This is a genomic window from Streptomyces inusitatus (assembly GCF_014651115.1).
Taxonomy (GTDB): Bacteria; Actinomycetota; Actinomycetes; order Streptomycetales; family Streptomycetaceae; genus Streptomyces; species Streptomyces amakusaensis.
Window position 1 is genome coordinate 1 of record NZ_BMWG01000024.1, and the last position, 112,801, is coordinate 112,801.

The following is a 112,801-nucleotide window of genomic DNA, read 5'->3' on the forward strand; positions in this document are numbered from 1 at the left end:
TGGTACTGCAGGGGGGACCCTGTGGGAGAGTAGGACGCCGCCGAACAATTTTTAGCCTCAGTCCCCGGACACATTGTGTCCGGGGACTGAGGCATTTTTGCGTTCAAGACCCTTGCGGTAAGGTCTGAGACAGTCATTGGCATATTGCACACAGGAGGCCCCCGGGTGGAGGTCCAGGAGACCCGCGTTCAGACGGACCGGGTACTCACTATCCCCAACATCCTCAGCATGGCGCGCCTCGTCGGCGTACCGCTCTTCCTGTGGTTGATCCTCTGGCCTGTTTTCGGCGGGCCCAACTGTGACGGCTGGGCACTTCTCGTGCTCATGCTCAGCGGCATCAGCGACTATCTCGACGGGAAACTCGCGCGCCGGTGGAACCAGGTCAGCAGCCTCGGCCGGCTCTTGGATCCCGCCGCCGACCGGCTGTACATCCTGTCCACCCTCGTTGGCCTGACCTGGCGGGAAATCCTTCCGCTCTGGCTCACCGCGGCCCTGGTGGCACGGGAGCTGATGCTGCTGGTCATGGTGGGGATCCTCCGCCGGCACGGCTATCCGCCGCCCCAGGTGAACTTCCTCGGCAAGGCCGCCACCTTCAACTTGATGTACGCCTTCCCGCTGCTACTGCTCAGTGACGGATCCGGATGGCTTGCGTCACTCGGTGCCATTTTGGGATGGGCCTTCGCCGGATGGGGTACAACTCTCTATTGGTGGGCAGGGATCCTCTATGTGGTCCAGGTCCGCCGAATCGTCAAGGCGGATGCCGTGGCCGATTGACCTCGTCGATGCCGAGCCGTGCAGTGTCGCACGCCGAGCATGACGCCAGAGGGCCTCTTTGGGCGAGCGCAGTCGGCTAGACCGTCTCTCTCAAGGAGGACGCTTCCGACATGAAAGCCGTCGTGATGGCCGGGGGCGAAGGCACCCGGCTTCGCCCCATGACTTCAAGCATGCCCAAGCCACTGCTTCCGGTTGCCAACAGGCCGATCATGGAGCATGTGCTTCGCCTGCTGAAGCGCCATGGGCTCAATGAGACCGTGGTAACCGTTCAGTTTCTCGCCTCGCTCGTCAAGAACTACTTCGGCGACGGCGAAGAACTCGGGATGGAGCTCACCTATGCCAACGAGGAGAAACCCCTCGGCACCGCCGGCAGTGTGAAGAACGCCGAGGAAGCGCTCAAGGACGATGCCTTCCTCGTGATCTCCGGCGACGCGCTCACCGATTTCGACCTCACCGATCTGATCGCCTTCCACAAGGAGAAGGGCGCCCTCGTCACCGTCTGTCTGACGCGGGTGCCGAACCCCCTGGAATTCGGCATCACCATCGTCGACGAAGAGGGCAAGGTCGAGCGCTTCCTGGAGAAGCCGACCTGGGGCCAGGTGTTCTCAGACACGGTCAACACCGGGATCTACGTCATGGAGCCCGAGGTCTTCGACTATGTCGAGGCCGATGTCCCCGTCGACTGGTCGGGTGATGTCTTCCCGCAGCTGATGAAGGAAGGCAAGCCGATCTTCGGCTATGTCGCCGAGGGCTACTGGGAGGACGTGGGCACCCACGAAAGCTATGTGAAGGCCCAGGCCGATGTCCTGGAAGGCAAAGTCGACGTCGACATCGACGGCTTTGAGATCTCCCCCGGGGTATGGGTCGCCGAAGGCGCCGAGGTGCACCCCGACGCGGTGCTCCGAGGGCCGCTCTACATCGGCGACTACGCGAAGATCGAAGCCGATGCGGAGATCCGTGAGCACACGGTCGTCGGCTCCAATGTCGTGGTCAAGACCGGGGCCTTCCTCCACAAGGCCGTGATCCACGACAACGTGTACATCGGGGAGCAGTGCAATCTCCGAGGCTGTGTGATCGGCAAGAACACCGACATCATGCGGGCCGCCCGCATCGAGGACGGCGCGGTCATCGGTGACGAGTGCCTGGTCGGCGAGGAGTCGATCGTCCAGGGAAACGTCCGGGTCTATCCGTTCAAGACGATCGAGGCCGGCGCGTTCGTCAACACCTCGGTCATCTGGGAGGCGCGTGGACAGGCGCATCTCTTCGGCGCCCGGGGAGTCTCCGGGATCCTCAATGTGGAGATCACTCCCGAGCTGGCCGTACGGCTGGCCGGAGCGTACGCCACCACCCTGAAGAAGGGCGCGACGGTCACCACGGCGCGTGACCACTCCCGTGGCGCGAGAGCGCTCAAGCGGGCGGTGATCTCCGCTCTCCAGGCCAGCGCCATCGATGTGCGGGACCTGGAGAACGTGCCATTGCCCGTCGCGCGGCAGCAGACCGCGCGGGGCAGCGCCGGCGGCATCATGATCCGTACCTCGCCGGGGGTTCCCGACTCCGTCGACATCATGTTCTTCGACGAACGAGGGGCCGACCTCTCCCAGGCCGGGCAGCGGAAGCTGGACCGGGTGTACGCGCGGCAGGAGTACCGGCGCGCCTTCCCGGGGGAGATCGGTGATCTGCACTTCCCGGCCAGCGTCTTCGACTCGTACACCGGCTCACTGCTCCGCAATGTCGACACCACGGGAGTCGCCGAATCGGGTCTGAAGGTCGTCGTGGACGCCTCGAACGGCAGCGCGGGGCTTGTGCTGCCCAGTCTGCTGGGACGGCTCGGGGTGGATGCCCTGACCATTAACCCGGGGCTGGACGAGGCCAGGCCGACCGAGACGGCCGACACCCGCCGGGCCGGTCTGGTGCGGCTCGGTGAGATGGTGGCGTCCGCGCGGGCGGCCTTCGGGGTGCGTTTCGACCCGGTCGGCGAGCGGCTGTCCCTCGTGGACGAGCGAGGCAGGATCATCGAGGACGACCGGGCGCTTCTGGTCCTCCTCGACCTGGTCGCGGCGGAGCGCCGCAGCGGGCGGGTGGCCCTGCCGGTGACCACCACCCGTATCGCCGAGCAGGTGGCGGCGTACCACGGCACACAGGTGGAGTGGACGACGACATCGCCGGACGATCTGACCCGGGTGGGCCGTGAGGAGACCACCATCTTCGGCGGTGACGGGCGCGGCGGATTCATCGTGCCCGAGTTCAGCAGCGTCTTCGACGGTACGGCGGCGCTGGTGCGGCTGGTGGGTCTGGTGGCCCGCACTCAGCTCACCCTGAGCCAGATCGACGCCCGTATTCCGCGCGCGCATGTGCTCAAGCGCGATCTCGCGACCCCCTGGGCGGTCAAGGGCCTGGTCATGCGACGGGTGGTCGAGGAGGCCGATCAGCGGGAGGTCGACACCACCGATGGTGTGCGGGTGGTCGAGACCGACGGACGGTGGGTGATGGTGCTGCCGGATCCGTCCGAGGCCGTCACCCATTTGTGGGCCGAGGGGCCGGACGAGGCATCGGCTCAGGCGCTGCTCGACAGCTGGTCCGCGGTCGTGGACAGCGCAGGTCACTGACGTGTGACCGGTGTGCCGGAAGCTGTTGGGACCATGGCTTCCGGCACACCGGTGGGGCCATTCGGCGGTAGTGGCCGCGGCGTGCGACGATGTGCGGCATGTCCCAGCAGCACCCCGTTCGGAGCACTGGCTCTCCGCCCCCGCGTCCCGACGCGTCCATGTCGCTGCTGACGAATGTGATGGAGCACAGCCTCGACGAGGGCTATGCGGAGGCCACCGCACGCCGGCGGGCCGAGGGGGGCGGGCTGCCCCGCCCGCTGAGGGCCAAACTGGGCCTGGCCGCCGGGCTGGTGCTCGCGGCGCTGGTCGTCACCGTGGGGGCTGCCGAGGCGCGGATATCCGCACCGGTCCTGGCCAAGGAGCGCGAGGAGCTGATCGACCGCGTCGACGCGGAGACCGCGGACGCCGACGCCCTGGAGCGCGATGTCGAGAAGCTCCGTGACGAGGTGGGGGAGCGGCAGCGCAGAGCCCTCAACGCGCCGGGCGGCGACCGGGAACAGCTGGTCTCGCTGCTGGCCGGGGCGACCGAGGTGGTGGGCCCGGGGCTCAGGCTCGTGGTCGACGACGGCAAGGGCACCGAGCAGGCGGATGGCGGCGGGCCGCGCGAGAGCAGCGGCTTCAGCGATACCGGCCGGGTCCGGGACCGCGATATGCAACGGGTCGTCAACGGCCTGTGGGAGTCCGGCGCCGAGGCCGTCGCCATCAACGGGCAGCGGCTGACGGCCCTCTCGGCGATCCGGGCCGCCGGAGACGCCATACTGGTTGACAACAGGCCGCTGGTGCCGCCGTACACGGTGCTGGCGGTGGGGGACGGGAAGAAGCTGGACGCGGCGTTCCGGGACAGTGCCGACGGACGGTATCTCCAGGTGCTGAAGGAGAACTTCGGCATCCGTTTCAGCGTCTCAGCCAAGGAATCGGTGCGTCTGCCGGCTGCCCCCAGCCTGATCGTACGTACAGCAGAGCCGAGGACCGCCTCCGCCGGGAAGGGCGCCGGGCAGGGCACGGCAGATACAGGGAAGGGCACATCGTGATCGCGGTACTGGGCCTCGTCGTGGGAGTCGTGGCCGGGCTTCTGGTCCGGCCCGAAGTTCCGGCGGTGGTGGAGCCCTATCTGCCGATCGCTGTCGTCGCGGCGCTGGACGCCGTTTTCGGCGGGCTGCGGGCCATGCTGGACGGGATCTTCGTCGACAAGGTCTTCGTGGTCTCCTTCCTCTCCAATGTGGTGGTGGCGGCGCTGATCGTCTTCCTGGGTGACAAGCTCGGCGTCGGAGCCCAGCTCTCCACGGGTGTGGTCGTCGTCCTCGGTATCCGGATCTTCTCCAACGCCGCCGCGATCCGCCGGCACGTCTTCCGGGCGTGAGGCCGATGAGCACCGATCCTCAGAACACCGGGCCCCGGAGCGGCGACGACGCGCGGGACGGAGAACCGGAGCGCGCTGCCCCGGCCGCGGGCGAGAGCAGGCCGGAGTCGAACCCGGAGCCGAAGCCGGAGCCGAAGCCGGAAGCGGAGACGCGGCCGATGCCGGGCGGTCCCAGGGCACAGATGACGGGGCGGCAGCGGCTGATCGCGGGTCTGTGGCCGCCCCGGGTGACCCGCGCTCAACTGACTGTCGCGGCACTGCTGTTCGTCCTCGGTCTCGGGCTCGCCATCCAGGTCCGTTCGACCAGCGACAACAGTGCCTTCCGAGGGGCCCGGCAGGAGGACCTCGTCCGGATCCTGGGCGAGCTGGACAGCCGTACCGAGCGCCTGGAGCACGAGAAGCAGCGGCTTGAGGAGCAGCGCACCGAGCTGGAGAACAGCTCGGACCAGGCGGAGGAGGCGCGGCGGCAGACGGAGCAGAAGGAGCAGCAACTGGGCATCCTCGCCGGTTCTGTCGCGGCTCAGGGGCCCGGGATCACCCTCACCATCACCGACGGTTCGGGTGCGGTGGAGGCGGACATGCTGCTCGACGCGATCCAGGAGCTGCGCGCCGCGGGCGCGGAGGCGATCCAGGTCAATGATGTGCGGGTCGTCGCGGATACGTATTTCACCGGGACGGGTGGCGACATCGAGGTGGACGGGAACCGGATCGGCGCACCGTACATCTTCAAGGTCATCGGTAAACCGCAGGATCTGGAGCCGGCGCTGAACATCCCGGGCGGAGTCGTGCAGACACTGGAGAAGGAGCAGGCCACCGCCACGGTGGTTCGCTCGGAGAAGATCGTTGTGGATGCCTTGCGGCCGGTGAAGCGGCCTGGCTACGCTCGGTCGTCGGCTTCGTGAGGCGGCGGTGCGGGGGGTCCCGCGGGCCGGAGCGAGACGTTGCGGGGGGTCGGCACATCGAAGCTGTGCCGCGTGGTGGAAACTGTTTGACGGGTACGGACGTTGTGAGAATGTCCGGGTCGGCAGGTGTGATCATTGAGGGTTCGTCCTGCCCCACGGGCGGGTCTATTTCGGTCAAGGGGAATCGCCCGTGAAGTTGTTTGCGAAGTTGTTCGGCAAGAGCGCACGCGAGGACGGCGGAAACGCCAGGCATCGCGCGCGGCGTCAGGGCCAGGAGGAGGAGCAGGGCGGCGAGCGTCCGCTGTTCCGGGACGAGGTCGCCGGTCCGGGCGCGTCGTCTGTTGACCCTGCGGGTCCCGGCCGCATAGGTTTCGGGGAACCAGCAGCCTCAAGTACGGGTGGAGGGTTTGCCTCCGATCCGTATGCGACCAATCCCCATGGGGGACAGCCGCGGCAGGAGGATCCGTCGATGGCGGCCGTGACGGTGTGTACGAGGTGCGGCAACCGCAATCCGCAGTCCAGCAAGTTCTGCTCCAACTGCGGAGCGCCGCTGCGGGGCGGGGTGCCCGCCGAGCGGGCGTCCGAGACGACCTCCACCATCTCCATCTCGGGTCTGGAGGCGTACGACTCCGAGGTGACGGGGCAGACGCAGCTCCCGTCGCTCTCGCCCGAGGCGCAGGCCGCGGTGGAGGCCCTGCCGCTGGGTTCCGCGCTTCTGGTGGTCCGCCGGGGGCCCAATTCCGGGAGCCGCTTCCTGCTCGACGGAGAGCTGACCACGGCCGGCCGTCATCCGCAGAGCGACATCTTCCTGGACGACGTGACGGTGTCGCGTCGGCATGTGGAGTTCCGCCGGGGCCCTGACGGCAGCTTCAGCGTCGCCGACGTCGGCAGCCTGAACGGCACCTATGTCAATCGTGAGCGGATCGACTCGGTCTATCTGAACAACGGTGACGAGGTTCAGATCGGCAAGTACCGGCTGGTCTTCTACGCGAGCCAGCAGCGGGGCCTGTAACCCCGCGAGGGAAGGCACCATGCGAACACCGACGGGCGGTGCCGGTCACGGCACCGCCACCGCGGCGGAGAGGCTTTCCGCCGGCGAGAGGCTGATGAGCATCGGGACGGTGCTCGGCCAGCTGCGTGACGAGTTTCCCGAAGTCACGATTTCCAAGATTCGTTTCCTGGAGGCCGAGGGGCTGGTCGAGCCGCGGCGCACGCCGTCGGGGTACCGCAAGTTCACTCCCGCCGATGTCGAGCGGCTGGCCCAGGTGCTGCGGATGCAGCGGGACCACTATCTTCCGCTGAAAGTGATCCGTGAGCATCTGGACGCCCTCGCCCGGGGTGAGCAGATCCAGCTGCCCGCGCAGGGCGCCGCGAGGGAGCCTTCGGCCGAGGCGTGGGGCCCTGGGGCCTGGGAGACGCCCGGTGAGCGCCGTACGGCTGCCAGGATGGGCCGGGCGGAGCTGCTGGCCGCCGCCGGGGCGGGTGAGGAGCAGCTGGTCGAGTGGGAGTCGTACGGGCTGATCGGCCAGCATGTCGACGGCGGCTATGACGCCGAGTCCGTGACGGTGGCCAGGCTCGTTCTGGACTTGGGAAGATTTGGTCTTGAGCCGCGCCATCTGCGTCCGATGAAGGCCGCGGCCGAGCGGGACGCCGGGCTGGTCGAACAGGTGGTCGCACCCTTGCGCCGACACCGTAATCCGCAGACCAGGGCACATGCGGAGGCCACCGCGAAGGAGCTGGCGAGCCTCTCCGTGCGGCTTCACGCGGCCCTGGTGCAGACGGCCCTCGGAGTCCGAATCAGTTGATCATCAGTTGATCGACCACGTGCCCGACTACCCAAACGGGCCGGGCACGTCCTAGGGTTGCTGTGTGAACGAGCTCGACGTTGTGGGTGTCCGGGTGGAAATGCCCTCCAACCAACCGATCGTGCTCCTGCGTGAAGTGGGAGGCGATCGGTACCTCCCCATTTGGATCGGTCCCGGGGAGGCCACCGCCATCGCCTTCGCCCAGCAGGGCATGGCACCGGCCAGGCCGCTGACCCATGACCTCTTCAAGGATGTCCTGGAGGCGGTGGGGCAGGAACTCACCGAGGTCCGCATCACCGACCTGCGTGAAGGGGTCTTCTACGCGGAGCTGGTCTTCGCCAGCGGAGTCGAGGTGAGCGCGCGTCCGTCCGACGCCATAGCGCTCGCCCTGCGCACCGGCACGCCGATCTACGGCAGTGACGGGGTGCTCGACGACGCGGGAATCGCGATTCCGGACGAGCAGGAGGACGAGGTGGAGAAGTTCCGCGAGTTCCTCGACCAGATCTCACCGGAGGACTTCGGGACCAACAGTCAGTGACCGCCGCCGCTGTGCAGGTGGCCGCCGGTGGACCGGCGGTCACCGGAGAGGCTTCGGCGGGCCGTTTCGGCGCATTCGAGCACCCTTTCCCCGTTATGGGGCACGGGAAACCACTCTCAGGGTGATTATCACTCGGCGTGCCGAGTGTGGCGATCGTTGACGCGCCCCTGGTGACTGCCTACCGTCGAGTCGGCAGGTCAAGGACGGAGGTCGGCGTGAGAAACAGCGGCGACGGTGCGGTGGGGGGTGCCCTCGGACGAGGTCTGGGGGAGAGCGGGCCGTATCCGCTCCCCGAGAGCGGGGTCGATCAGCCGGCGGACACCGTCGGCTATCGAGGGCCGACCGCGTGCGCGGCGGCGGGGATCACCTACCGGCAGCTCGACTACTGGGCCCGTACCGGCCTGGTCGAGCCCAGCGTCCGGCCGCCTCACGGCGCGGGTGCCCAGCGGCTCTACAGCATGCGCGATGTGGTCGTACTCAAGATCGTCAAGCGTTTCCTGGACACCGGGGTGGCGCTCCAGAACATCCGGGCCGCCGTCCGGCACCTGAGGACCCGGGGTTACGCCGATCTGGAGCGGATGACGCTGATGAGCGACGGGGCCACGGTCTACGAGTGCTCCTCGCCCGACGAGGTGGTGCAGCTGCTCCAGGGCGGTCAGGGTGTCTTCGGGATCGCCGTCGGAGTCGTCTGGCGCGATGTGGAGGCGGCGCTGTCGCTGCTGCACGGTGAACGGGTCGACACCGGGGAGACGCTCCTCGCCCACAACCCCGCCGATGAGCTGGCCAGACGCCGGCAGAACCGGGCTGTCTGACCCGGGGGAGCCGATGGGCGGGCCGGGAGCCGTCCCGCTGGCGTCGGCCGGGGCGGTGCCGGGACGGCTTCCGGCGGCGGGCCGACGGGGACGCCGCCCGCGATGTCGATGTCGGTGGCGATGTCAGTGGCATGGGGCACCATCGGGAATGTGAGATCCGCGCCGACGATTCTGCATCTGGACATGGACGCGTTCTACGCCGCCGCGGAGCAGGCGGCGAAGCCCAGCCTGCGCGGAAAACCCGTGATCGTCGGCGGGCTCGGTCCGCGCGGTGTGGTCGCCACCGCCTCGTACGAGGCGAGACGCTTCGGGGTGCACTCGGCGATGCCCATGGCGCAGGCCAGGAGGCTCGCGCCGAACGCGGCGGCCCTGGTGCCCCGCTTCTCCTTCTACCGAGCGATCAGCGATCAGGTGATGGGTCTGCTGCGCTCGCTCTCGCCGCTGGTGGAGCCGCTGAGCCTGGACGAGGCCTTCGTGGATCTGGAGGCGGGGGGAGTGGCCGACGATCTGCCGTCGGCGCTGGCCGCCGGAGAGCGGCTGAGGGCCGACATACGCGCGGTCACGGGTCTGACCGGCTCGGTGGGGCTCGCCGGGTCCAAGATGCTGGCGAAGATCGCCTCCGAGCGGGCCAAGCCCGACGGACTGGTGGTGATCGAGCCGGGCACGGAGCGCGAGCTGCTGGGGCCGCTGTCGGTGCGGACGCTGCCCGGTGTCGGCCCTGCCACCGGGGAGCATCTGCGGCGGGCGGGCATGACCACCTGCGCCGAAGTCGCCGAGGCGGGCGAGGACGAGCTGGTGCGGCTGCTGGGCAGGGCGCACGGCACGGCGCTCCACCTGATGGCGCTGGGCTACGACGACCGGCCCGTGGTGGCCGAGCGGGACACCAAGTCGGTCTCGGTGGAGGACACCTTCGATGTGGATCTGCACGACCGGGTGCGGATCCGCGGCGAGGTGGAGCGGCTCGCCGGGCGGTGCGTCCGGCGGCTGCGGGAGTCCGGGCACTCGGGCCGGACGATCGTGCTGAAGGTGCGGCGGTACGACTTCTCGACGCTGACCCGCTCCGAGACGCTCCGGGGCCCCACCGACGACCCGGCGGTGGTCCGCGAGGCGGCGGCCAGGCTGCTGGAGTCCGTGGACACCACGGGCGGGGTCCGGCTGCTGGGCGTCGGGGTGTCCGGCCTCGCGGACTACACCCAGGAGGATCTCTTCGCCCAGGCCGCCGTCGGCGTCCAGACGACCGCCCCGCCGCCGGACGGATCCGTTCCGGTGGAGGCGGAGGTGCAGGTGGAGGTGCAGGCGGACGCGGACGTGGAGACTGCGGAGACTCCGGCGGAGACCGCGGGGGCTTCGCGGGCCCCGGCCGGGGGCGGGCCGGAGGAGCCCCCCGTACCCGCCGGGCGGCGCTGGTCCCCCGGGGACGATGTGCGCCACGCCCTGTACGGGCCCGGCTGGGTGCAGGGCAGCGGCGTCGGCCGGGTCACCGTGCGCTTCGAGCGCCCCGACTCGCCCCCCGGCCGGGTGCGCACCTTCCTGATCGACGATCCGGAGCTGACGCCCTCCGAGCCGCTCCCCCTGGTCGAACCGGCCGATCCCGCGCCGGAGCCGGCCGCCGGAGGGCAGCCCTCCGGGGGTCAGTCCTCCTCGCCCGCCACCCGGCCGAAGGAACGGTCCTCCGGGGGCGGCGCGGGGGACTCGGGGGACGCCGAGAGTTCGAGGCCGTAGTGCTGGTAGAGCTGGATCTCCTGCTCGGGGGAGAGATGGCGGCCGACGCCGAAGTCCGGCGCGTCCTTGATCAGGGAGCGCTCGTAGGGGACACGCAGGATGTCGTCGGCGAAGGTGCTCGGCTCCAGCGGGACGAAAGCGTCCCGGCTGAAGAGCCCGGTGCGCACTGCCGCCCATTCGGGTGTACCGGTCGCGTCGTCCAGATACACCTCGTCGATGGTGCCGATCTTGGCCCCGTCGCGGTCGAACGCCTTGCGGCCGATCAGGCTGCGCGGATCGATATCGGTCTGCACGGTCCCTCCATATGGTCGCAACTGGTCTTCAACCCATACGAAAGGGCACATCGAAGCTGTCGGCCACTTGAGCGATTGTTGAAAGGTCACGCTGGTAGGCTGGCAAGCGGCTGCTGACCCCGCGCGGGAGAGTCCACCGGCAGGACGACGGTGGCGCCGAAGGAGCAAATCCTCCCCGGAATCTCTCAGGCACCTGTACCGCGTGGACGAGGTCACTCTGGAAAGCAGAGCGGGCGTCGGACGGCATCCGCTCTCACCGACGGTGAAAGTCGGGGCGTCGCTGTCGGGCGCTCCGGTGAAGCTCTCAGGTTGAGATGACAGAGGGGGAGGCCCGTCCAGGGCACCCCGCGTGCGGTGGTGCCTCTCGCAGGTCGCGTCAGACCAGGAGGCCTCCTACATGACCGCCAACCGCATTCCGCTCACCAGCCTCGAACAGGGCATCCCGTTCGAGCAGCGCCACATCGGGCCCGACGCCGGAGCCCAGGCCAAGATGCTGGCCCAGGTGGGATACGGCTCACTGGACGAGCTGACCGCCGCCGCGGTCCCCGACGTCATCAAGACCGCCGGCGCGCTGGGGCTCCCCGAGGCGCGCACCGAGGCCGAGGTACTGGCCGAGCTGCGCACCCTCGCCGACCGCAACACGGTGCTCGCGCCGATGATCGGCCTCGGCTATCACGGCACCTTCACACCCCCGGTCATCCTGCGCAATGTCATGGAGAACCCGGCCTGGTACACGGCGTACACGCCCTACCAGCCGGAGATCTCCCAGGGCCGTCTGGAAGCCCTGCTGAACTTCCAGACCATGGTCGCCGAGCTGACCGGACTGCCCACCTCCGGCGCCTCCCTCCTCGACGAGGGCACCGCCGCCGCCGAGGCCATGTCGCTCGCCCGCCGCGTCGGCAAGGTCAAGAACGGCGTCTTCCTCGTCGACTCCGACGTACTGCCGCAGACCCTCGCGGTGATCGAGACCCGCGCCGAGCCGACCGGCGTCGAGGTCGTCACCGCCGACCTCTCCCAGGGCGTCCCCGCCGACATCGCCGAGCGCGGCGTCTTCGGCGTGCTGCTCCAGTACCCGGGCGCGTCCGGCGCCGTGCGCGACCTCAAGCCGGTCATCGAGCAGGCCCAGGGCCTCGGCGCCGTCGTCACCGTCGCCGCCGACCTGCTGGCGCTGACCCTGCTCACCTCGCCCGGCGAGCTGGGCGCGGACATCGCCGTGGGCACCACCCAGCGCTTCGGCGTCCCGATGGGCTTCGGCGGCCCGCACGCCGGCTTCATGGCCGTACGCGAGAAGTTCGCCCGCAGCCTCCCCGGCCGCCTCGTCGGAGTCTCCGTCGACGCCGACGGGAACAAGGCGTACCGGCTCGCGCTCCAGACCCGTGAGCAGCACATCCGCCGGGAGAAGGCGACCAGCAACATCTGCACCGCGCAGGTGCTGCTCGCCGTGATGGCGGGGATGTACGCGGTCTACCACGGCCCCGACGGGCTGCGCACCATCGCCCGGCGCACCCACCGCTACGCCACCCTGCTCGCCGCCGGCCTGGAGGCGGGCGGTGTGGAGGTCGTGCACGGCTCGTACTTCGACACCCTGACCGTGCGGGTGCCGGGCCGCGCGGCCGAGGTGGTCGCGGCCGCCCGTGAGGGCGGGGTCAATCTGCGCCTGGTCGACGACTCCCATGTCTCCGTCGCCTGTGACGAGACCACCCTGCGCACTCATCTCGCCGCGGTGTGGAGCGCCTTCGGCGTGAGCGGGGACATCGAGGCGCTGGACGGGACCACCGAGGACACCCTGCCGGCCGCCCTGCTGCGGACCGACGACTACCTCACCCACCCGGTCTTCCACCAGCACCGCTCCGAGACGGCGATGCTGCGCTATCTGCGCCGGCTCTCCGACCGCGACTACGCGCTGGACCGCGGCATGATCCCGCTCGGCTCCTGCACCATGAAGCTGAACGCGACCACCGAGATGGAGCCGGTCACCTGGCCCGAGTTCGGCCAGATCCACCCCTTCGCGCCGGTCGACCAGGCCGCCGGATACCTCACCCTCATCCGTGAGCTGGAGGAGCGCCTCGCCGAGGTCACCGGCTACGACAAGGTCTCCATCCAGCCCAACGCCGGCTCGCAGGGCGAACTCGCCGGACTGCTCGCCGTCCGCGCGTACCACCGCGCCAACGGCGACGAGCAGCGCACGGTCTGCCTGATCCCGTCCTCCGCGCACGGCACCAACGCCGCCAGCGCCGTGATGGCCGGGATGAAGGTGGTGGTCGTCAAGACCGCCGACGACGGCGAGGTGGACATCGCCGATCTGCGCGCCAAGATCGAGCAGCACCGCGCCGAACTCTCGGTGCTGATGATCACCTACCCGTCGACGCACGGCGTCTTCGAGGAGCACGTCGCCGACATCTGTGCCCAGGTCCACGAGGCCGGCGGTCAGGTGTACGTCGACGGGGCCAACCTCAACGCGCTGGTGGGTCTCGCCAAGCCGGGCGAGTTCGGCGGCGATGTCTCGCACCTGAATCTGCACAAGACCTTCTGCATCCCGCACGGCGGCGGCGGCCCCGGCGTCGGGCCGGTGGGCGTGCGCGCGCATCTCGCGCCGTATCTGCCGAACCACCCGCTCCAGCCGACGGCCGGCCCGGAGACGGGAGTGGGACCGATCTCCGCCGCGCCGTGGGGCTCGGCGGGCATTCTGCCGATCTCCTGGGCGTATGTGCGGCTCATGGGCGGCGAGGGACTCAAGCGGGCGACGCAGGTCGCCGTGCTGGCCGCCAACTACATCGCCAAGCGGCTGGAGCCGCACTACCCGGTGCTCTACACCGGACCGGCCGGGCTGGTCGCCCACGAGTGCATCGTGGATCTGCGTCCGCTGTCGAAGGCGACCGGGGTCAGCGTGGATGACATCGCCAAGCGGCTCATCGACTACGGCTTCCACGCTCCGACGATGTCCTTCCCGGTGGCGGGCACGCTGATGATCGAGCCCACCGAGAGCGAGAATCTGAGCGAGATCGACCGTTTCTGCGAGGCGATGATCGCGATTCGTCAGGAGATCGAGAGGGTCGCGTCGGGCGAGTGGCCCATCGAGGACAACCCGCTGGCCAACGCGCCGCACACGGCGGCGGCCCTGGGCGGTGAGTGGGAGCACTCCTACACCCGTGAGGAAGCGGTCTTCCCGGCCGGAGTGAGCCCCGCCGACAAGTACTGGCCGCCGGTCCGCCGTATCGACGGCGCGTTCGGCGACCGGAACCTGGTCTGCTCCTGCCCGCCGCTGGACGAGTACGACGGCTGACGGGCGAGGCGCTGAGGCGTACGGGGGCCGGTGCGGAGAGTGTTCTCCGGGCCGGCCCCCGGTCGTACGGAGGGACTCGGCGGAGACGGTCTAGGCGACCGTCATCGTGAGGCCGACCCGGTGCGGTGCGATGATCTGGCCGTCCGGCAGCAACTCGCCCGTATCCTCGAAGAGCAGCACTCCGTTGCACAGCAGGCTCCAGCCCTGCTCGGGGTGGTGCGCCACCAGGCGCGCCGCGTCCCGGTCGGCGGAGTCGGAGGTCGGGCAGGCTGGCTGGTGCTGGCACATGGGCGGGATCTTTCGCTGTGTCGTGGTGACTGTTCCGCGGCTCGATGAGGTGTTCATGGCCGCCCCCGTATCTGTAGGTCCGGTCCCCAGTGTTGCCCCACGGGCGTCATCCCGCAGGGATTTCGCGACAGCTCGTCTTACTGATGAATGACGTCTCATCCGCGTGGTCGGTTCACTGCGCTCCCCCTGTCCTTTCGGGGGGTTCGAGGGGGCCGGAACGGACTAGTCCAATGGCAGGGAAATGCGCCCCGCGACCGATGGGTCGCGGGGCGTGAACGGTGATTCTCTCTCTGGATCTCCGGGGTGCCGGGTCGGTCCGGCACCGGGTCAGGCGGGGGAGCCGAGAAGCGGCGCCGGGGTGAGCCGGAGGGTCATCACCGGCAGCAGGTCGGCCACCCGGTGCGGCCGGTCGGCCGCGATGCCGGGCGGTGCGGGGGCGAGCGGGATCAGTACGTCGGTGGGGAGCGGCACTCCTGACGCGGCGTCGGCCGTCGTGTCCCCGTGCAGCCACAGGGTCAGCATGTACAGCTCGGGGATGGAGAGCAGCCGCGGCTGGAACGGGGTCGTGAGCGACTCCGCGTGCCGCAGGGCCCGTTCGGTGGAGGCGAGATAGGGGCCTTCGAGGAAATGGGAGAAGGCCCAGCCGTCGGAGGTGAGCACGGTCTCCGCCGCGGCGACATGGCGGTCGCCGTCGCGGAGGAGGAAGCGCCAGCCGGCCAGCCGGGTGCAGGGGCGGGCCGAACTCGGGGCGATCTGGTCGAGGACATGGACGGGAAGCGGTGCTTCGGGGCTCACGGGTCCCTGGACGGACCTGAGGGCCGGGGTGCGTTCCTCGCTCACGACGCCGGGGGAACCGAGCGCGGTGAGCACGCTGCGCAGTGCGGGCACAGGGGCCGGAAGAGCGTGCAGCGGCATGGTGGGTCGCCTCTCACTTGGGAGACACGGTGAGGCAGAGGCAGATGCGGACGGCGCTGTCAGCGTGCCGGGCGAGAAGGGCCGGGAAGGCGACTGGGCGCCAACTCTCTGCCTGCTGGGGAAAGTTTATACGACACGTTTTCTCATGGTGTTTCCGCTAGCGATCGCCAGCATTAACCACAAGGCCGGTTCAGGTCTTTGAAAGGGGTGGGATCTGTCGCATTTCCCGGGGAAATTTCCATCTCGTCCAGGGGATTACCCCCGGAGGTGGTAGGCCGAAACCGGTCGGTGTTTTTCACCATACGACAGGCGATGGTATCTGCGTACTGCACTCTGCTGAGGTCCGATGCCGCGTCGCACCGGCCGAGGCGTCGTGCGCCACTGTCGACACCCTATCGGTCTCCGGCCGTCCCCGCTGCGTTATGGATCAGTCAGGCTGGGCATTATCGTCCGTACGTGAGCGACCGATGTCGCGCGATGCCCAGTCGAGGAGGACGCTTCGATGGGGGAAAAGGTCGTGGCGGGAGGGTTCGCACTCTCCGATCGCCAGCGGTACCGGAGAAAGCTCCAGCAGTGTCTGGCGGGGCTGGCGCGGTTGCTGGCCGAGAGAAGGTTCGACCGGCCCAGGAATCTGATGGGCCTCGAAATCGAACTTAATCTCACAGGTTCGGACGGACTTCCACGCATGATGAATGCTCAAGTTCTGGAGAGAATCGCCAGTCACGATTTCCAGACCGAGCTGGGAATGTTCAACCTGGAAGTGAACATTGTCCCCCACCGGCTCGGCGGACGCGTTCTCGACCAGCTGGCGGAGGAGTTGCGGGCCGGCCTCGGATACGCGGACCGGAAGGCGCGGGAGGTGGGCGCCGGGATCGTGATGATCGGTATTCTTCCGACGCTCGCACAGGAGGATCTGGTCTCCGCGAACCTCTCCGACGTCGACCGCTACACGATGCTCAATGAACAGATCCTGGCCGCCCGCGGCGAGGAGTTCACCCTGGACATCGACGGCGCGGAGCGGCTGACCTGCACTTCCGCCTCGATCGCCCCCGAAGCGGCCTGTACGTCGGTGCAGCTGCATCTCCAGGTGACGCCCGCGCGGTTCGCCGATGTGTGGAACGCCTCGCAGGCGGTCGCGGCGGTCCAGGTCGCCGTCGGGGCCAACTCCCCCTTCCTGTTCGGCAAGGAGCTGTGGCCCGAGTCCCGCCCCCCGCTCTTCCAGCAGGCCACCGACACCAGGCCGCCCGAACTCCAGGCCCAGGGGGTCCGGCCGCGCACCTGGTTCGGCGAGCGCTGGGTGGACTCCGCGTACGACCTCTTCGAGGAGAATCTGCGCTACTTCCCGGCCCTGCTGCCGATCTGCGACGACGCGGAGGACCCCCTCCGGATCCTCGACGGCGGCGGCGTCCCGGCTCTGCGCGAGCTGATCCTGCACAACGGGACGGTCTACCGCTGGAACCGGCCGGTCTACTCGGTCGTGGACGGAGTGCCGCATCTGCGGGTGGAGAACCGGGTGCTGCCGGCCGGTCCCACGGTCACCGACGTGATCGCCAACGCGGCCTTCTTCTACGGGCTGGTGCGCGCGCTCGCCGACGAGTCCCGGCCGGTGTGGACCCGGCTGCCCTTCTCCGCCGCGGCCGAGAACTTCGACACCGCGTGCCGCCACGGCATCGGGGCCCGGCTGCTCTGGCCGCGCCCCGGCCGGGCTGGCGGGGTCGCCCGGGTGCCGGTGGTCGATCTCGTACGTGAGGAGCTGCTGCCGCTGGCCGCCGCCGGGCTCGACGCGTGGAACGTGGAACCCGCCGACCGCGACCGCTACCTCGGAGTGATCGGGGAGCGGTGCGAACGCCGGGCCAACGGGGCCACCTGGCAGTCCGCGACGTACCACCGCGCCCTCGCCGCCGGCCTGGAGCGGGACGCGGCGCTCGCGGCGATGACCAGGCGCTACCGCGAGCTGATGCACCTGGGCGAGCCGGTGCACACCTGGCCGGTGGGTTTCCCGGGGCCGCGGTAGTGAGGCCCGCCGGCGGGCCGCGCCCGCGGCTCCGGTCCCCGCCCCGACCGCACGGCCCCTGACGCGCCGTCGGACCTGCCTCCGCCCGGCCGCCCGGCGTCGGGCAAGCTGTCACCACGCCGTCCTCGCCCTCCCCTTCGTATCCGGCGGGCCGGGCGAGGACGGCGTCCGGCGGGACCGATCGACTGGAGGCATGTGTGCAGACGGCAGCGGGACGAGTGACGGACTCCTTCTCCCCCGAGGAGCTGTCGCCGAAGACTCTGCGGTCCGAGACGCTTCTGGTGCTCGCCCTCTCGCTGGGCGCGAGCGGGGTGTCCGCCCTGATCAGTTTTGTTGGATCGCTGACCAAACCGGGTGGGCTGAAGGAACAGGCGGCGACGCTCAACGGCTCGTACGCGCCCGGCCGTCCCTGGCTCGATCTCTCCTGGCAGCTCTTCGGCATCGCCTCGGCGCTGGTGCCGGTCCTGCTGGTCGCGCATCTGCTGACGCGTGAGGGCGCGGGCGGGCTGCGGGCGATGGGCTTCGACCGCGGCCGGCCGTGGTCCGACCTGGGCCGGGGCACACTGCTCGCGGCGGGCATCGGCAGCGCCGGGCTCGCCTTCTATCTGGCGGCCCGGGCCTCCGGCTTCAATCTCACGGTGGTGCCCGAGTCGCTGCCCGACGTGTGGTGGAAGTTCCCCGTACTGATCCTGTCGGCGATCCAGAACTCCGTGGTGGAGGAGGTGATCGTCGTCGGATATCTGCTGCGCAGGCTGGACCGGCTCGGCTGGACCCCGATGGCGGCGCTGGCCGCGAGTTCGCTGCTGCGCGGCTCGTACCACCTGTACCAGGGCATCGGCGGATTCATCGGCAACATGGTCATGGGCGTGGTCTTCGTGCTGCTCTACCGCCGCTGGGGGCGGATCGGGCCGCTGGTGGTGGCGCACGCGCTGCTCGACATCGTGGCGTTCGTCGGATACGCGCTGCTGGCGGGCAAGGTGGGGTGGCTGCCCACACCGTGACCCGCGCCCGGCGGCCCGCTCAGCTCCGCGAAGGGCGATTCGGCCGGGTCGCTGCCGTCTCCCTCCGCGTCCGGGCCCGGTCGAGCGACCACGCGCCCAGACCCACCAGCAGGGCCGCCCCGGCCCCGTACACCGGCAGCCACAGGGTCGTGGTGGCCGACAGGCAGTCGGCGACGGCCTCCCGGCTGTGGGTCTCGCGCGCCCTGGCCAGGGCGGCACTGTCGCGGCCGGCCAGGTTCGCCAGCGCGGCCTCCGTCCTGATCGCCTCGTACGCGCCCAGCTCGGGACACTCCTGGCGAGTGCCCGGCATCGGGAACAGCCAGGCCCAGCGCTGCATCGCGGGGGCCAGCGCGATCGCCGCGCACAGGCCGACGACCAGCGCGTACGCGACGAGGTTCCGCGCATACGCGGATCCGGTGCCGGTGCCGGTGCCGGTGTCGGGCGTCCGGGTCGGCAGCCGGTAGAAGCAGAGGACCAGGACGAGAAGCGTCCCCCCGATGTAGGTCGAGAACCACTGCCAGGAGCCCTGCGCGAACGCGGCCGCCAGTACGGCGGCGAGCGCGATGCCGATGATCCCCGGCTGGCCGGGCGTCCCACTTCGCGCCCCCCGGGACGCCGGCCGCCCGGCCTCCCGCGCGCCGGTGTCGTCCATGGCCGCTCCTGCGTGGTCGGGACCTACAGCATCCGAACCCGTCGCGCTCCGGCGCGGTGCCATGCCGGGCCGGGGCGAAAACTCCGCCGGTTGGCGGGGGCATCGCGCTTGACCTGTCTCAGTGAAGGTTGCACAGGTCTCAACGAAGGTGCTCGGATCCAACTTCGTCTCAGCGAATGTGCCGTATCGACCGTTCGGCTCAGTGAATCTGCTCTGGCGAGTGGTTCCGGGTGACGCAGTCTCAGGTCCGCATCAGCGCCTTGACCTGCGGATCCTTGTTGGGCTGACGGTGGTGACGCACTTTCCCCCGATCTCTCTGCAGGCTCAGACGGGGCCTGACAGCGAGGTGCGTCGCACCCGCTGTCGATTTGTCATGCCGATTGAGGACCTGGAGGCAGGCGCCAGGGGTGCCGGATCCGATCATTAGGCTCTTGTTCATGACCAGCGCCCCCGGATTCACCTGCTCGTGCTGCGGCCAGTCACACGCAGAACTGCCGATGAACTACTCGGCCACGGCTCCCTACTACTGGGACCCCAGCTTCGCCGACACCGACGACAGCCTGCTCTCCTCCGACCAGTGCGTGATCAAGGCTGAGCACTATTTCGTCAAGGGGCTGGTCGAGATACCAGTCATAGGCAGTGACGACGTGTTCTCATGGGCCGTCTGGGTGTCCCTGAGCAGGGAGAACTTCTCCCGCGCGGCAGACGTGTGGGAGACACCCGGACGCGAGGCCGAGAGTCCGTACTTCGGGTGGTTGTCCACCGAACTCTCGCCGTACTCGCCGAGCACCATCAACCTGAAGACTCACGTCCACATACGTCCTGTCGGTCAGCGCCCCTTCATCGAGCTGGAGCCCACCGACCATCCCTTCGCCGTCGAACAACGCAACGGCATCACCCTGGATCGCGTTCGTGAAATCGCCGAGGCTGTTCTCCACCCCACCAGCGATGACACCTGATCCGAGCCGGTCCGTGCATCGCCTGATGAAACAGCTTCGCTCGGACCAACTACCGTCGGCAGTGGCCCAGTGCCGCCGTCGCGAACTTGCTGATGGTGGCAACTGAGCACTGGGCCTCATCTTCGTCTTCAGGCCCTGGGCAGTCGGCGGGGGCAGCGGTTCAGACGGAGAGACGGCTGGGCACGGCGTCCGCACGCCCGTAGTTGAGCACCTGGGCAAGGACTTCGCGGAACTGGACGACGTCTTCGTCCGGCGCTTCGATGACGGCCTCGATCTCGCTGTCATCCAATCGCAGGTCTTCCAGAGAGCCAGGGTTCAGTGAGACATGGAGGACGTTGCCCGTCAGAACGGCTTCACGCACACAGCCGTATGCGGTCCCCTGACCAGCTGTGACCAGGCAATGCGTGTCCATCCCCAGAGCTATCTCCTGGTCGTCGGGATCGTCCTCTCCCGCCATGAACATCAGGATGAAGCCGCTGCCATCGTCTCGCTCAGCAAGCGCTGCTTCGGTGAAGTAGCCGTCGGGATCAATCTCGGTTCTGGCGGCGCGGGCGGTGAATCGGTACGTCATGACGGCGTTCTATCAGTGGTCCCTCCGAGCTTCCAGACAGGGGCAAGCCTGACCAGGGAATGGGCGGAAAGTGCGTCACCACCGTCACCCCAACAAGGATCCGCAGGTCAAGGAGCTGGCGCGGGCCCGAGACTGCGTCACCCAGGATCGCTCGACAGAGCAGATCCACTGAGACGAATAGCCGGCACGGCGGGCACGGCGTATTCGCTGAGACAGGTCAGCATCGCTGACCTGTGCCAGTAATCGTCGATCGATTGCCACTGAAGGATGATCAATGCTAGTTGGTGCCACCGCAGATTGATCATTCGGCGTACAGGTGGGCGGGGGATGTGGTGGGGGCACCTGTCGGCGTGTTCGAGGAGGCTGCCCTCGCGGCCTTTGACCTGGCCTTTTCCGTCGACGGCACGCTCGTACGTCGATCGCTTGGGTCTAGCTGGGATACGCCGTTCGAAGCTGTGGACCCGGTGCGGGAGTTCAGCTGGCACAAGGGCGGTCAGGGGTTCGCCGGCTGGTACTACGCGGCGACGCTGCGGGATCACGTGGGCTATGAGTCGTGGCTGGAGCGGGACCGGCTGATCTTGCTGGACCGTGATCCGCAGGTGGTCGCGATCGCCTCGCAGCCGTTCTGGCTGCACTGGCACGACGGCACCCGCAAGCGTCGGCACGCACCTGACTACTTCGTCCGGCTGGCCGATGGCCGCGCCCGCGTCGTTGACGTCCGTGCTGCGGACGAGATGGATGAGGCGACGCGGGAGGCATTCGAGGCGACCGAGCATGCCTGCCGGGCCGTGGGCTGGAAGTTCGAGTGGGTTGCGCGACCCGAGCCGGTGTTCATGGCGAACATCCGCTGGCTGTACCGATACCGGCGGGCCCGCTGCGGCCGACCGGTGGCGGTGGCGGATCGGCTCCGGGAGGTCTTTCGCGAACCGATGGGGCTATGGGAGGGCGCCGGGCTGTCGGAGACCGGTTGGAGGTCCTGCACGGGCTCCCACCAGGCGTCGAACCTGGCACGGCACCGCGGCCGGGCTACGGACCGGGCACGTCGGTGACCTCGCGCCAGAAGGTCAAGGCGGCCGAACTCGCCGTCCTCGGCTACGAGACCAAATCCGGAGCGGTCGGCCTGCGGCGACGCCGTTACCAGGAGGAAGGCCTGGTCGGACTGGCTCGGCTGGTCGATCACCGCTCCGTCCGCAAGCGCAAGGAGTTCGGTGACGTGCCCGACGCCGTCGTCGAGGCGATGCGGCAGGCGATCAAGGAGGGCGTCGAGACCTCGACACGCAACGGGGCCTACCTGATCTGGAGGACCGGGGAGATTATCCGGGAGAACGGCGGGAACCTGGCCGAGCTGCCCTCGCGACGGACTCTCTACCGACTGGTGGCGAAGCTGACGGTAGGCACGCACGCGACCGGGTCGGCCGTCACGCGCAGGTCGAAGGCACATGGGGCTACTGCCCCGTTCGGTGAGTTGACGGTGTCAGCTCCGGGCGAGGTCATGCAGATCGACTCTACTCCGCTGGACGTCATGGTCCGCCTCGACGACGGAATGGTCGGCAAGGCCGAATTCACCGGCATGATCGACGTCGCCACCAGGACACTGGCCGCGGCGGTGCTCAGGCCCACGACGAAGTCCGTCGACGCCAGCGTGCTGCTGGCCCGCACGGTCACCCCGGAGCTGATGAGACCGGGCTGGGTCGACGCGCTGAAGATGTCCCGCTCGGTGCTGCCGCATGCCCGGATGCTGACCCTCGACGAGCGTCTGGAGCACGCGGCCGCCAAGCCGGTGATCGTCCCGGAGATGATCGTCTGCGATCACGGCAAGGTGTTCGTCTCGCACAACTTCCGGGCCTCCTGCCGATTCCTGGAGATCGACTTCCAGCCCACGCACAAGGGCTCGCCCTTCGAGAAGGGGCACATTGAGAAGATGCTGGGCTCCGTCGCCTCGATCGGTGAAAAGGAAGCGGAAGGCCGCTTCGGACAGAAAGGACCGCCGCGTCGCGGCCCGGACCAAGGCCACCGCCCCGGCGGCCCCCGCGACACCACTCCCGCAGAAGCCGCAGCACGAACCCTCCCCGGAAGAGCCGGCGGAGGACGAGGAGAAGCTGGCCGAGGTGATCCCACTGGGACTCTTCGACCCGCTTGAGGGCCCCTGGAAGCGCATGTGACCACCACGCTGACCGACGACCCGGACGACGACTTCGGACGGCAGCTGACCACCCTGCCCGGCTGGCGCCAGTTCGTCGCCTCGGCGGTCGCCGAAGCCATGGTCATGCTGACGCAGGACGAGTACGACGCCCTGAATAAGCAGCACAAGTACACCTACGACGATGACCGTCTCGACCACCACGCCCGCCTGCAAGTGGTCGCCACCTCCACGGTCCGGCACACCGTCACTTGCGGCCGCCGCCTGGTCATCCTCAACCGCGGTGCGATCAGCGCCCGCCGCGGGCTGATCATCACCGGGCCGGCCAACACGGGCAAGACGATCGCGCTGACCCAACTCGGCCTCGCCCATGCACTCCAGGACCAGCGGCGGCATCCTGGCCAGGGCGACCGCATACCGGTCATCTACATCACCGTCCCGCCTGCCGCGACACCCCGCATGATCGCCGACGAGTTTGCCCGCTTCCTCGGCCTTCCGGTCCTGCGAAGCTCGAACATCACCGACCTCACCGGGAGGCTGTGGTCGGCGTCTGCACCCAGGCCCGCACCGGACTGGTGCTGGTCGATGAAATTCACAACATCTCACTGCATACCCGCACCGGCGCCGAAGCCTCCGACACACTCAAGTACTTCTCCGAGCGCATCCCGGCGACCTTCGCCTACACGGGCATCGACATCGAGGACAGCAGCCTGCTGACCGGCACCCGCGGCGACCAGATCGCGGCCCGCTTCACGTCGGTCGCCACCCACGCGTCCCCCTGCAACGCGGAGTGGAAAGCCCTGGTTGCCCAGATGGAGGCAAACCTCCTCCTCTACCAGCACAAACCTGGCACTCTCACCCGCTTGGACCGGTTCCTCCACACCCGCACGGGCGGCATGATCGGCACGCTTTCCCACCAGATCCGCGGAGCCGCCATCGATGCGATCCTCACCGGCACCGAGAAGATCACGAAGGCGGGCCTGCTGGCTGTCGACCTGGATATCGCCTCCCGCCGGAAGCGACCCGGCAGCTCTTCGGCACCGCGCGAAGATCAGTGAGCCTCACCTTCCAGGGAGAGACGCCGATCGCCCGACTTCCCTTTCAGGTTCGCCCAAGAGCCGGGGAAGGGGTGCGGTCCCTCGTCAGGCAGTTGGCCCATGCCAACCATCTCCCGCCCGCCTACTTGCGAATTCCTCAGCGAGCCACCACTTCACCGCGGGGCTCCGAGCTTGTCCCGGGTCGCGGCTGTTACGGGCCGTGACCCCAATGAGCTATGGCGCACGCTCGCCACAGTGCTATGCGTGGAGTGTGGCACTCCGTTCCATGTGGATGCGGTTCGAGGTGCCCCACGGCGATTTTGCTCCAAAGCCTGCAAAGCGAGGGCCCGCCGCAGACGCATTCCGCGTCGTCCTCCACCAGAGCCAGTGCCTTGCCGCGTCTGCGGAGGCTGATGGAACTTCGGTTCGGACAACGCCGCACCACCTGCTCGGCAGTCTGCCGACAGACCTCCTTCCGGCTCCGTCAACGCAAGGCGTCTCAGCCTCAATAGATTGCCTCGGGACTGGTGAGCTCACATGTCGAGGTGTCGCGTATTCAAGTCAGTCCCGGCCCGTCGGTCACCCTGAGTGATGGACTCATTTCTGTGGCACAACGCCACTGGACCGATGTTCCCCGAGGCCGGTAGTAGGTCAGCTCCCGTTGGCGGTCGCTCTGGAGTTCGCCGGCGGTGGCGAGGGAGGGCAAGGCCGAGGCCGCAGCCAGCTGAACATAGAGGTTGAGGAAAGAGCGTGCGCTAAGGCCGGATCCCGGCTGGTGGGAGGCTGACGGTCTGTCGGTGCCGACGTGGTGAAGTCGCGGCTTGCCGCCCATGCGCTCTGTCTAATCTGGGAATCTGTCACTAGGTTCACTCCCGGACGATCACAGGGTGCCGCCGCTCAGGCGGCTCGTCGGAGGGAGTTCGAATGCGTCGGGTATTCGGGTCACGGGTCTCGCGTCGTGTGGCTGCGCTGACGGTGGCGGCTGCGTGGCTGGGCGCGGCTCAGACCGTGTCGGCATCAGCAACTGCGGAGGCGTACCAGACCACGATCACGCACAGTCAGTCCGGGAAGTGCCTGGACGGCAGCCTCTCCCAGGGTGTTCGCCTGGTCTCCTGCGATAGTGGGGCCTACCAGCAGTGGATCGTGAGTGTTTCGTCGGCCGCCACGATCAAGCATGTCCAGTCTGGGAAGTGTCTGGATGGAAGTGCCTCCCAGGGCATCCGCCTCATCACCTGTGACGGTGGGACGTACCAGCAGTGGAACACGAACCTCCCCGGGTACGTGGTCAAGCATGTCCAGTCTGGGAAGTGCCTGGATGGAAGCGTCTCCCAGGGCGTCCGCCTCATCACCTGCAGCGGCGCGAACTACCAGGCCTGGTACCTCTAACTCACCGCCGCCCGGCGCCAGCCCTGTTCACCCCTGCGGGGCCCGGCCGGGCCCCGCATCACGTTGCCCAAGCAGAATCACGGCCTCGGGATCATTCGAACCGTGGTTGGCGCTGCGATCGGTCACGTTCGGTGCTCTGGGCCGCTACAGTAACGGGCTCGACGGCAGCGACGTCCTGGGCTCGCGGCCGGCGGGGCCGGGCGAACGGGATTGCGGACCAGCCCTCCTCCAGGACGGCGTTGTGCTCCAGGAACTCGTACTGGGGGAACAGCTGGCGCAGGTCCGCGGCACCGGCGTCGACGGCCGCGCAGAGGAGCTTGGCCAGGCTGGTGCCGGTGATGGTGACCGCCTGCTCCAGTTCGGCGATGGAGGTGACCATCACCGGGATCTTGGTCTTGGGCAGGTCCGTGCGGTGCGCGGGGGTGTTGATCTGGTGGAACGGCTCTGCGGTCACCACCATCCCGATCATCCGGCGGTCGGTCGGGATGTCCGCGAGTTCCGGGTGCTTGTCGGAGCGGAGAAGGTCCACCGACCCGTTGATCTGATCGAACCCCTTCTTGATCGGCGTGCCGCGGAGGAGGGTGGTGAAGTCCTGCCCGCCGAGCCGCAGATGCTCGCCCGGGCGGGTCGACTTCACCTCGACCAGCAGGACCAGGTCGGGGAAGACGACGAAGAAGTCGATCGTCTTCTTCTCCTCCTTCTTGGAAAGCTTGACCAGGATCTCGGGGTGGATTTTGGCGTCGGGCAGCAGGTTGAGCTGGCGGCCGACGTAGCACTCGAAGAGCTTGCCGAAGTCGTTGGTGAACGCCTTGCCCCACTCTGAGTTGTTGTCGCCTCCGGTGTAGTAGAGGCCGAGAGGGGTGGCCTTGCCCAGAACGGCGGCCGGCACCGGGACGAGATAGCCGCCCGGGACACCGCCGACCAGCGGGCGGGACCGAAGCGGGTTGTGGGTGTAGCGGCGCAGGAGCGGGTCGTGGTCGGCGGGGAAGGCTGCGCGGAGCTTGTTCTTGGTGGTGACGAAGTGTTGGTTCAGGACCGTCTTGACCTGGGCAGGGGAGCGGAGGCCATCGAACTGGTCGTAGTCCGTGACGGGGAACCAGTCCAGGGCGAACCTGCCGCGGCGGCGCAGATTTGGCTGGGCGGTAGCGCAGCCCCAGATGAGGTGGACGATGCCGAGGTAGTCAGCCAGGGAGCAGCCGAGTAGGTCGTGGTCCCAACCCAGGAGGATCACCTTCAGCGGGTCTGCATCGTCTGGGTAGGAGGTCGGATCCAGCAGGGCTATGGAGCGGCTCAGCTGTGAGTAGGCGTCCTCCTGCCACGGGCCCTGGTGGTGGGTGGCCCGCTGCAGGTACCCCTCCCAGCGCTTCATCCCTTCCGGTTCCCGGGTGACTGGGTCGTCTAGGGCCAGGAACAGGTCAAGGATCTGACGGAGGTCCGGGCTGGTCGCGCTGGGCCGACCGTCCCGGCCCCGAGCCAGAGACACCCAGGCGGCGTCGAGCAGGGCCCACGGCACGTACAGGCCAAGGCCCTGGGCGGCCAGGTCGCGGCCGGGCGGGAGGCTGGCGCTGGTGGCCGCGATCAACTGCGTCAGCGAGTTCGGGTCGTGACGCAGGACCCGCTCGAAGTACTCGGTCTCCGGAACGGGGTATGGGGAGAGGGTTCGCCGCATACCTGAAGATTCTTCCCCTCTCCCGAGTGGGTGCGCGACGGGTTTTCCAGTACCGGGCGCTCGGGAGCCGACCGTGATCGACCTCAGCGGCAACCGCTGGACCGACGTGCTGAGGCCGGTAGGGCGTCGCAGCGCTGGGCGGTCAACCTTGGCTGGCACAAGAGACTCAGCGGTCGGTCTTCACTGACACATAACGCCGTCCTTCAACCTTCAATGGCAACCGATCAAGGTCTCCTGTCACAGGTCAATCGCGCTGAATCGCCCGGGCATTGTTCTGCGAGCTATTCCGATATATCGTTGAAGTATCGCGACTGATCAACGATGGAAGGAGCGTAACCATGCGTCCTCATGTTTTCGGGCAGGAGCCCGACAGTGGACACCGCGGTCCCGGTCATCCGGGTCGGGGTGGGTTCGACGGGCGGCGGGGGGCCTTCGGGCCGTTTGGTCCGCCCGGGCCGCCGTTCGGGCCGCCGTTCGGGGGTGGGCCCTTCGGTGGGCCGCCGTTCGGCGGTGGGGGTCGTGGGCGGCACGGGGGGCGGGGGAGGGCGCGGCGCGGGGATGTGCGTGCCTCGATCCTGGCGCTGCTCAAGGACCGTCCGATGCACGGGTACCAGATGATCCAGGAGATCGCCGAGCGCAGCGGCGGGGCCTGGAAGCCCAGCCCCGGTTCGGTCTACCCGACCCTTCAGCTGCTGGAGGACGAGGGGCTGATCACCAGTGCGAGCGAGGGCGGCAAGAAGCTGTTCACGCTCACCGAGCAGGGCACGGCCGAGGCGGAGGCCGGGCCGGACGCTCCCTGGGAGGAGGCCGGCCGGGGCGTCGACTGGGAGGCGGTCAATGAGACCCGGCAGGCGGTCTGGGGGCTGATGGAGGCCTTCGGCCAGGTCACGAAGACCGGCACCGCCGAGCAGCGGACCCGGGCCGTGGAGGTCGTCGACGAGGCCCGTAAGAAGCTCTATCTGATTCTCGCCGGCGAGCACTGACCGGCGGGTGCTGAACGGCGAACGGTGACCCGCCGGGGCTCAGCACTGGCGGGTCGTCAGATCGGTGCGCCCGATGGGCGGCCACCAGATCTCTGCCGAGTCGAACGAGTCGGAGGCCCGGGGGTGCGGCCCCTCGTCGTGGCAGTGGAAGGCCGCCCAGAACACGTCCGCGGGCAGCGCGGAGAGCGGTGCGTACACCCGGTAGACGTACTGCCGCCCGTCGGCTGCGAGCAGAGCGACCATCCAGAACATGACGGAAGGGACGCACTGGGGGAAGTCCCGGTTGCCGTCGGCACTCACGTACGGGAGTGAAGGGCAAGGCGGCGCGCGCCCCTGAGGACGAAGTGCCCCGATCTCATCCGCGAGGAGGAGGGACCGGTCGGTCGTGCCCACCTTCCGTGGGATGGGCAAATAGGACTCTACGGGGATGTATGGAGCGGCTTTCCCTGATGGAGTGGGAGATGTGCAGATCCACACCCGGCGACTGCCCGGGCAGCCCGCCGTCCCCGGGGCCGCAGACGACGCCGGACCCTGGGCCGAGCTGGCCCCGGTGATCGACGGGGCTCGCCGGAGGGCGGCGCGGGACGGCGACCGTCAGCCGGACACCGCCCATCTGCTGCATTCGCTGGTCGAGGCGGACCCCGGGGTCCGGGCCGCGCTCGGATCCCGGGTCGTGCGGGTGCTCGGCTATCTCGTGCAGCGCAGCATCGGCTACGGGCTGCGCTGGCGGGGCTCCGTCGAGGAGTCCGGCGCGCCGTCCGGCGTACGGGAGCGGGGGAAGGGCGCCGAGGCGTCCCGGTGGTCGCCCTCGGCGCTCGCCGCGCTCGACGCGGCGGTGGGGCGGGCCCGCTCGCGCGGGGACGCGCGGGTCGCGGGGGCCGATCTGCTCGCCGCCCTCGCCGCGGACTCCGGCTGCCGGGCGGTGGAGGTGCTGCGCCGGGCCGGGGTGGACGCCGAACAGCTCGGCGCGCGGATCGGGGCCGTCTGACCGGCGCACGCCCCCGAGCGCGCCCCTGACCGGTCTCGACACTGTCTCGACATGTGCAACAGCCTCGACGGTGCTGACGATCCCCTGCCATCATGTCCCGATGCACGTGTCTGGAAGCAGGAGTACGAGCCTGGGCATCGCCCTGGTCTCGGCGTTGGCGTTCGGTGGATCCGGCGTCGCGGCCAAGCCGCTGATCGAGGCGGGGCTCGACCCGCTGCACGTGGTGTGGCTGAGGGTGGCGGGCGCCGCGCTGGTGCTGCTCCCGCTGGCCTGGCTCCACCGTGATCTGCCCCGGCGCCAACCCCTGCTGCTGCTCGGCTTCGGGCTGTTCGCGGTCGCGGGCGTCCAGGCCTTCTACTTCGCCTCCATCTCCCGGATACCCGTGGGGGTCGCCCTGCTGGTGGAGTACCTCGGCCCGGCCCTGGTGCTCGGCTGGATACGGTTCGTCCAGCGCCGGCCCGTCACCCCGGCGGCGGCGGTGGGCGTGGTCCTCGCGGTCACCGGGCTCGCGTGCGTGGTCGAGGTGTGGGCGGGGCTGAGCTTCGACGCCCTGGGGCTGCTGCTCGCGCTGGGCGCGGCCTGCTGCCAGGCCTGCTACTTCGTCCTCTCCGACCACGGCAGCGACGGCGCGGAACCGGCGAATCCGCTGGGAGTGATCGCGTACGGACTGATCGTCGGAGCCCTGGTGCTGACGGTGATCGCCCGGCCGTGGGGGATGGACTTCTCGCTGCTCGCCGGGAACGCCGATCTCGGCGGCACCGAGGTGGCGGCCTGGGCGCTGCTCTGCTGGGTGGTGCTGATCTCCACCGTGTTCGCCTATGTCACCGGCGTTCTGTCGGTGCGGCTGCTGTCCCCGCAGGTGGCCGGGGTGGTGGCCTGTCTTGAGGCGGTCGTCGCGACCGTGCTGGCGTGGGTGCTGCTCCGGGAGCATCTGTCGCTGCCGCAGATCCTGGGCGGCTCGCTGGTGCTGGTGGGCGCGTTCATCGCCCAGTCGCGCGCGCCGAAGGCCCCTTCACCGCCGCCCCCGGCGCGCGCTCCCGCTCACAGCGCCGCGAGATAGTCCGGCAGGGCCACCGAGGGCGCGAGACCGGGGGCCGGTATCGGCGTTCCGTACCCGCTCACCAGCGGTACGACCCCGGTCCAGTACGGCAGCTCCGCGTCCTGCGGATCGTCGTTCGGCGGGCCGTTGCGGATCTTGGCCGAGACTTCGGCCAGATCCAGCCGCAGCACCCCCGTGGCCGCCAGCTCACGGTCGTTGGCCGGGCGGGAGTCCCGGGCGCGGCCCGGGACCACGGCGTCGACCAGGGCGTCGAAGGACAGCCGCTTCTCCGCCGGGTCCGTCACCCGGCGGGCCGTGCCGTGGATCATCACCGAGCGGTAGTTGAGCGAGTGGTGGAACGCCGAGCGGGCCAGCACCAGCCCGTCGACATGGGTCACCGTCAGGCAGACCTTCAGGCCCGGGTCGTCCCCCTCGCCCCCGCCTTCGCCCGCCGTACGCAGCGGGCGCGAGCCCGTCGAGCCGTGGACGTAGACGCGGCTGCCCACCCGGGCGTAGAGCGTCGGCAGCACCACCGGCGCGCCGTCCCGGAGGAAACCGAGATGGCAGACGTACGCCTCGTCGAGAATGGCGTGGACCTGTGCGTGGTCGTACACGGCGCGCTCGCGGGAGCGGGTGGGGACGGTGCGTTCGGTCGGCTCGTAGGCATCCGGCTCCGGCATTTGCGCCCTCCATTGCACTAGTGCATAATATAGTTTGTGCTAGGAGAATATCGGATCGCAGGGCGTCGCGCATCGGAGATCGCGGCCAGCATCGAGCAGGGCGTGGGCGCGGGGGAGCTGGAGCCCGGCGCGCTGCTGCCGCCGATGCGGGAGCTGGCGACCTCGCTCGGGGTCAACCCGAACACGGTGGCCGCCGCCTATCGCACCCTGCGCGAGCGCGGAGTCATCGAGACCGCGGGCCGCCGGGGCAGCCGGGTGCGCTCCCGGCCCACCCGCACCGCGCGCGGCTCCCTCCGGGTCGACGCCCCGCCCGGTGTCCGCGATGTGGGCGAGGGCAACCCCGACCCCGCGCTGCTGCCCCCGCTCCGTGACGCGCTGGCCGCCGCCGCGCTGGGCGACGAGCGACGGCCGGGGCTCTACGGACAGGCCCCCGTCGACGAGGAGTTCGCCCGGCTCGCCCGCGCCGCGCTGGACGAGGACGGTGTGCCCGACGGCCCGGTCGCGGTCACCTCCGGCTCGCTCGACGCCATCGAGCGGGTGCTCGCCGCGCATCTGCGGCCCGGCGACGCGGTCGCCGTCGAGGATCCGGGCTGGGGGAGCCTGCTCGACCTCGTGCCGTCCCTCGGGCTCCGGCCCGTCCCCGTCGGCGTCGACGACGACGGCCCCCTCCCCGCCGATGTGAAGCGGGCGCTCGCCGCCGGGGCCCGCGCGCTGATCGTCACCGACCGGGCCCAGAACCCCACCGGGGCCGTGATCGGCGAGCACCGCGCACAGCAGCTCCGCGCGGTCCTCACCCGCTTTCCCGACACCCTCCTGATCGAGGACGACCACGGGCACGCCATCGTCGACCAGCCGCTCCACCCCCTCGCCGGAACCACCCGGAGCTGGGCCTTCGTACGCTCCACCGCCAAGGCGTACGGGCCCGACCTCCGCGTCGCGCTGCTGACCGGCGACCCGGTCACCGTCGACCGGGTGACCGGCCGGCAGCAGCTGGGCCCCGGCTGGGTGAGCCGACTCCTCCAGCGGGCCGTAGTCCAGCTCTGGACCTCGGGCGCGGTCGATCCGCTCGCCGTGGCCCGCTCGTACGGGGAGCGGCGCGACGCGCTCGTGCGCGCCCTGGCCGAGCGGGGCGTCGAGGCGCACGGCCGCAGCGGGATGAATGTCTGGGTGCCGGTGCTCGACGAGACCGGCGCGGTGACCCGGCTGCTGCGCTCCGGCTGGGCGGTCGCCCCCGGCGCGCGGTACCGGCTCGACTCGCCGCCCGCCGTCCGGGTCACCGTCTCGCAGCTCTCGGCGGCGGACATCGTGCCGATCGCCGACGCCCTGGCCGACGCCGCGGGTCCCGCCCCCGCGCGCAGCTACGGCTGAGGGGCCGGGGCCGGGGCCGGGGCTGTGGCTGTGGCCCCGGCCTGCGCGACCGGCTCGGCGGCGCGGGGCGGCCTACGGCGGGGGCGGCTCTGTGTCAGCGCCGCCCCCGCCAGGACGATCAGCGCGCCCACCGGGGTGTTCCAGCCCAGCTCCTCGCCGAGCAGGGTGACGCCCGCCGCCGTGGCGATGACCGGGATGAAGTACGTGACCATCTGCGCGGTGGTCGGACCGATCTCCTCCACCAGCCCGTACTGGAGCAGCAGCGCCAGCCCGGTGCCCAGCGCGCCGAGCGCCACCACCGCCAGCAGCGGCACCACCGCGAACGACTCGGGTACGGAGGTGAACAGCGGGGTGACGACGGCCAGCTGGACCGTGGCCAGCCCCAGCTGGGTCCCGGTGAGGGAGAGGTGCGAGTGGCCGGAGTCCGCCAGCGTGCGGCGGACGTAGATCCAGCCGATCGCGTAGAACAGCGAGGCGAGCAGCGCCATCGCGGTGCCCCGGACGTCGAGCCCGGAGAACCCCTGCCAGGCCCCCAGCACGGTGAGCACCCCCAGGAAGCCGAGGCCGAGACCGGCGACCCGCCGCCGGGTGGGCCGGTCCTCCGAGAGCGCGACCAGGGAGAGCAGCATGCCCCACAGCGGTGAGGTGGCGTTGCAGATGCCCGCCAGCGTCGAGGGGATCGTGAGTTCCGCGTACGAGAACAGCGAGAACGGTATGGCGTTGAGCAGCAGCGCGGCCACGGTCAGATGACCCCAGGTGCGGGCCCCGCGCGGCAGCCGCTCCCGGCGCACGGCCATCGCCGCGGCCAGTACCGCCGTACCGAAGAACAGCCGGCCGAAGGTGACCTGGAACGGCGCGAACCCTTCGGTGCCGACCTTGATGAGAAGGAAGCTGAACCCCCAGATGAGGGAGACGACCGCGAAGCGGATCCGCCAGTCCAGCCGGCGGCGGGCGGAGCCCGGCGGCTCGGTGGGGACAGGGGGAGGAGTCGCGTGGACGCGGACGGCGGAGGTCATGGCTCTCACTCTCACCCGTTCAACCTCGTAGAACAAGCGAGAATTTGTTCAGTAGTTCGATTAGCATTGCTTACATGTTGAATCTGGAGCGCCTGCGGACCCTGGACGCGCTCGCCCGCCACGGCTCGGTCAGCGGCGCGGCCGACGGGCTGCATGTGACCACATCGGCCGTCTCCCAGCAGCTGGCCAAGCTGGAGCGCGAGGTCGGCCAGCAGCTGCTCGCCAAGAACGGGCGCGGCGTCCGGCTCACCGACGCCGGACGGCTGCTCGCGGACCACGCGGCACGGATCATCTCCCAGGTGGAGCTGGCCCAGTCCGACATCGAGGCCCAGCGCGGCCAGGTCGTCGGCGAGGCCAGGATCGGGGCGTTCCCCACCGCCGCCCGGGGGCTCTTCCCCGCAGCGCTCGCCGCGCTCCGCGCCGACCACCCCGAGCTGCGCGTCCGCTCCCGGGAGCTGGAGCCGGAGCAGGGGCTGAGAGCCGTCGTCCGGGGCGATCTCGATCTCGCCGTCGTGCTCGACTGGAGCAATAAACGACTGCCCGTCCCCGGCGGGCTCGCCCAGGCCCATCTGCTCGACGACATGCCCGACATCGCCATGCCCGCGGGCCACCGGCTCGCCGGCCGCTCCGAGGCGGACCTGGAGGAGTTCGCCGACGACGACTGGGTCTCCTGGCCGGAGGGCGAGTTCTGCCACGACTGGCTGATGTTCACCCTGCGCTCCCGGGGCATCGAGCCCCGCATCCCCCATCTCGCGGGCGAGCATCACACCCAGCTCGCGCTGATCGCGGCCGGCCTCGGCGTCTGCATCACCCCCAGGCTCGGCCGGGGCCCGGTCCCCGAGGGCGTGGCGCTCGTGCCCGTACGGCAGCGCGTGGTGCGCCATGTGTACGCGGTGTGGCGCACCGACGCGGACCGGCGGCCGTCGATCAGGGCCGCCGTCGGCGCGCTGCGTGCGGCGGCGGGTCCGGGGCCCGGGTCGGGTCCCGGACCGGGCTCAGCGCTCTGACAGCTTGCCGAAGTCCCAGGACGCGATCGCGTCCGGGGTCAGCCGCAGCCAGGCGTGCCCGCCGTCGTGCGGCATCCGGTCGAGGCCGAAGTACTTCCGGGCGAACAGCCGCTCCGGGGTCTCCAGCTCCGGACAGGGCTCCCCGGTGCGCGGAGCCTCGCCGACCCGGACCGCCGAGCCCGACAGCTCGACCCCGCGCAGCTCCCCGTACGCCTCGCCGGAGTCCATCACCGCCGACAGCCGGGGATCGCGGAGCAGCTGGGCCCAGCGGCGGCTGCGGGTCAGCGAGTACAGCCACAGGGAGGCGCCGTCCCAGACGAACCAGAGCGGGCTGACGTGCGGACGGCCGTCCGGGCCCGTGGTGGCCACCCGGCAGGTGCGCCGCGCGGAGAGGAAGGCGTCCCGCTCGGCGGGCGTCATCATGATCCGGCGGCCCCGGCGCTGCACGGCTGCCACGGCGACCCCTCACCCCGTATCTGACTATGTGTCAGAAAGCATGGGCGTCCCGCTCGCCGAGCGCAAGGGGGGCGGCCTCGTCGGCCCGCCTCATCGGCCCGTCTCATCGGCCCAGGGACTCCTTGAGGAAAGCCGTCTCCAGCCGCAGAAGGCTGCTCGCCTGGTCCCGAGCGGTGACCCGGTGCCCGGCCCCCGACAGCGGCAGCACCCGGTGCGGGCGGCCCGCCGCGAGCAGCGCGGCGGACAGCCGCAGGGTGTGCGCGAAGACCACATTGTCGTCCGCCACCCCGTGCACCAGCAGCAGCGGGCGGCTGAGCAGATGCGCGTACGGCACCAGCGAGCTGCGCCGGTACGCCTCCGGGAACACCTCGGGGTGTCCCAGGAAGCGCTCCTCCCAGTGGGTGTCGTAGAGCCGGCGGTCGGTCGGGGCCGCGCCCGCCACGGCGGCGTGGAAGATCTCCGGGTGGTGCAGCACCGCGCCCGCCGCCAGATAGCCGCCGAAGGACCAGCCGCGGATCGCCACCGCCCCGAGGTCGAGGTCCGGATACCGCTCCGCCGCGTCGTGCAGGGCGTCGATCTGGTCCTGGAGCACCGGGCCCAGCCGGTCGCCGTGGACGGCCTGCTCCCACTCCCGGCCCCGCCCCGGGGTCCCCCGGCCGTCCGTCACCAGCACCGCGAACCCCTGCTCCGCGAACCACTGCGAGAGACAGGACCACCACAGCCGGGCCCGCACCACCAACTGCATCTGAGCCCCCGCATAGGGGTTGAGCAGCACCGGAAGGGGACCCGAGCCCGGCTTGTGCCAGGAGGGCAGATAGAGCTGGGCGCGCAGTTCGCGCTCGCCCAGCGAGAGCGGCAGCGGCTTCGGCACGACCACCGGCTCCTCCGCGAGCACCGCGATCCGCCCGGCCGGCTCGCCGCCCCTGAGCACGGTCACCGTACGCCCCGACTCGGTCAGGCTGTCCAGGACGACGGTGCCGCCCCCGGCCCTGGCACAGTGGACGCCGGGCCCCTCGCTGAGCCGGACGAAACCGTCGGCGGGGTCGTGGAACCACACATGTATCTCGGTCGGTTCCTCGTTCGCGAGGAAGAAGACCCGCTCGCCGACCGTCCCGAGCACCTCCCGGACATTCACCCCGCCCGGCGACCGCACTCCGCCGATCCGCAGCCCCCGCAGTCCGTCGCCCGCCGTGAAGGCCGTGATCGCCGTGCCGGAAGCAGTCCTTCCGGGAAGGCCGGGCACCAGCTCCACCCAGACCGGATCGCGCTCCGTGTGCAGCGTCTCGGTCGTTCCGCTGTACGGGTCGACCGCCAGCAGTACGGCGGTGCGCTGGTCACGGGTCTGCACCCGCACCAGCGGGCCGTGCGCGTCCCACCCCGCCGAGACCACGTACTCGAAGGCCCGGTCGGTCCAGCCCCGGGAGCGGAGAGGCTCCTCGGCGTCGGCGGCGGCCGGCAGCTCCACCGGGGTCCACCCGCCGCTCAGCCGCAGGATGTGCAGCGACACCTCTGCGTTCGCCGTCCCCGCCACCGGGTAGCGGACCGCCCTCGGCGGCCGTGCCGGATCGGCCGGATCGGCCAGGTACCAGCGCTGTACGGGGGAGTCGTCCACCCGCGCCACCAGCAGGGCGTCCCCCGAGGGCGACCACCAGTAGCCCCGCGACCGCCCCATCGACTCGGCCGCCGTGTGCTCGGCCAGACCGTAGCTCACCTCGGGTTTCTCGGGTACGGCGAGCGGACGGCCGCCGGTCCCGTCCGCGCGTACGACATGGAGCGCGCCGCCGCTGACATAGGCGATCGAGGCGCCGTCGGGGGAGGGACGGGGATCGACCACCGGACCCGCCGCCGGAATCCGCCGGGGCGCGTCGCCGTCGGTGGTGACGGTCCACAGCTCCCCGCCCAGCGCGAAGGCGACGAGCCGGGCCTCGGCGTCGGTCGCGTACGACACCACCCCCGCGGCGAACTCCCGGGCGCGTTCCCGGCGTACCCGCTCCGCCTCGGGAACGCTTCCCGGCTCCTCGCCCAGCAGCAGGGGGTCGGCGAGGAGCCGCTCCCGCCCGGACTCGTACAGCCAGAGCCCGCTCATCGGGTCGTCGCCCGCCATGCTTCGGACGAACAGCACACGCAGCCCGTCCGGCGAGACGGTGAAGTGGTGGGGGACGCCGAGGGCGAATCGGGCGGTACGGGCGAACTGCTCGGTGAATTCGGGGACGGCGACGCCGGCGTCCCCGCGGTCTGTGCTGTTCTCGTTCATCAGGGATCATTCGCACCCCGGCCCCCGCGCGCGCAACCGGATTTCCTTCTATCCGTCCAGGCGCGTGGACGCTTCGACGAGAGCGACCTCGGGTTTCCGCTGGTCGCCGACCCGCCGGCCGGTGACCTGGCTGGACAGCAGCCGCAGCGCGTCGCCCGAGGCGCTGTCATTGGGCGTGTAGACCTCAAGCCGGTGATCGGGACTGTCGGGCTGGAGCCACACCTGATAGTCGACACTGACCCCTCCGACGGTCGGGTGCCGCAGGCGCATGGTGCCCACGGTGCAGTCCGCGACGTCTCCGGTGGCCCACAGCGTGGCGAAGTCGCTGCTGCGCATGGCCAGCTCGCCGACCAGCTCGGCCAGTCGCGCGTCGGTGGGATACCGGCCCGCGGTGAGCCGCAGATAGGCGACATGGATCTTGGCCAGTTCATCCCAGTTCTGATGGAGATCACGGCTGAAGGAGTCCAGGAAGAACATCCGGGGGAGGGACGGCCGCCGCGCCAGATCGTCGGGAGCGTCGAAGTCGAGGTGCTCCGCGACGAGGGCGTGCCCGGTGCGGTTCCAGGCCAGCACATCACCGCGGCGGCCCAGCAGCACGGCCGGGGCGCTCTCCCCCAGGGACGACAGAAGCGCGAGCACCCGGGAGTGCGGACGCTCCGTCAGAGGGCGCACCAGCCGCGGAGTGACGGGCTGACGGGCGAGATTGTGCAGATGGGCCGTCTCGGTCCGGTCGAGCTGGAGCACCCGGGCGAGCGCGTCGAGCACCTGTTGGGAGGCGGTGCCTGCCTGTCCCTGCTCCAGCCGGGTGTAGTAGCCGACGCTCACGCCGGCCAGCTGGGCGAGTTCCTCACGGCGCAGGCCCGGTACACGACGGGCGGTGCCGTAGGCGCGCAGTCCGACGTCGGTGGGCGTGACCCGGTCGCGGCGGGTTTTGAGATACACACCGAGGCTCTCCAGTTCCATGGCCCCGAGAGTAGGGGAGGACCGTCCGGGTCTGGGTATCCCTGCGGGGTGTACCCATGGCGTGGGGCTGGTTGGCGAGCGCCCGAAGTCGCACCGTCGGGGACATGAATGAACAGCGTGTCTCTCAACCGCCCGGGCCGCGGGCGTGGCTCGGTCTGCTGGTCACCCTCGGACCCGTACTGCTCGTGGCGATGGACGGGTCGGTCCTCTTCCTGGCGATGCCCAAGGTGACCGAGGCCTTGTCGCCCACCGCCGACCAGGCCCTGTGGACTCTGGACATCTACGGATTCGCGGTCGGGTCGCTGCTTGTCGCCTTCGGCAACATCGGCGACCGGTACGGCCGGCTGAAGCTGCTGATGATCGGTGTGGCGGCGTTCGGCATCGCCTCGGCCGGGGCGGCGTTCGCGCCCACCCCGGAACTGCTGATCGCCTTCCGGGCGCTGATGGGCATCGCCGGGGCCACACTGCTCCCGTCGGCCCTCGCGGTGCTCAGCGAGCTGTTCACCGACCCCCGCCGACGGGCGAGGGCGATCGGAATCTTCGCGGCCACCTTCGCCGCCGGGTTCGCCATCGGCCCGCTCGTCGGCGGACAGCTGCTCAGCAGGTTCTGGTGGGGGTCGGTCTTCCTGATCAACCTCCCTGTCATCCTGCTGTTCCTGATCCTGGCGCCGATCCTGCTCCGTGAGGTGCGCGCCACCCGGCCCGGCCGTGTCGACCCCCTGAGCGTCTTCCTCTCCGCCGCCGGACTGCTGCCGGTCATCTACGCGATCAAGCACGCCGCCACGGAGGGGCTGACGGTCGGCACCGTGATCGCCGGAGTCGTCGGCCTCGCGGGCCTGGTGTGGTTCGCCCGCCGACAGAGGAGCCTTGAGCACCCGCTGATCGATTTCAGCCTCTTCCGCGACCGGGTTTTCACGATCGCGATCATCACCGGGCTGCTGCCGCTGGCCGCGTGGTCGGCCACCGCCTACCTCGCCGGCGTCTACCTCCAGTCCGTGCACGGACTGAAGGTCCTGGACGCGGCCCTCCTCACGATCCCCGGCGCCCTGGTGCTCACCGTCACCTGCATCGTCACGCCGTCGCTGGTCGGGCGCATCGGCAAGCGAGCGGCGCTCATCACCTGCCACTTCTGCGTCGCCGCGGGTCTGCTCCTGCTTCTGCTGCTGCCCGCCGACGGCTCCGGCGGGACCGGCTGGTACCTCGCGTCCACCATCGTCGCGGGCCTCGGCTACGGCATCTCCTTCAGCGTCGTCGCCGACACCGCCGTCGCCGCGGTCCCCCCGGAGCGCGCCGGGTCCGCCGCCGCGCTCGCCGAGACCAGCAACGAGATCGGCAACGCCCTCGGCATCGCGCTTCTGGGCTCGCTCGCCACCCTGTTCTTCCGGCTCCAGGGCCCGGACCTCGCGGGCACCCTCAACGAGACGCTCCAGATTCCCGATCTCGTCCCCGCGGTGATCAGCGACGCGAAGTCCGCCTTCGTGACCGGCCTCCACGTCGTCGCCGTCACCGCCGGTGTTCTGCACGCCGCGCTCGGCGTCCTCGCCCTGCGCTGGCTGCCGAAGTCCCTCTCCGACGCGGACGACGCCGGTGACGCCGGTGGCGCCGGTGACGCGGGCGCGGAGTCCCCGGCCCGGATCGCCGACGGGGAGACCAGCGGCGTCCGCTGACTCCGGCGGAGGCCACGGCAATGATCCATTTCGTCGATTGCCAGGGAGCCGAGCCGTATAGCCTGGGGAAATGCTGACAGAAGTCACAGCTACCCGTTACGTCACGCCCTTGCGTGAAGGCGGCTCGCTCCCGGGCATCGTCGAGGCCGACGATCTCGGTACGTATGTCATGAAGTTCACCGGAGCCGGACAGGGCCGTAAGACCCTGGTCGCCGAGGTCGTCTGCGGACAGCTGGGCCGCCGGCTCGGGCTGCGCGTCCCGGAGCTGACCGGTATTCAGCTGGATCCGGTGATCGGGCTCGGCGAGCCGGACCAGGAGGTGCAGGAGCTGCTGAAGGCCAGCGGCGGTCTCAACCTCGGCATGGACTATCTGCCGGGCTCGATCGGCTTCGACCCGCTGGCGTACGAGGTGGACCCGGCCGAGGCGGGCCGGATCGTCTGGTTCGACGCGCTGATCAACAACGTCGACCGCTCCTGGCGCAACCCCAATATGCTGGTGTGGCACGGCGATGTGTGGCTCATTGACCACGGCGCCACCATGATCTGGCATCACAACTGGCCGGGTGCGGCGGCCTCCGCCGCCAAGCCCTACGACGCCTCCGACCATGTGCTGGCCCGCTTCCGGCCGGACATCCCGGCGGCCGCCGCCGAGCTGGCCCCGCTCGTCACCGAGGAACTGCTGACCGAGGTCGCCGCCGACGTCCCCGACGAGTGGCTGGTCGACGAGCCGGGCTTCGCCACCACCGACGCACTGCGCCGGGCCTATGTGGAAGCCCTGCTTCCGCGTGCCGCGTCGATCCATGCGAGGATCACGCTCGGCGAGCCCACCGCTCCGCGCCCTTCGCGCGCGCCGGGCTGGCTGACGGGCCGGCCGGACGCGGACGAGAAGGAGGCGGGGGCATGACGGGACGCGAGGTCTTCGAGTACGCGCTGCTGCGCGTGGTGCCCCGCATCGAGCGGGGGGAGTGCTTCAACGCGGGGGTGCTGGTCTACTCCCGCGCCCGCTCCTTCGTCGCCGCGCGCACCCATTTGGACGAGGCGAAGCTGAGGGCCCTGGATCCCGGGGCCGATGTGGCCGGAGTGCGCGCCGCGCTCCACGCCGTGGAATCCGTGTGCTGCGGCGGCGCGGTCGCCGGGCAGGCGGCCGGGGACGATGCCGGGCGGCGTTTCCGCTGGCTGATCGCCCCCCGTTCCACCGTCGTCCAGCCCGGACCGGTGCACACGGGGCTGACCGCCGACCCCGAGGCCGAGGTCGACCGGCTGCTCGGCCTGCTGGTGCGCTGACCGCTCTCCGCCACCGCTCCCCGCCCCCCTGCCCGGTGTCCGTCGCCGGGTGATTCCGCGCGGGCCGCCCGGCGCACCCGGTGGGCCGTTGACACCGGGTGCGCCGGGCTTCTAGCGTCTCGTCTGCCGAAGGTACTAAGCGGTCGCTCATCCCTGGGCGTGCGGGCTGCCGGACGAGCCGCTCCCCGGGTGCGCGCCGCGCTCAAGGGCGAGGAGAGCCACGTATGTCCACCACCGAGCAGCGCACCGCCGTCGTCACCGGGGCGGCCCGGGGCATCGGCGCGGCGACCGCCGTACGACTGGCGGCCGAGGGCCGCGCGGTCGCCGTGCTCGATCTCGACGAGCAGAGCTGCGAAGAGACGGTCGGCAGGATCGCGGAGACGGGTGGCAGGGCCCTCGCGGTCGGCTGTGACGTGTCCGACAGCGCCCAGGTGGAGGCTGCGGTGGCGAAGGTCGCCGCCGAGCTGGGACCGCCGGTGATCCTCGTCAACAACGCCGGTGTGCTCCGGGACAACCTGCTGTTCAAGATGAGCGAGTCCGACTGGGACACCGTGATGAACGTGCATCTCAAGGGCGCGTTCCTGATGGCAAAGGCTTGTCAGGGGCACATGGTCGACGCCGGCTTCGGCCGGATCGTCTCGCTCTCCTCGTCCTCCGCGCTCGGAAACCGGGGCCAGGCCAACTACGCGGCGGTCAAGGCCGGGCTCCAGGGGTTCACCAAGACGCTCGCCAAGGAGCTCGGCAAGTTCGGGGTCACCGCGAACGCCGTCGCCCCCGGGTTCGTCGTCACGGAGATGACCGCCCGGACCGCCGCCCGCGTCGGGATGGACTTCGAGGAGTTCCAGACCGCCGCCGCCGCGCAGATCCCCGTCCAGCGGGTGGGGCGGCCCGAGGACATCGCCAACGCCATCGCCTTCTTCGCGGGCGACGACGCGGGCTTTGTCTCCGGGCAGGTGCTGTACGTGGCCGGCGGACCGCTCAACTGAGGGCGGGGCGGCGCGAGATGACGGAGCGTGTGCCGGAGAGCGGCAGGGTCGCGCTGATCACCGGCGGCAGCCGGGGCATCGGCTACGCGGTCGCCGAGGCGCTGGTCGCGCGCGGCGACAGGGTGTGCCTCACCGGCCGGGGCGAGGAGGCGCTGAGGGAGGCGGTCGAGCGGCTCGGGGCCGACCGGGCCATCGCCGTACCGGGAAAGGCGCAGGACGAGACCCACCGGGCGGCGGCGGTGGAGCGCGTCATGGAGACCTTCGGGCGGGTCGATTTCCTGGTGAACAACGCGGGGACCAACCCGGTGATCGGGCCCATGGCGGAGCTGGATCCGAATGTCGTGCGCAAGGTGTTCGAGACCAATGTGATCTCGGCGCTCGGTTTCGCTCAGCAGACCTACCGAGCCTGGCAGCGGGAGAACGGCGGTGCGATCGTGAACATCGCGTCCGTCGCCGGACTCGCCCCCTCGCCCTTCATCGGGGCCTATGGAATGAGCAAGGCGGCCATGGTGAATCTGACTCTCCAGCTCGCCCATGAATTCGCCCCCCGGGTGAGGGTCAACGCGATCGCACCGGCAGTGGTCAAGACCAAATTCGCGCGGGCGCTCTACGAGGGCAGGGAGGCCGAGGCGGCCGCGGCCTACCCGCTGGGCCGGCTCGGAATGCCGGAGGACGTCGGCGGCGCGGCGGCGTTCCTCACTTCGGACCAGTCCGACTGGATCACCGGCCAGACTCTGGTGGTCGACGGCGGGGTGTTCCTCAAGGCAGGGCTGTGAGCGGCCCCCGCCGGGCCGCAGGTTGACCCGGCGGGAGGCTGCGGTATGGTCGGCCAACTCACGGCTGAACGAGGAGCGTGCACGTGTTCTATCGGACCTGCCTGCGGGCCGGCGCAGCCCTGGCGTCCATATCCCTGTTGGCGGGTTGCGGCCTGTTCTCAGATACGGAAGCGGGCGGCCAGAAGAAGATTTCCGTCGGGACCACCAGTGAGCCCACGACACTTGATCCGGCTGCCGCCTGGGACAGTTCCTGGGAGCTGTACCGGAATGTGTTTCAGACGTTGTTGAGTTTCCCGACCGGGAGTACGGCTCCGCAGCCCGACGCGGCCCAGAGCTGCGAGTTCGCGGATGCCGCGAGCAAGACCTATGTCTGTGTACTGAAGCCGGGTCTGGTCTTCTCCAATGGTGAGAAACTCGATGCCGCGGCCGTCAAGCACTCCATCGACCGCATCCGGCTGATCGACGTGCCGAACGGGCCCAGCGGTCTGCTCAACTCGCTCGGCAGCGTCGAGCTGGTGGGCGATCGCACGGTGAAGTTCCATCTGAAGGTCGCGGACGCCACCTTCCCCTTCATCCTCGCCACTCCGGCCGCCTCGCTGGTGCCGCCCGGGGAGTACCCCCGCAACTCCCTCCGCGACGACGGCCGGGTGGTCGGCTCGGGCCCCTATGTGCTGCGTTCGTACTCCAAGGGCAAGAAGGCCGAGCTGGCCGGCAACGAGACCTACGACGGCTACGCGAAGCGTCAGAACGACTCCCTGACCATCCGCTACTTCACCGACTCCGCCGCCATGGTGAGCGCGCTGCGGGAGAAGGAGATCCAGGCCACCTACCGGGGCCTGGACGCCAACGAGGTCGTGGAGCTCCAGCGGAAGAAGCCGGAGAACGAGGATCTGCGGCTGATCGAGACGGTCGGCACGGACATCCGCTACCTGGTCTTCAACGCCAGGGACACGAACGCGGGCAAGCTCCCCGTGCGCCAGGCGGTCGCCCAGCTGGTCGACCGGGGCGAACTGGTCTCCAAGGTCTACCAGGGCACGGCCGAGCCGCTGTACTCCATGGTCCCCAAGGGCATCGTGGGGCACACCACGGAGTTCTTCGACCACTACGGCGACCCCAACGTCGCCAAGGCGCGGAAGATCCTCGCGGACGGGGGCGTCGAGACGCCCGTGCGGCTGGACCTCTGGTACACCGACCGGTACGGCTCCACGACCGCGCTGGAGTTCAAGGAGCTGAAGCGCCAGCTCGAAGCCTCGGGACTGTTCAAGGTCAAGGTGACGGGCAAGCCGGAGGCCGAGTTCCTGAAGGGGTACAAGAGCGGGTCCTACCCGGTCTTCGGCCGCGGCTGGATCCCCGACTTCCCGGACCCGGACAACTATGTGGCCCCCTTCGTCGGTGAGAACAACGTGCTCGCCACCCCGTATGTGAACGACGAGATCACCAAGGAGCTGCTGCCCGCGTCCCGGCGCGAGAGCGACCGCGGCGCGGTGGCCAAGGACTTCCAGCGGGTGCAGGAGATCGTCGCCGAGGAGGTGCGGCTGCTGCCGCTGTGGCAGGGCAAGCTGTACATCGCCGTCAGCGAGGAGATGGGCGGCGGCGAGCGCGCCTTCGACCCGCAGTCGATCATGCAGATGTGGGAGCTGTACCGGAAGGCCAGCTGGTAGCGGGCCGACGGGCCGCTCGAAGCGGCCGTTGTCAGTGCCTCCGGGTAGGTTCTGTGTTCGGTAACAGATCGCTTTCCGGAGGTTCTTGACGTGACCGACACCGACAAGCTGCCCGAGTCCTGGCGCGGCGTCCTCGGCGAAGAGCTGGCGCAGCCCTACTTCAAGGAGCTGACCGAGTTCGTCGAGGAGGAGCGGGCCAAGGGGCCGGTGTATCCGCCGCGCGAGGAGGTCTTCGCCGCTCTCGACGCCACGCCGTACGACAAGGTCAAGGTCCTCATCCTCGGCCAGGACCCGTACCACGGCGAGGGGCAGGGGCACGGGCTGTGCTTCTCGGTGCGGCCGGGCGTCAGGACCCCGCCCTCGCTGCGGAACATCTACAAGGAGATGCACACCGAGCTGGGGCTGCCCGTCCCGGACAACGGCTATCTGATGCCCTGGGCCGAGCAGGGCGTCCTCCTGCTCAACGCGGTGCTCACCGTGCGGGCGGGCGAGGCCAACTCCCACAAGGGCAAGGGGTGGGAGAAGGTCACCGACGCGGTGATCAGGGCCGTCGCCTCCCGTCCCGACCCGGCCGTATTCGTCCTCTGGGGGAATTACGCCCAGAAGAAGCTGCCCCTGATCGACGAGAGCCGGCACGTGGTGGTGAAGGGGGCGCATCCCTCGCCGCTGTCGGCGAAGAAGTTCTTCGGCTCCCGGCCCTTCACCCAGATCAACGAGGCGGTGGCGGCCCAGGGCCATGAGCCCATCGACTGGCGCATCCCCGACCTGGGCTGAGCTCGCCGCCGGGACACGGGCCGGGGTCCGGGGTCCGAGCCTGTGCCGGTTTGTCCGTTGTGGGCTAGGGTCAGACAGACCCTAGCCGCGTGAGGTGTGGATCGTCGCCGCCGCTCGCCGCATGGACGTGGGAGGCCGCAGTGATGGAGCAGCAGAAGGCGTCGGAGGACGCCCTCATGACGCGGATCGGGCAGGCGGTCATGCTGCTGCACGGCGGCGACCGGGAAGAGGCGCGGAATCGGTTCGGCGCCATCTGGTCGGAGATCGGCGAGCGGGGCGACGCCCTGCACCGCTGCACCCTCGCGCACTACATGGCGGACACCCAGGACGACCCGGGGGACGAGCTGGCCTGGGATCTGCGGGCCCTGGCCGCGGCCGAGAGCCTGCGCGCCGAGGGGGAGCCCGCTCCCTCGGTGCGGGCCTTCTACCCGTCCCTCCATGTCAGCCTCGCCGCCGACTACCTCAAACTCCGCAGGCCCGGCGCCGCCCGGATCCATCTCGACCGGGCGCGCGGGGTGCTGGACACCCTGGGGGACGACGGATACGGCCGGGGTGTGCGCAGCGCCTTCCAGCGGCTGGAAAGGGCGCTGGGGCCGGAGTGAGCCACGGCCGTGCCCACGGCCGTACCCACGGCCGTGCCCACGGCCGGGCCGGGCCCGGAAGTCAGCGGCCCCGACGACCCGCGCCGCCCGCCGATCTCCCGTACGCCTCCCGGCACATCCGCGACTCCGCGCCGCCCGGCCGCCAGCCGCCGTACGCCTCGGTCAGCGCGCACACATCCGGCCGCGCGACACTCCTGGTCGACGGCGCGGGGCGCGGAGTGCGCCGGACGGGTACGGGGGCGGGGGCGGACGCGGCCGGAGGAGCGGCCCGCTGCCGGGCCCGGGGCTCGGCGGCGGGAGGCGCGACGGCCCGGGGCTCGGACACGGGCGGCACGGCGGGCCGCACGGGCAGGGCCTCGGCCCGGTCCGGGGCGGGCCGCGCGGCCGGCTTCCCCGGCGGGGCGTGCAGCATCTCGCGGGCCGGGCCCTGCCGGGCGATCTGCGGCCGGGCGACCGGCGGCGGACCGTCGGCCGCGGCCGACGGCCGGGGCCGCGCCTCCACGGTCACACACCCGGAGAGGGCGGGCCAGGACACGGCCCAGACCGTCATGAGCAGCAGGACCTTCACCGGGACTCTCGGAGGGATCTTCACAGGGCGCACGGGCGTCACTCTGACGTGTCCCGGGCCCGCCGAAGGTCATATGGACGCCAGTTGGCCCGCACGGGTGACCCCGGTCCCGTCTGTCGGCCCAGCGCGGCCCAGCGCGGCCCGGTGAACTCGCCCGCCGCCGGCCGCCGGGGCACCCGTATGCTGACCGGGCCCGGCAGGGGCACGCCGCACAACTCTGGAGGCAATTCGTGAAGGTCGGCTGCATCGGTCTCGGCGACATCGCGCAGAAGGCCTATCTCCCCGTGCTCGGCTCACTGCCGGACGTCGAGCTGCACCTCCAGACCCGTACCCCCGAGACCCTGGACCGGGTCGGCGAGACCCATCACGTTCCGGCGGAGCGCCGCCACACCGACCTGGAGTCCCTGATCGGCCAGGGGCTCGACGCGGCCTTCGTCCACGCGCCGACCGCCGCCCACGCGGGCATCGCCACGGCGCTCGTCGAGGCGGGAGTGCCGACCTATGTCGACAAGCCGCTCGCCTACGAACTGGCCGACTCCCGGGCGCTCGTGGAGCTGGCCGAAGCCCGCGGCACCAGCCTCACCGTCGGCTTCAACCGCCGGCTGGCACCCGGCTACGCCCAGTGTCTGGACCACCCGCGCGAACTGATCCTGATGCAGAAGAACCGCGTCGGGCTCCCCGAGGACCCGCGCACCTTCGTCCTCGACGACTTCATCCATGTCGTCGACACCCTGCGCTTCCTCGTCCCCGGGCCCGTCGAGCACACCGATGTGCGCGCCCGGACCGTCGACGGACTGCTCCAGCACGTCGTGCTCCAGCTCTCCGGCGACGGCTTCACCGCCATCGGCTCGATGAACCACCGCAGCGGCTCCACCGAGGAGATCCTCGAAGTCTCGGGCCAGGACACCAAGCGCGAGGTGCGCAACCTCGCCGAGATCGTGGACCACAAGGGACAGCCGAGCGTCCGCAGGCGCGGCGACTGGGTGCCGGTCGCCCGCCAGCGCGGCATCGAGCAGGCCGTCCTGGGCTTCCTCGACGCCGTACGCGCCGGGAAACTCCTCAGCGCCCAGGACGCCCTGAAGACCCATGAGCTGTGCGAGCTGGTCGTTCTCCGCGCCCTGGAGCAGGCCTCCTCCTGAGCGGGGCGGAGCACCGTACCGCCGCCAGTGCCACCAGCACGGCGAGCGCGCCGCGCACCGGCCAGTCGCCGAACCGGACATAACCGGTGCTCCCGTGCGCCAGCGGTACGCCGTACACGGCGGCCGTGCTGCTCGCCGTGGGCAGCGGGCGGCCGATCCGGCTCCCGTCGGGGCCGTGGACCACGCTCACCCCGGTGAGCGTGGCGTGCACCGCCGTGCGGCCGGACTCGGCGGCGCGCAGCGCGGCGAGTGAGGCGTGCTGTTCGGGGGCCCAGCTGTCCTGGAAGGACGAGGTCGCCGACTGGGCCACCAGCAACTGCGCCCCGTCCCGGACCAGGCGCCTGCTCATGTCGGGGAACGCGGACTCGAAGCAGACCAGCGGCCCGACGCGCGGCCCGCCGTCCGGCAGCCGCATCACCACCGGACGCTCCCCGCGCAGCCGGTCCTCGCCCGCCGCCCTGCCCACCGAGGTCGCCCAGCCGAGCAGCTTCCGGGCCGGGACGTACTCCCCGAAGGGGACCAGGCGCATCTTGTCGTAGCGGTCGCCCGTCGGCCCCTCGGGGCCCACCAGCACCGAACTCTTGAATATCCCGCCCCGGCCGGACGCGTCGGTGCGCCGCGCGTCCACATTCACCAGCAGCGGCGCGCCCGTCGCCCGGGAGAGGGCGGCGAGCCGGGCCGCCAGATCGGGCCGCTCCCGCAGATCCGCGCCCACACTGCTCTCGCCCCAGACCACCAGGTCGAGATCGCGGCCCACGAGCCCCAGCGTCAGCTCCTCACCCCTGGCGAAGCGCCGTTCCACGCTCCCCGCGCCCTCGAACACCCCGGGCTGGACGATCGCGACCCTGGCCGTACCCGACTCCACGGGCCTCGGAGCGAAGGACCAGAGCGCCGCTGCCGCCAGCGCGCCCAGGGCCGTACCGCAGGCCACGGCGGCACGGGCCCGTGGCACCGCGATCAGCAGGACGATCGCCGTGTTCACCGCCACCACCAGCAGACTCACCAGCCACACCCCGCCGGCGGACGCCAGCCTCAGCGCGGGGGAGACCTGCCACTGGCTGGCCCCCAGCAGACCCCAGGGGCCGCCCAGCCCCTCCCAGGAGCGGAGCAGCTCGATCATCAGCCAGCCCGAGGGGAGGACGGCGAGCGCCGCGAGGGCGCGGGCCTGGGAGGGGACGCCGCCCGTCATCGAGCGGACCAGCCATCCCCAGGGGGCCCACGCCGCCGCCAGCAGCGCCGCCACCACCACGAGGAAGACATGGAGGCTCGGCGTCAGCCAGTGATGGACGGCGATCATGAAGCCCATGCCGCCGAGCCAGCCCTCGAAGGCGGCCCGTCGGCCCGTCGGCGCGGTGCGTATCAGCAGCATCCACGGGACGAGGGCGGCGTACGCGAGCCACCACAGCGAGGGCTCGGGGAAGGCGAGCGCCGGGAGCGCGCCCGAGAGCAGGGCGGCGACGGCGCGCAGCGGGGGCCGCCAGGAGGCCCGGCCCGCCCGCGCGGAGCCGCCGCCCGGAGCCGTGTCCGTACCCGTACCCGTGCTCGGTTCTGTACCCGTGCCTGGTTCCGTACCCGATTCAGGGCCGGTTCCCGGGCCGGTTTCCCGCCGTCGGGGCCGGTCGGCCGGTGTCCGCATCCCGTGCCTCCTCGTCCTGCCTCGAAGGGACGGCGAGCAGTGCCTCTCCAGTGTGGGGCGGCCCCCCGCCGGGGTCTACCCGACGCCTTCGCCGCCGCCGTCGCGCCGCCACTTCTCCCGAGTGCTCACCCCGGTCAGCCGCCAGCCGTCGTCCGTCCGCAGCAGCGCGAAGGCGCAGCGCCCGCCCAGGACGCGCTCGCCGCCGGAGTCCGCGCGCAGCGTGGTGAGGTAGTCGGCCCGCACCTCCGCGCCGTCGCCCGGGTATCCACCCAGGTCCTGGAGGCGCAGCAGCCGGTTGAGGATCAGATGCTGCTGCACGGGGAAGGCCCGCGCCGTCTGTGCCAGCCGGTCGGCTGCCTCGGCCGCCGGGCCCTCGACCCCGCCGGAGCCGCGATGGTCCACCCGGCCCTGTGGGGTGAAGAGCGCCAGATAGCCGTCCCGGTCGGCGTCGTCCACGGCCACCGCGTAGCGGGTCACCAGTTCATCGATGGCCAGCCGGTCCATCACCGTTGCGAGATCCACGCGCTGAGTCATCGGCTCAGTTTCCGGCAGCGGGGGCCCCAGGCCAAGAGCTGTGCACGCCCGGCGCGCACGGGTGTCGGGCAAACGGTCGATCTTCGCCCGTTCCCCATCCGATCATCGGACGGGGAACGGGCGAAGGGCGTGCCGGATCTACGGAGGCCGAGCTACCGCTTGACCGCCCTCAGGACGACGAACTTCGGGTCGCTCGCCATGACCTGGCAGCCGCCGAAGATCCGGCGCAGCCGCTGGTGGTACCCGAGGTGACGGTTGCCGACCACCCACAGCTCGCCGCCGGGGCGCAGCGCCCGGCGGGCTCCGGTGAACATCCGGAGGGCGGTGGTGTCGGTCGTCGCCCGGTGGGAGTGGAACGGCGGGTTGTTGAGGACGAGGTCGACGGAGCCGTCGGGGATCTCGGAGAGCCCGTCGCCCACCAGGAACTCGGCCTCCCGGCCGGTGGGGACGTTCTCCCGGTAGGTCGCCTCGGCGGAGGCGACGGCGGAGAACGACTCGTCGACGAAGGTCACCGACGCCCTCGGATTGGCGAGCGCGGCGGCCGTGCCGACCACGCCGTTGCCGCAGCCCAGGTCCACGACCTTCTGGGGGCCGACCCGCTCGGGCAGGCTGCCCAGGAAGAGCCGGGTGCCGATGTCGAGCCGGTCGGCGCAGAAGATGCCCGCGTGGTTGGTGACGGTCCGGCCCGAGGCGACGCCCACATCGGCGGGGAGCGCGTACCGCAGCGGCCAGGGGCTGGGGGCGGGGGCGAGCGCCGGATCGGGGGTGCAGAAGATCAGCCGGGCCTTGCGCACCGCGAGCGACGTCCTGGTCGGGCCGATGATCCGTTCGAACAGCCGCAGCGTCGAGGTGTGGATCTCGCTGACCATGCCGGCGCCGATGATCACGGTCTCCGGGTGGATGCCGGGCGCGAGCCGGTGCAGCTGGTCCTCCAGCAGCGCCAGGCTCTTGGGCACCCGTACGAGCAGCACGTCGATCCGCGCGGGCGGGGTGTCGCGGGCGGAGAGCATCCGTACCGCGCCGGGGTCGGCACCGCTGCGGGCCAGATTCGCCAGGGTCGCCCGCTGGGCGAGGAAGGAGTCGGTGATCTGCACCGGGCGGTGCGCGGCCAGCGAGGTGGCCAGCGCGCCCCAGCGGTCGCCGAGGACGACCAGCGTCCCGGAGAGGTCCGGGGCGCTCTCGTCGAGCCGGCGGAGGAGGTATTCGTCGGCGGCGTCCCAGGCGCGGAGGGCGTCGCGGGGATCCTCGGGGAAGCGGGCGAGCGTGTAGTCGCCCCAAGACGTGCTCAAACGGTTCATCGTGGAGTCAGGCTAGCCGAGTGACGCGCCCGAGCCGTGCTCCCGGCGGGTCCTCAGGCGGCGCGCTCGACGCTCGTGGCGTCCCCGCCGCGCTCCAGCGCGGCCGCCGCCCACTTCAGTACGAGCGCCTCGTACTCCCCTCGCCGCTCCTCGGGCAGCCGTCCGTCGGCCCACAGCTCGCGGATGCGGGCGTTGAGCTCGGCTGCGGACAAGGAGGACAAAGCAGTCTCTGACTCGCGTGGAAGGGGGGACATGCGAACAGATTACGGCCTGGCGGTGGAGCCGTCTCCCCTGCGACGGCGGCCGGTCCCGGCCCGTTCCGTCCGCGCCGTGAGCCGCTCCGACCGCTCCCACCAGGGTGAACAGGGGGATTCCCGGCGGTGGGCGGCCGATCGCCGAGGGCGCGGGGCTTTCGGTGGTGATGTAACTCATGGGCCGCTTGCTGTGGCTTCGCTCACTGTGTCCTCGGCCCGGGATTCCCGTTCCCCCGTGCGGAGAAGCGGACATGACGTGGCGTCATGGGGAGGCCGGTGAACCCGACTCGCCCGCATGGGGGCTCAGCACATCCGTTCCGACCAGGATGAACAGCGCGATCCCCAGCAGCACCCGGTAGATCACGAAGGGCATGAAGCTCTTGGTGGTGATGTACCTCATAAACCATGCGATTACCGCGTATCCCACGAAAAAAGCGACAATGGTCGCGAAGATCGTGGGCCCCCAGGACACATGCCCCTCGCCCGCGTCCTTCAGCTCGTACGCGCCGGAGGCGAGCACCGCCGGGATGGCCAGCAGGAACGAGTAGCGGGCGGCGGCCTCACGGGTGTAGCCCATCAGCAGTCCGCCGCTGATGGTCGCGCCGGAGCGGGAGACCCCGGGGATGAGGGCCAGGGCCTGGCAGAAGCCGTAGATCAGACCGTCCCTGACGCTCAGCTCCCGGAGCGTCTTGCGGGGTCTGGCCGCCCGGTGCCGCCCGCCCGACTCGTCGCGGGCGGCGAGCCGGTCGGCGACGCCGAGGACGACGCCCATGACGATCAGCGTGGTGGCGATCAGCCGCAGATCGCGGAACGGCCCCTCGATCTGGTCCTTGAGCGTGACGCCCAGCACCCCGATCGGAATCGATCCGATGATCACCAGCCAGCCCATCCGGGCATCGTGGTCGCTCCGCATGCTCTTGTCGGTGAGCGAGCGGAACCAGGCGGACAGAATTCTGCCGATGTCCTCGCGGAAATAGATCAGTACGGCGGTCTCGGTGCCGATCTGAGTGATCGCGGTGAATGCCGCACCCGGATCGTGCCATCCGGCGAACGCGGCGGTGAGCCGCAGATGAGCGCTGGAGGAAATCGGCAGGAATTCGGTCAGCCCCTGGACGAGCCCAAGGATCAGTGCTTCGAACCACGACATGGAAAACTACGCCACCCAAGAAAAAGTTCATGTCTGACGGCGCGTAGTGATTCCCGTTCATGCGCCAGTGTGTCAGGCAGCGTAGCGTTCCCAGGTGAACACGGAGTGCCGTGTTGCCTACGGGAAGAGTGCGGTCGTCTGTACGGGGCGCAGCCGGACCGGGTGACGGAGCGACCCTCCGTCAGCTCCGGGTCAGCGCCCGGCGCTTGCGCCAGGCGAGCACAGCCGCCGCCATTCCGGTGATCACGATGAAACCCATGGAGATCAGAAAGGCGGGAGAGGTCGGGGACCCCGCTCTGGCCCCCGCCACCACGTAAGCCGCCGTATTGGGAATGGACCCCAGAGCCGTGGCCAGCAGAAAAGGCGTATAACCCATACGGGAGACGGCGGCGCAGTAGTTGGCCGCCGCGAACGGGATGCCGGGGAAGAGCCGTATCGCCAGCATCGAACGGAAACCGTGCCTGCTCAACTGTCCGTCGGCGGCCGTCAGCACCTTTCCCCGCAGCAGCGGACGCAGCGCGTCCTGGCCGAGCAGCCGGCCCAGGGTGAAGGCGATCCCCGCGCCCAGCACCGTCCCCGCGAGCGCCGAGACCAGCCCGGCCTGCGAACCGAAGAGCGCGCCCGCCGCCAGATTCAGCAGCGGCCTCGGAACGAACGCCGCCGTGCACGCCCCGTACGCCACGGCGTACAGCACCACCGCCGCCGCGCCGCTCAGCCGGGCCACGGGCCAGCCGTCCGAGAGCAGCCGCTGTGGCTCGTACAGCAGCACCATCGCCCCGGCCGACGCCAGCATGAGCATGAGCAGGGAGAACCGCGACCAGGGTGAGAGCAGCACCCGGGAGCAGCGGACGGCGAGACCGGAGGACGGCCTGGGGACGGGCTCGAACATCCGGGGAGACTAACCGAAGGCGGATGTGATCGCCGTAATGTGAGCCGCGCTCCCCCTCCTCCCCCTCCTCCCCCTCCTCCCCGTCGGCCGCGCCGGCTCCGGCCGGGCGGCCCCTCCCGGGAAAACGGCTCGACGTCCGACGCCGGGTCCGAGATCATCGTGAGCATGACCCGGCATGCCTTCCTCGCAGCGCGATCCGCCGTCGCGGACGCGCCGAAGGCCGCCGTCTTCCTCGCCGCCAGTGCGGCGCTCGCCGCCGCACTCGCCCAGGCGCTGCCCCGCACCGTCCGAGGCTGACCCTTTCCGGATCGTCCGGCGGGACCCCACAGGGGGAGGGTCGGCAAGGCCTCGGGGTCCTCAGCACGCTTCGCACGACGCATCCGAGGAAGAGCCATGTCCCGTACCAAGCCCCACCTGAACATCGGCACCATCGGCCACACCGGCCACGGCAAGACCACACTCACCGCCGCCCTCGCCGAAACCCTCGGCGGCCGGGGAGCCGGAAGGGCCCTTGAGGAGGCCCGGCGCGGCGGCACCACCGACATCGCCCGTGCCGAGTACGAGACCGACACCCGCCACTACGCCCACATCGACCTCCCGGGCCGCGCCGACCTCATCGAGAACATGGCCGCCGGGGCCGCCCGGCTCGACGGGGCGATCCTCGTGGTCTCCGCGCCCGACGGCGTCATGCCGCAGACCGCCGAACACGTCCTGCTCGCCCGCCAAGCCGGCGTCGACCATGTGGTCGTCGCGCTCAACAAGGCCGAAGCGGCCGACGACGAACCGGCCGACCTGGTCGAACGGGAGGTCCGCGAGCTGCTCACCGCCCACGGGTACGGCGGCGGCACCACCCCGGTGGTCCGCGTCTCCGCGCTCCGGGCGCTGGAGGGCGACCCCCGCTGGACCGCCTCCGTCGAGGCGCTCCTCGACGCCGTCGACACCTATGTGCCGATCCCGGTGCGCTCCACCGGCGCGCCCTTCCTCCTTCCGGTGGAGGGCGTGCTCACCGTCGCCGGACGCGGCACCGCCGTCACCGGAGCCGTCGAACGCGGCACCGTGCGCGTCGGTGACCGCGTCGAGCTGCTGGGCCCCGGGCTGGAGACGGTCGTCACCGCTCTGGAGACCTTCGGCACACCCCTGGAGTCCGCCGAGGCCGGCGACGACGTCGCCCTGTTCCTGCCCGGCCTGCCCGTGGGCGTCCTCCATCGGGGACACACGGTCGCCGCCCCCGGCAGCGTCACCCCCGGCAGGCGCTTCACCGCGCGGGTGCAGCTCCTCCCCGCCCACGAGGGCGGCCGTACGGCCCCGATCGCCACCGGCCGCCGACCGAGGTTCCTCCTCCGTACCGCGGGGGTCACCGGCGGCGTCGACCTCGGCGGGAACGCCGGGAACGCCGGGAACGGCACCGCCCGGCCCGGCGAAACGGTCTCCATGACCGTGGAGCTGGACCGCGCCCTCCCCCTGGAGCCCGGACTCGGCTTCGCCGTCCGCGAGGACGGCCGAACCGTCGGCGCGGGCACCGTCACCGCGCTCCTGTAGGGGAGGGGCCCGCCGCGCGCTCCGCCTCCCGCGCACCCCGGGGGAGGCGGAGCCGCCCGGCGTACGACAATGGGGCCGTGGACGAGCCCGTACCCGTGACCCGGCCGGTGGATCACGGCACCGCCAAACTGATGCCCGACGTCGACCGGGCACGCGCCTGGCTGCTGACCGTGGACGGCGCGCCCCAGTCGTACGTCGACCTGGACGACCCCACCGACCTGGAGTTCGAGTACACCCGGCGGCTCGCCCATGTCATCGACTGCCACGCCCCCGCCGGGGAGCCGCTCGACGTGCTCCACCTCGGCGGCGGCGCGCTGACCCTGCCGCGCTATGTCGCCGCCACCCGGCCCGGCTCCCGCCAGCAGGTCGTGGAGGCGGACCGAGGACTCCTCGCGCTGGTGACGGAGGTGCTGCCGCTGCCCGAGGGCTCCGCGACCGAGCTGCACACCGCCGACGCCCGGGAGTGGATCGAGCGGGCCCCCGCCGACTGTGCCGACATCGTCGTCGCCGATGTCTTCAGCGGCTCACGGATCCCCGCGCAGCTCACCTCGGTCGAGTACGCGCGCGCCGCCGACCGGGTGCTCCGCCCCGGCGGCGTCCACGCGGCCAATCTCGCCGACGGCGCGCCCTTCGGCTTCCTCCGGTCCCAGCTCGCGACCTTCGGGGCGGTCTTCCCGCAGCTCGCGCTGATCGCGGAGCCCGCCGTACTGCGCGGCCGTCGCTTCGGCAATGTCGTGCTGCTCGCCTCGCACACCCCCGTCGACCTCGCGGCGCTGTCCCGCCTCGCCGCGGCCGACCCCTTCCCGGCGCGGGTCGAGGACGGCCCCGCGATCGCCCGGCTGGCGGGCGGCGCGTCCCCCGTGGTGGACCTGGACGCGCGGGCGTCCCCGGAGCCGCCCGCCGGCTCCTTCGGCATCGGCTGACCGGGACAGGGACGGCGACCGTCAGTTCGTCGCCTTCCCCGCCGTCCGGAGCGTGCTCAGGATCCGCAGGATCGTCGCGTCCGGAATCTCGTCCGGGACGCCCTTGGCGGCGTAGAGCACCCAGGTCCGGAACTCGCCCGTGGCGTCCTTGAAGGTGAAGGCGACCGACTTGCCGTCGGTGGCGCACTTCGAGGTCTTCCGCACCCCGGTCGCCGTCGCCGTGGAGATGCTCCCCTTCAGCCCGGACGCGGTGGTGTGGGGCTTGGCCGGGGTGATCTCGACGGTGCCCTTGGGCTCCTTCTGCGCGTACGCGCCCCACACCCAGATGCCCGCCTCGTTGTAGGCGGCGGTCTGGGTGTCCTTGGCCCCCTTGCCGCCCTTGGTGCCGGCCGAGGCCAGCCCCGAGGTCTCCGGGACCCCGTCCTTGTTCGCGTCGGCGGTGCACCAGGAGGGGGCGAGATGGGCCGGGGCCGACATGGTGACCAGCGGAACACCGCCGCCCTTCTTCTGGTCCTCCAGGAAGGTGCTCATCCCCGATGAGGGGACCTCCCACTCCGCCGGGACGTCGAACCGGGTGCCGTGCTTGGGATTGGTGACGACCTTCCAGCCCTTGACCGTCGGTACGGCGTCCGCGTCCGTCGCGCTGCGCGGATTCTCCTCCGTGGCGGTGGCGGTGGCCGTGACGGCAGGGTCGTCGCCCGGCTCGGACGGCGCCGGGTCCGAGGCGGCGGCGACGCCGCCCTTGCCGGACGAGGGCTCCCCGTCCGGCGCTCCGCCGTCCTTGAGCACGACCGCCCAGGTGACGGCCGCCGCGGCGACCACGGCCGTGGCGGCGACGGCCGCGATCAGCGCGGTCCGCCTCCGCCCCTCACGCGGCGGCCGGGGGCCGCCCACCGGGGGCCCGGCGGCGTACGACGCGACGGTCGGCGCCGTATAGGGGTTGGGCTGCTGATATCCCGGCTGGAGGTAGGGATTCGCGGGCTGTCCCGGCTGCTGGTACGGGTTGGGCTGCTGCGGGTTCTGGCCCCCGGGCGGCTGCTGTTCTGGCCACATGGCCAGTAACCATAGTTCGTGCCGCCGAAGTTCCGGACGTTCGCCGTGTGCCGACCGCTTCCCGGGGCGCGGGAGGGGATGGCCAAGTCGGCTACCCGTCGGTAACATCTGCCGCCATGAGCGCTGATCAGATGTCCGTCGGCGAGATGCTCGCCGCGACCGTCCCCATGGCCAAAACCCTCAATCTGGAGTTCCTGGAGACCACGGCCGAGCGCGCGGTGCTGAGACTGCCGGACCAGAAGGACTTCCACAACCACGTCGGCGGGCCCCACGCCGGCGCGATGTTCACCCTCGCCGAGTCCGCGAGCGGCGCGATCGTCCTCGCCGCCTTCGGGAAGCTGCTGGACCGGGCCGTGCCGCTCGCCGTCAAGGCCGAGATCGGCTACAAGAAGCTCGCGATGGGCGAGGTGACGGCGACCGCGACCCTCGGCAGGCCGATCGCCGACATCGTCGCCGAACTGGACGCCGGCGGCCGCCCGGAGTTCCCCGTCGACATCGCCATCCGGCGCGCGGACGGCGCGGTCACCGGCGAGATGTCCATTCTCTGGACCCTGCGTCCGCACTCCTGATCATCCGCTGGGTAGGCTGCCCGGCGTGCGCCGGAGGGGCGCGCGCCGGGAGGGGAGCTGACCATGGCGGCCGGGGCGTGGATCGCGGGAGTGGGCGGGCTGGAGCCGGAGATCGCGGCGGAGGCGTTCACCGCTCATGGCTCGGTCGTCGTCGGTGAGGTCTCGCTGGCCCCGGGGGCGAGCGTCTGGTACCACGCGGTGCTCCGGGCCGACTGCGGCCCGATCGTCATCGGGGCCGACTCCAACATCCAGGACAACTGCACGGTCCATGTCGACCCCGGCTTTCCGGTGACCGTGGGCGAGCGGGTCTCCGTGGGCCACAACGCGGTCCTGCACGGCTGTGAGATCGAGGACGACGTACTGATCGGCATGGGCGCGACCGTGCTCAACGGCGCGCACATCGGGGCCGGTTCGCTCGTCGCCGCCCAGGCGCTGGTGCCGCAGGGCATGCGGGTCCCGCCGGGCTCCCTGGTCGCGGGCGTGCCCGCGAAGGTCAGACGGGAGCTGACCGAGGAGGAGCGGGCCGGGATCACCCGTAACGCCGCCCTGTACCGGGAGCTGGCCGCCGCGCACCGCGAAGCCGCCCCGGAACGATAGAAAGCAATCAGATTCGGCCAAGACCCCTCTATACGTGGCCGATGAATGATCATTAACGTGGTGTGCGTACTCCGTTACCGCCGAGGGAGCGTTCATGGTCACCGCACAGCAGATTCCCGACATTCTGTCGCCCGAGTTCGCCGAGGACCCCTACCCGGTGTACCGCGCGATGCGCGAGAGCGCCCCCCTCCTGTGGCACGAGCCCACCCAGAGCTATCTCCTCTCCCGCTACGCGGACATCGAGCGCGCCTTCAAGGACAAGGAGTCGCTCTACACCACCGACAACTACGACTGGCAGATCGAACCCGTCCATGGCAAAACGATTCTCCAGCTCAGCGGGCGTGAGCACTCGGTACGCCGGGCCCTGGTCGCCCCCGCCTTCCGGGGCGCGGATCTGCGGGAGAAGTTCCTCCCCGTCATCGAGCGCAACGCCGACGAACTGATCGACGCCTTCCGCGACAGCGGCGAGACCGACCTCGTACGGTCCTTCGCCACCCGCTTCCCCGTCAATGTCATCGCCGACATGCTCGGCCTCGACAAGGCCGACCACGAGCGGTTCCACGGCTGGTACACCGCCGTCATCGCCTTCCTCGGCAACCTCGCCGGAGACCCGGAGGTCGCGGCGGCGGGCGAGCGCACCCGCCTCGAATTCGCCGAGTACATGTTCCCGGTCATCCGCGAGCGCCGCGAGAACCTCGGCGACGATCTGCTCTCCACCCTCTGCGCCGCCGAGATCGACGGGGTGCGGATGAACGACGAGGACATCAAGGCCTTCTGCAGCCTGCTGCTCGCGGCCGGCGGCGACACCACCGACAAGGCGATCGCCGGAATCTTCGCCAATCTGCTCGCCCATCCCGAGCAGCTCGCCGCCGTGCGCGAGGACCGGAGCCTGATCGACCGGGCCTTCGCCGAGACGCTGCGGTACACCCCGCCGGTCCATATGATCATGCGCCAGACGGCGGCCGAGGTGACCGTCAGCGGTGGCGTCATCCCCGCCGGATCCACCGTGACCTGTCTGATCGGATCCGCCAACCGGGACGGCGAGCGCTACCGCGACCCGGACTCCTTCGACATCTTCCGCGACGACCTCAACGCGTCCACGGCCTTCTCCGCCGCCGCCGACCATCTGGCCTTCGCGCTCGGCCGCCACTTCTGCGTCGGGGCGCTGCTCGCCAAGGCCGAGGTGGAGATCGGCGTCGGACGCCTTCTCGACGCCATGCCCGATCTGCGGCTCGCCGACGGCTTCGAACCCGCGGAGCAGGGCGTCTTCACCCGGGGCCCGGTCTCGCTGCCGGTGCGGTTCACCCCCGTACGGGACTGAGCCGGCCGCTCCCCGTGAGCCTCACCGCACCACCGGGGTGAAGCTCACGGGGAGCGCGGTCAGCCCCCGCATCCAGATCGACGGACGCCAGGTCAGCTCCTCCGGCTCCACCGCCAGCACCACGTCGGGCAGCCGCTCCAGCAGCGTCTCGACCGCCGTACGGGCGATGACGTCGGCGAGCAGCGGCGCGGGATAGGGGCAGCGGTGCTCGCCGTTGCTGAAGGAGAGATGGGCGGAGTTCTCCGCGCCGATATGGCCCTCGGGCCAGATCTGCGGATCGGTGTTGGCCGCCGCGAGCCCCAGCACCAGACAGTCCCCGGCCCGGATCTGACGGCCGCCGAGCTGGGTGTCGCGCACCGCCCACCGGCCGATGAAGTTCTGGGTGGGGGTGTCCAGCCAGAGCACCTCGTTCAGCGCCTGGCCGACGCTGAGCCGGCCGCCGGAGACATTGAGCGCGAAGCGGTCGTCGGTCAGCAGCAGTCGCAGCGAGTTGCAGATCCAGTTGGCGGTCGGCTGCTGGGCCGCCGCGATGATCGAGATCAGATCCTGGACGATCTCCTCGTCCGTCAGCCCGGCCGGATGGGTCAGCATCCGCGAGGTGACGTCCGGCCCGGGCGCGGCCCGCTTCTCCTTGACCAGCCGCTGGATCCGCTCGGCGACCCTGCCGTACGCGGCCACCGGGTCGTCGCCCTCCCGGGCGTCCAGGGAGATCCGCAGATCGGTCACCAGATGCTCGGTGTCCTCGCCGCCGGCCGGCATTCCGCACATCTGGACGGCCGCCCGCATCGGCAGGGCATGGGCGTACGAGGCCATCAGCTCGGCCCGCCCGCTGCCCGCGAAGGAGTCGATCAGCTGATGCGCGATCGACCGGCACCACTGGGCCAGCTCGAACTGGTCGACGCCCTCCTCCAGCGCCTGGGTGATCACACCCGCCCGGCGCTGGTGCTCGGCCCCCTCGGTGAACAGCACCGACGGCTGATGGCCGACGTACGGCATCAGCGGCCAGTCGGGCGGGATGACCGGCCACTGGTTCCAGCGCCGGGAGTCACGGGCGAACAGCTCGTCGTGGGCGGTGACATAGGTGACCTCGGCATAGCCGAGCACCAGCCACGCCGGAACATTGCCGTCCAGCACGATCGGCGCGACCGCGCCGTGCTCCCGGCGCATCGTCCGGTACAGCTCCGACGGCGACTGCTGGTACTCAAGACCGCTGAGGGGGACCGCGCCCTGATGGGCCGGGCAGCCCGGGGGCGGTGTGCCCCCGGACGGACGGGGATCGGATCCGGTGAGTTCGGTCATGGTGTCATCTCCCTGGCCCTGGCCAGTTCGCGAAGGTGGTCGACAAGGCTGATCAGAACCTGCTTGCCGGACGAGCGGACCCGTGCGTCGCACTCGATCAGCGGCACATGGTCGGGCAGGGCCAGCGCCTGGCGGATCTCCTCCAGCGAGAAGGAGGCGTGATCGCCGTCGAAGCGGTTGACCGCCACCACGAACGGGGTCCGATGGTGCTCCAGCCGGTCGACGGCGTACCAGGAGTCGCTCATCCGCCGGGTGTCGACCAGCACGACGGCCCCGAGCGTCCCGGAGAACAGCCCGTCCCACAGAAACCAGAATCTCTCCTGGCCCGGTGCGCCGAACAAGTACAGGACCATCCGGTCGTTGAGGGAGATACGGCCGAAGTCGAACGCCACCGTGGTCGTGGTCTTGGTGAGACCGGCCGGTTCGTCGACCCCGATGCCCGCCTGTGTCATCACCTCCTCGGTGTTCAGCGGACGGATCTCGCTGACCGACTTCACCAGCGTGGTCTTACCCACCCCGAAGCCGCCCACGATGACGATCTTCAGTCCGGTGTCGGCGGATGCGGCCAGCGGGGTACGGCTGGGCAGTTCAGAGATTGCGGAGTCCAAGGAGCACCTCCTCCAAGAGGGATGAATCGGGCAGATCAACGAGTGAGCGCCCGGCTCTGGGGTGTCGGGCGGTGATACGCCCCGTCGACAGCAGATCGCCCAGCAGGATCCGTACCACCGTCACCGGCAGCCTCAGCTCCGCCGAGATCTCCACGACGGCGATCGGCCGCTCGCACAGCTCCAGGATGCGGACGTGCTCCGACTGCATCCCGGGCGACGGCCGGCACTCGCTGACGACCAGGGTCACCAGGTCAAACTTCTCGTCGTCGGCTCGGCTGCGGCCACCGGTGACGGTGTAGAGCCGGTCGGGGTCACCCAGATCGACGGGGCGGCGTGTCATGACAGCCGGGTCTCCGACGGGGTGCGCGGTTCCGCCCGCAGATGCTCGCCGATCTGCTCGACCAGCTCGGTCATCTGGTGCCCCACCGCGCCGGGGTCGGCCCCGTCGTCGGCGACGACCGCCAGATGCGCGCCCGCCCCCGCCTCCACGATGAAGAGCAGCCCGCCGTGGAACTCGGTCATCGAGTGCCGCACACCGCCGCTGCCGTTGCCGAACTCGACGGAGGCGCCCTGGGCCAGGGCCTGGATGCCCGAGCAGATCGCGGCGAGCTGATCCGCCTGGTCGAGCGTCAGATGCGGGGTCCAGCAGAGTTTGAGCCCGTCACGGGAGAGCACCAGCGCGTGCCGGGTGCCCGGAGTCCGTTCGAGCAGGCTTTCCAGTAGCCAGGTCAGGCTGTTGTCGGTGGTCTGCATGGTCTGCGTGGGCCCGGTGTCGCCGGACGGTCCGGTCACCGGCCCCTGCCTCCTGTCTGGCGTTGAGTACATGCGTGTGTATGGCACGGCTGTGGTGCGGGAGCGGCCCCGGGGCCGCTACTGCCCGGTGTCGTACCGGTCTCTGTCGTCCCGGGCCTTGCGGGCGCGGTGGAAGGCCCCGAACTGGGCGCCCGCGTCCCGGGCCGGCGGGGCCGGACGGTCGGCGGGGACCTCCTCGGGCCCCGAACGGCCCCGGTCGGCTGCGGCCATGGTGCGCCCGGGGGGCCGCACGGGCAGCCCGCCGGGGGTCGCCACCCTGGGGCCGCCCGGCCGCTCGCTCCGCTGCGCACCGTGCGCACCGGGCCGGGTGTCCCGCCGGACGTCCTGCTGGGGGAGCGGGCGTACGGGGGGCCGGGGCGCGGGCTCGGCCTCCCGGTGGGCCGGCTGCTCCGGCGCGAGCGTCCGCGACTGGTGCAGGAGCTGCGGCGGGAAGAGCACCACGACCCCCGTGCCGCCGCGCGAGGACGGCCGGAAGCTGACGCTCATGTTGTACTTGGCGGCCAGCAGGCCCACCACGACGAGCCCGAGCCGGGTGCTCTGGAGATGGGCGAGGTCGTGGAAGCGGCCGGCGACGGCCTCCTCGGCGCGCCGCAGGGCGGCGTCGGCCATCTTCAGTCCGCTGTCCTCGATGGTGACGACCAGTCCGGCGGTGCGCTCCTCCACATAGACATGGACCTCGTCGATCGGCGGCGAGAAGTTCGCCGCGTTGTCCATCAGTTCGGCCAGCAGATGCATCACGCCCTCGGCGGCGTATCCGGCGACCGAGGCGGTGCTGGAGGAGTGCAGCCTGACCCGCTGGTAGGCGGCGATCCGGCCGACCGCGCCGCGCAGGATGGACTCCATCACGATCGGCTTGTTCCACGCCCGGCTCGCCCGGCCGCCCATCAGCAGCGCCAGCCGGTCGGTCAGCAGACCGAGCTGCGAGGTGTTGTGATCGAGGGTCAGCAGATCCCCGAACACGTCTTCGCCGTGACGATCCTGCATCTCCCTCAGCTCGGCGAGCATGCTGACGGCCTTCGCCTGGACCCGGCTCAGCACCTTGGCGCTCGCGCCCTGGGCGGCCGCCGCGCGGCGCTCGCTGAAGGCGAACTCCCGCACGATCGACTCCAGGGCGGCTCGCAGCCGGGGGTCGGCGGGCTGTTCCAGCTCGGCCAGCGCGGTCCCGGCGGAGGCTCCGCCGCGCAGCCGCTCGATCGCGGCGGGCAGGACGACGCCCGTCAGCCGGTCCAGCTCCTCGGCCGACCGGGCCAGCCGCTGGGCGACATTGGCGGCGGCGGCCTCGGCCGCCGCCGTCCCCCCCCCGGCCCCCCCCACATCGGCGGTGGCGGGCTGGGCGGCCCCGCGGGGGTGGGGGTCGGGGGGGGCGGGGGGCGCGCTGGGGGCGGACTCGGCGCTCTCCCCGTCGCGCACCCGCTTGAGGACGGTGGGGAGGGTGACGTTCACCAGGTGCGCGGAGCCGGCGGCGGTCTGGGCGGTGTGCGTCTGGAGGGAGCGCAGCTCACCGCCGGTGGCGGTGACGGCCTTGTGCAGCCGTCGCGAATTGAGCGCGGTGGCGGCCACGGTGACGGCCAGCCAGACCCAGCCGACCAGGACGGTGGCCGCGATCCAGCCCCGGGCCGGGGCCGGGGCCGCCGCTATCGCCGCGCCGCCGGCCGCGCCCGCCGCCGCGACCGAGACCAGCGGGACGGCCGCGGGAAGCGGCCGGGGTGTTCGTATCCTGCGCGGTTTGGGGGCGACTGGCACTGACATGCGGTCCCTCGCTGGAGTCCGGGAAGTACTGAAAGGCCGATTGACGCACACCGACCGAACGCGAGCACGGTCACCAAAAGTTGACGGTGATCTTCCGCGCCCATGTGGCGCTCATGCTAGTCAAGTGCCATGGCCACGGAGTCCGGACGGGCCCCGGAGCCCGCAGAACGGGGTACTTAGTCCCGAAGTCACCGCCTTGGAGCCGCCATCGTGATAAGCGGTGAGTTCCGCAGGAATCCTTCAGGACTCCGGCGGAATTACCCCAGGGCCGCTGTCGGGCCGGTCCTTCGGTCGCGAGAAGGTGTGGCGACAATCCATGGTGAAGGTGAGGAAGCGGGTGTATCGCAACGCGGTGCGGCGCGCTGATGCATCTGATTTCAGCCATCCGGCGCTGATCCGCCGCCGGGAGCGCCCGGACGGGAGCTCGCCGGTCATGGGTGAGTCGTGAAGAGCCGTGAGGAGTCGTGGGGAGTCGTGAGGAGTCAGGGGGTGGGTCAGGGGCGGGCCGTGGCGTGGGCCGTGGGGTGGGCCGTGGGGTGAACATCACAGCCCGTGGCTCTGAGCGGCCCGGCCCCCGCCGACTACCGTGATCGAGTGCCCAGAAACAGAAACACGTTCTCATTGCCTGCCCTCTGGTGCCGGAGAGCGCTCACCCGCGCCGTGCACCGCGGCTGGCGCTGGGCGCAGCGGGCGGGCTCGGTCACCGCGGAGCACCCCGGGCGGCTCCGCTTCCGCCGGCTGGGCCATGGCACCCGGCTGGCCTTCCCGCAGGGCACCGTGTTCGGCGAGCCGTGGATCGAGGTGGGCGACCACTGCATCATCGGGGAGCGGGTCACCCTCACCGCGGGCATGATGCCCGGCCTGGACCTCGGCGCGGAGCCGATACTGACCCTCGGCGACGGAGTGGTGCTCGGTCGGGGCAGCCATGTCATCGCCGACACCCGGGTCTCCATCGGCTCGGACACCTACTGCGGCCCGTACGTCTACATCACCTCCACCAACCACAGCTACGACGATCCGCGGCAGCCGGTCGGCAAGCAGTGGCCGCGCACCGAGCCGGTGGAGATCGGACCCGGCTGCTGGCTGGGCACCGGGGCCGTGGTGCTGCCCGGCGCGCGGCTGGGCCGCAATGTCGTGGTGGCGGCGGGGGCCGTCGTACGGGGAGAGGTGCCCGACCACTGTGTGGTGGCGGGCGCCCCGGCCCGGGTCGTACGGAGCTGGGACCCGGTCGACGGCTGGCGGCCCCCGCTGCGCACACCGGCGCCCGTGCCGCTCCCGGACGGGATCACCCCGGAACAGCTGCTCGCCCTCGCCGAGCTGGAGAAGTCACAGGAGTCGGACGGGCCGGAGGCGCCGGGGAGCGGCGGCTGAACCGGAGGCGGCTGAACCGGCGGTGGCGTCGCCACCCGCGCCCGATGGTGCAATATGTTTGACTCTGTCATTCAATTCAGTGGATGGAATGTGTCGGACTTCGACCAGCTCACCCAGGCGCTCGCCCGCAACCTCAAGCGGTGGCGGGGCGAGCGCGGATTCACGCTCGACGCCCTCGCCGCCCGCGCCGGGGTCAGCCGGGGCATGATCATCCAGATCGAGCAGGCGCGCACCAATCCGAGCGTCGGCACCACGGTGAAGCTCGCCGACGCCCTCGGCGTCTCCATCACCACCCTGCTCGACCACGAGCGGGGCGCACGGGTCCAGGTGGTGCCGCCGGAGCGGGCGGTGCGGATGTGGTCCACCTCCACCGGCAGCTTCACCAGACTGCTGGTCGGGGCCGAGGGGCGCGGTCCGGTGGAGCTGTGGTCCTGGCGGCTGATGCCCGGGGACCGCAGCGAGTCCGACGCGCACCCCGAGGGCACGGTCGAGCTGATCCATGTCACCGAGGGGGAACTCACCCTCGTCGTGGACGGCGAGCCCTTCCCGGTGCCGGCCGGGAACTCGGCCTCCTTCGAGGCGAACGCCCCCCACGCGTACCGCAACGACGGCACGGCGGAGGTGGCGATGACCATGGTGGTCGCGGTCCCTCCGGTCGGCTGAGCGCCGCCGGTTACAGAGAGCCGATCTCGATCGCCGGGCAGCGGTCCATCACCATGTCCAGACCGGCCGCGCGGGTCCGCTCGTACGCCTCGTCGTCGACCACCCCGAGCTGGAACCAGACCGCCTTCGCGCCGATCGCCACCGCCTCGTCCGCGACCCGCCCCGCCAGCGCGGAATTGACGAAGACATCGACCACATCGACGTCGAAGGGGATGTCGGCGAGACTCGCGTAGCCCTGCTCGCCGTGGACCGGCTCCGCCCTGGGATGCACCGGGACCACGCGCTTCCCGAACCGCTGGAGGACACGGGCCACCCCGTACGCCGCCCGCGACTCGTTGTCCGACAGCCCCACCACCGCCCAGGTGTCGCCGGTGGAGGTCAGAATCCTCTTGATCGTCTCCGCGTCCGTGCCCGCGTCCGTGCCCGCGCCAGTACCCGCGTCCGTACCCGTGTCAGAGTCCATGCAGACGACAACGGGAGACCCGCGCGGAGCATTCCCGTCCGCGCGCCGCATAGGGTGGTCCGATGCAGGAGCAGTACCGGACGGTCGCCCGCGAGGGCGTGCACGAGACAGAGATCGGCAGATCGCGCTTCATCTGCGCGCTCGCACCCGCCGCGACCGAGGAGGAGGCCCAGGCCTTCGTCGCCCGGGTCCGCAAGGAGCACCCGACCGCCACCCACAACTGCTACGCGTACGTCATCGGGGCCGACGCCTCCGTGCAGAAGGCCAGCGACGACGGCGAGCCGGGCGGCACGGCCGGAGTGCCCATGCTCCAGATGCTCACCCGGCGCGAGATCCGCTACGCGGTGGCCGTCGTCACCCGCTACTACGGCGGGGTGAAGCTCGGCGCGGGCGGACTGATCAGGGCGTACGGCGGGGTCGTCGGCGAAGCCCTCGACGCGCTCGGCACCCTCACCCGCCGGCGCTTCCGGCTCGCCACCCTCACCGTGGACCACCAGCGGGCGGGCAGACTGGAGAACGAGCTGCGGGCGACCGGCCGCGCGGTGCGCGAGGTGCGGTACGCGGAGAGCGTCACCATCGAGATCGGACTCCCTGAGGCCGAGATCGAGGCGTTCCGGGCCTGGCTGGCGGACGCCACGGCCGGCACGGCCGGATTCGAGCTGGGCGGGGAGGCGTACGGCGACGCCTGACCCGCCGGGGCCCCGCGCGGGCCCGGGCGGATGTACGCAAACCCGGGGGCGGGAAAGGAAAACATGCGGTTCGGAGCTGGCTCTTGAGGATTCTGCACACATCTGACTGGCATCTGGGGCGATCCCTGCACCGGGTGAGCATGCTGGAGGCCCAGGCCGCGTTCCTCGATCATCTGGTCTCCGTCGTGCGGGCGCACGAGGTGGACGCCGTGCTGGTGGCGGGCGACGTCTACGACCGGGCCGTGCCGCCGCTGGCGGCGGTGGAACTCTTCGACCGCGCGCTCCACCGGCTCGCCGCCGAGTCCGTGCCGACCGTGATGATCTCCGGGAACCACGACTCGGCCCGCCGCCTCGGCGTCGGGGCCGGGCTGATCGACCGCGCCGGAATCCATCTGCGGACCGACCCGGCGGGCTGCGGCACCCCCGTGATCCTCACCGACGAGCACGGCGAGGTCGCGTGCTACGGGCTGCCCTATCTGGAACCCGCCCTGGTGAAGGACGAATTCCGCACCGACCGGGCGAACCACGAGGCCGTGATCGGCGCGGCGATGGACCGCGTACGGGAGGATCTCGCCGCCCGGGGGCCCGCCACCCGCTCCCTGGTCCTCGCCCACGCCTTCGTCGCGGGCGGCGAGCCCAGCGAGAGCGAGCGCGACATCACCGTCGGCGGCGTCAGCGCCGTGCCCGCGGGCGTCTTCCACGGCGTCGACTACGTCGCGCTCGGCCATCTGCACGGCAGCCAGACCATCACCGAACGGGTCCGCTACTCCGGCTCCCCCCTCGCGTACTCCTTCTCCGAGGCCGCCCACCGCAAGACCATGTGGCTCGTCGATCTCGGCCCCCGGGGCGAGATCGACGCCGAGCGGATCGACTGCCCCGTGCCCAGACCGCTCGCCCGGCTGCACGGCACCCTCGACGAGCTGCTCGCCGACCCCTCCCACGAACGGCACCGGGAGTCCTTCGTCGAGGCCACCCTCACCGACCCGGTCCGCCCGGCCGACCCGATGGCCCGCCTCGCCGAACGCTTCCCGCACACCCTGAGCCTGGTCTTCGCGCCCGAGCGCGAGGACCGGGACGACTCGCTCTCGTACGCCCGGCGGCTCAAGGGCCGCGACGACCAGCAGATCGCGGAGGACTTCCTCGCCCATGTGCGCGGAGCGGGCCCCGATCCGCGCGAGCGCACCGCGCTGCGCGAAGCCTTCGACGGCGTACGGGTGGACGAGGCGCTGCACGAGGGGACGAGCCGCCGTGGCTGACCTCACCTCCCGTACCGCTCGTGCTCCTCGTACCGCTCGTACCGCTCGTACCGCTCGTACCGCTCGTACCGCTCATGACGACGGGGCCGCCCGATGAGACTGCACCGGCTGACCATCACCGCCTTCGGGCCCTTCGGAGCCGTCCAGGAGATCGACTTCGACGCCCTGTCCACCGGCGGGATCTTCCTGCTCCACGGGCCGACCGGCGCGGGCAAGACCTCGGTGCTCGACGCCGTCTGCTTCGCCCTGTACGGATCCGTCCCCGGCGCCCGGCAGAGCCCGGGGACCTCCCTGCGCAGCGATCACGCGGCCCCCGGCCTCCTGACCGAGGTCGCCCTGGAGCTGACCGTCGGCGGCCGGCGGCTGAGGGTGGGCCGCGGTCCCGCACAGCAGCGCCCCAAGAAGAACGGCAGGGGCTTCACACCGGAGCGGGCCTGGAGCGAGCTGAGCGAGTACGACGCCGAGACCGGGACCTGGAAGGGGCTGAGCCGGTCCCACCAGGAGATCGGAGAGGAGATCGGACAGCTCGTCGGCATGAGCCGCGACCAGTTCTGCCAGGTGGTGCTGTTGCCGCAGGGCGACTTCGCCCGGCTGCTGCGCGCGGACGCGGAGGCCCGGGGCAGACTGCTGGGCCGCCTCTTCGACACCCGCCGCTTCGCCGCCGTCGAGGACCGCCTTGCCGAGCGGCGGCGGGCCGCCGAGGCCCGGGTGCGGACCGCGGACGAGGGGCTCCTCGCCCACGCGCACCGGATGGAGCAGGCGGCCGGCCCGGCGGCGGGCGACTGGCCGCCGCCCCGGCAGCAGCCCGGCGACCCCGGTCTCGCCGCCGCCGTGCTGGAGTGGGCGGCCGTCGCCCGCGCGGGCGCGCTGGAAGCACTGGACATCGCCGAGAGCGCGGTCGGCGCGGCGGAGGACCGGCAGCGGGCCGCCCGGCTCGCGCTCGACGCCGAGCGCGAACTCGACCGGCTCCAGCGGCGGTACGAACAGGCCCTGGACCGGCGGCGGACCCTGGACGCCCGGCGGCCCGAGCACGAGAGCCTCCGGGCCCGGCTGGAGGAGGCCCGCAGGGCCGACCGGGTCGCCCCCGCGCTGCGGCTGCGCGAGGACGCCGAGCGCGAACACCGCACCGCGACCGCCCGGCACCACGGGCTCCGCGACCGGCTGCCGGCCGGTCTCGCCGACGCGGGCGCGGAACGGCTGGCGGAGCTGGAACGTGGGCTCCGCCAGGATCTCGGCGGCCTCGAAGCCGCCCGGAGCCTGGAGCGGCGCGGCGAGGAGATCGCCCGCGAGCGCGCCGAACTGGACCGCCAGGCCCGCGCCGACGAGGACGTCCTCCATGACGCGGAAGGCTGGCTGGCGGGCTGGGAGACCCTGCGCCGGGGCCACCGCGAGCGCCTCGCCGCCGCCCAGGAGGCGGCCACCCGCGCCGAGTACCTCGCGGGACGGCTCGAACCGGCCGGGGCGCGGCTGGCCGCGGCCCGGGAGCGCGACCGCCTCGCCCGCACGGCCGCCGAGACCCGGGAGCTGCTGGGCGCGGCCCGGGAGAGCGCGAACGCGGCCCACGAGCGCTGGCTCGACCTCAAGGAACGGCGGCTGCACGGGATGGCGGCCGAGCTGGCCGCCGCCCTCGCCCCCGGCGACCCCTGCGCCGTCTGCGGATCCCCCGAACACCCCGCCCCCGCCCCGGCATCCGACGCCCGCGTCGACCCGGCCCAGGAGGAGGCGGCGTACCACGCCCACACCCGTGCCGACGGCGTCCGCTCGGACATCGAGCGGCGGCTCGCCGTCGTCGCCGGGGCGCTGGCCGCGGCCGGTGAACGCGCCAGGGCCTCAGGCGCCGGGGCCCCGGACGGCGGGCCCCACGACCCGACCGCCGCCGAGCTGGCGGACGCCGTCGGGGAGCTGGAGCGGGCGCACCGTGAGGCGAAGGCCCTGGCCTCCGGGATCCACGCCGCCCGGGAGGCCCTCGACCGGGGCGAGCGCGAGCACGAGGAGCGCCTCGCGGCCCGGCAGTCGGCCGAGCGGCGCGTGGTCGCCAGGACCACCCGCCGGGAGGCGCTCGACCAGGAGCGGGCCGGGCTCGCGAGGGAGCTGGCCAAGGTCCACGACGGCGAGGGCAGCGTCGCCGAGCACGCGGCCCGGCTGGAGCGGCGGGTGCGGCTGCTCGCCGAGGCGGCCGAGGCCGCCCGGACCGCCGACACCTCGGCCCGGCGGCTGAAGGACGCCGACGGCGAACTCTCCGGCGCCGCGTTCCGGGCCGGTTTCGACACCCCGGCCGCCGCCGTCGGCGCGGCCCTCCCCGCCCCCGGGCCGCGCGGGCTCCAGCCCCCGGCCGACGCCTGGGCGACCGAGGCCGCCGCCGTCGCCGACCGGCTCGCCGAGCCGGACGCCCGCGCCGCCGCCGGACGCCCGCCCGCCGCTCCCGGGGCCGCGCTCGCCGCCCACGACGCGGCCGAGCGCGCGCTGCGCGAGGCCGGATCCGCGCGGGACGCCGCGCGCGGGCGCCGGGCCGAACTGGTCCGGCTCTCCCGGGCCGCCGCCGCCGAGGCCGCCGGGCTCGGCCCGCTGCGCCGGGAGTACGACATGGTCGCCCGGCTCGCCGGTCTCACCGCGGGCACCTCCGCCGACAACGAGCGCCGGATGCGCCTGGAGTCGTACGTCCTCGCGGCCCGGCTCGAACAGGTCGCCGCCGCGGCCACCGTACGGCTGCGGCGGATGTCCGCCGGGCGCTACACCCTGGTCCACTCCGACGCCCGCTCCGGCGGGAAGCGGTCGGGGCTCGGCCTCCATGTGGTCGACGCCTGGACCGGAACCGAGCGCGACACCTCGACGCTCTCCGGCGGCGAGACCTTCTTCGCCTCCCTTGCCCTGGCGCTGGGTCTGGCCGATGTGGTCACCGAGGAGGCCGGGGGCGTACGGCTCGACACGCTCTTCATCGACGAGGGCTTCGGCAGCCTGGACGAGCAGACCCTCGACGAGGTCATCGACGTCCTCGACTCGCTGCGCGAACAGGACCGCAGCGTCGGCATCGTCAGTCATGTGGCCGATCTGCGGCGGCGCGTCCCCACCCAGCTGGAAGTGGTCAAGGAGCGCCGGGGCTCCGTCGTCCGGCTCCGGACGGCTCCCCTCGGCGGCTGAGGCCGCCCGCCGCCCCGCCCTGCCGCCGCCCCTGCTTGCCGCGCAGGTCAGCCGCCGACCGACCTGCGCGGCAGCGGCGAGGAGTAGACGACGCTGGTGGTCACCGATCCGAGCGCCCCGATCCGGCCGGTGACCTCTTCCAGATGGCGCATCGACCGTACGGCGACCTTCATGACAAAGCAGTCGTCACCGGTCACATGGTGCGCCTCCAGAATCTCCGGAGTCGTCTCCAGCAGATCGTGAAATGGCTTGTAATTGCCGTTCGGATAGCGTAGCCGTACAAACGCGAGCACCGGCAGCCCCACTCGCTCGGGGGCCACCACCGCCGTGTATCCCGCGATCACGCCCGCCTCCTCCAGCCGCCGCACCCGCTCCGTCACGGCGCTCGCCGACATGGAGACGGCCCGTGCCAGTTGGGCGAAACCGGCCCGGCCGTCGCTCTGCAGGGCGCGCAGGATGCGCCAGTCCGTGGCGTCCGGTGAATATCCCGTCATGACTGACAGACAACAGGGGAATCCCTGGTTGATCAAGAGGATTCCCGTGGAATCCCTCTTCAGAGGAGTGGATCACCGCCATAGATTTTTGGTCATGAACACAGCCTCTGTCATGAACACGGCCTCAGCCCCGAACCCCGTCCTCCGTGTGCCGCCCGCCGCGCCCGAGGTCGCCGCCGCCCACTTCGCCGCGAGCCTCGCCCTCCACACCGATGTCTCCGACGTCGCCGCCGCCCTCGCGGCGGGCGCGGGCGGCGACCCGGGCTTCACCCTGGTCGACTGCCGCTCGGCCGACGCCTGGGACCAGGGGCACATCCCCGGCGCGGTCCATCTGCCGACCGCGCTCATCGCCGAGCGGGCCGGGCGGCTGCTCGACCCGGCCCGGCCGGTGGTCGTCCACTGCTGGGGCCCGGGCTGCGACGGAGCCGCCCGCGCGGCCCTCGCCCTGGCCCTGCTCGGTTACCGGGTGAAGGAGATGCTCGGCGGATTCGAGTACTGGGTACGGGAGGGCTTCGGCCACCAGACCCCGACGGGGCACACGCGGCGCGACCCGGACCCGCTGACCGCGCCCGTCGACGCCGCCGACTGCGGCTGCTGACCGGGCCGGGGCGGGCGGCCGGGGTGCGGACGGTGCGGACCGGCGGCTCCACCGGGCTCCACCGGGCTCCATCCGGCTCCGTCGAGCCCGGTGGAGCCCGATGCTCGCACCCCGCGGCCGTCACAGCCTGGACAACTCGTCCACCAGGTCGTCCAGCCCCAGCGAGCCCTGGGACAGGGCCGCCATGTGCCAGGCCTTCGCGTCGAACGCGTCGCCGTGCGCCTTGCGCGCGTTCTCCCTGCCCAGCAGCCAGGCCCGCTCGCCGAGCTTGTAGCCGATCGCCTGGGCGGGCATCGACAGATAGCGCGTCAGCTCGCTCTCCACATAGTCCGCGGGCCGCCCGCTGTGGTCGTTGAAGAACTCCTCGGCCAGCTCCGGGGTCCAGGTCTCGCCCGGACGGAACGGCGAATCCTCCGGAATCTCCAGCTCCAGATGCATTCCGATATCCACGATCACCCGGCACGCGCGCATCATCTGCGCGTCCAGATAACCGAGTCTGCGCTCCGGGTCGGGCAGGAAGCCCAGCTCGTCCATGAGCCGCTCGGCGTAGAGCGCCCAGCCCTCCAGATTCGCGCTGACCCCGCCGACCGTGGCCTGGTAGCGGGAGAGCCGGTCGGCCACGTGCACCCACTGCGCCAGCTGGAGATGGTGGCCGGGCACGCCCTCGTGGTACCAGGTGGAGACCAGGTCGTACACCGGGAAGCGGGTCGCGCCCATGGTCGGCAGCCAGGTCCGGCCCGGGCGGGAGAAGTCCTCCGAGGGGCTGGTGTAGTACGGCGCGGCGGCGCTGCCCGCAGGGGCGATGCGGGACTCCACCTTCCGTACCCGCTCGGCGAGTTCGAAGTGGGTGCCGTCCAGTGCCTGGATCGCCTCGTCCATCAGCTCCTGGAGCCAGATCCGCACCTCCTCGACGCCCTCGACATGGCGGCCGTGCACATCGAGGTGGGCGAGCGTCTCCCAGGGGCCCGCGCCCGGCAGGATCTTCCCGGCCTCGGTCTTCATCTCGGCGAGCAGCCGGTGGTACTCCGACCAGCCGTACGCGTACGCCTCGTCCAGATCGAGATCGGTGCCGTTGAAATAGCGCGACCAGCGGGCGTACCGCTCGCGGCCCACGGTGTCGGGCGCGTCCGCGACGGCGGGGGCGTAGACATCGCGCATCCAGTCGCGCAGCGCGGCCAGCGCCTCGGTGGCGGTACGGGCGGCGGCGTCGAGTTCGGCGCGGAGCGAGGCGGGGCCCTCGGCCGCGAAGTCCTCGAACCAGCTGCTGCCGGAGCCGAGCCACTCCGTCATCTGGGCGACACTGGTACGGGTGGCCCTCGGGCCGCCGAAGAGCTTCCGCTCAAGACCCAGCTCCAGGGACTCGCGGTAGCCGCGCAACGCCGTCGGCACGGCGCGCAGCCGCTGGGCCACGGCCGCCCAGTCCTCCTCGGTCCGTGTCGGCGTCACGGTGAACACCTCGCGCACCGAGTGGACCGGGGAGCGCAGATTGCTCACGGTGCGCAGGCCCTCCTCGGCCTCGTGCACGGCGAGTTCGGCCGTCAGGCGTTCGCGCAGCAGCCGGCCGCAGCGCCGCTCGATGTCACTGTCGGCCCCTGGCAGCTTCTCGGCCTCGTCGAGCCTGGTGAGGGTCTCCCTGGCGAGTTCGGCGCGCTCTTCCTGACCTGTGGGGGAGAAGTCGGGGAGGAGCCCGGAACTCTCCCTGACTCCCAGGTAGGTGCCGATGGTCGGATCGAGTTCGATGAGTGCGTCGACATAGGCGTCGGCGACCTGGCGGGGCAGCGGGCTGCTGGCGGTGACTGACATGCACACATCCTCATACGTGTGGGGGCTTCGCGTCACCATCGTCTGATCGCCGGCGGACCGTCGGCCAGGTCACACCCCCTTCACTGGCCGAATCCGGGCCTGTTCCCGGGGTCCCGCGCTGACCGCCCGGTCAGCGGCCCGCGCGGTCGGCCGGAGGAGTGACGACGGCTTCCCGGGGCGCCGGCCGGGCGGTGACGACGAGGGTGCCCTCCTCCAGCTGGTAGTCGAGGGGCAGCCCCAGACCGCGCATCGCGGCCACCATCGCGGTGTTGGAGGGCTGTGTCACCGCGTACACCTGGCCGCCGCCGTCCTCCTGGGCGAGCGCGACGAGCCGGCCGAGCAGCTCGGAGCCGATTCCCCGGCGCTGCCAGGCGTCCTCCACGATGAGCGCGACTTCGGTCTCGTCGCCGTCCCAGAGCAGATGGCCGAGGGCGATCATCCGTCCGGAGGCCGTCCGCACGGCGAGGGCCCGGCCGAACCGGGGGCTGAGCAGATGGTCGAGGTAGCGCCGGACGTCGTCGACCGGGCCGTGGTAGCGCTGTCGCAGGGTCCGCTCCGAGCAGCGGCCGTGCAGGGCGGTCGCCGCTTCCAGGTCGCTCTGGTCGGCCCGGCCGACGGTGAACTCCCCGCCCTCGGCCAGGGTGAGGGCGTCCCGGCCGGCCGGTACCCGGGGGCCGAGCCGGTCGTCCAGCTCCAGCAGCGCCCTGACCCGGGCGAACTCGGTCGGGGTGAAGGGGAGATGGGGCCGCTCCACGGTGATGGAGCCGCCGCGCGGGTCGCGCAGGCGCATCACGGTCTCCTCCAGCACCCCTTCGGCGGGCGGGAGGTCCGCGGCGGAGCGGCCGGTGGGGGAGACGGCGGGCCAGGAGTGGATGGTGCAGCGGCCGAGCAGTTGGCGCAGGGCCAGCGGCAGCTCGGCCGCGTCCAGCGCGGTGCGGGCGGCGAGACCGAGCACCCGGGTGGGGACGTCGACCAGGTCATGGGCGTCGGCCCGCTCGATCCAGGTGCCGCTGCCGCCGGCCGCCGTCACCCCGTCGGTCAGCCGCCGGGGAGGCAGGTCGGCGGGCGCGCGCAGCAGGAACTCGTCCACGGTGCCTGTCGTCAGAGGGTGTGTCTGAAGGGTCAGGATGTCCACGTCGAGCCCGGCGAGCGCGGTGCAGAGCGCGGCGAGGCTGCCGGGTGTGTCCCGCACGGTGGTCCGCATCCGCCAGAGAGAGGTCTCGTGGGGCTCCTTCCGTACGGGGGCGTCGGTATCGGTGTCGGCCGGGGTGCTGCGGGCTTGGGCCGGTGGGGAGTGGCGGTGCCGTCCCGCCCACCAGAGGTGGAAGGCGGCCGTGGCGATCAGCGCCACGGCGGAGACGACGAGCAGGGACGGCCCGCCGGGTCCGTGTCCGACCAGATTGGCGACGATGTCGGCGACCGCCACCGCGGTGAAGACGGCGGCCAGCTCGACGAGGTCCCGCCGCCAGAGGTGGGGGCGGCGGGTGTTCTTCGCATGGGTCACATCGGTCATGGCCTCACTCTGGCCGAGCCGTGTTGCGTGATCGCGAACGCTTTGTGACTGATGGGTTAAGCAGGTTTATGTTCTGTTATTGACTCATTTTGACCGATCCTTTGTGGGGGTTCCAGCTCCGTGCTCCAGCACCTTGAGCAGCCGTGCGGCCTGGGCCGCCGACTGCGAGGAACCGCCCCGCCCGGCCAGTTCGGCGAGCCCGGGCAGCGGACCGCCGTCCGGCGCACACCGCTCCGCGCACTCCGAGGCCACCGCCAGGATCTCGCCCAGCGCCCGGGGGAGCGGCTCCACCCGGAGCAGCGGGGGCAGCGCCCCGGCGAGCACCGCCCAGACCGTCCCGTACGCCCCGGTCGCCGCGGCCGTCCCGAGGGCGTCGGCGAGCCGGTTGGGCTTCAGCGAGCCGTGCCGCACCGCGTGCGCCAGTTCGCGGCCGAGCTCCGCGTGATCCAGCTGTCCCCGGGCGGCGAGCGTCAGCATCGCGTCGACCGCGGCCAGCCGGTCGCTCGCCCGTTTGGCTCCCGTCCCGGCCGCCAGCGCCCGGTGCAGCTCTGGGCCGGCCGGGCCTTCGGGGGCCTCCGACTCGGCCAGCGCCGTCAGACACCCGGCTGTGCCGCGCGTCCAGTCGCCGGATGTCCGCAGGCTGTGCGTCATCCACAGGGCGAGCCCCTCCCGGTCGTGCGGAAGCACCGTCGCCCAGTGGGACTCCCACATCCCGCAGGACCAGCGGTCGCACTTCTGGTCCTCAAGGGGTCTGCCCAGCCAGCGGAACGCCGGGGGGAACTGGGTGAGGGGCGCCAGCCGTTCGCGCATGCCGTGCGCCATGCGGCGGGCGATCGTCAGCGGGTTCTCCGACAGCCAGGCAGCTTGCCTCTGCTCCGGCGCGCCCCCGACGGCCGCCTCCGCACCGCCATTACCGCCATCGGTGCCGGTGCCGGTGCCGGTGCCGGTGCCGGTGCTGGTGCGGGACCCGGACCCGGACTCGGAGCCGGACCCGGCCTCGGACCCGGGCTTCGGCGACAGCGCGGTGAGCGCCGGAGCGCCGCCGGAGAGCCAGGCCGCGAGCCGGTCGCCCTCCGGTGTGCCCAGGGCGGCGGCCCGGGCCGCGGTCCCGTCCCCGCTCCCCGCCGGTCCGCGAGCCACCCGCAGCAGCGCCTGGGCGAAGTCCACCGGGGCGGGCTCGACCTCCAGCCGCCGGTACTTCCGCAACCGCTCGACCAGGGTTTCCGCGTCCAGCGCCCCTGTGCTCCAGGTGGGTGTGGCGAGCAGGAACGGCACCGGCCGGCCGCGGATCAGCCGGGCGGCCTCCCAGGTCCGGGCAGTGGTGATCTCCCTCAGCCCGTCGTGCGGGCAGTCGACGGCCGAGCCCATCCGCTTCAGCACGGTCCGGAGGGCATGGTCGGAGACCTGCCCCAACAGGGTGGCGACCACGACCTCCACGGTGATCTGGTGGGAGGAGAGATGGACATGGCGGAAGTTCTCGAACCGGTGCTCGTACCACTCCTGATGGGGGATCGCCTCCTTCAGCGCGGCCTCCAGCGGCTCGCGTTCCCGGTGGGCCAGCCGGACCAGGCCGTCCAGGACCCATTCGTACGCCCCGGCCTCCTCGGGGGAGCCCATCAGCACCAGCACCTCTTCGACCAGCTCCGCCACCGAGGCGGGCGGCGCGGGGAGCCGCTCGCGCACGGGGGGCGGCGGGAGGATCTCCTCATGGGCCGCCGTCTCCTCCTCGGGCAGCAGCGCCCCGAAGACCGCGACGGCGGCGGACCGGTGCGCCGGGCTCAGCAGGGCGGCGGAGGCGGCGAGATCCTCGCGCAGCTCCTCCCCGGCGGCCGGCAGATGCCGGGCGACGAGCTTCAGCGCCCGCTCCTGCACCCCGGTGTCCGGATGGCCGAACGCCTCGGCGACGGACGGCAGCAGCCCGGCCACCGTCTCGCCGTCGCCCGCCCGCTCGCGCAACACCTTGGCCAGCAGCGTGAGCTGGGTCCGCACCAGCTTCTTCTCAGTGCGGAAGAGCACCGCGCCCGTCACCTCGGCCAGGGCCCGCACCGGCAGCAGACCGCTCTCGGCGAGCCGCCCCAGCGCGCTCTGGGCGTGCGCCGCCACCTGCGGCCCCCCGTCGGCGGCCATACCGGCCCAGTCGGGAATCCGCGCCCGCTCCTCCTCGGGAGTCGGCGCGAGACGCCGCAGCACATTCAGGAAGAACCCCGTCTCGGACGGGCGTCCGCCGCGCAGCAGCCGCGAGACGCAGCCGTCCACCAGCGTCGAACGCTCCACCACCCCGGCCTCCGCCAGACCGGCGAGCACGGAGGGCCAGTGCCCCGGGGTCTTCTCGTCCGGGAACCAGCCGAAGGTATTGGGGAGGACCGCGAGGTCGAAGGCGAGGGGCAGCAGGGCGGGCGTGTGCGGATCCTCGCGCAGCAGCCTCGCCCCGCCGCTCCTCGGGGAGCGCGCGTCCAGCCAGCCGCTGACATAGCCCTCGGTGGCGGGAGCCGGGCAGCCGGCCCGCCGGACCAGCTCCTCGATCAGCGGGAAGTCGTCCTCGGCGGAGGCCCGGGCGGCGAGCCGGTGCGCGACATCGCCGAGCCAGCCGGGGTCCTTGCCGTCGAGCACCTCCAGGAGCGGGCGCAGCACCGCGGGGGAGCCGGGGGGCCGGGAGATCCGCAGATCGCGCGAGCCGATCCAGGCGGCGGCCGCCGCCGCCCCGGTGTGGCACCCCGCGCCGGCCACCAGCACCCCGGTCGCCGCCAGGCCCCGCTGCCGCCAGTGCCCCCAAGGGCCTTCCTCGCGGCGCAGTTCGGCGCGGAGCGCCCGCAACTCCACCAGCAGCTCCTTGCGCTCGGCCGGGGTCAGCGGCCCGAGCAGCGCGGGCACCTTGTCCGCGCGCCCCTCGCGCACGGCTTCGAGAAGCTCCTTCACCGGTTCTCCCCTCCGGCAGCGGCCGAGGTCTCGGCGGCCGTGCCCCGGCGGGCCATACGGACCGCCAGCGCGTGCTTGCAGGGGCCTCGCCGCCCCTGGTGGTCCGCCCACCAGGTGCAGGTGCAGCGCAGCTGTCCGCCCACCTCCCGGACCCGGTAGACCCGGGGGCCCGAGGCGACCGAGGCCGACTCCCCGTCGAGGGTCACCGCCCCCGCCGCCAGCAGTCCCCGGGCGTCGACCAGCCGGGGGTTGTGCCGCTCCGTCCGGTCCGCGTCATAGGGCAGCTCGCGGTGGAAGTACGCCGCGTCCGCCACGTCGTACCCCACCCGCCCGGCGGTGCCCAGCCGGACCAGGGCGGCCCGCACCCGGGCCACCGTCAGCCCGGACCGCTCCGCCAGCTCGGCCGGGTCTATCCTCGGCTCCCAGGCGAGGAGCACCGAGACCAGCTCGGCGTCCTGTGCGGCCTCGTCGGTCGACAGCGCCTCCAGGACGCCTCCCTCGCCGGAGAAGCCGCGGGTCGTGCCGGGGGAGAGGGTCAGGGTGAGCCGCATCCCCGGCAGCACCACCTCCCAGGCGGCCGAGGACGCCACCCCGTCGGTGGCGACAGGCCCGTACACCCGCAGCGCGATCGCCTGGCGCAGCACCCGCTGGAGCGCGGCCAGCCGCTCGGGGCCCGGCAGACAGATCGCCCCCGGCGCCGGCCGGGTGGTGGGACGCAGCGTCCGGCCGGACGCGACGACCCAGCCCACCGCCCGCGAGGCCCGCCCGGCCGAGGGGCGCGGCAGCGAGCGCAGAAAGCGCACCGCCTCCGCCGCCGGCAGCTCGGCCCGCAGATCGAATCCGGCGGTGGCCACCTGCGCCTCGGCGAAGCCGCGCAGCCAGCGCTGCGGCAGCGGCACCTTCTTCTCCACCACCGAGCCGTCCAGGGTGGTGACCGCCAGCTCCCCCGGGCCCACCCGCAGATGGAGCGGGCTGTCGCCGGTCATCCGGGAGAGCGCCTCCCGCAGCGGGTTGTTGACGTCGACATTGGTCGTGCCGTGCCCGGTCTCCGCGCCGTCCAGACCCTCGCGCAGCACATCGAGCCTCGCGTACACCCCGCAGCAGCCGGAGAACGACTCGAACCGCAGCCGGTCGCCGTTGCCCGTCACCACCGGGTCGAGGAGCGGGCGCGGGGTCGGGTCGTGGTAGCGGGCGGCCGCCACGTCCGCGACCGCCAGCAGCCCGCGGGCCGCCGTCTGGGGCGAGGAGAGAAAGCCGGAGAAGAACGTCGGGTGGGGCTGCGCGCCGGCCGGGGTGAGACCGCCGGACGTCTCCAGGCCGAGAAGCCGGCCGGCCGCCCCCGACTCCAGGGCGGACGGACGGGCGTAGGCGAGCGCCTGCGTTGATCGGGTCATGTGAAAGACGGTAGGACCCACCACTGACAATCGACCGCGAGCCAGTCCGCGGGCCGGTCCGAAACCCCACCCCACCTGCGGATTCAACGCAGTTGACGGTCTCGGCCCGCCGGGGACGGCGGCCGGGCGCGGCCTACTGCCCCACCAGGCCCGGCTGGAGCACCTTGGTGAACAGAATCGTTCCGCCCTCGGCCCTCAGCCGTACCGTCAGCTCACCGCTGTCCCCGTCCACGGAGACCTCGCCGAAGTACTGCGGGGACTCCATCGGCGACACGTTCCCCCGCTTCGGCGCGCGGACGAAGACCCGCCTCGGGCCGAAGGTCGCATCCAGCGCGGAGGCCGGGAATCCGCCCGCCGCCAGCGGCCCCGAGACGAACTCCCAGAACGGGGCGAAGTCCTTGAACGCGGCCCGCTCCGGCGCGTAGTGCTGCGCGGAGGTGTGGTGGACGTCCGCCGTGAGCCAGAGGGTGCCGGTGATCCGCCGCCGTTTCACGAACCGCAGCAGCCGGGCGATCTGGAGCTCCCGACCCAGCGGCGCGCCCGCGTCCCCCTGGGCGATCGCGTCGAAGTCGGTCCGCCCGTCCGGCACCGTCAGTCCGATCGGCATGTCCGCCGCGATCACCTTCCACACCGCGTTCGACCGGAGCAGCCCCCGCTGGAGCCAGGCGAGCTGCTCCGGGCCGAGGATGCCCCGCCGGTCGCGGGCCTGCCGGCCGGGGGAGTTGGCGCCGCGGTACGAGCGCATGTCCAGGACGAAGACGTCGAGCAGCGGACCGTACCGCTCCACCCGGTACATCCGCCCCCCGGGCGCGGCGGGCGGCTCGGCGAGGGGGAAGTACTCGCCGAAGGCGCGCAGCGAGCGCGCGGCCAGCACGTCCGTGTTCTTCTCGGTGTAGCGGGGATCGTCCAGAAGCTGCCCCGGATACCAGTTGTTGCGCACCTCGTGGTCGTCCCACTGCACCACCGAAGGCACCTGGGCGTTGAAGCGGCGGGTGTGCTCGTCGAGCAGGTTGTAGCGGAAGTTGCCCCGGAAGTCCCTGAGTGTCTGGGCGACCCGGGACTTCTCCTCGGTGGTGACATTGCGCCAGATCCGGCCGTCCGGCAGGGTCACCCGGGGCTCGATCACCCCGTCCGCGTAGATCGAGTCCCCGCTGCACAGGAAGAAGTCGGGATCGAGCCGCCGCATCTCCTCGTGGACACGGTAGCCGCCGATGTCCGGATTGATGCCCCAGCCCTGTCCCGCGACATCCCCCGACCAGAGGAAGCGCACGCCCCGGCAGCGCCCGGCGGGCGCGGTCCGGAACGTCCCGGACACCGGCTCGCCGGTACGGCGGGGATCGTCCGGATCGGCGAGCGTCACCCGGTAGTGGATCTGCTCCCCGGGCGGCAGCCCGGCCAGCGCCGTGGTGCCGGTGAAGTCCGTGCCGGGCCCCAGCAGCGGCCCCTGGTGGAGCTCCGTCCGCTCGAAGGACTCCGTGGCCGAGGTCTCCACGAGCATCCGCGCGGGCCGGTCCGAACGCACCCACACCAGCCCGGACGACGAGGTCACCGCGCCGCTGCGCACCCCCCACGCCGCGCTCGGACGCCCGCCCAGGGCCTGCGAGGGCGCGGAGCCGAAGGCGGGCAGGGCCAGAACCGCCGACGCGGCGGCCGCGCCGCGCAGCAGCGAGCGGCGGCCGGGGGCCGCCGGCCCGCGGGGGGTTGCTGTCATCGGCGGGCCTCCAGGGGCATTCCGTGTGCCGGGCGCGGTGGGTGACGGTCGGCGTGGTGGACCGCCGGGGTCGATCCTCGCATCCCGCGGTGGCGCGCGGCCGACGCCTCAGTGAACGTCAGTCCCCGCCCCGCCGCGCCGTCTCCCGGGCCAGCAGCCCGATTCCCCGCACGATGTCGGACGGGGAGAGATGCGCGTACCCCAGCACCAGCCGTACACCCGTGTCCCGCACGGGCGTCAGGGCGTGCGCCGACAGCGGCCGTACCGCGATCCCCGCCCGCTCCGCGCGGCGCAGAAAGCCCTCCTCGGGACCGTACCGGCCGGGCAGCCGGGCGATGAGGTGCAGCCCCGCCGCGATCCCGCTGACCGAGGACCCCGGGAAGTGCTCGCCGAGGGCGCGGACGAGCGCGTCGCGCCGCTCCCGGTAGGCGCGCTGACAGCGGCGCAGCTGACGGTCGTAGCCGCCGCCGCCGACGAAGTCCGCGAGCAGCGCCTGGTCCAGGGCGGGATTGCCCAGGTCCATGGTGCGTTTGCGCTCGATCACCTCGTCCACCAGCCGCTCCGGCACCAGCATCCAGCCGAGCCGCAGCCCCGGCGCGAGCGATTTGCTCACCGAGCCGGTGTAGGCGACCCGCTCCGGATCGAGCCCCTGGAGCGCGCCGACCGAGGCCCGGTCGTAGCGGAAGTCGCCGTCGTAGTCGTCCTCCACGATCAGACCGTCCACCGACCGCGCCCAGTCGAGCAGTTCGGCGCGGCGCCGCGCGGAGTAGGCGATTCCGGTGGGGAACTGATGGGCCGGTGTGGTCGCCACCGCCGCCACGCCCGAGCGCCGCAGCGGCTCCATCGCCAGCCCCTCGCCGTCCAGCGGCAGCGCGGCGGCGCTCAGCCCGGCGGCGCCGAACAGCGGCCCGTGCTCGGGGCTGCCCGGGTCCTCCACACCGATGGACCGCGCGCCCCGGCCCCGCAGCACCGAGCCGAGCACCGTCATCGCCTGCGCCACCCCCGAACACACCACCAGGCACTCCGGATCGGCCACCGCGCCCCGCCGCCGGGTCAGCAGCGCCGCCAGCGAGGTCCGCAGCTCGGGCAGGCCGCGCGGATCGGGATAGCCGAGCGCCCGGTGCGGCAGCCGCGCCAGGGCGGACCGGTGGGCCGCCGCCCACGCCGCCCGGGGGAAGAGCGAGAGATCGGGCGTCCCGGGGCGGAAGTCCACCACCGGACCGGGGGACGGGCGCGGCGCGAGATCCCGCGCCCCCCGGGAGGGCGGGCGCGCCGCCGCGCCGACCCAGGTGCCCGAGCCCCGTTCGCTGCGGAGGTACCCCTCGGCCGTCAGCTGCTCGTACGCCTCGGTCACCAGCCCCCGCGAGACGCCCAGATCGGCCGCCAGCTCCCGGCTCGCCGGCAGCCGGGTGCCCGCCGCCAGCCGCCCCGAGCGCACCGCGTCCCGCAGCGCCGAGCGGAGCGCCCGCCCCCGCTGCCGCGCGGGAGCCCCGGCGGCCGGGGTCAGCAGCTCCCACGCCGGACCGGACGGCTCCAGTCCGGACGGCTCCAGTCCGGACGGCTCCGGACCGGACGGCCCCGAAGTGGTCCCCGAAGACATCATGGAAGTGGACCTTAAAGGGGACCGCCGCGCTCCCTAGCGTCACCCCCATGAACCGCCCGAACCACCCGACCCGCCCGAACCCCCTGACCGGGGTCCTCCTCGTCTCCTTCGCCTACTGCCTGGTCGGCGCCTCCTTCACCGCCAACAGCGTGCTCGGCGACTACCCGTACGCGGGTGGCCAGGCCATCCGCTACGCACTCGCCCTCCTCCTGCTGCTCCCCCTGCTCGGCGGTACGTCGGCGCTCACCCGGGTCCGCGCGCTGACCGTCCGCCAGTGGGGCCGGATCGCCCTGCTCGCCGCCGTCGGCATGGTCGGCTTCAACCTGGCGATCCTGGCCGCCGAACGCACCTCGGAACCCGCCGTGCCCGGCGTCTTCGTCGGCTGCGCGCCCGTCATCGTCGCCGTCCTCGTACCGCTCGCCGACGGCCGCCGGCCCACCCCGCCGGTGCTGTACGGGGCACTCCTCGTCGCCGCCGGAGCCTTCGCCGTCCAGGGCTGGGGCCGCGCCGACGCGACGGGCGTCCTCTGGTCGGTGGCCGCGCTCCTCGGCGAGGTCGGCTTCGCCGTGCTGGCCGCGCCGGTGTTGCGCCCCCTCGGGCCGAGGCTGCTCACCGCCTGCGTCTGCGGGGTCGCGGCGGTGGAGGCGGCCCTCGTCGGGCTGGTCGTCGACGGTCCGCGCTTCGTCCGGACGCCGGACCAGGGGGAGGCGTGGGCGCTGCTGTGGCAGGCCGCCGTGGTCACCGTCATAGGCTTCGTCGCCTGGTACATGGGCATCCAGCGGATCGGCACGGAGCGCGCCACCCTCTTCACCGGGCTGATCCCCGTCGCGGCGGCCCTCACCGCGCCGCTGGTGGGCGTGGGGAGCTTCGGCGTGGCCCAGGCGGCCGGGGGAGCGCTGGTGGGAGCGGGCGCGGCGCTCGGCTCGGGCTTCTTCGGCGGCCGGCCGCCGTCAGCGGCCGGAGCTGTCGGAGCGGCCGGAGCTGCCGTCGAGCAGCACCCGGGCGACGAGCGCGGGGTCGTCGTTCATGGGGACGTGTCCGCAGCCGGGCAGCCGGACGAGCCGCGCCCCGGGGATGGCCCGCTTGGCCCGGACTCCCTGACGGCGCAGCAGCACCCGGTCCCGGGTGCCCCAGGCGATGGTGACCGGCACATCGGGCACGTCGTCGCGGAAGAGGACGGAGCGTCCGGCGGCGAGCGTCTGGTGGAAACCGGAGGCCCCGCGCATCGCGAGGGTCTCGGCGACGACCGACTCCGATGAGCGGAGGCCGGGCCTGGCGTATATCGTCCCGGTGAGCGCCGCCCGCCCGGCCGCCGAGCGGGACAGCCCTTCTATCACCGGCAGCGGTATCGAGCGGGCCCCGGCCCGCAGCGCCTTGAGCGTGCCGTAGGCGTAGACCCGCTCCCGCCCGTTCCAGAAGCCGGCGGGCGACAGCGCGGTGACGGACCGCGCGAGTCCGGCCCGGCCCAGCTCCAGGGCGAGGAGCCCGCCGAGCGAGTTGCCCGCGACATGCGGGCGCTCCAGGCCCAGGGCCGCGCAGAGCGAGCCCAGTACCGAACCGACGGTGGAAAGGTCGTACCGCACTCCTTCGGGCAGCGGCGAGGACACACCGAAACCGGGCAGATCCACGGCTATGACATCGCGTTCGGCCGCCAGTACGCAGATCACGGGTTCCCATGCCTGCCAGTGGTGCCCTATGCCGTGGAGCAGCAGCAATGGCTCTCCCACGCCATCTCTCGCATAGCTGACGGACAGCTTCCGATTCCCTTCCGGGGATTCGACGGAGAACGAAATGTCCGCGACCATGACTGTTGCTCCCTCGTGTCGCCCCTGCTCGGAGCTGGTAGACGGCCTGTCAGTAACAATTACCGCCAGGTAGTTTCAAGTTCAAGGGCCGGAATGCGCCTTACCGGCCCCGACCCGTCGTTTCCGGCCGGGAGACATATGACGCACCGCGTTCGCCTGGACACGGAGACGTGTGTCGGCTGGGATGGAGGGGTGGCGACCGACACCCTGACCGACGTCTTCGAAGAGCACCGGCCCGTACTGGCCGCTGTGGCCTACCGCATGCTCGGCCGCGCGGCCGACACGGAGGACGTCGTCCAGGACGCCTGGCTGCGCTGGTCCGCCCAGGACCGGGCGGACGTCAGGGAGCCCCGGGGCTATCTCGTACGGGTCACCGCCCGTCTCGCCATCGACCGGCTGCGACAGATCCGCGCCCGGAACGAGTCGTACACCGGCCCCTGGCTGCCCGAGCCCATCATCACGGACATCGGGCATACCACCCCCGACGTGACCGAACGGGCAGTTCTCGCCGAATCCGTCTCCTTCGCCGTCCTCGTCGTCCTGGAATCGCTCTCCCCGCTGGAGCGGGCCGTGTTCGTCCTGAGGGAGGCCTTCGGATTCCCCTACGGGGAGATCGCGGTCACCCTGGAGCGCTCCGAGACGGCCGTGCGCCAACTCGGCGCACGGGCCCGCCGGCATGTGGAGGAACGCAAACCCCGTTACGACGTCGACCCGACCGAATGCCGTGAACTGACCGAACGCTTCCTGGCCGCCGCGGCCAGTGGCGATCTCCAGGGCCTGCTGGCCCTGCTCGCGCCCGACGCGCGTCTGATCGGCGACAGCGGCGGCAAGTCCAAGGCGCCGCTGCGGGTCCTCTTCGGCGCCGACAAGATCGGACGTTTCCTCGTCGCGGTCGCGAACGGCGGGCCGCCGGACGAGGATCGCCGGTTCGTGGAGATCAACGGCGCTCCGGCGCTGCTGCTGCTCTCCGGCGGGAAGCCGGACACCGTTCTTCAGCTGGAGATCGCGGACGGACGCGTCAGCCGCGTCTACGTCATGCGCAATCCAGACAAACTCTCCGGGGTGACTTTCATGTGACCCCACGTACACCCCTTCCGTGCACGTCAGAGCCCTTGTCCGAAAATCCACGGACGGTCGGCCGCGCGCGTTTAGCTGGGGTGCAAACAGTGCTAACAGCCCGTGAACGCTTGTCCAATCCCGTCGACTTCACAGAGCGACAAACGCAGGATTGGTCTTGACCAAGGTGCCGCGCCGTCCTATGGTCGGCTGAGATAGTGCAGGAACCTTTAATAAACAAGGGCGCGGAAAAGCCGCCGCTGACACGGCGAATGCGGAGGATCAGGGTGGGGACCACGCAGCTGGAATCTGTGCCGGAACCGAAATACTGGCACCTCAAGACGGTGATTGGAGAAGCGCTCGACTCTGACTTCGCGGTGGGGGAGATCCTGCCGAACGAGCGGGACCTCGCCGCCAGGTTCGGAGTCGCCCGAGCGACCCTGCGCCAGGCACTGGAACAACTCGAACTCGAAGGACGGCTGCAACGCCGGCGCGGCGTCGGCACGACCGTCGCCCCGCCGCGCATGGGAGTGGACGTGTCCACCACCCAGCACGCGTGGCCCGGCTCCGCGCAGGACGCCTGGCAGTCCTTCGACTGCTCCAGGGCCGTACCGCCTCCCGCGGTGGCCCGACTGCTGGGAACCGCCGCCGAAGAGGAGACGTACACCCTGCGCAGACTGCGCGTCACCCATGGGCAGCCGGTCGCGGCCGAACAGCTCTACGTCCCGGCCTCCTCGGTGCCCGAGCTGTCGGCCATAGACGCGCCCCCGGGGCCCGCCAGGGCCCGCGCCGTCCTGCGCGAACTCCAGCGGCTCGAACTGGACGGCCAGGACCGCGCGGTGGAGCTGGGCTCCGCCCGCGCCGACGACGCCAGGGAACTGGACCGGCTGCCCGGCGCGCCCGTACTGATCGTCACCACCCGCTACTTCTCCCGGGGCAGGACCGCCGCCGTCATCATGGCGACCTACCGGGCCGACACCTGCCGGCTGACCTTCGGGGACTCCGGCGATGTGCAGATAAGCCACCACGGCGAGGAGCGTCGCGCCTCCTGACGAACCCCGCCCGCGGTCCCCTGAGCACCCCGCGCCACCGCACGCGTCACGGCATCCGCCCGCACGGCCCTCACCGGCCGCGCCCCCGGACAGGGAGCGGACCCGCCCGCGCACGGCCCGTCGCACCGAGCTGACGCTCTCAGCGGCGGGCCGTCACCGTACCCTCCACCGCGAACAGCTCCTCCTCTACATGATCGAGCGCCAGCCGCAGCGCGCCCGTCGAGACGGCCGCCTCACGCAGCAGCGAGAGCGTCACCCTCGGCGGCCGCAGACAGTACCGGGACAGCTCCTCCCGTACGGGATCGAGCACCCCGTCCAGCCCGGCCGCCCAGCCGCCGATCACCACCAGCTCCGGATCGAGCGCCAGCACCAGCGCCGCCACATCGTGGACCAGCCGCTGAATGAACCGCTCCACCGCCGCCTGGGCCCGGACGTCGCCCTGCTTCGCCAGCGCGAAGACATTGGCCACCGCCTGCTCGTCCAGCGGATGCAGCGGCTCGTCCGTCGTCGACAGCAGCTTCTCCGGGGACACCTCACGCCCCAGCAGATGCAGTGCCCCGATCTCCCCGGCCGCACCGCCGAAGCCCCGGTGCAGCCGGCCGCCTATCAGCGAACCCGCTCCCGGACTCAGCCCCGCCAGCACGAAGACGACATCGTCGGACCCCTTCGCCGAACCCTTCCAGTGCTCGGCGACCGCCGCCGCGTTGGCGTCGTTCTCCACCAGCACCGGACAGCGGAACGAACGCTGCAACCGCTGCCCCAGCGACAGCCCGGTCCAGCCCGGCAGCGCCGTCCCCAGCCGTACGGTCCCGTCCGCCTCCACTATCCCCGGAGTGCCGACCCCGACCGCCCGCAGATTGGTCCGCGAGACCCCGGTCCGCCGCAGCACATCCGCGATCACCAGCCGCACCCGCTCCAGCCGGTCGTCCGCCGACGCCGTCTCCGACACCTCCCGGGAGCCCGCGCCGATGATGCGCCCGTCCAGACCGGACACCAGGGCCGCCACCCGGTGCGGACCTATCTCCACGCCCAGCAGATGGCCTGCCTCCACCCGGAACCGGAAGCGCCGGGCCGGACGTCCCTGACGGCGAGCCTCACCCTCCTCGGGGACCGACTCACTGACCAGACCGGCCTCGACGAGCCCCTCGATGACGCCCTCGACCGTCGGCCGGGACAGTCCCGTCAGCCGGGTCAGATCCGTGAGCGTCGGAGAGCCCGCGCCCCGCAGCGAATGGAGTACCACCGCGGAGTTGATCCGCCGCAGCAGCGACGGATCCCCGCCGGTCAGCCGCCCCACCATGTGTCCTTCCAGCCCTTTGCTCGTGCAGCTCGGGCGTGTGTGTCTGCCGGATCGTACTCGCTGGCCCTGCCACGTGCACGATCGGAGCGGGGCATGCGCCGCCGAGGCCCCCGGCGGAGCGCCGCGGCCCTACCGGGACCCTTCCCGACATCTTCCGAAACCGGCCCCGGCGCTCCCGCCGCCCCCCGCCGCCCGCTCAAGCGGACGCGGCCGCCCGCAGCCGGGCGAACTCCTCGGCCATCGACTCGGCCGTCCAGCGCGCGTTCAGCCCACTCGGATTCGGCAGCGCCCAGATCCGGGTCGCGCCCACCGTCGTCTCCTGCGGACCGATCCGCGCCCCGCGCTCGCCGAACGCCGTGCGGTACGCGGTCACCCCGACCACCGCCAGCCACCGCGGCTCCAGCGCGGCCACCTTCTCCCGCAGCAGCCGGCCGCCCTCGCGCAACTCCTCCGCGTCCAGCTCGTCGGCGCGCGCCGTCGCCCTGGCCACCACATTGGTGATGCCCAGCCCGTACGACGGCAGCTCCCCCTGCTCCGAAGGCTTCAGCAGCCGCGGCGTGAAGCCCGAGAGGTGCAGAACCGGCCAGAATCGATTCCCCGGCCTCGCGAAGTGAAAACCGGTCGCCGCCGACAGCAGCCCCGGATTGATGCCGCAGAAAAGCACCTGAAGACCGCCCGCCACCACATCCTCCACGACGCGGTCACGGGCGGCTTCCAATTCCCCGGGGGTCAGAGGATCGACCCCGGGGTGTAGCCCGCCGCCGCCGGGTTCCGCTTGACGATCTCCTCGATACGGGAGACCACCGACGCGACCTGGCCCGCCGCCGCCCCGGTGAACGACAGCTTGTCCGCCATCAGGGCGTCCAGCTGCTCCCGGTCCAGCGGAATGCGCTCGTCCGAGGCGAGCTTCGGCAGCAGCTCATTGCGCTCCGCGCCCTGCTCGCGCATGGCCAGCGCGGCGGCCACCGCGTTCTCCTTGATGGCCTCGTGCGCCTCCTCGCGGCCCACCCCGGCCCGTACCGCGGCCATCAGCACCTTGGTGGTGGCGAGGAACGGCAGATACCGGTCGAGTTCCCGGGCGACCACGGCGGGGAAGGCGCCGAACTCGTCCAGTACCGTCAGGAAGGTCTCCAGCAGCCCGTCCAAAGCGAAGAACGCGTCCGGCAGCGCCACCCGGCGTACCACCGAGCAGGAGACATCGCCCTCGTTCCACTGGTCGCCCGCCAGCTCGCCCGTCATCGAGGCGTAGCCGCGCAGAATGACCATGAGGCCGTTCACCCGCTCGCAGGAGCGCGTGTTCATCTTGTGCGGCATGGCCGAGGAACCGACCTGCCCCGGCTTGAAGCCCTCGGTGACCAGCTCGTGCCCGGCCATCAGCCGGATCGTCTTGGCGATCGAGGAGGGGGCCGCCGCGAGCTGCACCAGCGCGGTGACCACGTCGTAGTCGAGCGAGCGCGGATAGACCTGCCCGACCGAGGTGAACGCCTCGGCGAAGCCCAGATGGGCGGCGATGCGCCCCTCCAGCTCGGCCAGGGCCGCGTCGTCGCCGCCCAGCAGATCCAGCATGTCCTGCGCCGTGCCCACCGGGCCCTTGATGCCGCGCAGCGGATAGCGGCCCAGCAGGTCCTCCAGCCGCCCATGGGCGACCAGCAGCTCGTCGGCGGCGGTCGCGAAGCGCTTCCCGAGCGTCGTGGCCTGCGCGGCCACATTGTGCGAGCGCCCGGCCATCACCAGCTCGGCGTACTCGGCGGACAGCTTCCCGAGCCGGGCCAGCACCGCGACCGTGCGGTCGCGCACCAGCTCCAGAGAGAGCCGGATCTGGAGCTGCTCCACATTCTCGGTCAGATCGCGGGAGGTCATCCCCTTGTGGATCTGCTCATGACCGGCGAGGGCGTTGAACTCCTCGATCCGGGCCTTCACATCGTGCCGGGTGATCTTCTCGCGCTCGGCGATCGAGGCCAGATCGACCTGGTCGAGCACGCGTTCGTAGTCGTCGATGGCCGCTTCGGGGACCTCGATACCGAGATCCTTCTGCGCGCGCAGAACCGCGAGCCAGAGCCGGCGCTCCAGTCTCACCTTCTGCTCGGGAGACCAGAGAGCGGCCAGCTCCACCGAGGCATAGCGGCCGGCCAGGACATTGGGGATGCGAGGCTTCGCAGACACAGCAGTCACACGGCCAGATTCTACTGGCGCTTCCCGCAGGTCAGCGCCCCGGTCACAGTTGTATGTTGCTACGAGGGCCGCTCCGCGCGATCCGGCCCCGGCGGCGGCTCGTACGGCAGCAGCTCCGGCCGCTTCGCCGGGAGCCCGTCCCCCGAGGAGCGGCCGGTCAGCCGCCGCCCCACCCAGGGCCCCAGATGGCGGCGGGCGAACCGCAGATCATCGGCCCGCCGGGCCGCCCACCCCACCGGGGCGGCCGGCGGCAGCGGCGTCCGCCAGTCGTCCCCGGCCGTCAGCCCCAGCGCCTGCCAGACGGCCTCGGCGACCCGGCGATGCCCCTCCGCCGTCAGATGCAGCCGGTCCGCGTCCCACAGCCGGGGATCGCCCAGCGCCCCCGAGCCGTACAGATCCACCACCAGCGCGCCGTGCCGGGCCGCGACCGCGTCCACCACGGCGAACAGCTCCTCCATCCGGGGCCGGAAGCGGTCCATCACCGGCCCCGAGCGCCCCGGGCTGCGCATCAGCACCAGCCGTCGGCAGGAGGGCGCGAGCGCCGCCGCGGCCTCCTCCAGCCGCGCCCGCACCCCGCCCATGTCGCACGAGGGGCGCAGCGCGTCATTGAGGCCGCCCACCAGCGTCACCAGATCGGCCCGCATCGCGGCGGCGGGGGCGACCTGCTCGTCCACGATCTGGCCGATGAGCTTCCCGCGCACCGCGAGATTGGCGTACCGGAAACCCGGCGAACGGGCGGCGAGCCGGGCCGCGAGAAGATCCGCCCAGCCCCGGTAGGAACCGTCGGGCAGCAGATCGGACATTCCCTCGGTGAAGGAATCACCCACCGCGACAAAACTTGTGTAGTTGGCACTCGTCTCCATGGCGCTGACGATCCTACCGCCGGGTACACACCGTGCGCCGGGCGGAGACGGCCGTGGCCCGGGCCCCCTCGAAGGGGACCCGGGCCACGGCCCGCGGAAGATCAGTCGCGCCTGCCGACCAGCTCCCGCAGCACGTCCTCCATGGTGACCAGACCTTCCGGAGCGCCGTCGTCGTCCAGCACCGCCGCCAGATGGGTACGGCTGCGGCGCATCGCGGTCAGCACGTCGTCCAGCGGGGTCACCCCGCGCACCCGGGCGATCGGCCGCATGGCCGCCACCGGGAACGGCTCGTCGCGCGGGGCCGCGTCCAGCGCGTCCTTCACATGGAGATAGCCGAGAATGCCCCGGCCCGCGTCGGCCACGGGGAACCGCGAGAACCCGGACTCCGCCGACAGCAGCTCCAGCTGCTCCGGGGTCGTCCCGACCCGTGCGTACACCACCTGCTCGACCGGCATGATCACATCGCGCACCGGACGGCGGCCCAGCTCCAGGGCGTCGCGCAGCCGCTCGGCCGAACGGTCGTCCAGCAGACCGGCGTCACCCGCGTCCGCCACCATCCGGGCCAGCTCGTCGTCCGAGTACGTGGCCGAGACCTCGTCCTTGGCGTCCACCTTCAGCAGCCGCAGCAGCGTGTTGGCGAAGGCGTTGATCGTGAAGATCACCGGGCGCAGCCCGCGCGCCACCGCCACCAGCGGCGGGCCGAGCAGCAGCGCGGTGCGCGTCGGCTCGGCGAGCGCGATGTTCTTCGGCACCATCTCGCCGAGGAGCATGTGCAGATACGTCGCCAGCGACAGGGCGATGACGAACGAGATCGGATGGATCGCGCCGTCGGGCACCCCGAGCGAGTGGAACACCGGCTCCAGCAGATGCGCGATCGCCGGCTCGGCGACGATGCCGAGGATCAGGGTGCACAGGGTGATGCCCAGCTGAGCCGCCGCCAGCAGCGCCGACACATGCTCCAGCCCCCACAGCACACTGCGGGCACGCCGGTCGCCGGCCTCCGCGGCCGGCTCGATCTGACTGCGGCGCACGGAGATCAGGGCGAACTCCGCGCCCACGAAGAAGGCGTTGACCACCAGGGTCAGCAGACCGATGAGAAGCTGAATCGCGATCATCGTCCGGCCTCCTTGGAACCCGAACCGGCGGACACGTCGGACGGACCCGACGGCGCGTGCATCAGCACCCGCGCGGCCCGCCGCCCGGAGGCGTCGACGACATCGAGCCGCCACCCCTCCAGATCGATGCGGTCACCCTCGGCCGGGATCCTCCCCAGCTCGGTGGCGACGAGACCGGCGAGGGTCTCGTACGGACCCTCCGGCACCTTCAGCCCGACCTGCTCCAGCTGGTCGGTGCGGGCCGCGCCGTCGGCCGACCACAGCGGGCGGCCGTCGGCGTCCTCACCGGCCGGGGCCAGATCGGGGGTCTCGTGCGGATCGTGCTCGTCGCGCACCTCGCCGACGACCTCCTCGACGATGTCCTCCATCGTCACCACTCCGGCCGTGCCGCCGTACTCGTCGATGACCACGGCCATCGTCGATTTGCCGCCGAGGCGGTCCAGCAACCGGTCCACGGTCAGTGTCTCCGGCACCAGCAAAGGCTCCCGCAGCACGTCGGAGACGCTCCGGCGCGGCCGAAGCTCCGCCGGGATCGCCAGCACGTCCTTGATGTGCGCGATGCCGACGACCGTGTCGAGACTGCCCCGGTACACCGGGAAGCGCGACAGACCGGTCGCCCGGGTGGCGTTGGCCACGTCCTCGGCCGTCGCCTGCACCTCCAGCGCCGTCACCTGGACCCGCGGGGTCATGACATTCTCCGCGGTCAGCTCGGACAGGCTCAGCGTGCGGACGAACAGCTCGGCCGTGTCCGCCTCCAGCGAGCCCTCCTTCGCCGAGTGACGGGCGAGCGCCACCAGCTCCTGCGGGCTGCGCGCGGAGGCCAGCTCCTCGGTCGGCTCCATACCGAGCCGGCGCAGGATGTGGTTGGCGGTGTTGTTGAGATGGCTGATGAGCGGTTTGAACGCGGCGGTGAAGAGCCGCTGCGCCGGGGCCACGACCTTCGCGACGGCCAGCGGGGAGGAGATCGCCCAGTTCTTGGGGACCAGCTCGCCGACGACCATCAGCACGACCGTGGAGAAGGCGGTGCCGAGCACCAGGGCGACCGACGAGGTCACCGAGGAGGAGAGCCCGAGGCCCTCCAGCGGACCGCGGATGAGCTTGGAGATCGAGGGCTCGGAGAGCATGCCGACGACCAGATTGGTCACGGTGATGCCCAGCTGCGCGCCGGAGAGCTGGAAGGTCAGCCCCCGCACGGCCTTGAGGGCGCTCGCCGCACCGCGCTCGCCGCGCGCGACGGCGCTTTCGAGGTCGGAGCGCTCGACGGTGGTGAGGGAGAACTCCGCCGCCACGAAGACGCCACAGGCGAGCGAGAGGAGCAGTGCCACGATCAGAAGGAGCACTTCGGTCATCGGGCCACCTCCGTCCCACGGCCGGACGGATACGGGAGGGGCGCTCGATGTCTGCTACTGGGAGGCTCGTCCATGGACGGACGCTCACACCTTTCGTATGGAGAGTAGTGATCCACCCCATCGTAAAGGACCGGCAAAGTCGGTGACGGGACGGGCTGTCTCCAGATTATCCGGAAGGCGGCCCGGACAAGCCACGCCAGGGGACCGCACACCCGTCGGACCGGACGCGCGGTCCCCCGGGAAAGGCCTCCGGCGGTCTCCTCCGCTCAGCGGGCGGCGGCGGGCCCGGCGTACGGCTTCACCCAGCGCCGCCAGTGATCCTCACGCCGGTACCCGGCGGCGGCCCAGGCCCGCCGCGCCCGCTCGTTGGCCTCCAGCACCATCGCGTCCCCGCGCCGCCCGCCCACCGCGGCGAACCGCGCCTCGGCCGCTTTCAGCAGCGCCGTGCCGATGCCCCGGCGGCGGAAGGCGGGAAGAACGGCGAGCCGGTACAGCGAGCAGCGCCAGCCGTCCCAGCCCGCGATCACCGAACCCACCAGCCTCCCCCCGGACTCGGCGAGGATCAGCGCCTCGGGGTCGCGGGCGATCAGCCGGCCGACGCCTTCCACGTCGTCGGTGATGCTCGTGCCCTCGGCGGCCTCGGCCCAGAAGGCCAGCACGGTCTCGGCCTCATCGGCCCTCGCGGTGCGTATACGCAGGTCGGTCATGGCCCCAGAGCCAAGCACGAGGGCCCCGGGCCGGGCCACCGCTTTCCGCCGGTGGCTCCCGCTCGCTACCCGGCCGGGTCGGTCGGCGACTCGACGAAGCAGAACTCATTGCCCTCCGGGTCCTGAAGCACCTGGAACCTGCCCTGGGGATCGGCGACCACCGGACCGACCGGCCTCGCGCCGAGCCCGACCGCCGTCTCGGCCGCCCGCTCCACATCCCCCGCCTCCGCGTCCAGGTCCAGATGGACCCGGTTCTTCACGGCCTTGCCCTCCGGCACCCGCTGGAACGCCAGGCGCGGACCCTCGGGCGGGTCGACGAAGGACCAGTCGGGCCCCCGGTCGACCGGCGCCCCGCCCAGCAGAGCGGCCCAGAACCGCACCAGACGGGCGGGCTCCCCGCAGTCGAAGACGATCTCGCTGATCCTTGTCGCCATCCCGCTCACCCCATCGCGGCGGCCGGCACGCCGCCGTTCATCGAGGCCGTGAACGCGTCCGCGTCCCACCGGCCGCCCAGAATCGGAGCGAGCCAGTCGGCGGCCCGCTCCCGGAACACCGTAGGGGCCAGCCGGCCGGCCCCCGCCGGCACCGCCCCCAGCAGCGGCGCGCCGGCCGCCTCCGGAAGATCGAACAGATTGCACCGCGCGGCGAGATCGGGCTCGGCCGGCCAGCTCCCGACCACCACACCGAGCTGGTCGATGCCCCGGGCGCGCAGCGCCTCGCCGGTGAGCGCCACCGAGTTGAGCGTGCCAAGACCCGCCGGGGCGACCACCAGCACCGGCGCGCCGAGCAGCTGCGCGGCGTCGGCGAGGGTGTCGCCGTCGGCGTCGAACCGTACGAGCAGCCCGCCCGCGCCCTCGACCACCACCAGGTCGTACTCACGGGCCAGCCGGCCGACGCACTCGGCGACCGCCTGGGCCCGCACCCCGGGCAGCTCGGCCCGCCGGGCGGCGGCGGCGGGCGCGAGCGGCTCCCGGAAGCGGGCCAGCTCCACGCCGTACACCTGCCCGCCGAGCCTGCGCACCTCGTCCAGATCGCCCGGCTCCCCGGGCTCGACACCGGTCTGGGCGGGCTTGGCCACGGCGACCCGGCGGCCCTTCGCGAGGGCCACGACCGCGGCGGTGACCACGGTCTTCCCGATCTCCGTGCCGGTGCCGGAGACGACGATGACGGACATGCGGTTGCTCTGCCTTTCCTGGCCGTTCTGTTCTGTCCTCCCCTCCGGGGCCGGGACCGGTCCCGGAGGGGCCTCGTACGCTCAGCCCGCCGCCGCCGCCGCGCACACCCCCGCGCACAGCCGCGCCAGATCCTCGTCGTCCGTCACATACGGCGGCATCACATAGACCAGGTCCCGGAACGGCCGCAGCCACACCCCGGCCCGCACCGCGGCCCCGGTCGCCGCCGCCATGTCCACCTGATGGTCGAGCTGGACCACGCCGATGCCGCCCAGGACCCGCACCTCGGCGACCCCGGGCAGCTCCCCGGCCGCCGCCAGCCCCTCCCACAGCCCCGACTCCAGGCGCTTGACGTCCCGCTCCCACTCCCCGGCCAGCAGCAGATCGACGGAGGCCAGCGCCACCGAGGCGGCCAGCGGATTGGCCATGAAGGTCGGCCCGTGCGCCAGCACGGGGACCTCGCCCCGGGATATGCCCTCCGCGACCCCGCTGGTGCACAAGGTCGCCGCCATCGAGAGATAACCGCCGGTCAGCGCCTTGCCCAGACACATCACATCGGGTGAGACCCCGGCCGCCCCGGCGGCGAACAGAGTGCCGGACCGCCCGAATCCCGTCGCGATCTCGTCGAAGACCAGCAGCACCCCGTGCGCGTCGCACGCCTCCCGGAGCACCCGCAGATACGCGGGGGAGTGGAACCGCATCCCGCCCGCGCCCTGCACCACCGGCTCCACGATCACCGCGGCGAGTTCATCGGCGTGCCGGGCGACCAGCTCGCGCAGCTGCTCCGCGTACGACTCCTCGTACTCCGCGGGAGGCGCGTCCGCGAAGATCTGGCGGGGCAGCGCCCCCGACCAGAGCCGGTGCATCCCGCCGTCGGGGTCGCAGACCGCCATCGGCTGCCAGGTGTCCCCGTGGTAGCCGCCGCGCCAGGTCAGCAGCCGCCGCTTGGCCGGGCGGCCCAGCGAGCGCCAGTACTGGAGACACATCTTGACCGCGACTTCGACCGAGACCGAGCCCGAGTCGGAGAGGAACACATGGCGCAGCGGCTCGGGAGTGATCTCCACCAGCCTGGCCGCCAGCCGGACGGCGGGCTCGTGCGTGAGCCCGCCGAACATCACATGGCTCATCCGCTCCAGCTGGCCGCGCGCCGCCTCGTTGAGCACGGGGTGGTTGTAGCCGTGGATCGCCGACCACCACGAGGACATCCCGTCGATCAGCTCCCGCCGCCCGTGCACCGGTTCGGCCAGCCTCAGCCGTACCCCCGATGCCGACTCCACCACCAGCGGATCGGCGCGGCCCGGCATGGGGCCGTAGGGGTGCCAGACATGGGCCCGGTCCAGGGCCAGCAGCTCGGGTACGGAGAGCGGCTCAGGCATTGGGCGCGAGATCCGTTCCCGCGCCGCGCCGGCGCACGGCCACCAGATCCGTACGGGCCCCGGGGACCGAAGCCGTCCCGCCGGGGGCCTCGGCGACGGCCCCGGCCTCGGTACCGGTCTTCGCCGGGGCGTCGCTCGCGCACACCGAACCACAGCCGCCCGGGGCCGCCCGGTGCTCGGGAAGGGTCGTCGTCCCCGCGCCCTCCACCTCGAAGCCGGCGTCCGCGATCATGTCGAGGTCGGCCTTGCCGGCCTGCCCCTCGCTGGTCAGATAGTCCCCGAGGAAGATGGAGTTCACCAGGTGCAGCGCGAGCGGCTGCATCGACCGCAAATGCACCTCGCGCCCGCCCGCGAGCCGGACCTCCGCGTCCGGGCAGACGAACCGCGTCATCGCCAGAATCCGCAGGCACCGCTGCGGAGTGAGGTTCCACTCCTTGGCCAGCGGAGTCCCCTCGAAGGGGATCAGGAAGTTCACCGGGACCGAGTCCGGGTCCAGTTCGCGCAGCGAGAAGACCACGTCGACCAGGTCCTCGTCGCTCTCGCCCATGCCCGCGATCAGCCCGGAACAGGCCGAAAGACCGGCAGCCTGCGCCTGCCGCACGGTGTCCACCCGGTCCGCGTAGGTGTGGGTGGTGGTGATCTGACCGTAGGTGCCCTCGGAGGTGTTGAGATTGTGGTTGTACGCGTCGGCCCCGGCGTCCCGCAGCCGCTCGGCCTGCCCGGCGGAGAGCAGCCCGAGACAGGCGCAGACCTCCACGTCCTCGTTCTGCTCCTTGATCGCCTCGATGGTCTTCGAGACCCGGTCCACGTCCCGGTCGGTCGGACCGCGTCCGCTGGCGACCAGACAGACGCGCTTCGCGCCGCCCGCGACCCCGGCCGCCGCCGCCTCGGACGCCTCGTCCGGCTTGAGCCAGGTGTACTTGAGGATCCCGGCCTTCGACCCGAGGCGCTGGGAGCAGTAGGAGCAGTCCTCCGGGCACAGCCCCGACTTGAGGTTGACCAGATAGTTCAGCTTCACCCGCCGTCCGAACCACTGACGGCGCACCTTCCCCGCCGCGGCCACCACGTCCAGCAACTCGTCGTCCGAGGTCGCCAGTACGGCGAGTGCCTCTTCACGGCTCGGCGGCTCGCGCCGCAGGCCCTTCTCCACCAGCGTGTTCAGCAGGTCCATGACGCCGATCCTGGCGTACGGCACCTGCCCGGGGAAAGGCGGAACTCCACAACAGACCTTGTTCGAGGTGTGTGCATGACCACATCCGCTCCCGGATCCACCCCGGTTAGGGTCTGTGCGGTGCCTACAAAACCCCCTGTCGGCCCGGCCCGTACGCCCCCCGGCGCGGGGTCCCCGCGTCAGAGCACCGGAAGAGGACCCGACGACCATGGCCCAGGCCCCTCAGGACCCTTTCGAGTGGATCGAGGACGAGGCGCTCCGCCGTGAGCGGACGGGACTGGTGCGCGGGCTCCGGCCGCGCCCCGCCGACTCCCCGGTGCTCGACCTCGCAGGGAACGACTATCTCGGCCTCACCCGCCACCCCGAGATCACCGGGGCCGCCGGGGAGGCCGCCCACCGCTGGGGCGCGGGCGCGACCGGCTCACGGCTGGTCACCGGAAGCACCGAACTCCACGCCGAACTGGAGCGGGAACTCGCCGAGTTCTGCGGATTCGAGGCGGCGCTGGTGTTCTCCTCCGGCTACGCCGCCAATCTCGCCGCCGTCACCGCGCTCGGCGGACCGGGCTCGCTCATCGTCTCCGACGCCGGAAATCACGCGTCGATCGTCGACGGCTGCCGGCTCGCGCGCGCCGAGACGGCGATCACCGCGCACGCGGACCCGGAGGCGGTGCGCAAGACCCTCGGCGCCCACCCCGGGCGGCGCGCACTCGTGGTCACCGACTCGGTCTTCTCGGTCGACGGCGACGCGGCCCCGCTGGCGGCGCTCGCCGAAATCTGCCGGGCCCACGGCGCTGCGCTGCTGGTGGACGACGCGCACGGCCTCGGGGTCCTCGGCGACGGCGGCCGGGGCGCACCGCACACGGCGGGCATCGCGGGCGACGGCGGCGTGGTCGCCACGCTGACGCTCTCCAAGTCGCTGGGCGCACAGGGCGGCGCGGTACTCGGCCCCGCCCGGGTGATCGGCCAACTGATCAACACCGCCCGCACCTTCATCTTCGACACCGGCCTCGCCCCGGCCGCCGCCGGGGCCGCCCTCGCCGCGCTGCGGCTGCTGCGCCGCGAGCCCGGGCGGGCGGCCAGGGTCCGTACGGTGGCCGGGGCCCTGTACGGCGGACTGACGGCGCGGGGGCTGACGGCCGTACGCCCCGAAGCCGCCGTGGTCTCCGTGCGCGCGCCCTCGCCGTCGGCGGCGGTGGAGTGGGCCGGGGCCTGCCGCTCGGCCGGGCTGGCCGTCGGCTGCTTCCGTCCCCCGTCGGTGCCGGACGGCGTCTCACGGCTGCGGCTGACGGCCCGTGCCGATCTGACCGATCAGCAGATCGCCTGGGCGGTCTCGACGGTCGCCCGGACCGCGCCGGCGCCCGGCTGAGGTCTCCCGCGTTTTTCCGCCCCGAGGGCGAAGTGCGGGGAACATCCCCTGTCGGGGGCGGATGAGTGGCACTCTGGCCACCAGCGCAATCCGTGGCCGTCCGCGCGATCCCGCTTCGCGTTCGGATCCGGCCCCGGTGGAACAAGGGACGGTGTCGCCGTGGCAGACCTGAAGAAAGCTTCCCTCACTCTGCCGACCGATCCCGTCTCGGTCTCCGCGGCCCGGAGGTTCGCCCTGGACGTCCTCGGTGAGTGGGGTCTGCCGTCCGGCTGCGAGACCGCCGACATCGTCCGGCTGGTCGTCTCGGAGCTGGCGACCAATGCCGTGCAGCACACCTTCGGCCAGTCGCCCACCTTCATGGTGGAGCTGGAACTGGAGTGCGACGAGCTGCTCCGGGTCGGGGTGAGCGACAGTCACCCGCGATGGCCCCAGCGGCTGCCCGCGGCGGTGCGGCAGGACAACGGCCGGGGGATGGTGATCGTCCGCAGTCTCATGGCTGCGAACGGCGGGAAGCTGACGGTCACCCCGACCGAGGAGGGCGGCAAGACGGTCCGGGTCGCCCTTCCGTGGCCGGGCGGCTTCCCCGGCTGAGCGGACGGCCCCGGCGGGCGGCCTCGTCGGGCGGCTCCGGCGGGCGGCCCCGCGGACGGCCACGGTCCGGCCGCCGGATGTTCTCCGGCGGCCGGACCGGGCCTGAGGCCGGGCCCGGTGGCGTGCTGTCAGCGCACCCGGCCGTACTTCACGCTCTTGCTCCAGATCTTGTCCAGCTTCACCCAGGACCCCCTCTTGGGCGAGTGCCAGATCTTTCCCTTCCCGGCGTAGATGCCGACGTGGTACACGTAGCCGCCGGAGTGGAAGAACACCAGGTCTCCGGCCTTGCGTGCCTTGGGGGACACGCGCTTTGTCTTGTTGTACTGCTGATGTGCGGTACGGGGGAGCTTCTTGCCGGCCTTCTTGTACGAGTAGACCGTCAGCCCGGAGCAGTCGAAGCGCGAGGGACCCGTGGCGCCGTATCCGTAGGGCGAGCCCTTCTTGGACTCCGCCACCTTCAGCGCCTTGCTCGCGTGCGACGTCGCGGCGTGCGCCTCGGACGTGCCGCCCGGCGCGATCAGCGATCCACCGACGGCGGCGAGGGTGAGAGCCGTCACGGCCCCCGCCCGGCTCATCAGAAACGGGACGTTTGTGTGCGCGGTCATGCGCGACCCTTCGTCAGCCGCCTGTGAAGGATGACCTGTCGGGTTCGGGCGGACGAAGGTGCCCGGCCGCATGACGCGGCTTCACCCCGAGGGACTTCCGGATCTCCCGGACGCCCCGTACTGCTTGGGTCCTCCACTCCTGCCGAAGCACTTCTGTCGACCAGTCATCCGAAGCGGCGGCAGGACTCGGCGTCCGCTCGGACTGCCCCGCCGAGGTGACGGGGGCTTGTCGTCCCAGGGATCTTGACCCATGACATGTCAAATTTCCGAGCGGAAACGGCGATATGTGAGTTTTAACACCCTTGGTCCGTTCAGGTGGACAGACCCTCCGGGCGGTTCGGCCCTCGACACCTGAGCATGCCCGCACCAGCACCGGAATACATCATTCCGTGATTTTGTCCTCGTGTCGCGCAAGTTGGCCGTAGTTGCCAGTGGGACGGCATATACATCAAACGGAGTACCTCCCCCGGCACTCGAACGGCGGTTGCCCGCGTGGCCGACGGCGCGTCAGAAGGGCCGGGAGGGTGGCCCGGAGGCTCCGCGATTGCGGACAACATGGTCGATAAGGCCGTATTCCCTTGCGGCCGGAGCGGTGAGAAAGGTGTCCCGCTCCAGATCGGCCGCGACCCGCCCGGCACTCCGCCCCGAGTGCCGGGCCAGCAGCCCGGTCAGCTGGGCGCGCAGCCGCAGCAGTTCCGCCGCCCGGATCTCCAGATCGGACGGCGTGCCGCGCACCGGCTCGGCCTCGGCCGGCTGGCGAAGGACGATCCGTGCGCCGGGCAGCGCCAGCCGTTTCCCGGGGGTTCCCGCCGCGAGTAGCAGCGCGGCGCTCGACACCGCCTGGCCGAGGCAGATCGTCTCCACTTCGCAAGTGATCATTTGCAGTGTGTCGTAGATCGCGGACATCGCGTCGAGCGAGCCGCCGGGGGAGTTGATGTAGAGCGAGACGTCCCGGTCGGGAGCCGCGTATTCCAGATGCAGCAGCTGGGCGATGACGTCGGTGGCCGCGGTGTCGTCCACGGGGGTGCCGAGGAAGACGATCCGCTCGGCCAGCAGCTTGGCGTACGGATCGTGGGTGCGGACCCCGTTCGGCGTGCGCTCGGTGAACTCCGGCAGGACATAACGGTTCTGAGGGGAGGGGTGGTTCATGGCGTGCCTCCTCGTGCGTGACATCGGCGGAGAGTGCCGTCTGTAAAAAATGTACAGGACGTACAGAGCGTTATGATGGTGCCATGGCGTATGAGATTCCGGTGACGCAGGCCCGCGCGGAGCTTGCCGATCTGATCAACCGAGTGGTCTACGGCGGCGAGCGCGTAGTGGTGACCCGGCACGGGAAACCGCTCGTGGCGCTGGTGTCCGCCGAGGACTTGGAGCGCCTGGAGGCGGGCCGGGAGCCCGTGAGCGAGCCGGTGGTCAGCTCGGTCTCCTCGCTGGAGTCCACGACCGCCGCCCCGGACGAGCGGGGCCGCTTCGGGCTCACGGCGGAGCACCACCGCCGCCCCGGCCACCGGGGCTGACCTCTTCCGTACAGCCGTACAGCCGTACAGCCGTACAGCCGTACAGCCGTACAGCCGTACAGCCGCATGGCCGCATGACCCGGGCGACCGGGCGACCGGACGCCCGTCGGCCCATGGCCGAATTCACGCGGCGGCGGCTTTTCGCGCGCCCCGCCCCGGGCGGCTGAATCACGCCCCATCGGGAGTGGCGCGCATCACCGCCCGGACGGGCCATCTCCGTACAGAACAGATCAGTTCACACCCTGTCGCGGATGCACCGCTCACCGGGACACGGCTCACCGGTTATTGGTTAGGTAAAGAAACAGCCGTACGGCCTGTCGCCGGACGCCCTTCACGCGCGAGGATCCCCCGAAGGACTCGACGGAGAAGGGAAGTTCCTGGTGAGACGCACAGCGATGTTCGGCGCTACCGGCACTCTGATAGCGGGCACGCTCATGGCGGGCGCGATCGCGGCCCCGGTCGCGCAGGCCGAATCCCGCCACCAAAGCTGGTACGAGGCGCGCGGGGTGGAGACGGCCGCCGAACGCGCCGCGCAGAAGGGCATCGACTGGGCGGACTGTCCCGCCGACTGGAATCTCCCCAAGCCCATCCAGTGCGGCACGGTCACCGTGCCGCTCGACTACGCCAAGCCGAACGGCCGGCAGATCACCCTCGCCGTCGACCGGATCGGCAACACCGGCACCAAGGAGGAGCGCCAGGGCGCGCTCCTCTACAACCCCGGCGGCCCCGGCGGCTCCGGAATGCGCTTCCCCACCCGGGTCACCAACAAGAGCCCGCTCTGGGCGAAGACCGCCAAGGCCTACGACTTCGTCGGCTTCGACCCCCGGGGCGTGGGCCGCTCCACCCCGATCTCCTGCGTCGACCCGCAGGAGTTCGTCAAGGCCCCCAAGGCCGACCCGGTCCCCGACAGCGAGGCCGACAAGCGCGCCCAGCGCAGGCTCGCCGCCGAGTACGCGGACGGCTGCGCCGAGCGCAGCGGCTGGATGCTGCCGCACATGACCACCCCGAACACCGCCCGCGACCTCGATGTCATCCGGGCCGCCCTCGGCGAGGAGAAGCTCAACTTCCTCGGCGTCTCCTACGGCACCTACCTGGGCGCGGTCTACGCGACGCTCTTCCCGGGCCATGTCCGCCGGATGGTCGTGGACAGCGTGGTCAACCCCTCGCGCCAGAAGATCTGGTACCAGGCCAACCTGGACCAGGACGTCGCCTTCGAGATGCGCTGGAACGACTGGAAGCAGTGGGTCGCCGACAACGACGCGACCTACAAGCTCGGCGACACCCCGGCGAAGGTCGAGGCGCAGTGGCAGAAGCTGCGCGCCGCGGCCAAGGCGGCCCCCCTCGGCGGGGTCGTCGGCCCGGCCGAGCTGACCGGCTTCTTCCAGGGCGCGCCGTACTACGACTCCTCCTGGGCGCCGGTCGCCCGGATCTTCAGCAAGTACGTCGCCGGTGACCCGCAGCCGCTGATCGACGCGGCCGGCCCGGACCTCTCCGACACCGCAGGAAACGCCCGCTCGGAGAACAGCAACGCCGTCTACACGGCCGTCGAGTGCGCCGACGCCAAGTGGCCCACCAAGTGGAAGACGTGGGACCGGGACAACACCAGGCTCCACCAGGACTACCCCTTCCTGACCTGGTCCAACGCCTGGATGAACCTCCCCTGCTCGACCTGGTCCACCAAGCAGCACACCGCGGTCAACGTGAAGTCGTCCAAGGGTCTGCCGGGCGTGCTCATCGTGCAGGCCGAGCGCGACGCCGCCACCCCCGTCGAGGGCGCGTACGAGCTGCACAAGCGGCTCAAGGGCTCGCGTCTGATCGTCGAGAAGAACGCCGGTTCGCACGGCGTCACCGGCATCACCAACGCCTGTGTCAACCAGCGGGTCGACGCCTACCTGCTCAACGGCACCCTGGACGCGGCCAATGTGACGTGCGACCCGCACGCCGCCCCCAAGCCGTGACCGTCCGAGGCTGAACAGAGGGAGGGGCGGCCGGTCATCCGGCCGCCCCTCCCTTCTTGTCGCGCGACTTCCGCGCCTCCTCCAGCTCCGCCTTGACCTCGGCCGCGTACCGGTCCACATACTCCTGACCGGAGAGCGAGAGGATCGCGTACATGATCTCGTCGGTGACCGCCCGGATCGCGGCCTTCTCGTTCTCCAGCCCCGCGTAGCGGGAGAAGTCCAGCGGCTCCCCGAACCGCACCGTGACCCGTTTGATCTTCGGCAGCGCCTGCCCGGGCGGCTGGATCTCGAAGGTGCCCACCATGGCGCAGGGAATCACCGGCACACCGGCCCGGACCGCCATCACCGCCACCCCGACCTTCCCCTTGTAGAGCCGGCCGTCGTGCGAGCGGGTCCCCTCCGGGTAGATGCCGAGCAGCTCGCCCCGGCCGAGCACCCCGAGCCCCTCGCGGATGGCCGCCTGCCCGGCGTCCTTGCCGGATCTGTCCACCGGGATCTGCCCCGCGCTGCGGAAGAACGCGGCGGTCAGCCGGCCCCTGAGGCCGGGGCCGGTGAAATACTCCGCCTTCGCGAGGAAGGTGATGCGCCGCTTGATGATCGCGGGCATCAGGAAGTGGTCCGAGAACGAGAGATGGTTGCCGGCGACGATGGCCGCGCCCTCCTCGGGGATGTGTTCCAGCCCCTCGATCCGGGGGCGGAACAGCAGACGCAGCAGCGGGCCCAGCAGGACATGTTTGAGCAGGTGGTAGAACACCGGGCACTCCCTACTCCGGCGGTCCGGGCCAGAGCTGCGGTCCATCGGAGGAAGGACTCGAAGAGGCAAGTGTAGGCACGGCCGCCCCCGCGCCGGGGGCGCGTCGCGATCCCGTCCGCCGGGCACACCCTTGTGAGTGAAGCGCACCGGTACACGGCCGCTCCCGGTCCGCGCGAGGCCCCGCCCCCGCCGCCCGCCCGGGTCAGGTGCCGCGCGAGGCGACCACCCCGAGCGTCACCAGGCCGAGCACCACCCAGCCGAACCAGAGCCAGCCGTTGCTGCCGAGTGCCACCGTGTACGCGGTCACGACCACCAGGGTCGCGACCGTGAGCACTCCCATCGCCTTCGTGGATCCGGACATGCGCGCCCTCCTTGGACGACCCGGCCGCCGAAGGTCATCGTCACCCGGGCACCCGGGTTCGCGCTACCGCCCGGCCGGGTGGACCCGGTCCGGTCCGGTCCGGACCGATCGGGCGGGCTATCGCGCGCCCGGGCTCCCGTCGCGCGCGTGGAGCGAGGCGAGATAGGCGTTGTACGCCTCAAGGTCCTTGTCGCCGTCCCGGTCGGCGGCCCGGTCGGTCCGCCGGGCCGACCGCTCCTCGGAGCGGTTCCACTGGTAGACCAGCGCGATCAGCACCAGCACCGAGGGAATCTCGCTGAACGCCCAGGCGATCCCGCCCGCCGCGTTCTGGTCGGACATCACATCGATGCCCAGCGAGGCCGGGGGCGAGGCGTACGCGCCGACCAGCGGCTCGCTGCCCATCATCAGCGCGATGCCGAAGAAGGCGTGGAAGGGCATGCCCGCGAACAGCTCCAGCATCCGCATCACATAGCCGGGCCGGTGCGGCCCCGGGTCCACCCCCATGATCGGCCAGAAGAAGACCAGGCCGGTGATGAGGAAGTGCACCATCATCGCGAGGTGGCCGAGCGTCGACTCCATCAGGAAGTCGAAGAGCGGGGTGAAGTAGAGCCCGTACAGACTCGCGATGAAGAGCGGAATGGTGAACGCGGGGTGCGTCACGATCCGGATGTAGCGGCTCTGGAGCAGATTGAGCAGCAGCTCGCGCGGTCCTGTGCGGCCCCGGCCGGCGACCGGCAGGGAGCGCAGCGTCAGGGTCACCGGCGCGCCCAGCAGCAGCAGGATCGGCGAGACCATGCTGATGATCATGTGCTGCACCATGTGCACGCTAAACATGACCATGCCGTAGTCGTTGAGCCCGGTGCACGTCGCCAGCATGATCGTCAGCACGCCGGTGGCGAAGAAGACCGTACGGCTCGTCTGCCAGGCGTCACCGCGCCGGCGCAGCCGCACCACACCCCAGCCGTACAGCGCCAGCGCCAGCAGACAGCCGGTCAGGAAGAAGGGGTCCGGTGAGAACTCCAGCCCCCGCCCCAGCGTGAACGGCGGCAGATCCATCGACATGCCGTGCCCGCTGTGATCCATCCGCCGGCTCCTGATTCGTCCTGGTTGCGCATTTGCCGGAACCAGACTAGAACCGCCCCCGATCGCGATCGCGACCGGGGGCGGTTCTCAGGGAGTCTCTTCGGAGCGGGGAGCGTCCTCGGGGGTCCGGCTCACAGCACGCACTGGGCCTCGGCGTACCGCTCGGCCGGGACGGTCTTCAGGGTCCGCACGGCGTCCGCCAGCGGAACCATCGTGATCTCGGTGCCGCGCAGCGCGGTGAGCATGCCGAACTGGCCCCGGTGCGCCGCCTCCACCGCGTGCCAGCCGAAGCGGGTGGCGAGCACCCTGTCGTACGCGGTGGGGGTGCCGCCGCGCTGGACATGGCCGAGGATCACCGGGCGGGCCTCCTTGCCGAGGCGCTGCTCCAGCTCGATGGAGAGCTGGCGGGCGACCCCGGCGAAGCGCTCATGGCCGTAGACGTCCTTGCCGCCCTCGTCCCAGCGCATCGAGCCCTCGCGCGGCTTGGCGCCCTCGGCGACCACGACGATGGCGAACCGCTTGCCCGCCTCGAAGCGCTCGCCGACCCGCTTGGACAGCTCCTCGATGTCGAAGGGCCGCTCGGGCACGACGATGGCGTGCGCGCCGGCCGCCATCCCGGAGTGCAGGGCGATCCACCCGGTGTGCCGGCCCATGACCTCCACGATCAGCACGCGCTGATGCGACTCGGCGGTGGTCTTCAGCCGGTCCAGCGCCTCGGTCGCCACACCGACGGCGGTGTCGAAGCCGAAGGTGACATCGGTCGAGGCGATGTCGTTGTCGATGGTCTTGGGGACGCCGACGATCGGCAGACCGCCCTCGGAGAGCAGATGGGCCGCCTTGAGCGTGCCCTCGCCGCCGATCGGGATGATCGCGTCGAGGCCCAGCTCCTCGACGTACCCCTTGGCGCGTTCCACACCGTCGCGCAAATCCTCGGGACGGACCCGGGAAGAGCCGAGAATGGTGCCGCCGCGGGCCAGAATGCCACCGACCGCGTCCAGGTCGAGCTTGCGGTAGTCGCACTCCAGAAGACCGCGCCAGCCGTCGTGGAAGCCGATGACCTCGTCGCCGTGGTCGACGACCGCGCGATGCACGACGGAGCGGATGACGGCGTTCAGACCGGGGCAGTCGCCGCCGGAGGTGAGCACACCAATGCGCATTGCCCGAATTACCTTTGCAACGTGGGCCGACTCCCGGACCACGTCGTCCGGCTGGATCTCTGTCACCCTACCGGCGCGGGGTGGCGGTGACCGAATGGGGCGTCCCATCAGCTGGGACGCCCCATGAAACGGACGACTGGCGTCCGGTGCTCTCCGCCGGGTCAGGCGGGCTGGCTCGCGGAGGCGATGCGCTCATTGCGCAGCGCCTCGTACCAGCGGTCGTCGGTCGGCGGCAGGGCGTTCACATCGAGGGCCAGCTTCAGCAGCAGATCGGCGATCTGCGGATTGCGGGCCATCACCGGGCCGTGCATGTAGGTGCCGAAGACGGTGTCGTTGTACGCGCCCTCGGTGCCGTCGCCGGTGCCGTTGCCCCGGCCGATGACGGTGCGGGCGAAGGGGCGGGCGGTCGGTCCCAGATGGGTGACGCCCTGGTGGTTCTCGAAGCCGGTCAGCTGCGGCAGTCCGAACCGGGGGTCGATGTCTGCCAGTACGTCGCCGACGCACCGCTCGCCCTCGCCCCGGGTGGAGACCACGTCGATCAGGCCGAGGCCCGGCTGGCGCTCGCCCAGGTCGTTGATGAACTCGTGACCGAGGATCTGGTAGCCGGCGCAGACCGAGAAGATGATCGCGCCGTTGGACGAGGCCCGGGAGAGCCCGCCGTCGCGGAGCAGCCGCTCGGACGCCAGCCGCTGCGGCCGGTCCTCACCGCCGCCGATCAGATAGATGTCGCCGGAGGTGGGGATCGGCTGGTCGCTGCGGACGTCGACCCGCTGCACATCGAGACCGCGCTGCCGGGCCCGGCGCTCCACGACCAGGGCGTTTCCCTGGTCGCCGTAGGTGCTGAGCAGGTCCGGGTAGACCCAGACCAGACGCAGGCTGCTGTCGCTCATGTCTGCTATGTCCTTAACGTCTCTTCGGGCTCGCGGATCAGTTGCCGACGCGGCGGCGCACGTCCTGGAAGGCGGTGTAGTTGCCGATCAGCTCGATCCGCCCCGGCGGGGCCATGCCCACCGCCTCGTCGACCGTGTCGCAGACCCGGAAGTCCAGCCCCGCGACCTCCAGCCGGACGGCCAGGTCCAGCCGCCGGTCGCCGATCACGATGATCGGGTGCCCGGCGAGCCGGGTGTAGTCCACGTCCCAGAGCCAGGAGGTGTCGGTGCCGTCCGCGCCCCGGGCGTTGACCGCGAGGATCACCGGGGTCGGCGGCGGGTCGATCAGCGAGAAGGTCTCCAGCCAGCCCGCCGGGTTCTTGGCGAGCAGCAGCCGCAGATCCCGGTCCATGAAGCTGACCACGTCGTACCGGCCGGCCACGGCCTGTACGGAGTACATCCGCTCCAGCGCGACCTGCGGCGGCACGCCGAAGCAGGCGGCCACGGCGGCCGAGGTGGCGGCGTTGGCCTTGTTGGCGCGGCCGGGCAGCTGGAGCCGGATCGGCCAGGCCGAGCCGTGCGGGTCCAGCACATAGTCGCCGTTCAGCACCCAGCTGGGGGTGGGGCGGCGGAAGCCGCACTCACCGCAGTACCAGTCGTCGCCCGGGCGCTGCATCACACCGCCGCAGGCCGGGCACGACCAGGCGTCGTCCTTCCACTCCTGGCCGGCCGCCACCCACACCACATTGGGCGAGGAGGAGGCGGACCAGACGATCAGCGGGTCGTCGGCGTTGGCGATGACGACCGCCTTGGAGCCGGCGAGCCCCTCCCGCCACTTCTCGGCGAGCATCCGGGTCTCGGCCGCGCGGTCCAGCTGGTCGCGGGAGAGGTTGAGCAGCGCGATCGCCTTGGGCGTGACATCGCGTGCCACTCCGGCGAGGTACTTCTCATCGACCTCGATCACGCCGAACTTGGCGTCCGAGCCGCCCGCCAGGGCGGAGGTGATGCCCGCGGGCATGTTCGCGCCGAGGGCGTTGGAGACGACCGGGCCCGCGGCGCGCAGGGCCTCGGCGATCAGCCGGGTCGTGGTGGTCTTGCCGTTGGTGGCCGACACGAGGACGACGTCCAGGTGTTGCGCGAGCCGCCCCAGCAGATCGGGGTCGAGCTTGAGCGCGACCCGGCCGCCGATCACCGAACCGCTGCCGCGTCCGGCCGCGCGAGAGACCGCGGCTGCGGCTCTGCCCGCCGTCACGGCGAGCTTGGCGCGCGGCGTCAGTGGCTCCGAGTTGCCTGACATCGTCCTTGATCCTCCTTGCATCGGTCGGCCCAAGCCTATCCACGTCCGGACACCGGCCCGTACCTCGGCACCGCCGGAGCGGACCCGCTCCCGGCGGAACGTACGCTTACGGCATGCGAAACCGGCTGATCCCCGGCACTTTTGGACTCGTACGGCCCATGAGCCTGCTCGGGGACGCCGTGCTGCACGCCCCCTGTGAGAGTGTGACCGACTTCGGCCCGCCGCTGGAACGGCTCGTCGAGGACATGTACGCGACGATGTACGCGGCGCAGGGCGTCGGCCTGGCGGCGAACCAGGTGGGCGTCGGGCTGAAGGTGCTGGTCTACGACTGTCCCGACGACGAGGACGTCCGCCATCTCGGACACATCGTCAATCCGCGTCTGGTGGAGGCCGACGGACTCGTCATGCGGGGGCCGGAGGGATGTCTGTCGCTGCCGGGTCTGGAGGCCGGGACCGAGCGGTTCGACCGGGCGGTGGTGGAGGGCGTGCGGCTGGACGGCTCGCCGGTGCGCGTCGAGGGCACGGGCTTCTTCGCCCGCTGCCTTCAGCACGAGTGCGACCATCTGGAGGGCACGGTCTACCCGGACCGCCTCACCGGCCGGCGCCGGGCCAGGCTGCTGCGCGCGGCCCGCCGCGCGCCCTGGGCGGCGGCGCGGACGCAGGACCCGCCCGGCTGACGGCCGTGCGCGGACCTCTCTCCGGAAAGCGGGTCCCTTCAGAAGCCCGGACCGCCCGCCCGGTCGGGGGCCGTCGCCAGCCGGCCCCAGAGCATGTCCGCGAGGCTGTGCACCAACTCGGCCCGTGAGCAGGGCCGCTCGGCGAGCCACCAGTCGCCCGCCGCGTGCATCATCCCGACGATTCCGTGCCCCCACACCCGGGCCAGCCGCTCGCCCCCGGGGACCGGCTCCACCCGGTCGTGGATCACCTTCGCCAGCTCCTCGCCGAGCCGCCGCAGCAGCGGCGCGGAGTGCCGGCCCACATCGAATCCCGCCTCCGCCGAACCCTGCTGCGGGGAGTCCTCCGCCGGGTGCATCAGAAAGCGGTAGACCTGCGGCCGGGCCTCGATCGCGGCGAGATAGGCGTCCAGCGTCGCCTCCACCCGCCGCCGCCGGTCCGCCGGGGCGTCCAGGGCCTCGCGCAGCGAGTCGAGCAGCGCGTCGGTGTGGCGCTCGGCCAGCGCCCGGTACAGCCCGCCCTTGTCGCCGAAGTGCCGGTAGAGGATCGGCTTGGTGATGCCCGCCTCCGCCGCGATCGCGTTCATGGACGCGTGCGGGCCGTCCCGGAGCACCACCCGGTCCGCCGCTTCGAGCAGCTCCCGGCGGCGCTGGTCGGCCGGCCGGCCGATGGACTGCTGTGTGGTCGCCATAGGTGTGCTTCTCCCCGCCCGAGCGATTGCGTGACGCCTGCGAAAACTAACACTCCGAGCGCCCGCCGGGGGTAGCGGTTTTCCGTGGGCCGACATGATCCGCGGATCGGCGACGGGCCGCTGCCACCACAGCAGTTACCGCGAGTAAGGAGAGTGGGGCGGCAGTCGGCGCGTCACCGCCCGGACCGGATCAGAGCAGCGCCTCGATCGCCGCGATCACCTCGGGCGACTCCGGGTCGGTGCCCGGCCGGATCCGGGCCGCGACCGTGCCGTCCTCGGAGACCAGGAACTTCTCGAAGTTCCACTGGACGTCCCCGGCCGCGCCCTCCGCGTCCGCCGAGCGCGTCAGCTCCGCGTAGAGCGGATGCCGGCCCTCCCCGTTCACCTCGACCTTCTCCAGCAGGGGGAAGGTCACCCCGTACGTCGCCGAGCAGAACGTCCCGATCTCCTCCGCGCTCCCGGGCTCCTGGCCCGCGAACTGGTTGCAGGGCACGCCCACGACCGTGAGGCCCCGGGCGCCGTACCGCTGCTGAAGCCGCTCAAGACCGGCGTACTGAGGGGTCAGACCGCACTGCGAGGCCACATTCACCACCAGGACGGCCTTGCCCCGGTAGGAGGCGAGAGTGGTCGGCTCATCGGCGAGGGTGCGCAGCGGAATGTCGTACAAAGTCGTCATCCGGGAACTCTTCCATAGGCGATACGGCGATAAACAGGGAAAGCGGAGGATCTCGTGGGAGTCAGCCGGACAATGGCCGGAACAGGCCCTCCTGCACCACCGACACCAGCAGCTCTCCCGCACGGTTGTAGATCCGGCCCCGGGCCAGCCCCCGGCCGCCCGTGGAGATCGGGGACTCCTGGTCGTACAGGAACCACTCGTCCGCCCGGAAGGGACGGTGGAACCACATCGCGTGGTCCAGCGAGGCCATGTCGTAGCCGCGCCGCCCCCACAGCGGCTCCACCGGGATCCGCACCGCGTCCAGCAGCGTCATGTCGCTCGCGTACGTCAGCGCGCAGGTGTGCACCAGCGGATCGTCGCCCAGCGGTCCCGCCGCGCGCATCCACACCGCGCTGCGCGGGTCCGACTCCTTCTCCTGGACCTCCTGGGGCGTCCAGCGCAGCCGCTCGGTGTAGCGGATGTCGAAGGGCAGCCGGCGGGCCATCCGCTCCAGGGTCTCCGGCAGCGCCCCCAGATGCCCGCGGATCTCGTCGGCGACCGTGGGCAGCGTCTCGGGGTCGGGGAAGGCCAGCCGGGGCGGTAGCTGGTGCTCGATGCCGCCCTTCTCCGGCCGGTGGAAGGAGGCCGTCAGATTGAAGATCGTCCGGCCCTCCTGGACGGCGGTGACCCGGCGGGTGGTGAAGGAGCGGCCGTCCCGCACCCGCTCCACCTGGTAGACGATCGGCACCCCGGGCCGCCCCGGCCGCAGGAAGTACGCGTGCAGGGAGTGCACCGGACGGTCCCCGTCGGTGGTGCGGCCCGCCGCGACCAGCGCCTGGCCCGCGACCTGCCCGCCGAAGACCCGCTGAAGGGACTCGTTCGGGCTCGCGCCGCGGAAGATGTTCACCTCGATCCGCTCCAGATCGAGCAGATCCACCAGCCGCTCCGCCGGATTCACCATGCCAGCTCCTCCTCAGTGCCCCGGCATCAGAGCCGGCCGACGGAGGTGACCCGGACGACCGCCCGGCCCTCGTCGTCGGAGGCCGCCAGATCGACCTCCGCGCTGATGCCCCAGTCATGATCGTCGCTCGGGTCCGCGAAGATCTGCCGCACGCGCCAGAGACCGTGCGGTTCGTCCTCCTCGATCAGCAGCAGCCGGGGCCCGCGGGCGTCGGGGCCGGTGCCCAGCTCCTCGTGCTCGTCCCAGTACGCGTCCATCGCGCCGCCCCACGCGTCCGCGTCCCAGCCGGACTCCGCGTCCAGCTCGCCCAGCTCGCCGACCTTGTCGAGCGCGGCCAGCTCCAC

General features: G+C 71.6%; 107 protein-coding genes, 2 pseudogenes and 2 riboswitches (1 of these 111 cut by a window edge). Of the genes and pseudogenes, 52 read left to right on the forward strand and 57 right to left on the reverse strand.

What is annotated here, in order from left to right; all coding sequences use genetic code 11:
- Window positions 1-165: 165 nt before the first annotated feature.
- The 10 genes from clsA to IE247_RS27855 all read left to right on the forward strand — a co-directional run bounded on the left by clsA (window position 166) and on the right by IE247_RS27855 (window position 10,519).
- Window positions 166-774, forward strand: a complete 609-nt coding sequence (gene clsA, locus IE247_RS27810) for a cardiolipin synthase ClsA (RefSeq protein ID WP_190126069.1) — start codon at window positions 166-168, stop codon at window positions 772-774.
- 110 nt (window positions 775-884) lie between these two features.
- Complete coding sequence (locus IE247_RS27815) at window positions 885-3,380, forward strand: mannose-1-phosphate guanyltransferase (RefSeq protein ID WP_190126070.1); 2,496 nt, start codon at window positions 885-887, stop codon at window positions 3,378-3,380.
- 98 nt (window positions 3,381-3,478) lie between these two features.
- On the forward strand, window positions 3,479-4,411 hold the full coding sequence (locus tag IE247_RS27820) for a DUF881 domain-containing protein (protein WP_190126071.1): 933 nt from the start codon (window positions 3,479-3,481) through the stop codon (window positions 4,409-4,411).
- The gene (locus IE247_RS27825) at window positions 4,408-4,740 is read left to right on the forward strand and encodes a small basic family protein (RefSeq protein ID WP_006376801.1); all 333 of its coding nucleotides are present in this window, start codon (window positions 4,408-4,410) and stop codon (window positions 4,738-4,740) included. The genes IE247_RS27820 and IE247_RS27825 overlap by 4 nt, the downstream gene beginning before the upstream one ends.
- A gap of 5 nt (window positions 4,741-4,745) precedes the next feature.
- On the forward strand, window positions 4,746-5,642 hold the full coding sequence (locus tag IE247_RS27830; protein WP_190126072.1) for a DUF881 domain-containing protein: 897 nt from the start codon (window positions 4,746-4,748) through the stop codon (window positions 5,640-5,642).
- 148 nt (window positions 5,643-5,790) lie between these two features.
- Window positions 5,791-6,654, forward strand: coding sequence for a double zinc ribbon and FHA domain-containing protein (locus IE247_RS27835; protein WP_229869404.1), 864 nt, complete (start codon window positions 5,791-5,793; stop codon window positions 6,652-6,654).
- A 19-nt stretch (window positions 6,655-6,673) separates the two neighbouring features.
- Window positions 6,674-7,447, forward strand: coding sequence for a transcriptional regulator FtsR (gene ftsR / locus IE247_RS27840; RefSeq protein WP_190126074.1), 774 nt, complete (start codon window positions 6,674-6,676; stop codon window positions 7,445-7,447).
- A gap of 64 nt (window positions 7,448-7,511) precedes the next feature.
- A complete protein-coding gene (locus IE247_RS27845) occupies window positions 7,512-7,985 on the forward strand; it encodes a bifunctional nuclease family protein (protein WP_006123076.1) in 474 nt (157 codons plus the stop codon).
- A 215-nt stretch (window positions 7,986-8,200) separates the two neighbouring features.
- The gene (locus tag IE247_RS27850) at window positions 8,201-8,797 is read left to right on the forward strand and encodes a MerR family transcriptional regulator (protein ID WP_190126075.1); all 597 of its coding nucleotides are present in this window, start codon (window positions 8,201-8,203) and stop codon (window positions 8,795-8,797) included.
- Between the two features lie 150 nt (window positions 8,798-8,947).
- Window positions 8,948-10,519 carry a DNA polymerase IV gene (locus IE247_RS27855; RefSeq protein ID WP_190126076.1) on the forward strand — a complete coding sequence of 524 codons (1,572 nt, stop codon included), beginning with the start codon at window positions 8,948-8,950 and terminating at the stop codon, window positions 10,517-10,519.
- On the opposite strand, the gene IE247_RS27860 is transcribed toward IE247_RS27855, so the two are convergent.
- Complete coding sequence (locus IE247_RS27860; protein ID WP_190126077.1) at window positions 10,429-10,812, reverse strand: PRC-barrel domain-containing protein; 384 nt, start codon at window positions 10,810-10,812, stop codon at window positions 10,429-10,431. The two genes, IE247_RS27855 and IE247_RS27860, sit on opposite strands and share 91 nt — an antisense overlap.
- A gap of 114 nt (window positions 10,813-10,926) precedes the next feature.
- Window positions 10,927-11,023, forward strand: a riboswitch (glycine riboswitch).
- Window positions 11,024-11,209: 186 nt separating this feature from the next.
- Here IE247_RS27860 and gcvP point away from each other — a divergent pair.
- Window positions 11,210-14,095, forward strand: a complete 2,886-nt coding sequence (gene gcvP, locus IE247_RS27865; RefSeq protein ID WP_190126078.1) for an aminomethyl-transferring glycine dehydrogenase — start codon at window positions 11,210-11,212, stop codon at window positions 14,093-14,095.
- 90 nt (window positions 14,096-14,185) lie between these two features.
- Here the strand turns inward: gcvP and IE247_RS27870 are convergent, their stop codons facing one another.
- Window positions 14,186-14,383, reverse strand: a complete 198-nt coding sequence (locus tag IE247_RS27870) for a DUF5999 family protein (protein WP_308433265.1) — start codon at window positions 14,381-14,383, stop codon at window positions 14,186-14,188.
- Between the two features lie 327 nt (window positions 14,384-14,710).
- Window positions 14,711-15,298, reverse strand: coding sequence for a hypothetical protein (locus tag IE247_RS27875; RefSeq protein ID WP_190126080.1), 588 nt, complete (start codon window positions 15,296-15,298; stop codon window positions 14,711-14,713).
- Between the two features lie 502 nt (window positions 15,299-15,800).
- On the opposite strand from IE247_RS27875, the gene IE247_RS27880 reads away from it, so the two are divergent.
- Together IE247_RS27880 and IE247_RS27885 are read left to right on the forward strand one after the other, a co-directional pair.
- Window positions 15,801-17,312: a glutamate-cysteine ligase family protein gene (locus tag IE247_RS27880; RefSeq protein WP_190126081.1), complete on the forward strand. Its 1,512-nt coding sequence runs from the start codon at window positions 15,801-15,803 to the stop codon at window positions 17,310-17,312.
- A gap of 197 nt (window positions 17,313-17,509) precedes the next feature.
- The gene (locus tag IE247_RS27885) at window positions 17,510-18,313 is read left to right on the forward strand and encodes a CPBP family intramembrane glutamic endopeptidase (protein WP_373305619.1); all 804 of its coding nucleotides are present in this window, start codon (window positions 17,510-17,512) and stop codon (window positions 18,311-18,313) included.
- A gap of 19 nt (window positions 18,314-18,332) precedes the next feature.
- On the opposite strand, the gene IE247_RS27890 is transcribed toward IE247_RS27885, so the two are convergent.
- A complete protein-coding gene (locus IE247_RS27890) occupies window positions 18,333-18,965 on the reverse strand; it encodes a hypothetical protein (protein ID WP_229869389.1) in 633 nt (210 codons plus the stop codon).
- 437 nt (window positions 18,966-19,402) lie between these two features.
- Between IE247_RS27890 and IE247_RS27895 the strand changes: the two genes are divergently transcribed.
- Window positions 19,403-19,924, forward strand: coding sequence for a DUF2199 domain-containing protein (locus IE247_RS27895; protein ID WP_190126082.1), 522 nt, complete (start codon window positions 19,403-19,405; stop codon window positions 19,922-19,924).
- A gap of 160 nt (window positions 19,925-20,084) precedes the next feature.
- Here the strand turns inward: IE247_RS27895 and IE247_RS27900 are convergent, their stop codons facing one another.
- On the reverse strand, window positions 20,085-20,495 hold the full coding sequence (locus tag IE247_RS27900; RefSeq protein WP_190126083.1) for an Imm10 family immunity protein: 411 nt from the start codon (window positions 20,493-20,495) through the stop codon (window positions 20,085-20,087).
- A gap of 350 nt (window positions 20,496-20,845) precedes the next feature.
- Here IE247_RS27900 and IE247_RS27905 point away from each other — a divergent pair, with 350 nt between their 5' ends.
- From IE247_RS27905 to IE247_RS35085, 4 genes and pseudogenes are all read left to right on the forward strand, one after another.
- Entirely contained in the window at window positions 20,846-21,544 is a 699-nt protein-coding gene (locus IE247_RS27905; protein ID WP_190126084.1) for a TnsA-like heteromeric transposase endonuclease subunit, read from the forward strand.
- On the forward strand, window positions 21,541-22,635 hold the full coding sequence (locus IE247_RS27910; RefSeq protein WP_229869406.1) for an integrase catalytic domain-containing protein: 1,095 nt from the start codon (window positions 21,541-21,543) through the stop codon (window positions 22,633-22,635). Before IE247_RS27905 ends, IE247_RS27910 begins: the two co-directional genes overlap by 4 nt.
- Before the next feature lie 18 nt (window positions 22,636-22,653).
- A pseudogene (locus tag IE247_RS27915) lies at window positions 22,654-23,693 on the forward strand (TniB family NTP-binding protein).
- A 903-nt stretch (window positions 23,694-24,596) separates the two neighbouring features.
- On the forward strand, window positions 24,597-25,058 hold the full coding sequence (locus IE247_RS35085) for an RICIN domain-containing protein (protein ID WP_373305620.1): 462 nt from the start codon (window positions 24,597-24,599) through the stop codon (window positions 25,056-25,058).
- 91 nt (window positions 25,059-25,149) lie between these two features.
- On the opposite strand, the gene IE247_RS27925 is transcribed toward IE247_RS35085, so the two are convergent.
- Window positions 25,150-26,727, reverse strand: a complete 1,578-nt coding sequence (locus tag IE247_RS27925; RefSeq protein WP_190126086.1) for a hypothetical protein — start codon at window positions 26,725-26,727, stop codon at window positions 25,150-25,152.
- 338 nt (window positions 26,728-27,065) lie between these two features.
- Here IE247_RS27925 and IE247_RS27930 point away from each other — a divergent pair, with 338 nt between their 5' ends.
- Window positions 27,066-27,710 (forward strand): PadR family transcriptional regulator, encoded by a 645-nt coding sequence (locus IE247_RS27930; RefSeq protein ID WP_190126087.1) that lies wholly within the window; start codon window positions 27,066-27,068, stop codon window positions 27,708-27,710.
- Between the two features lie 39 nt (window positions 27,711-27,749).
- On the opposite strand, the gene IE247_RS27935 is transcribed toward IE247_RS27930, so the two are convergent.
- Window positions 27,750-27,962, reverse strand: coding sequence for a hypothetical protein (locus IE247_RS27935; RefSeq protein WP_190126180.1), 213 nt, complete (start codon window positions 27,960-27,962; stop codon window positions 27,750-27,752).
- A 211-nt stretch (window positions 27,963-28,173) separates the two neighbouring features.
- Here IE247_RS27935 and IE247_RS27940 point away from each other — a divergent pair, with 211 nt between their 5' ends.
- Window positions 28,174-28,698, forward strand: coding sequence for a Clp protease N-terminal domain-containing protein (locus tag IE247_RS27940; protein WP_229869390.1), 525 nt, complete (start codon window positions 28,174-28,176; stop codon window positions 28,696-28,698).
- Window positions 28,699-28,798: 100 nt separating this feature from the next.
- A complete protein-coding gene (locus IE247_RS27945; protein ID WP_190126089.1) occupies window positions 28,799-29,758 on the forward strand; it encodes an EamA family transporter in 960 nt (319 codons plus the stop codon).
- Here IE247_RS27945 and IE247_RS27950 read toward each other — a convergent pair.
- Window positions 29,740-30,417, reverse strand: a complete 678-nt coding sequence (locus tag IE247_RS27950; protein WP_190126090.1) for a pyridoxamine 5'-phosphate oxidase family protein — start codon at window positions 30,415-30,417, stop codon at window positions 29,740-29,742. The genes IE247_RS27945 and IE247_RS27950 overlap by 19 nt on opposite strands.
- Window positions 30,418-30,453: 36 nt before the next feature.
- On the opposite strand from IE247_RS27950, the gene IE247_RS27955 reads away from it, so the two are divergent.
- On the forward strand, window positions 30,454-31,785 hold the full coding sequence (locus IE247_RS27955; protein ID WP_190126091.1) for an aminotransferase class I/II-fold pyridoxal phosphate-dependent enzyme: 1,332 nt from the start codon (window positions 30,454-30,456) through the stop codon (window positions 31,783-31,785).
- On the opposite strand, the gene IE247_RS27960 is transcribed toward IE247_RS27955, so the two are convergent.
- A complete protein-coding gene (locus IE247_RS27960) occupies window positions 31,776-32,801 on the reverse strand; it encodes a DMT family transporter (protein WP_190126092.1) in 1,026 nt (341 codons plus the stop codon). The genes IE247_RS27955 and IE247_RS27960 overlap by 10 nt on opposite strands.
- A 74-nt stretch (window positions 32,802-32,875) precedes the next feature.
- On the opposite strand from IE247_RS27960, the gene IE247_RS27965 reads away from it, so the two are divergent.
- Complete coding sequence (locus IE247_RS27965) at window positions 32,876-33,808, forward strand: LysR family transcriptional regulator (protein WP_190126093.1); 933 nt, start codon at window positions 32,876-32,878, stop codon at window positions 33,806-33,808.
- Here the strand turns inward: IE247_RS27965 and IE247_RS27970 are convergent.
- From IE247_RS27970 to IE247_RS27980, 3 genes are all read right to left on the reverse strand, one after another.
- Window positions 33,797-34,264 carry a pyridoxamine 5'-phosphate oxidase family protein gene (locus tag IE247_RS27970; RefSeq protein ID WP_190126094.1) on the reverse strand — a complete coding sequence of 156 codons (468 nt, stop codon included), beginning with the start codon at window positions 34,262-34,264 and terminating at the stop codon, window positions 33,797-33,799. The two genes, IE247_RS27965 and IE247_RS27970, sit on opposite strands and share 12 nt — an antisense overlap.
- Before the next feature lie 103 nt (window positions 34,265-34,367).
- A complete protein-coding gene (locus IE247_RS27975) occupies window positions 34,368-36,518 on the reverse strand; it encodes a S9 family peptidase (RefSeq protein ID WP_190126095.1) in 2,151 nt (716 codons plus the stop codon).
- A gap of 48 nt (window positions 36,519-36,566) precedes the next feature.
- Complete coding sequence (locus IE247_RS27980; protein WP_190126096.1) at window positions 36,567-37,481, reverse strand: helix-turn-helix transcriptional regulator; 915 nt, start codon at window positions 37,479-37,481, stop codon at window positions 36,567-36,569.
- Window positions 37,482-37,585: 104 nt separating this feature from the next.
- Here IE247_RS27980 and IE247_RS27985 point away from each other — a divergent pair, with 104 nt between their 5' ends.
- From IE247_RS27985 to IE247_RS28020, 8 genes are all read left to right on the forward strand, one after another.
- Window positions 37,586-39,148, forward strand: a complete 1,563-nt coding sequence (locus IE247_RS27985) for an MFS transporter (RefSeq protein ID WP_190126097.1) — start codon at window positions 37,586-37,588, stop codon at window positions 39,146-39,148.
- A gap of 70 nt (window positions 39,149-39,218) precedes the next feature.
- Window positions 39,219-40,052 carry a HipA family kinase gene (locus tag IE247_RS27990; RefSeq protein WP_190126098.1) on the forward strand — a complete coding sequence of 278 codons (834 nt, stop codon included), beginning with the start codon at window positions 39,219-39,221 and terminating at the stop codon, window positions 40,050-40,052.
- Window positions 40,049-40,432, forward strand: a complete 384-nt coding sequence (locus IE247_RS27995; protein ID WP_190126099.1) for a DUF3037 domain-containing protein — start codon at window positions 40,049-40,051, stop codon at window positions 40,430-40,432. Before IE247_RS27990 ends, IE247_RS27995 begins: the two co-directional genes overlap by 4 nt.
- Window positions 40,433-40,656: 224 nt before the next feature.
- Entirely contained in the window at window positions 40,657-41,418 is a 762-nt protein-coding gene (gene fabG, locus IE247_RS28000) for a 3-oxoacyl-ACP reductase FabG (RefSeq protein WP_190126100.1), read from the forward strand.
- A 17-nt stretch (window positions 41,419-41,435) separates the two neighbouring features.
- The gene (locus IE247_RS28005) at window positions 41,436-42,194 is read left to right on the forward strand and encodes an SDR family oxidoreductase (RefSeq protein WP_190126101.1); all 759 of its coding nucleotides are present in this window, start codon (window positions 41,436-41,438) and stop codon (window positions 42,192-42,194) included.
- An 83-nt stretch (window positions 42,195-42,277) separates the two neighbouring features.
- Entirely contained in the window at window positions 42,278-43,855 is a 1,578-nt protein-coding gene (locus IE247_RS28010; RefSeq protein WP_190126102.1) for an ABC transporter substrate-binding protein, read from the forward strand.
- Window positions 43,856-43,945: 90 nt separating this feature from the next.
- Window positions 43,946-44,629: a uracil-DNA glycosylase gene (locus tag IE247_RS28015; RefSeq protein WP_190126103.1), complete on the forward strand. Its 684-nt coding sequence runs from the start codon at window positions 43,946-43,948 to the stop codon at window positions 44,627-44,629.
- A gap of 143 nt (window positions 44,630-44,772) precedes the next feature.
- Entirely contained in the window at window positions 44,773-45,231 is a 459-nt protein-coding gene (locus IE247_RS28020) for a hypothetical protein (RefSeq protein ID WP_190126104.1), read from the forward strand.
- Window positions 45,232-45,292: 61 nt separating this feature from the next.
- On the opposite strand, the gene IE247_RS28025 is transcribed toward IE247_RS28020, so the two are convergent.
- Entirely contained in the window at window positions 45,293-45,832 is a 540-nt protein-coding gene (locus IE247_RS28025) for a hypothetical protein (RefSeq protein ID WP_229869407.1), read from the reverse strand.
- Window positions 45,833-46,029: 197 nt separating this feature from the next.
- On the opposite strand from IE247_RS28025, the gene IE247_RS28030 reads away from it, so the two are divergent.
- A complete protein-coding gene (locus tag IE247_RS28030) occupies window positions 46,030-46,938 on the forward strand; it encodes a Gfo/Idh/MocA family protein (protein ID WP_190126105.1) in 909 nt (302 codons plus the stop codon).
- Here IE247_RS28030 and lnt read toward each other — a convergent pair.
- The 6 genes from lnt to IE247_RS28060 form a co-directional block, all read right to left on the reverse strand.
- The gene (gene lnt / locus IE247_RS28035) at window positions 46,859-48,574 is read right to left on the reverse strand and encodes an apolipoprotein N-acyltransferase (RefSeq protein WP_190126106.1); all 1,716 of its coding nucleotides are present in this window, start codon (window positions 48,572-48,574) and stop codon (window positions 46,859-46,861) included. The two genes, IE247_RS28030 and lnt, sit on opposite strands and share 80 nt — an antisense overlap.
- Before the next feature lie 75 nt (window positions 48,575-48,649).
- Window positions 48,650-49,108 carry a nuclear transport factor 2 family protein gene (locus IE247_RS28040; RefSeq protein ID WP_190126107.1) on the reverse strand — a complete coding sequence of 153 codons (459 nt, stop codon included), beginning with the start codon at window positions 49,106-49,108 and terminating at the stop codon, window positions 48,650-48,652.
- 152 nt (window positions 49,109-49,260) lie between these two features.
- A complete protein-coding gene (locus tag IE247_RS28045) occupies window positions 49,261-50,406 on the reverse strand; it encodes a methyltransferase (RefSeq protein ID WP_190126108.1) in 1,146 nt (381 codons plus the stop codon).
- A 53-nt stretch (window positions 50,407-50,459) separates the two neighbouring features.
- Window positions 50,460-50,618 (reverse strand): hypothetical protein, encoded by a 159-nt coding sequence (locus IE247_RS28050; RefSeq protein WP_229869391.1) that lies wholly within the window; start codon window positions 50,616-50,618, stop codon window positions 50,460-50,462.
- A gap of 304 nt (window positions 50,619-50,922) precedes the next feature.
- Window positions 50,923-51,807 carry an undecaprenyl-diphosphate phosphatase gene (locus IE247_RS28055; protein ID WP_190126110.1) on the reverse strand — a complete coding sequence of 295 codons (885 nt, stop codon included), beginning with the start codon at window positions 51,805-51,807 and terminating at the stop codon, window positions 50,923-50,925.
- 181 nt (window positions 51,808-51,988) lie between these two features.
- On the reverse strand, window positions 51,989-52,696 hold the full coding sequence (locus tag IE247_RS28060) for a TVP38/TMEM64 family protein (RefSeq protein WP_190126111.1): 708 nt from the start codon (window positions 52,694-52,696) through the stop codon (window positions 51,989-51,991).
- Window positions 52,697-52,861: 165 nt separating this feature from the next.
- Between IE247_RS28060 and IE247_RS34840 the strand changes: the two genes are divergently transcribed.
- The 3 genes from IE247_RS34840 (at window position 52,862) to IE247_RS28070 (ending at window position 55,158) form a co-directional block, all read left to right on the forward strand.
- A complete protein-coding gene (locus IE247_RS34840) occupies window positions 52,862-52,993 on the forward strand; it encodes a hypothetical protein (protein WP_268247251.1) in 132 nt (43 codons plus the stop codon).
- A gap of 96 nt (window positions 52,994-53,089) precedes the next feature.
- Window positions 53,090-54,235 (forward strand): GTP-binding protein, encoded by a 1,146-nt coding sequence (locus IE247_RS28065; RefSeq protein ID WP_190126112.1) that lies wholly within the window; start codon window positions 53,090-53,092, stop codon window positions 54,233-54,235.
- Between the two features lie 77 nt (window positions 54,236-54,312).
- Entirely contained in the window at window positions 54,313-55,158 is an 846-nt protein-coding gene (locus IE247_RS28070; RefSeq protein ID WP_190126113.1) for a spermidine synthase, read from the forward strand.
- Window positions 55,159-55,179: 21 nt separating this feature from the next.
- Here IE247_RS28070 and IE247_RS28075 read toward each other — a convergent pair whose 3' ends face one another.
- Window positions 55,180-56,211 carry a DUF8017 domain-containing protein gene (locus IE247_RS28075; protein ID WP_190126114.1) on the reverse strand — a complete coding sequence of 344 codons (1,032 nt, stop codon included), beginning with the start codon at window positions 56,209-56,211 and terminating at the stop codon, window positions 55,180-55,182.
- 116 nt (window positions 56,212-56,327) lie between these two features.
- Here IE247_RS28075 and IE247_RS28080 point away from each other — a divergent pair, with 116 nt between their 5' ends.
- The 3 genes from IE247_RS28080 to IE247_RS28090 all read left to right on the forward strand — a co-directional run bounded on the left by IE247_RS28080 (window position 56,328) and on the right by IE247_RS28090 (window position 58,698).
- Window positions 56,328-56,780, forward strand: coding sequence for a DUF4442 domain-containing protein (locus IE247_RS28080; RefSeq protein WP_229869392.1), 453 nt, complete (start codon window positions 56,328-56,330; stop codon window positions 56,778-56,780).
- A gap of 63 nt (window positions 56,781-56,843) precedes the next feature.
- A complete protein-coding gene (locus IE247_RS28085) occupies window positions 56,844-57,377 on the forward strand; it encodes a gamma carbonic anhydrase family protein (RefSeq protein ID WP_190126115.1) in 534 nt (177 codons plus the stop codon).
- Between the two features lie 94 nt (window positions 57,378-57,471).
- Window positions 57,472-58,698, forward strand: a complete 1,227-nt coding sequence (locus IE247_RS28090) for a cytochrome P450 (RefSeq protein WP_190126116.1) — start codon at window positions 57,472-57,474, stop codon at window positions 58,696-58,698.
- Window positions 58,699-58,719: 21 nt separating this feature from the next.
- Here IE247_RS28090 and IE247_RS28095 read toward each other — a convergent pair whose 3' ends face one another.
- From IE247_RS28095 to IE247_RS28115, 5 genes are all read right to left on the reverse strand, one after another.
- A complete protein-coding gene (locus IE247_RS28095; protein WP_190126117.1) occupies window positions 58,720-59,997 on the reverse strand; it encodes a cytochrome P450 in 1,278 nt (425 codons plus the stop codon).
- Window positions 59,994-60,605 (reverse strand): GTP-binding protein, encoded by a 612-nt coding sequence (locus IE247_RS28100; protein WP_190126118.1) that lies wholly within the window; start codon window positions 60,603-60,605, stop codon window positions 59,994-59,996. The genes IE247_RS28095 and IE247_RS28100 overlap by 4 nt, the downstream gene beginning before the upstream one ends.
- Window positions 60,586-60,945 (reverse strand): DUF742 domain-containing protein, encoded by a 360-nt coding sequence (locus tag IE247_RS28105; protein WP_190126119.1) that lies wholly within the window; start codon window positions 60,943-60,945, stop codon window positions 60,586-60,588. Before IE247_RS28105 ends, IE247_RS28100 begins: the two co-directional genes overlap by 20 nt.
- Window positions 60,942-61,358 carry a roadblock/LC7 domain-containing protein gene (locus IE247_RS28110; RefSeq protein ID WP_190126183.1) on the reverse strand — a complete coding sequence of 139 codons (417 nt, stop codon included), beginning with the start codon at window positions 61,356-61,358 and terminating at the stop codon, window positions 60,942-60,944. Before IE247_RS28110 ends, IE247_RS28105 begins: the two co-directional genes overlap by 4 nt.
- Before the next feature lie 117 nt (window positions 61,359-61,475).
- Window positions 61,476-63,167 carry an ATP-binding protein gene (locus IE247_RS28115; protein WP_190126120.1) on the reverse strand — a complete coding sequence of 564 codons (1,692 nt, stop codon included), beginning with the start codon at window positions 63,165-63,167 and terminating at the stop codon, window positions 61,476-61,478.
- A 594-nt stretch (window positions 63,168-63,761) separates the two neighbouring features.
- Here IE247_RS28115 and IE247_RS28120 point away from each other — a divergent pair.
- Both IE247_RS28120 and IE247_RS28125 read left to right on the forward strand, forming a co-directional pair.
- The gene (locus IE247_RS28120; protein ID WP_190126121.1) at window positions 63,762-64,538 is read left to right on the forward strand and encodes an acyltransferase; all 777 of its coding nucleotides are present in this window, start codon (window positions 63,762-63,764) and stop codon (window positions 64,536-64,538) included.
- A gap of 90 nt (window positions 64,539-64,628) precedes the next feature.
- Window positions 64,629-65,201, forward strand: coding sequence for a helix-turn-helix domain-containing protein (locus IE247_RS28125; RefSeq protein ID WP_190126122.1), 573 nt, complete (start codon window positions 64,629-64,631; stop codon window positions 65,199-65,201).
- 10 nt (window positions 65,202-65,211) lie between these two features.
- On the opposite strand, the gene IE247_RS28130 is transcribed toward IE247_RS28125, so the two are convergent.
- Complete coding sequence (locus IE247_RS28130) at window positions 65,212-65,664, reverse strand: CoA-binding protein (protein ID WP_190126123.1); 453 nt, start codon at window positions 65,662-65,664, stop codon at window positions 65,212-65,214.
- A gap of 62 nt (window positions 65,665-65,726) precedes the next feature.
- Between IE247_RS28130 and IE247_RS28135 the strand changes: the two genes are divergently transcribed.
- The 3 genes from IE247_RS28135 (at window position 65,727) to IE247_RS28145 (ending at window position 70,747) form a co-directional block, all read left to right on the forward strand.
- Window positions 65,727-66,353: a YigZ family protein gene (locus IE247_RS28135; RefSeq protein WP_190126124.1), complete on the forward strand. Its 627-nt coding sequence runs from the start codon at window positions 65,727-65,729 to the stop codon at window positions 66,351-66,353.
- 83 nt (window positions 66,354-66,436) lie between these two features.
- Window positions 66,437-67,609 (forward strand): exonuclease SbcCD subunit D, encoded by a 1,173-nt coding sequence (locus IE247_RS28140; protein ID WP_190126125.1) that lies wholly within the window; start codon window positions 66,437-66,439, stop codon window positions 67,607-67,609.
- 93 nt (window positions 67,610-67,702) lie between these two features.
- On the forward strand, window positions 67,703-70,747 hold the full coding sequence (locus tag IE247_RS28145) for an AAA family ATPase (RefSeq protein WP_190126126.1): 3,045 nt from the start codon (window positions 67,703-67,705) through the stop codon (window positions 70,745-70,747).
- Window positions 70,748-70,794: 47 nt separating this feature from the next.
- Here the strand turns inward: IE247_RS28145 and IE247_RS28150 are convergent, their stop codons facing one another.
- Complete coding sequence (locus IE247_RS28150; protein ID WP_190126127.1) at window positions 70,795-71,241, reverse strand: Lrp/AsnC family transcriptional regulator; 447 nt, start codon at window positions 71,239-71,241, stop codon at window positions 70,795-70,797.
- Window positions 71,242-71,335: 94 nt separating this feature from the next.
- On the opposite strand from IE247_RS28150, the gene IE247_RS28155 reads away from it, so the two are divergent.
- Entirely contained in the window at window positions 71,336-71,839 is a 504-nt protein-coding gene (locus IE247_RS28155) for a rhodanese-like domain-containing protein (protein WP_190126128.1), read from the forward strand.
- Window positions 71,840-71,959: 120 nt separating this feature from the next.
- Here the strand turns inward: IE247_RS28155 and IE247_RS28160 are convergent, their stop codons facing one another.
- From IE247_RS28160 to pdxR, 6 genes are all read right to left on the reverse strand, one after another.
- The gene (locus IE247_RS28160) at window positions 71,960-73,642 is read right to left on the reverse strand and encodes a DUF885 domain-containing protein (RefSeq protein ID WP_190126129.1); all 1,683 of its coding nucleotides are present in this window, start codon (window positions 73,640-73,642) and stop codon (window positions 71,960-71,962) included.
- A gap of 130 nt (window positions 73,643-73,772) precedes the next feature.
- On the reverse strand, window positions 73,773-75,155 hold the full coding sequence (locus IE247_RS28165) for a GNAT family N-acetyltransferase (protein WP_229869393.1): 1,383 nt from the start codon (window positions 75,153-75,155) through the stop codon (window positions 73,773-73,775).
- Between the two features lie 84 nt (window positions 75,156-75,239).
- Window positions 75,240-78,071, reverse strand: a complete 2,832-nt coding sequence (locus IE247_RS28170) for a DUF6493 family protein (RefSeq protein WP_190126130.1) — start codon at window positions 78,069-78,071, stop codon at window positions 75,240-75,242.
- On the reverse strand, window positions 78,068-79,465 hold the full coding sequence (locus tag IE247_RS28175) for an SWIM zinc finger family protein (protein ID WP_190126131.1): 1,398 nt from the start codon (window positions 79,463-79,465) through the stop codon (window positions 78,068-78,070). The genes IE247_RS28170 and IE247_RS28175 overlap by 4 nt, the downstream gene beginning before the upstream one ends.
- Before the next feature lie 133 nt (window positions 79,466-79,598).
- On the reverse strand, window positions 79,599-81,176 hold the full coding sequence (locus tag IE247_RS28180; protein WP_190126132.1) for an alkaline phosphatase D family protein: 1,578 nt from the start codon (window positions 81,174-81,176) through the stop codon (window positions 79,599-79,601).
- Between the two features lie 118 nt (window positions 81,177-81,294).
- Window positions 81,295-82,779 carry a MocR-like pyridoxine biosynthesis transcription factor PdxR gene (gene pdxR, locus IE247_RS28185; protein ID WP_190126133.1) on the reverse strand — a complete coding sequence of 495 codons (1,485 nt, stop codon included), beginning with the start codon at window positions 82,777-82,779 and terminating at the stop codon, window positions 81,295-81,297.
- A 308-nt stretch (window positions 82,780-83,087) separates the two neighbouring features.
- On the opposite strand from pdxR, the pseudogene IE247_RS28190 reads away from it, so the two are divergent.
- Window positions 83,088-83,687, forward strand: a pseudogene (locus IE247_RS28190) (EamA family transporter); the annotation flags it as partial.
- 42 nt (window positions 83,688-83,729) lie between these two features.
- On the opposite strand, the gene IE247_RS28195 reads toward IE247_RS28190, so the two are convergent.
- Window positions 83,730-84,584 (reverse strand): alpha/beta fold hydrolase, encoded by an 855-nt coding sequence (locus IE247_RS28195; RefSeq protein ID WP_190126134.1) that lies wholly within the window; start codon window positions 84,582-84,584, stop codon window positions 83,730-83,732.
- A gap of 192 nt (window positions 84,585-84,776) precedes the next feature.
- On the opposite strand from IE247_RS28195, the gene sigJ reads away from it, so the two are divergent.
- The gene (sigJ, locus tag IE247_RS28200; RefSeq protein ID WP_190126135.1) at window positions 84,777-85,661 is read left to right on the forward strand and encodes an RNA polymerase sigma factor SigJ; all 885 of its coding nucleotides are present in this window, start codon (window positions 84,777-84,779) and stop codon (window positions 85,659-85,661) included.
- A gap of 266 nt (window positions 85,662-85,927) precedes the next feature.
- Window positions 85,928-86,692, forward strand: coding sequence for a GntR family transcriptional regulator (locus IE247_RS28205; RefSeq protein ID WP_190126136.1), 765 nt, complete (start codon window positions 85,928-85,930; stop codon window positions 86,690-86,692).
- A 139-nt stretch (window positions 86,693-86,831) separates the two neighbouring features.
- Here IE247_RS28205 and IE247_RS28210 read toward each other — a convergent pair whose 3' ends face one another.
- The 11 genes from IE247_RS28210 to bioB form a co-directional block, all read right to left on the reverse strand.
- Complete coding sequence (locus tag IE247_RS28210) at window positions 86,832-87,989, reverse strand: ROK family transcriptional regulator (protein ID WP_190126185.1); 1,158 nt, start codon at window positions 87,987-87,989, stop codon at window positions 86,832-86,834.
- A 199-nt stretch (window positions 87,990-88,188) separates the two neighbouring features.
- Entirely contained in the window at window positions 88,189-88,725 is a 537-nt protein-coding gene (gene mug / locus IE247_RS28215) for a G/U mismatch-specific DNA glycosylase (protein ID WP_190126187.1), read from the reverse strand.
- Entirely contained in the window at window positions 88,722-90,155 is a 1,434-nt protein-coding gene (purB, locus tag IE247_RS28220) for an adenylosuccinate lyase (RefSeq protein ID WP_190126186.1), read from the reverse strand. The genes mug and purB overlap by 4 nt, the downstream gene beginning before the upstream one ends.
- A gap of 68 nt (window positions 90,156-90,223) precedes the next feature.
- Window positions 90,224-91,027: an SGNH/GDSL hydrolase family protein gene (locus IE247_RS28225; protein WP_190126137.1), complete on the reverse strand. Its 804-nt coding sequence runs from the start codon at window positions 91,025-91,027 to the stop codon at window positions 90,224-90,226.
- 101 nt (window positions 91,028-91,128) lie between these two features.
- Window positions 91,129-92,142 carry a hemolysin family protein gene (locus IE247_RS28230; protein ID WP_190126138.1) on the reverse strand — a complete coding sequence of 338 codons (1,014 nt, stop codon included), beginning with the start codon at window positions 92,140-92,142 and terminating at the stop codon, window positions 91,129-91,131.
- Complete coding sequence (locus tag IE247_RS28235) at window positions 92,139-93,491, reverse strand: hemolysin family protein (RefSeq protein ID WP_190126139.1); 1,353 nt, start codon at window positions 93,489-93,491, stop codon at window positions 92,139-92,141. Before IE247_RS28235 ends, IE247_RS28230 begins: the two co-directional genes overlap by 4 nt.
- A 266-nt stretch (window positions 93,492-93,757) precedes the next feature.
- A complete protein-coding gene (locus IE247_RS28240; protein ID WP_190126140.1) occupies window positions 93,758-94,198 on the reverse strand; it encodes a GNAT family N-acetyltransferase in 441 nt (146 codons plus the stop codon).
- A gap of 65 nt (window positions 94,199-94,263) precedes the next feature.
- Window positions 94,264-94,632, reverse strand: coding sequence for a VOC family protein (locus IE247_RS28245; protein WP_190126141.1), 369 nt, complete (start codon window positions 94,630-94,632; stop codon window positions 94,264-94,266).
- A gap of 5 nt (window positions 94,633-94,637) precedes the next feature.
- Window positions 94,638-95,372 (reverse strand): dethiobiotin synthase, encoded by a 735-nt coding sequence (gene bioD, locus IE247_RS28250; protein ID WP_190126142.1) that lies wholly within the window; start codon window positions 95,370-95,372, stop codon window positions 94,638-94,640.
- A gap of 81 nt (window positions 95,373-95,453) precedes the next feature.
- Complete coding sequence (locus tag IE247_RS28255) at window positions 95,454-96,746, reverse strand: adenosylmethionine--8-amino-7-oxononanoate transaminase (protein WP_190126143.1); 1,293 nt, start codon at window positions 96,744-96,746, stop codon at window positions 95,454-95,456.
- Window positions 96,739-97,917 carry a biotin synthase BioB gene (gene bioB, locus IE247_RS28260; protein ID WP_190126144.1) on the reverse strand — a complete coding sequence of 393 codons (1,179 nt, stop codon included), beginning with the start codon at window positions 97,915-97,917 and terminating at the stop codon, window positions 96,739-96,741. Before bioB ends, IE247_RS28255 begins: the two co-directional genes overlap by 8 nt.
- A gap of 208 nt (window positions 97,918-98,125) precedes the next feature.
- Here bioB and IE247_RS28265 point away from each other — a divergent pair, with 208 nt between their 5' ends.
- Entirely contained in the window at window positions 98,126-99,283 is a 1,158-nt protein-coding gene (locus tag IE247_RS28265) for an 8-amino-7-oxononanoate synthase (protein ID WP_190126145.1), read from the forward strand.
- Window positions 99,284-99,442: 159 nt separating this feature from the next.
- Entirely contained in the window at window positions 99,443-99,874 is a 432-nt protein-coding gene (locus IE247_RS28270; protein WP_190126146.1) for an ATP-binding protein, read from the forward strand.
- A 128-nt stretch (window positions 99,875-100,002) separates the two neighbouring features.
- Here the strand turns inward: IE247_RS28270 and IE247_RS28275 are convergent, their stop codons facing one another.
- Entirely contained in the window at window positions 100,003-100,479 is a 477-nt protein-coding gene (locus tag IE247_RS28275) for a C40 family peptidase (protein WP_190126147.1), read from the reverse strand.
- A 3-nt stretch (window positions 100,480-100,482) separates the two neighbouring features.
- Window positions 100,483-100,639, reverse strand: a riboswitch (cyclic di-AMP (ydaO/yuaA leader).
- 347 nt (window positions 100,640-100,986) lie between these two features.
- Window positions 100,987-101,628 (reverse strand): ATP-dependent Clp protease proteolytic subunit, encoded by a 642-nt coding sequence (locus IE247_RS28280; RefSeq protein WP_190126148.1) that lies wholly within the window; start codon window positions 101,626-101,628, stop codon window positions 100,987-100,989.
- An 83-nt stretch (window positions 101,629-101,711) separates the two neighbouring features.
- On the opposite strand from IE247_RS28280, the gene IE247_RS28285 reads away from it, so the two are divergent.
- Both IE247_RS28285 and IE247_RS28290 read left to right on the forward strand, forming a co-directional pair.
- Window positions 101,712-101,996: a type II toxin-antitoxin system Phd/YefM family antitoxin gene (locus IE247_RS28285; protein WP_190126149.1), complete on the forward strand. Its 285-nt coding sequence runs from the start codon at window positions 101,712-101,714 to the stop codon at window positions 101,994-101,996.
- A gap of 395 nt (window positions 101,997-102,391) precedes the next feature.
- Complete coding sequence (locus IE247_RS28290; RefSeq protein ID WP_190126188.1) at window positions 102,392-103,954, forward strand: alpha/beta hydrolase; 1,563 nt, start codon at window positions 102,392-102,394, stop codon at window positions 103,952-103,954.
- A 34-nt stretch (window positions 103,955-103,988) separates the two neighbouring features.
- On the opposite strand, the gene IE247_RS28295 is transcribed toward IE247_RS28290, so the two are convergent.
- From IE247_RS28295 to IE247_RS28320, 6 genes are all read right to left on the reverse strand, one after another.
- Window positions 103,989-104,708: a lysophospholipid acyltransferase family protein gene (locus IE247_RS28295; RefSeq protein ID WP_190126150.1), complete on the reverse strand. Its 720-nt coding sequence runs from the start codon at window positions 104,706-104,708 to the stop codon at window positions 103,989-103,991.
- A gap of 202 nt (window positions 104,709-104,910) precedes the next feature.
- Window positions 104,911-105,069, reverse strand: coding sequence for a hypothetical protein (locus IE247_RS28300; RefSeq protein ID WP_190126151.1), 159 nt, complete (start codon window positions 105,067-105,069; stop codon window positions 104,911-104,913).
- A gap of 117 nt (window positions 105,070-105,186) precedes the next feature.
- Window positions 105,187-106,152 carry a cytochrome c oxidase assembly protein gene (locus tag IE247_RS28305; RefSeq protein ID WP_190126152.1) on the reverse strand — a complete coding sequence of 322 codons (966 nt, stop codon included), beginning with the start codon at window positions 106,150-106,152 and terminating at the stop codon, window positions 105,187-105,189.
- Window positions 106,153-106,283: 131 nt separating this feature from the next.
- The gene (locus IE247_RS28310) at window positions 106,284-107,309 is read right to left on the reverse strand and encodes a 6-phosphofructokinase (RefSeq protein ID WP_190126153.1); all 1,026 of its coding nucleotides are present in this window, start codon (window positions 107,307-107,309) and stop codon (window positions 106,284-106,286) included.
- Between the two features lie 161 nt (window positions 107,310-107,470).
- Window positions 107,471-108,199 (reverse strand): type 1 glutamine amidotransferase, encoded by a 729-nt coding sequence (locus IE247_RS28315; RefSeq protein WP_190126154.1) that lies wholly within the window; start codon window positions 108,197-108,199, stop codon window positions 107,471-107,473.
- 37 nt (window positions 108,200-108,236) lie between these two features.
- Window positions 108,237-109,475 carry a MurT ligase domain-containing protein gene (locus IE247_RS28320; RefSeq protein ID WP_190126155.1) on the reverse strand — a complete coding sequence of 413 codons (1,239 nt, stop codon included), beginning with the start codon at window positions 109,473-109,475 and terminating at the stop codon, window positions 108,237-108,239.
- Between the two features lie 113 nt (window positions 109,476-109,588).
- Here IE247_RS28320 and def point away from each other — a divergent pair, with 113 nt between their 5' ends.
- Window positions 109,589-110,152, forward strand: coding sequence for a peptide deformylase (gene def, locus IE247_RS28325; RefSeq protein WP_190126156.1), 564 nt, complete (start codon window positions 109,589-109,591; stop codon window positions 110,150-110,152).
- A gap of 38 nt (window positions 110,153-110,190) precedes the next feature.
- Here def and IE247_RS28330 read toward each other — a convergent pair whose 3' ends face one another.
- From IE247_RS28330 to IE247_RS28345, 4 genes are all read right to left on the reverse strand, one after another.
- Entirely contained in the window at window positions 110,191-110,841 is a 651-nt protein-coding gene (locus tag IE247_RS28330; RefSeq protein WP_190126157.1) for a TetR/AcrR family transcriptional regulator, read from the reverse strand.
- Window positions 110,842-111,031: 190 nt separating this feature from the next.
- A complete protein-coding gene (locus IE247_RS28335; RefSeq protein WP_190126158.1) occupies window positions 111,032-111,517 on the reverse strand; it encodes a glutathione peroxidase in 486 nt (161 codons plus the stop codon).
- Window positions 111,518-111,578: 61 nt separating this feature from the next.
- Complete coding sequence (locus IE247_RS28340; protein ID WP_190126159.1) at window positions 111,579-112,457, reverse strand: acyl-CoA thioesterase; 879 nt, start codon at window positions 112,455-112,457, stop codon at window positions 111,579-111,581.
- A 26-nt stretch (window positions 112,458-112,483) separates the two neighbouring features.
- Window positions 112,484-112,801, reverse strand: partial view of a DEAD/DEAH box helicase gene (locus IE247_RS28345; protein ID WP_190126160.1) — the end only. It continues 2,196 nt past the right edge of the window; only the last 318 of its 2,514 coding nucleotides appear in the window; its start codon lies beyond the right edge, outside the window; the stop codon is at window positions 112,484-112,486.

Excerpts from the sequence above, each read along its gene's own strand:
- IE247_RS27815 (WP_190126070.1), top strand. The coding sequence starts at position 885 with ATGAAAGCCGTCGTGATGGCCGGGGGCGAAGGCACCCGGCTTCGCCCC.
- IE247_RS27820 (WP_190126071.1), top strand. The coding sequence starts at position 3,479 with ATGTCCCAGCAGCACCCCGTTCGGAGCACTGGCTCTCCGCCCCCGCGT.
- IE247_RS27830 (WP_190126072.1), top strand. The coding sequence starts at position 4,746 with ATGAGCACCGATCCTCAGAACACCGGGCCCCGGAGCGGCGACGACGCG.
- ftsR (WP_190126074.1), top strand. The coding sequence starts at position 6,674 with ATGCGAACACCGACGGGCGGTGCCGGTCACGGCACCGCCACCGCGGCG.
- gcvP (WP_190126078.1), top strand. The coding sequence starts at position 11,210 with ATGACCGCCAACCGCATTCCGCTCACCAGCCTCGAACAGGGCATCCCG.
- IE247_RS27870 (WP_308433265.1), bottom strand. The coding sequence starts at position 14,383 with ATGTGCCAGCACCAGCCAGCCTGCCCGACCTCCGACTCCGCCGACCGG.
- IE247_RS27875 (WP_190126080.1), bottom strand. The coding sequence starts at position 15,298 with ATGCCGCTGCACGCTCTTCCGGCCCCTGTGCCCGCACTGCGCAGCGTG.
- IE247_RS27880 (WP_190126081.1), top strand. The coding sequence starts at position 15,801 with ATGGGGGAAAAGGTCGTGGCGGGAGGGTTCGCACTCTCCGATCGCCAG.
- IE247_RS27890 (WP_229869389.1), bottom strand. The coding sequence starts at position 18,965 with ATGGACGACACCGGCGCGCGGGAGGCCGGGCGGCCGGCGTCCCGGGGG.
- IE247_RS27895 (WP_190126082.1), top strand. The coding sequence starts at position 19,403 with ATGACCAGCGCCCCCGGATTCACCTGCTCGTGCTGCGGCCAGTCACAC.
- IE247_RS27900 (WP_190126083.1), bottom strand. The coding sequence starts at position 20,495 with ATGACGTACCGATTCACCGCCCGCGCCGCCAGAACCGAGATTGATCCC.
- IE247_RS35085 (WP_373305620.1), top strand. The coding sequence starts at position 24,597 with ATGCGTCGGGTATTCGGGTCACGGGTCTCGCGTCGTGTGGCTGCGCTG.
- IE247_RS27925 (WP_190126086.1), bottom strand. The coding sequence starts at position 26,727 with ATGCGGCGAACCCTCTCCCCATACCCCGTTCCGGAGACCGAGTACTTC.
- IE247_RS27930 (WP_190126087.1), top strand. The coding sequence starts at position 27,066 with ATGCGTCCTCATGTTTTCGGGCAGGAGCCCGACAGTGGACACCGCGGT.
- IE247_RS27935 (WP_190126180.1), bottom strand. The coding sequence starts at position 27,962 with ATGTTCTGGATGGTCGCTCTGCTCGCAGCCGACGGGCGGCAGTACGTC.
- IE247_RS27945 (WP_190126089.1), top strand. The coding sequence starts at position 28,799 with ATGCACGTGTCTGGAAGCAGGAGTACGAGCCTGGGCATCGCCCTGGTC.
- IE247_RS27950 (WP_190126090.1), bottom strand. The coding sequence starts at position 30,417 with ATGCCGGAGCCGGATGCCTACGAGCCGACCGAACGCACCGTCCCCACC.
- IE247_RS27960 (WP_190126092.1), bottom strand. The coding sequence starts at position 32,801 with ATGACCTCCGCCGTCCGCGTCCACGCGACTCCTCCCCCTGTCCCCACC.
- IE247_RS27965 (WP_190126093.1), top strand. The coding sequence starts at position 32,876 with ATGTTGAATCTGGAGCGCCTGCGGACCCTGGACGCGCTCGCCCGCCAC.
- IE247_RS27975 (WP_190126095.1), bottom strand. The coding sequence starts at position 36,518 with ATGAACGAGAACAGCACAGACCGCGGGGACGCCGGCGTCGCCGTCCCC.
- IE247_RS27980 (WP_190126096.1), bottom strand. The coding sequence starts at position 37,481 with ATGGAACTGGAGAGCCTCGGTGTGTATCTCAAAACCCGCCGCGACCGG.
- IE247_RS27985 (WP_190126097.1), top strand. The coding sequence starts at position 37,586 with ATGAATGAACAGCGTGTCTCTCAACCGCCCGGGCCGCGGGCGTGGCTC.
- IE247_RS27990 (WP_190126098.1), top strand. The coding sequence starts at position 39,219 with ATGCTGACAGAAGTCACAGCTACCCGTTACGTCACGCCCTTGCGTGAA.
- IE247_RS27995 (WP_190126099.1), top strand. The coding sequence starts at position 40,049 with ATGACGGGACGCGAGGTCTTCGAGTACGCGCTGCTGCGCGTGGTGCCC.
- fabG (WP_190126100.1), top strand. The coding sequence starts at position 40,657 with ATGTCCACCACCGAGCAGCGCACCGCCGTCGTCACCGGGGCGGCCCGG.
- IE247_RS28005 (WP_190126101.1), top strand. The coding sequence starts at position 41,436 with ATGACGGAGCGTGTGCCGGAGAGCGGCAGGGTCGCGCTGATCACCGGC.
- IE247_RS28020 (WP_190126104.1), top strand. The coding sequence starts at position 44,773 with ATGGAGCAGCAGAAGGCGTCGGAGGACGCCCTCATGACGCGGATCGGG.
- lnt (WP_190126106.1), bottom strand. The coding sequence starts at position 48,574 with ATGCGGACACCGGCCGACCGGCCCCGACGGCGGGAAACCGGCCCGGGA.
- IE247_RS28040 (WP_190126107.1), bottom strand. The coding sequence starts at position 49,108 with ATGACTCAGCGCGTGGATCTCGCAACGGTGATGGACCGGCTGGCCATC.
- IE247_RS28045 (WP_190126108.1), bottom strand. The coding sequence starts at position 50,406 with ATGAACCGTTTGAGCACGTCTTGGGGCGACTACACGCTCGCCCGCTTC.
- IE247_RS28055 (WP_190126110.1), bottom strand. The coding sequence starts at position 51,807 with ATGTCGTGGTTCGAAGCACTGATCCTTGGGCTCGTCCAGGGGCTGACC.
- IE247_RS28060 (WP_190126111.1), bottom strand. The coding sequence starts at position 52,696 with ATGTTCGAGCCCGTCCCCAGGCCGTCCTCCGGTCTCGCCGTCCGCTGC.
- IE247_RS34840 (WP_268247251.1), top strand. The coding sequence starts at position 52,862 with ATGACCCGGCATGCCTTCCTCGCAGCGCGATCCGCCGTCGCGGACGCG.
- IE247_RS28065 (WP_190126112.1), top strand. The coding sequence starts at position 53,090 with ATGTCCCGTACCAAGCCCCACCTGAACATCGGCACCATCGGCCACACC.
- IE247_RS28075 (WP_190126114.1), bottom strand. The coding sequence starts at position 56,211 with ATGTGGCCAGAACAGCAGCCGCCCGGGGGCCAGAACCCGCAGCAGCCC.
- IE247_RS28080 (WP_229869392.1), top strand. The coding sequence starts at position 56,328 with ATGAGCGCTGATCAGATGTCCGTCGGCGAGATGCTCGCCGCGACCGTC.
- IE247_RS28085 (WP_190126115.1), top strand. The coding sequence starts at position 56,844 with ATGGCGGCCGGGGCGTGGATCGCGGGAGTGGGCGGGCTGGAGCCGGAG.
- IE247_RS28090 (WP_190126116.1), top strand. The coding sequence starts at position 57,472 with ATGGTCACCGCACAGCAGATTCCCGACATTCTGTCGCCCGAGTTCGCC.
- IE247_RS28095 (WP_190126117.1), bottom strand. The coding sequence starts at position 59,997 with ATGACCGAACTCACCGGATCCGATCCCCGTCCGTCCGGGGGCACACCG.
- IE247_RS28105 (WP_190126119.1), bottom strand. The coding sequence starts at position 60,945 with ATGACACGCCGCCCCGTCGATCTGGGTGACCCCGACCGGCTCTACACC.
- IE247_RS28110 (WP_190126183.1), bottom strand. The coding sequence starts at position 61,358 with ATGCAGACCACCGACAACAGCCTGACCTGGCTACTGGAAAGCCTGCTC.
- IE247_RS28115 (WP_190126120.1), bottom strand. The coding sequence starts at position 63,167 with ATGTCAGTGCCAGTCGCCCCCAAACCGCGCAGGATACGAACACCCCGG.
- IE247_RS28130 (WP_190126123.1), bottom strand. The coding sequence starts at position 65,664 with ATGGACTCTGACACGGGTACGGACGCGGGTACTGGCGCGGGCACGGAC.
- IE247_RS28135 (WP_190126124.1), top strand. The coding sequence starts at position 65,727 with ATGCAGGAGCAGTACCGGACGGTCGCCCGCGAGGGCGTGCACGAGACA.
- IE247_RS28145 (WP_190126126.1), top strand. The coding sequence starts at position 67,703 with ATGAGACTGCACCGGCTGACCATCACCGCCTTCGGGCCCTTCGGAGCC.
- IE247_RS28150 (WP_190126127.1), bottom strand. The coding sequence starts at position 71,241 with ATGACGGGATATTCACCGGACGCCACGGACTGGCGCATCCTGCGCGCC.
- IE247_RS28155 (WP_190126128.1), top strand. The coding sequence starts at position 71,336 with ATGAACACAGCCTCTGTCATGAACACGGCCTCAGCCCCGAACCCCGTC.
- IE247_RS28160 (WP_190126129.1), bottom strand. The coding sequence starts at position 73,642 with ATGTCAGTCACCGCCAGCAGCCCGCTGCCCCGCCAGGTCGCCGACGCC.
- IE247_RS28165 (WP_229869393.1), bottom strand. The coding sequence starts at position 75,155 with ATGACCGATGTGACCCATGCGAAGAACACCCGCCGCCCCCACCTCTGG.
- IE247_RS28175 (WP_190126131.1), bottom strand. The coding sequence starts at position 79,465 with ATGACCCGATCAACGCAGGCGCTCGCCTACGCCCGTCCGTCCGCCCTG.
- IE247_RS28180 (WP_190126132.1), bottom strand. The coding sequence starts at position 81,176 with ATGACAGCAACCCCCCGCGGGCCGGCGGCCCCCGGCCGCCGCTCGCTG.
- pdxR (WP_190126133.1), bottom strand. The coding sequence starts at position 82,779 with ATGATGTCTTCGGGGACCACTTCGGGGCCGTCCGGTCCGGAGCCGTCC.
- IE247_RS28195 (WP_190126134.1), bottom strand. The coding sequence starts at position 84,584 with ATGGTCGCGGACATTTCGTTCTCCGTCGAATCCCCGGAAGGGAATCGG.
- IE247_RS28225 (WP_190126137.1), bottom strand. The coding sequence starts at position 91,027 with ATGGAGACGAGTGCCAACTACACAAGTTTTGTCGCGGTGGGTGATTCC.
- IE247_RS28230 (WP_190126138.1), bottom strand. The coding sequence starts at position 92,142 with ATGATCGCGATTCAGCTTCTCATCGGTCTGCTGACCCTGGTGGTCAAC.
- IE247_RS28235 (WP_190126139.1), bottom strand. The coding sequence starts at position 93,491 with ATGACCGAAGTGCTCCTTCTGATCGTGGCACTGCTCCTCTCGCTCGCC.
- IE247_RS28240 (WP_190126140.1), bottom strand. The coding sequence starts at position 94,198 with ATGACCGACCTGCGTATACGCACCGCGAGGGCCGATGAGGCCGAGACC.
- IE247_RS28245 (WP_190126141.1), bottom strand. The coding sequence starts at position 94,632 with ATGGCGACAAGGATCAGCGAGATCGTCTTCGACTGCGGGGAGCCCGCC.
- bioD (WP_190126142.1), bottom strand. The coding sequence starts at position 95,372 with ATGTCCGTCATCGTCGTCTCCGGCACCGGCACGGAGATCGGGAAGACC.
- IE247_RS28255 (WP_190126143.1), bottom strand. The coding sequence starts at position 96,746 with ATGCCTGAGCCGCTCTCCGTACCCGAGCTGCTGGCCCTGGACCGGGCC.
- bioB (WP_190126144.1), bottom strand. The coding sequence starts at position 97,917 with ATGGACCTGCTGAACACGCTGGTGGAGAAGGGCCTGCGGCGCGAGCCG.
- IE247_RS28265 (WP_190126145.1), top strand. The coding sequence starts at position 98,126 with ATGGCCCAGGCCCCTCAGGACCCTTTCGAGTGGATCGAGGACGAGGCG.
- IE247_RS28275 (WP_190126147.1), bottom strand. The coding sequence starts at position 100,479 with ATGACCGCGCACACAAACGTCCCGTTTCTGATGAGCCGGGCGGGGGCC.
- IE247_RS28280 (WP_190126148.1), bottom strand. The coding sequence starts at position 101,628 with ATGAACCACCCCTCCCCTCAGAACCGTTATGTCCTGCCGGAGTTCACC.
- IE247_RS28285 (WP_190126149.1), top strand. The coding sequence starts at position 101,712 with ATGGCGTATGAGATTCCGGTGACGCAGGCCCGCGCGGAGCTTGCCGAT.
- IE247_RS28290 (WP_190126188.1), top strand. The coding sequence starts at position 102,392 with ATGTTCGGCGCTACCGGCACTCTGATAGCGGGCACGCTCATGGCGGGC.
- IE247_RS28300 (WP_190126151.1), bottom strand. The coding sequence starts at position 105,069 with ATGTCCGGATCCACGAAGGCGATGGGAGTGCTCACGGTCGCGACCCTG.
- IE247_RS28305 (WP_190126152.1), bottom strand. The coding sequence starts at position 106,152 with ATGGATCACAGCGGGCACGGCATGTCGATGGATCTGCCGCCGTTCACG.
- IE247_RS28310 (WP_190126153.1), bottom strand. The coding sequence starts at position 107,309 with ATGCGCATTGGTGTGCTCACCTCCGGCGGCGACTGCCCCGGTCTGAAC.
- IE247_RS28315 (WP_190126154.1), bottom strand. The coding sequence starts at position 108,199 with ATGAGCGACAGCAGCCTGCGTCTGGTCTGGGTCTACCCGGACCTGCTC.
- IE247_RS28320 (WP_190126155.1), bottom strand. The coding sequence starts at position 109,475 with ATGTCAGGCAACTCGGAGCCACTGACGCCGCGCGCCAAGCTCGCCGTG.
- def (WP_190126156.1), top strand. The coding sequence starts at position 109,589 with ATGCGAAACCGGCTGATCCCCGGCACTTTTGGACTCGTACGGCCCATG.
- IE247_RS28330 (WP_190126157.1), bottom strand. The coding sequence starts at position 110,841 with ATGGCGACCACACAGCAGTCCATCGGCCGGCCGGCCGACCAGCGCCGC.
- IE247_RS28335 (WP_190126158.1), bottom strand. The coding sequence starts at position 111,517 with ATGACGACTTTGTACGACATTCCGCTGCGCACCCTCGCCGATGAGCCG.
- IE247_RS28340 (WP_190126159.1), bottom strand. The coding sequence starts at position 112,457 with ATGGTGAATCCGGCGGAGCGGCTGGTGGATCTGCTCGATCTGGAGCGG.